111 protein-coding genes and 5 tRNA genes (2 of these 116 only partly in view) are annotated in these 115343 nt (G+C 60.1%); 38 read left to right on the plus strand and 78 right to left on the minus strand.

The window, feature by feature from the left end:
* Positions 1–250, minus strand: the 5' end (the start) of a protein-coding gene (gene nagB / locus L6762_RS01065; RefSeq protein WP_237185155.1) for a glucosamine-6-phosphate deaminase. It extends 560 nt beyond the left edge of the window; 250 of the gene's 810 nt are visible here — the first part of the coding sequence; it begins with the start codon at positions 248–250; its stop codon lies beyond the left edge, outside the window.
* A 73-nt stretch (positions 251–323) separates the two neighbouring features.
* Between nagB and L6762_RS01070 the strand changes: the two genes are divergently transcribed.
* Positions 324–1454, plus strand: a complete 1131-nt coding sequence (locus L6762_RS01070) for an N-acetylglucosamine-6-phosphate deacetylase (RefSeq protein WP_237185156.1) — start codon at positions 324–326, stop codon at positions 1452–1454.
* Between the two features lie 4 nt (positions 1455–1458).
* Here the strand turns inward: L6762_RS01070 and L6762_RS01075 are convergent, their stop codons facing one another.
* Positions 1459–3180, minus strand: coding sequence for a long-chain-fatty-acid--CoA ligase (locus tag L6762_RS01075; protein ID WP_237185157.1), 1722 nt, complete (start codon positions 3178–3180; stop codon positions 1459–1461).
* Positions 3181–3227: 47 nt separating this feature from the next.
* On the opposite strand from L6762_RS01075, the gene L6762_RS01080 reads away from it, so the two are divergent.
* The 6 genes from L6762_RS01080 to L6762_RS01105 all read left to right on the plus strand — a co-directional run bounded on the left by L6762_RS01080 (position 3228) and on the right by L6762_RS01105 (position 8177).
* Entirely contained in the window at positions 3228–3377 is a 150-nt protein-coding gene (locus L6762_RS01080) for a hypothetical protein (RefSeq protein WP_237185158.1), read from the plus strand.
* A 1-nt stretch (position 3378) separates the two neighbouring features.
* Complete coding sequence (locus L6762_RS01085; RefSeq protein WP_237185159.1) at positions 3379–4020, plus strand: sugar O-acetyltransferase; 642 nt, start codon at positions 3379–3381, stop codon at positions 4018–4020.
* A 28-nt stretch (positions 4021–4048) separates the two neighbouring features.
* Positions 4049–4912, plus strand: a complete 864-nt coding sequence (locus L6762_RS01090) for a hypothetical protein (protein WP_237185160.1) — start codon at positions 4049–4051, stop codon at positions 4910–4912.
* Positions 4913–5086: 174 nt separating this feature from the next.
* Entirely contained in the window at positions 5087–5800 is a 714-nt protein-coding gene (locus L6762_RS01095; protein ID WP_237185161.1) for a response regulator transcription factor, read from the plus strand.
* A gap of 147 nt (positions 5801–5947) precedes the next feature.
* Positions 5948–7171, plus strand: coding sequence for an ATP-binding protein (locus L6762_RS01100; protein WP_237185162.1), 1224 nt, complete (start codon positions 5948–5950; stop codon positions 7169–7171).
* Positions 7161–8177 (plus strand): hypothetical protein, encoded by a 1017-nt coding sequence (locus L6762_RS01105; RefSeq protein WP_237185163.1) that lies wholly within the window; start codon positions 7161–7163, stop codon positions 8175–8177. Before L6762_RS01100 ends, L6762_RS01105 begins: the two co-directional genes overlap by 11 nt.
* A 512-nt stretch (positions 8178–8689) precedes the next feature.
* Here the strand turns inward: L6762_RS01105 and L6762_RS01110 are convergent.
* The 4 genes from L6762_RS01110 to L6762_RS01125 form a co-directional block, all read right to left on the minus strand.
* The gene (locus tag L6762_RS01110) at positions 8690–10213 is read right to left on the minus strand and encodes a dihydrolipoamide acetyltransferase family protein (RefSeq protein ID WP_237185164.1); all 1524 of its coding nucleotides are present in this window, start codon (positions 10211–10213) and stop codon (positions 8690–8692) included.
* 17 nt (positions 10214–10230) lie between these two features.
* Positions 10231–11232 carry an alpha-ketoacid dehydrogenase subunit beta gene (locus L6762_RS01115; protein WP_135013026.1) on the minus strand — a complete coding sequence of 334 codons (1002 nt, stop codon included), beginning with the start codon at positions 11230–11232 and terminating at the stop codon, positions 10231–10233.
* A gap of 3 nt (positions 11233–11235) precedes the next feature.
* Positions 11236–12411, minus strand: a complete 1176-nt coding sequence (locus L6762_RS01120; protein WP_237185165.1) for a thiamine pyrophosphate-dependent enzyme — start codon at positions 12409–12411, stop codon at positions 11236–11238.
* A 153-nt stretch (positions 12412–12564) separates the two neighbouring features.
* Positions 12565–13701: a histidinol-phosphate transaminase gene (locus L6762_RS01125; protein WP_237185166.1), complete on the minus strand. Its 1137-nt coding sequence runs from the start codon at positions 13699–13701 to the stop codon at positions 12565–12567.
* Between the two features lie 145 nt (positions 13702–13846).
* On the opposite strand from L6762_RS01125, the gene L6762_RS01130 reads away from it, so the two are divergent.
* Positions 13847–13921 (plus strand) — tRNA-Thr (locus tag L6762_RS01130).
* 123 nt (positions 13922–14044) lie between these two features.
* Here the strand turns inward: L6762_RS01130 and L6762_RS01135 are convergent.
* The 4 genes from L6762_RS01135 to L6762_RS01150 all read right to left on the minus strand — a co-directional run bounded on the left by L6762_RS01135 (position 14045) and on the right by L6762_RS01150 (position 17124).
* On the minus strand, positions 14045–14281 hold the full coding sequence (locus L6762_RS01135) for a hypothetical protein (protein WP_237185167.1): 237 nt from the start codon (positions 14279–14281) through the stop codon (positions 14045–14047).
* 35 nt (positions 14282–14316) lie between these two features.
* On the minus strand, positions 14317–15168 hold the full coding sequence (locus tag L6762_RS01140) for an HpcH/HpaI aldolase/citrate lyase family protein (RefSeq protein ID WP_423816777.1): 852 nt from the start codon (positions 15166–15168) through the stop codon (positions 14317–14319).
* A gap of 98 nt (positions 15169–15266) precedes the next feature.
* Positions 15267–16013 carry an ABC transporter ATP-binding protein gene (locus tag L6762_RS01145; protein ID WP_237185168.1) on the minus strand — a complete coding sequence of 249 codons (747 nt, stop codon included), beginning with the start codon at positions 16011–16013 and terminating at the stop codon, positions 15267–15269.
* Positions 16014–16032: 19 nt separating this feature from the next.
* Positions 16033–17124 (minus strand): ABC transporter permease, encoded by a 1092-nt coding sequence (locus L6762_RS01150; RefSeq protein WP_237185169.1) that lies wholly within the window; start codon positions 17122–17124, stop codon positions 16033–16035.
* 215 nt (positions 17125–17339) lie between these two features.
* Here L6762_RS01150 and L6762_RS01155 point away from each other — a divergent pair, with 215 nt between their 5' ends.
* Together L6762_RS01155 and L6762_RS01160 are read left to right on the plus strand one after the other, a co-directional pair.
* Positions 17340–18719, plus strand: coding sequence for a sensor histidine kinase (locus L6762_RS01155; protein ID WP_237185170.1), 1380 nt, complete (start codon positions 17340–17342; stop codon positions 18717–18719).
* Entirely contained in the window at positions 18716–19345 is a 630-nt protein-coding gene (locus L6762_RS01160) for a response regulator (RefSeq protein WP_272878672.1), read from the plus strand. Before L6762_RS01155 ends, L6762_RS01160 begins: the two co-directional genes overlap by 4 nt.
* Positions 19346–19352: 7 nt before the next feature.
* Here L6762_RS01160 and L6762_RS01165 read toward each other — a convergent pair whose 3' ends face one another.
* From L6762_RS01165 to L6762_RS01185, 5 genes are all read right to left on the minus strand, one after another.
* On the minus strand, positions 19353–20519 hold the full coding sequence (locus tag L6762_RS01165) for an acyltransferase family protein (RefSeq protein ID WP_237185171.1): 1167 nt from the start codon (positions 20517–20519) through the stop codon (positions 19353–19355).
* Between the two features lie 147 nt (positions 20520–20666).
* On the minus strand, positions 20667–21152 hold the full coding sequence (locus L6762_RS01170; RefSeq protein ID WP_237185282.1) for a dehydrogenase: 486 nt from the start codon (positions 21150–21152) through the stop codon (positions 20667–20669).
* A 135-nt stretch (positions 21153–21287) separates the two neighbouring features.
* Positions 21288–21476, minus strand: coding sequence for a YbdD/YjiX family protein (locus L6762_RS01175; RefSeq protein WP_185174047.1), 189 nt, complete (start codon positions 21474–21476; stop codon positions 21288–21290).
* Positions 21477–21485: 9 nt separating this feature from the next.
* Positions 21486–23756: a carbon starvation CstA family protein gene (locus L6762_RS01180; RefSeq protein ID WP_237185172.1), complete on the minus strand. Its 2271-nt coding sequence runs from the start codon at positions 23754–23756 to the stop codon at positions 21486–21488.
* A gap of 163 nt (positions 23757–23919) precedes the next feature.
* On the minus strand, positions 23920–24912 hold the full coding sequence (locus tag L6762_RS01185; RefSeq protein WP_237185173.1) for an NAD(P)H-quinone oxidoreductase: 993 nt from the start codon (positions 24910–24912) through the stop codon (positions 23920–23922).
* Positions 24913–25081: 169 nt separating this feature from the next.
* Here L6762_RS01185 and L6762_RS01190 point away from each other — a divergent pair.
* Positions 25082–25172: transfer RNA gene (locus L6762_RS01190), tRNA-Ser, on the plus strand.
* Positions 25173–25280: 108 nt separating this feature from the next.
* Here the strand turns inward: L6762_RS01190 and L6762_RS01195 are convergent.
* Positions 25281–25667 (minus strand): DUF4190 domain-containing protein, encoded by a 387-nt coding sequence (locus L6762_RS01195; protein WP_237185174.1) that lies wholly within the window; start codon positions 25665–25667, stop codon positions 25281–25283.
* 177 nt (positions 25668–25844) lie between these two features.
* Between L6762_RS01195 and L6762_RS01200 the strand changes: the two genes are divergently transcribed.
* Positions 25845–25936 (plus strand) — tRNA-Ser (locus tag L6762_RS01200).
* Positions 25937–26087: 151 nt separating this feature from the next.
* On the opposite strand, the gene L6762_RS01205 is transcribed toward L6762_RS01200, so the two are convergent.
* The 6 genes from L6762_RS01205 to L6762_RS01230 all read right to left on the minus strand — a co-directional run bounded on the left by L6762_RS01205 (position 26088) and on the right by L6762_RS01230 (position 31625).
* Positions 26088–26615, minus strand: a complete 528-nt coding sequence (locus L6762_RS01205; protein WP_237185175.1) for a SixA phosphatase family protein — start codon at positions 26613–26615, stop codon at positions 26088–26090.
* 9 nt (positions 26616–26624) lie between these two features.
* Positions 26625–27407, minus strand: coding sequence for an alpha/beta fold hydrolase (locus L6762_RS01210; protein WP_237185176.1), 783 nt, complete (start codon positions 27405–27407; stop codon positions 26625–26627).
* Positions 27408–27536: 129 nt separating this feature from the next.
* Complete coding sequence (locus L6762_RS01215; RefSeq protein ID WP_237185177.1) at positions 27537–28310, minus strand: winged helix-turn-helix domain-containing protein; 774 nt, start codon at positions 28308–28310, stop codon at positions 27537–27539.
* A 458-nt stretch (positions 28311–28768) separates the two neighbouring features.
* Positions 28769–29407, minus strand: coding sequence for a uracil phosphoribosyltransferase (gene upp, locus L6762_RS01220; RefSeq protein WP_237185178.1), 639 nt, complete (start codon positions 29405–29407; stop codon positions 28769–28771).
* A 371-nt stretch (positions 29408–29778) separates the two neighbouring features.
* Positions 29779–30924, minus strand: a complete 1146-nt coding sequence (locus L6762_RS01225; protein ID WP_237185179.1) for a site-specific integrase — start codon at positions 30922–30924, stop codon at positions 29779–29781.
* Between the two features lie 2 nt (positions 30925–30926).
* Positions 30927–31625, minus strand: coding sequence for a helix-turn-helix domain-containing protein (locus L6762_RS01230; protein WP_237185180.1), 699 nt, complete (start codon positions 31623–31625; stop codon positions 30927–30929).
* Between the two features lie 104 nt (positions 31626–31729).
* Between L6762_RS01230 and L6762_RS01235 the strand changes: the two genes are divergently transcribed.
* From L6762_RS01235 to L6762_RS01280, 10 genes are all read left to right on the plus strand, one after another.
* The gene (locus tag L6762_RS01235; RefSeq protein ID WP_237185181.1) at positions 31730–31972 is read left to right on the plus strand and encodes a helix-turn-helix transcriptional regulator; all 243 of its coding nucleotides are present in this window, start codon (positions 31730–31732) and stop codon (positions 31970–31972) included.
* Between the two features lie 115 nt (positions 31973–32087).
* On the plus strand, positions 32088–32402 hold the full coding sequence (locus L6762_RS01240) for a hypothetical protein (protein WP_237185182.1): 315 nt from the start codon (positions 32088–32090) through the stop codon (positions 32400–32402).
* A 3-nt stretch (positions 32403–32405) separates the two neighbouring features.
* The gene (locus L6762_RS01245; protein WP_237185183.1) at positions 32406–32693 is read left to right on the plus strand and encodes a hypothetical protein; all 288 of its coding nucleotides are present in this window, start codon (positions 32406–32408) and stop codon (positions 32691–32693) included.
* Complete coding sequence (locus L6762_RS01250) at positions 32690–32977, plus strand: hypothetical protein (RefSeq protein ID WP_237185184.1); 288 nt, start codon at positions 32690–32692, stop codon at positions 32975–32977. Before L6762_RS01245 ends, L6762_RS01250 begins: the two co-directional genes overlap by 4 nt.
* Positions 32978–32993: 16 nt before the next feature.
* Entirely contained in the window at positions 32994–33422 is a 429-nt protein-coding gene (locus L6762_RS01255; RefSeq protein WP_237185185.1) for a hypothetical protein, read from the plus strand.
* Complete coding sequence (locus L6762_RS01260; RefSeq protein WP_237185186.1) at positions 33422–33829, plus strand: hypothetical protein; 408 nt, start codon at positions 33422–33424, stop codon at positions 33827–33829. The genes L6762_RS01255 and L6762_RS01260 overlap by 1 nt, the downstream gene beginning before the upstream one ends.
* 16 nt (positions 33830–33845) lie before the next feature.
* On the plus strand, positions 33846–34601 hold the full coding sequence (locus L6762_RS01265) for a hypothetical protein (protein WP_237185187.1): 756 nt from the start codon (positions 33846–33848) through the stop codon (positions 34599–34601).
* A gap of 246 nt (positions 34602–34847) precedes the next feature.
* Positions 34848–35591, plus strand: a complete 744-nt coding sequence (locus L6762_RS01270) for a helix-turn-helix domain-containing protein (protein WP_237185188.1) — start codon at positions 34848–34850, stop codon at positions 35589–35591.
* 1081 nt (positions 35592–36672) lie between these two features.
* Positions 36673–37059 (plus strand): type II toxin-antitoxin system death-on-curing family toxin, encoded by a 387-nt coding sequence (locus tag L6762_RS01275; protein ID WP_185174029.1) that lies wholly within the window; start codon positions 36673–36675, stop codon positions 37057–37059.
* Between the two features lie 63 nt (positions 37060–37122).
* Positions 37123–37689 (plus strand): hypothetical protein, encoded by a 567-nt coding sequence (locus tag L6762_RS01280; protein WP_237185189.1) that lies wholly within the window; start codon positions 37123–37125, stop codon positions 37687–37689.
* Positions 37690–39885: 2196 nt separating this feature from the next.
* Here the strand turns inward: L6762_RS01280 and L6762_RS01285 are convergent.
* From L6762_RS01285 to L6762_RS01335, 11 genes are all read right to left on the minus strand, one after another.
* Positions 39886–40830, minus strand: a complete 945-nt coding sequence (locus tag L6762_RS01285; protein ID WP_237185190.1) for a hypothetical protein — start codon at positions 40828–40830, stop codon at positions 39886–39888.
* Between the two features lie 552 nt (positions 40831–41382).
* A complete protein-coding gene (locus L6762_RS01290; RefSeq protein WP_237185191.1) occupies positions 41383–42318 on the minus strand; it encodes a hypothetical protein in 936 nt (311 codons plus the stop codon).
* Positions 42319–42499: 181 nt separating this feature from the next.
* Positions 42500–42955 carry a hypothetical protein gene (locus tag L6762_RS01295; protein WP_237185192.1) on the minus strand — a complete coding sequence of 152 codons (456 nt, stop codon included), beginning with the start codon at positions 42953–42955 and terminating at the stop codon, positions 42500–42502.
* A gap of 145 nt (positions 42956–43100) precedes the next feature.
* Positions 43101–43304 carry a hypothetical protein gene (locus L6762_RS01300; protein ID WP_237185193.1) on the minus strand — a complete coding sequence of 68 codons (204 nt, stop codon included), beginning with the start codon at positions 43302–43304 and terminating at the stop codon, positions 43101–43103.
* Between the two features lie 297 nt (positions 43305–43601).
* Positions 43602–44315, minus strand: coding sequence for a hypothetical protein (locus L6762_RS01305; RefSeq protein ID WP_237185194.1), 714 nt, complete (start codon positions 44313–44315; stop codon positions 43602–43604).
* A 1960-nt stretch (positions 44316–46275) separates the two neighbouring features.
* Positions 46276–46896 (minus strand): hypothetical protein, encoded by a 621-nt coding sequence (locus L6762_RS01310; protein ID WP_237185195.1) that lies wholly within the window; start codon positions 46894–46896, stop codon positions 46276–46278.
* Positions 46893–47207, minus strand: a complete 315-nt coding sequence (locus L6762_RS01315; protein WP_237185196.1) for a hypothetical protein — start codon at positions 47205–47207, stop codon at positions 46893–46895. The genes L6762_RS01310 and L6762_RS01315 overlap by 4 nt, the downstream gene beginning before the upstream one ends.
* Positions 47204–47617, minus strand: coding sequence for a hypothetical protein (locus L6762_RS01320; protein ID WP_237185197.1), 414 nt, complete (start codon positions 47615–47617; stop codon positions 47204–47206). The genes L6762_RS01315 and L6762_RS01320 overlap by 4 nt, the downstream gene beginning before the upstream one ends.
* A complete protein-coding gene (locus L6762_RS01325) occupies positions 47614–48432 on the minus strand; it encodes a hypothetical protein (RefSeq protein ID WP_237185198.1) in 819 nt (272 codons plus the stop codon). The genes L6762_RS01320 and L6762_RS01325 overlap by 4 nt, the downstream gene beginning before the upstream one ends.
* Before the next feature lie 162 nt (positions 48433–48594).
* A complete protein-coding gene (locus tag L6762_RS01330; RefSeq protein WP_237185199.1) occupies positions 48595–48915 on the minus strand; it encodes a helix-turn-helix domain-containing protein in 321 nt (106 codons plus the stop codon).
* Positions 48916–49047: 132 nt separating this feature from the next.
* The gene (locus L6762_RS01335) at positions 49048–49290 is read right to left on the minus strand and encodes a helix-turn-helix domain-containing protein (RefSeq protein WP_237185200.1); all 243 of its coding nucleotides are present in this window, start codon (positions 49288–49290) and stop codon (positions 49048–49050) included.
* A gap of 134 nt (positions 49291–49424) precedes the next feature.
* On the opposite strand from L6762_RS01335, the gene L6762_RS01340 reads away from it, so the two are divergent.
* Together L6762_RS01340 and L6762_RS01345 are read left to right on the plus strand one after the other, a co-directional pair.
* Positions 49425–50048 carry a helix-turn-helix transcriptional regulator gene (locus L6762_RS01340; RefSeq protein WP_237185201.1) on the plus strand — a complete coding sequence of 208 codons (624 nt, stop codon included), beginning with the start codon at positions 49425–49427 and terminating at the stop codon, positions 50046–50048.
* A gap of 183 nt (positions 50049–50231) precedes the next feature.
* Complete coding sequence (locus L6762_RS01345) at positions 50232–51224, plus strand: tyrosine-type recombinase/integrase (protein ID WP_237185202.1); 993 nt, start codon at positions 50232–50234, stop codon at positions 51222–51224.
* A 301-nt stretch (positions 51225–51525) separates the two neighbouring features.
* Here L6762_RS01345 and L6762_RS01350 read toward each other — a convergent pair whose 3' ends face one another.
* The 7 genes from L6762_RS01350 to L6762_RS01380 all read right to left on the minus strand — a co-directional run bounded on the left by L6762_RS01350 (position 51526) and on the right by L6762_RS01380 (position 58596).
* Positions 51526–52473, minus strand: a complete 948-nt coding sequence (locus L6762_RS01350; RefSeq protein ID WP_237185203.1) for a hypothetical protein — start codon at positions 52471–52473, stop codon at positions 51526–51528.
* 1172 nt (positions 52474–53645) lie between these two features.
* A tRNA-Ser gene (locus L6762_RS01355) sits at positions 53646–53736 on the minus strand.
* Between the two features lie 65 nt (positions 53737–53801).
* The gene (locus L6762_RS01360) at positions 53802–54455 is read right to left on the minus strand and encodes a TetR/AcrR family transcriptional regulator (protein ID WP_237185204.1); all 654 of its coding nucleotides are present in this window, start codon (positions 54453–54455) and stop codon (positions 53802–53804) included.
* A 110-nt stretch (positions 54456–54565) separates the two neighbouring features.
* Positions 54566–55051, minus strand: a complete 486-nt coding sequence (gene tadA, locus L6762_RS01365; RefSeq protein ID WP_237185205.1) for a tRNA adenosine(34) deaminase TadA — start codon at positions 55049–55051, stop codon at positions 54566–54568.
* Positions 55052–55069: 18 nt separating this feature from the next.
* Positions 55070–57289: a RecQ family ATP-dependent DNA helicase gene (locus tag L6762_RS01370; protein WP_237185206.1), complete on the minus strand. Its 2220-nt coding sequence runs from the start codon at positions 57287–57289 to the stop codon at positions 55070–55072.
* Positions 57289–58017: a hypothetical protein gene (locus L6762_RS01375; protein WP_237185207.1), complete on the minus strand. Its 729-nt coding sequence runs from the start codon at positions 58015–58017 to the stop codon at positions 57289–57291. The genes L6762_RS01370 and L6762_RS01375 overlap by 1 nt, the downstream gene beginning before the upstream one ends.
* A gap of 72 nt (positions 58018–58089) precedes the next feature.
* Positions 58090–58596 (minus strand): asparaginase domain-containing protein, encoded by a 507-nt coding sequence (locus tag L6762_RS01380; protein WP_237185208.1) that lies wholly within the window; start codon positions 58594–58596, stop codon positions 58090–58092.
* Between the two features lie 625 nt (positions 58597–59221).
* Between L6762_RS01380 and L6762_RS12010 the strand changes: the two genes are divergently transcribed.
* The 4 genes from L6762_RS12010 to L6762_RS01395 all read left to right on the plus strand — a co-directional run bounded on the left by L6762_RS12010 (position 59222) and on the right by L6762_RS01395 (position 61567).
* A complete protein-coding gene (locus tag L6762_RS12010; protein ID WP_423817073.1) occupies positions 59222–59698 on the plus strand; it encodes a primase C-terminal domain-containing protein in 477 nt (158 codons plus the stop codon).
* 192 nt (positions 59699–59890) lie between these two features.
* Positions 59891–60115, plus strand: a complete 225-nt coding sequence (locus L6762_RS01385) for a hypothetical protein (protein WP_237185209.1) — start codon at positions 59891–59893, stop codon at positions 60113–60115.
* Between the two features lie 149 nt (positions 60116–60264).
* Entirely contained in the window at positions 60265–60579 is a 315-nt protein-coding gene (locus L6762_RS01390; protein WP_237185210.1) for a hypothetical protein, read from the plus strand.
* Between the two features lie 145 nt (positions 60580–60724).
* Positions 60725–61567 (plus strand): sulfurtransferase, encoded by an 843-nt coding sequence (locus tag L6762_RS01395; protein WP_237185211.1) that lies wholly within the window; start codon positions 60725–60727, stop codon positions 61565–61567.
* A gap of 94 nt (positions 61568–61661) precedes the next feature.
* On the opposite strand, the gene L6762_RS01400 is transcribed toward L6762_RS01395, so the two are convergent.
* Both L6762_RS01400 and L6762_RS01405 read right to left on the minus strand, forming a co-directional pair.
* Positions 61662–62573 (minus strand): 3-hydroxyacyl-CoA dehydrogenase, encoded by a 912-nt coding sequence (locus L6762_RS01400; RefSeq protein ID WP_237185212.1) that lies wholly within the window; start codon positions 62571–62573, stop codon positions 61662–61664.
* A gap of 398 nt (positions 62574–62971) precedes the next feature.
* Positions 62972–63044, minus strand: a tRNA-Lys gene (locus tag L6762_RS01405).
* Between the two features lie 232 nt (positions 63045–63276).
* Here L6762_RS01405 and L6762_RS01410 point away from each other — a divergent pair.
* The gene (locus L6762_RS01410; RefSeq protein WP_272878676.1) at positions 63277–63903 is read left to right on the plus strand and encodes an ABC transporter permease; all 627 of its coding nucleotides are present in this window, start codon (positions 63277–63279) and stop codon (positions 63901–63903) included.
* Between the two features lie 39 nt (positions 63904–63942).
* A complete protein-coding gene (locus tag L6762_RS01415) occupies positions 63943–64653 on the plus strand; it encodes a hypothetical protein (RefSeq protein ID WP_237185213.1) in 711 nt (236 codons plus the stop codon).
* A 119-nt stretch (positions 64654–64772) separates the two neighbouring features.
* Here L6762_RS01415 and L6762_RS01420 read toward each other — a convergent pair whose 3' ends face one another.
* The gene (locus tag L6762_RS01420) at positions 64773–68669 is read right to left on the minus strand and encodes a S8 family serine peptidase (protein WP_237185214.1); all 3897 of its coding nucleotides are present in this window, start codon (positions 68667–68669) and stop codon (positions 64773–64775) included.
* A gap of 496 nt (positions 68670–69165) precedes the next feature.
* On the opposite strand from L6762_RS01420, the gene L6762_RS01425 reads away from it, so the two are divergent.
* The 4 genes from L6762_RS01425 to L6762_RS01440 all read left to right on the plus strand — a co-directional run bounded on the left by L6762_RS01425 (position 69166) and on the right by L6762_RS01440 (position 73352).
* Positions 69166–69783, plus strand: a complete 618-nt coding sequence (locus L6762_RS01425) for a DUF47 domain-containing protein (RefSeq protein ID WP_237185215.1) — start codon at positions 69166–69168, stop codon at positions 69781–69783.
* A complete protein-coding gene (locus L6762_RS01430; protein WP_237185216.1) occupies positions 69783–70793 on the plus strand; it encodes an inorganic phosphate transporter in 1011 nt (336 codons plus the stop codon). Before L6762_RS01425 ends, L6762_RS01430 begins: the two co-directional genes overlap by 1 nt.
* A 94-nt stretch (positions 70794–70887) precedes the next feature.
* Positions 70888–71865: a glycosyltransferase family 2 protein gene (locus tag L6762_RS01435; RefSeq protein ID WP_237185217.1), complete on the plus strand. Its 978-nt coding sequence runs from the start codon at positions 70888–70890 to the stop codon at positions 71863–71865.
* A 2-nt stretch (positions 71866–71867) separates the two neighbouring features.
* Positions 71868–73352, plus strand: coding sequence for a polysaccharide pyruvyl transferase family protein (locus tag L6762_RS01440; protein WP_237185218.1), 1485 nt, complete (start codon positions 71868–71870; stop codon positions 73350–73352).
* Positions 73353–73575: 223 nt separating this feature from the next.
* Here L6762_RS01440 and pstB read toward each other — a convergent pair whose 3' ends face one another.
* From pstB to L6762_RS01460, 4 genes are all read right to left on the minus strand, one after another.
* Positions 73576–74355 (minus strand): phosphate ABC transporter ATP-binding protein PstB, encoded by a 780-nt coding sequence (gene pstB, locus L6762_RS01445; protein WP_135011575.1) that lies wholly within the window; start codon positions 74353–74355, stop codon positions 73576–73578.
* Between the two features lie 60 nt (positions 74356–74415).
* Positions 74416–75513, minus strand: coding sequence for a phosphate ABC transporter permease PstA (gene pstA, locus L6762_RS01450; protein WP_237185219.1), 1098 nt, complete (start codon positions 75511–75513; stop codon positions 74416–74418).
* Positions 75513–76481, minus strand: a complete 969-nt coding sequence (gene pstC, locus L6762_RS01455) for a phosphate ABC transporter permease subunit PstC (RefSeq protein WP_237185220.1) — start codon at positions 76479–76481, stop codon at positions 75513–75515. Before pstC ends, pstA begins: the two co-directional genes overlap by 1 nt.
* An 83-nt stretch (positions 76482–76564) precedes the next feature.
* Positions 76565–77674, minus strand: a complete 1110-nt coding sequence (locus tag L6762_RS01460; protein WP_237185221.1) for a phosphate ABC transporter substrate-binding protein PstS — start codon at positions 77672–77674, stop codon at positions 76565–76567.
* Between the two features lie 217 nt (positions 77675–77891).
* Here L6762_RS01460 and L6762_RS11930 point away from each other — a divergent pair, with 217 nt between their 5' ends.
* Positions 77892–79373, plus strand: a complete 1482-nt coding sequence (locus tag L6762_RS11930; RefSeq protein ID WP_272878673.1) for an FUSC family protein — start codon at positions 77892–77894, stop codon at positions 79371–79373.
* Here L6762_RS11930 and radA read toward each other — a convergent pair.
* The 3 genes from radA to L6762_RS01480 form a co-directional block, all read right to left on the minus strand.
* Complete coding sequence (gene radA, locus L6762_RS01470; RefSeq protein ID WP_135011580.1) at positions 79370–80773, minus strand: DNA repair protein RadA; 1404 nt, start codon at positions 80771–80773, stop codon at positions 79370–79372. The genes L6762_RS11930 and radA overlap by 4 nt on opposite strands.
* Before the next feature lie 64 nt (positions 80774–80837).
* Positions 80838–81905 carry a DNA integrity scanning diadenylate cyclase DisA gene (disA, locus tag L6762_RS01475; RefSeq protein ID WP_237185222.1) on the minus strand — a complete coding sequence of 356 codons (1068 nt, stop codon included), beginning with the start codon at positions 81903–81905 and terminating at the stop codon, positions 80838–80840.
* Positions 81906–82000: 95 nt separating this feature from the next.
* Positions 82001–82783, minus strand: coding sequence for a hypothetical protein (locus tag L6762_RS01480; RefSeq protein WP_237185223.1), 783 nt, complete (start codon positions 82781–82783; stop codon positions 82001–82003).
* Positions 82784–82869: 86 nt separating this feature from the next.
* Between L6762_RS01480 and L6762_RS01485 the strand changes: the two genes are divergently transcribed.
* On the plus strand, positions 82870–83835 hold the full coding sequence (locus L6762_RS01485) for an A/G-specific adenine glycosylase (protein ID WP_237185224.1): 966 nt from the start codon (positions 82870–82872) through the stop codon (positions 83833–83835).
* On the opposite strand, the gene L6762_RS01490 is transcribed toward L6762_RS01485, so the two are convergent.
* From L6762_RS01490 to L6762_RS01620, 27 genes are all read right to left on the minus strand, one after another.
* Complete coding sequence (locus L6762_RS01490; RefSeq protein WP_185174009.1) at positions 83832–84131, minus strand: hypothetical protein; 300 nt, start codon at positions 84129–84131, stop codon at positions 83832–83834. The genes L6762_RS01485 and L6762_RS01490 overlap by 4 nt on opposite strands.
* Positions 84125–84691 (minus strand): hypothetical protein, encoded by a 567-nt coding sequence (locus tag L6762_RS01495; RefSeq protein ID WP_237185225.1) that lies wholly within the window; start codon positions 84689–84691, stop codon positions 84125–84127. The genes L6762_RS01490 and L6762_RS01495 overlap by 7 nt, the downstream gene beginning before the upstream one ends.
* A gap of 25 nt (positions 84692–84716) precedes the next feature.
* Entirely contained in the window at positions 84717–85046 is a 330-nt protein-coding gene (locus L6762_RS01500; protein ID WP_237185226.1) for a hypothetical protein, read from the minus strand.
* Positions 85031–85588: a hypothetical protein gene (locus L6762_RS01505; RefSeq protein WP_237185227.1), complete on the minus strand. Its 558-nt coding sequence runs from the start codon at positions 85586–85588 to the stop codon at positions 85031–85033. Before L6762_RS01505 ends, L6762_RS01500 begins: the two co-directional genes overlap by 16 nt.
* 89 nt (positions 85589–85677) lie before the next feature.
* Positions 85678–86184, minus strand: a complete 507-nt coding sequence (locus L6762_RS01510; RefSeq protein ID WP_237185228.1) for an amino-acid N-acetyltransferase — start codon at positions 86182–86184, stop codon at positions 85678–85680.
* A gap of 419 nt (positions 86185–86603) precedes the next feature.
* A complete protein-coding gene (locus L6762_RS01515; RefSeq protein ID WP_237185229.1) occupies positions 86604–89222 on the minus strand; it encodes an ATP-dependent Clp protease ATP-binding subunit in 2619 nt (872 codons plus the stop codon).
* 361 nt (positions 89223–89583) lie between these two features.
* Positions 89584–89937: a histone-like nucleoid-structuring protein Lsr2 gene (locus tag L6762_RS01520; RefSeq protein ID WP_237185230.1), complete on the minus strand. Its 354-nt coding sequence runs from the start codon at positions 89935–89937 to the stop codon at positions 89584–89586.
* 202 nt (positions 89938–90139) lie between these two features.
* Positions 90140–90337: a hypothetical protein gene (locus tag L6762_RS01525; protein ID WP_237185231.1), complete on the minus strand. Its 198-nt coding sequence runs from the start codon at positions 90335–90337 to the stop codon at positions 90140–90142.
* Between the two features lie 351 nt (positions 90338–90688).
* The gene (lysS, locus tag L6762_RS01530) at positions 90689–92146 is read right to left on the minus strand and encodes a lysine--tRNA ligase (RefSeq protein WP_237185284.1); all 1458 of its coding nucleotides are present in this window, start codon (positions 92144–92146) and stop codon (positions 90689–90691) included.
* 97 nt (positions 92147–92243) lie between these two features.
* On the minus strand, positions 92244–93110 hold the full coding sequence (gene panC / locus L6762_RS01535; protein ID WP_423817074.1) for a pantoate--beta-alanine ligase: 867 nt from the start codon (positions 93108–93110) through the stop codon (positions 92244–92246).
* Between the two features lie 90 nt (positions 93111–93200).
* The gene (locus tag L6762_RS01540) at positions 93201–94103 is read right to left on the minus strand and encodes a Rossmann-like and DUF2520 domain-containing protein (protein WP_237185233.1); all 903 of its coding nucleotides are present in this window, start codon (positions 94101–94103) and stop codon (positions 93201–93203) included.
* A gap of 52 nt (positions 94104–94155) precedes the next feature.
* Positions 94156–95532: a hypothetical protein gene (locus L6762_RS01545; protein ID WP_237185234.1), complete on the minus strand. Its 1377-nt coding sequence runs from the start codon at positions 95530–95532 to the stop codon at positions 94156–94158.
* Complete coding sequence (locus tag L6762_RS01550) at positions 95526–96230, minus strand: ABC transporter ATP-binding protein (RefSeq protein WP_237185235.1); 705 nt, start codon at positions 96228–96230, stop codon at positions 95526–95528. The genes L6762_RS01545 and L6762_RS01550 overlap by 7 nt, the downstream gene beginning before the upstream one ends.
* Positions 96230–97885 (minus strand): PH domain-containing protein, encoded by a 1656-nt coding sequence (locus L6762_RS01555; protein ID WP_237185236.1) that lies wholly within the window; start codon positions 97883–97885, stop codon positions 96230–96232. Before L6762_RS01555 ends, L6762_RS01550 begins: the two co-directional genes overlap by 1 nt.
* On the minus strand, positions 97886–98443 hold the full coding sequence (locus L6762_RS01560; protein ID WP_237185237.1) for a PH domain-containing protein: 558 nt from the start codon (positions 98441–98443) through the stop codon (positions 97886–97888).
* Between the two features lie 83 nt (positions 98444–98526).
* Entirely contained in the window at positions 98527–99054 is a 528-nt protein-coding gene (locus L6762_RS01565; protein WP_237185238.1) for a DUF3180 domain-containing protein, read from the minus strand.
* The gene (gene folK, locus L6762_RS01570; protein WP_237185239.1) at positions 99051–99557 is read right to left on the minus strand and encodes a 2-amino-4-hydroxy-6-hydroxymethyldihydropteridine diphosphokinase; all 507 of its coding nucleotides are present in this window, start codon (positions 99555–99557) and stop codon (positions 99051–99053) included. Before folK ends, L6762_RS01565 begins: the two co-directional genes overlap by 4 nt.
* Positions 99547–99957: a dihydroneopterin aldolase gene (gene folB / locus L6762_RS01575; RefSeq protein ID WP_237185240.1), complete on the minus strand. Its 411-nt coding sequence runs from the start codon at positions 99955–99957 to the stop codon at positions 99547–99549. The genes folK and folB overlap by 11 nt, the downstream gene beginning before the upstream one ends.
* 267 nt (positions 99958–100224) lie before the next feature.
* Positions 100225–101118 carry a dihydropteroate synthase gene (folP, locus tag L6762_RS01580; RefSeq protein ID WP_237185241.1) on the minus strand — a complete coding sequence of 298 codons (894 nt, stop codon included), beginning with the start codon at positions 101116–101118 and terminating at the stop codon, positions 100225–100227.
* A gap of 6 nt (positions 101119–101124) precedes the next feature.
* Positions 101125–101691 (minus strand): GTP cyclohydrolase I FolE, encoded by a 567-nt coding sequence (gene folE / locus L6762_RS01585; RefSeq protein ID WP_237185242.1) that lies wholly within the window; start codon positions 101689–101691, stop codon positions 101125–101127.
* Positions 101691–103784: an ATP-dependent zinc metalloprotease FtsH gene (gene ftsH / locus L6762_RS01590; protein WP_272878674.1), complete on the minus strand. Its 2094-nt coding sequence runs from the start codon at positions 103782–103784 to the stop codon at positions 101691–101693. Before ftsH ends, folE begins: the two co-directional genes overlap by 1 nt.
* 213 nt (positions 103785–103997) lie before the next feature.
* Positions 103998–104549 carry a hypoxanthine phosphoribosyltransferase gene (gene hpt, locus L6762_RS01595; protein WP_237185243.1) on the minus strand — a complete coding sequence of 184 codons (552 nt, stop codon included), beginning with the start codon at positions 104547–104549 and terminating at the stop codon, positions 103998–104000.
* 83 nt (positions 104550–104632) lie between these two features.
* Complete coding sequence (gene tilS, locus L6762_RS01600) at positions 104633–105826, minus strand: tRNA lysidine(34) synthetase TilS (RefSeq protein ID WP_237185244.1); 1194 nt, start codon at positions 105824–105826, stop codon at positions 104633–104635.
* The gene (locus L6762_RS01605) at positions 105826–106941 is read right to left on the minus strand and encodes a zinc-dependent metalloprotease (protein ID WP_237185245.1); all 1116 of its coding nucleotides are present in this window, start codon (positions 106939–106941) and stop codon (positions 105826–105828) included. Before L6762_RS01605 ends, tilS begins: the two co-directional genes overlap by 1 nt.
* A 186-nt stretch (positions 106942–107127) precedes the next feature.
* A complete protein-coding gene (locus L6762_RS01610) occupies positions 107128–107958 on the minus strand; it encodes an ABC transporter permease (protein ID WP_237185246.1) in 831 nt (276 codons plus the stop codon).
* Positions 107955–108692: an ABC transporter ATP-binding protein gene (locus L6762_RS01615; RefSeq protein ID WP_237185247.1), complete on the minus strand. Its 738-nt coding sequence runs from the start codon at positions 108690–108692 to the stop codon at positions 107955–107957. The genes L6762_RS01610 and L6762_RS01615 overlap by 4 nt, the downstream gene beginning before the upstream one ends.
* A 215-nt stretch (positions 108693–108907) precedes the next feature.
* Positions 108908–109426, minus strand: coding sequence for an inorganic diphosphatase (locus L6762_RS01620; RefSeq protein WP_237185248.1), 519 nt, complete (start codon positions 109424–109426; stop codon positions 108908–108910).
* Positions 109427–109634: 208 nt separating this feature from the next.
* Here L6762_RS01620 and dacB point away from each other — a divergent pair, with 208 nt between their 5' ends.
* Entirely contained in the window at positions 109635–111035 is a 1401-nt protein-coding gene (dacB, locus tag L6762_RS01625; RefSeq protein ID WP_237185249.1) for a D-alanyl-D-alanine carboxypeptidase/D-alanyl-D-alanine endopeptidase, read from the plus strand.
* A 73-nt stretch (positions 111036–111108) separates the two neighbouring features.
* Here the strand turns inward: dacB and L6762_RS01630 are convergent, their stop codons facing one another.
* Complete coding sequence (locus L6762_RS01630; protein ID WP_237185250.1) at positions 111109–112227, minus strand: CAP domain-containing protein; 1119 nt, start codon at positions 112225–112227, stop codon at positions 111109–111111.
* A gap of 616 nt (positions 112228–112843) precedes the next feature.
* On the opposite strand from L6762_RS01630, the gene L6762_RS01635 reads away from it, so the two are divergent.
* On the plus strand, positions 112844–115343 hold the 5' portion of the coding sequence (locus L6762_RS01635; protein WP_237185251.1) for an AAA domain-containing protein. Its footprint extends 1295 nt past the window's final position; 2500 of the gene's 3795 nt are visible here — the first part of the coding sequence; its start codon is at positions 112844–112846; the stop codon falls past the right edge of the window.

Consider the following 115343-nt stretch of genomic DNA (forward strand, 5'->3'; position numbering starts at 1 on the left):
GGTAAGACTCCGGGTGGGCAGGGTCAAGCCCCACATACTCATCGAGAGCGAAGGCGCTCACAGCACTCACATCGAGGCCCGCCTGCACTTTAGCCGCAAGGTGCTCATAGGTACTCTCAGGCGATGAACCGGTTGCCACACCCCACACGGTTGAGGTGCCCCGCTGATTATTTCGCTCGGTCACCATAGCAATAAGTGATGCGGCATAAGCTCCCGCTTGATCCTTTGAATCACATATAATTATTTCCATAAGAATATAGTACGAAAATATATGTATAAATACCCGCCAGCACAACAATATGACGTATTGATAAGGGGCCCTCATGCCACGCACCATTCTTTTTCATTCACTTCGCCATCTCACCCCGCAGAGTAGCCCCACGGTCTGGGTGCTGGCAGAGGGCGAGCGCCTGCTGGCCATGGGCGAAGGTGAGAGCTGGCGGGAGGAGCTGACGGCAGATCAGCTGGCCTCTGCCCAGGTGCGCGAGGCTGGCAGCTGGCTCTTGGCCCCCGGCTTTACCGATATTCACTGTCACGGTGGGGGCGGCACTGCCTTTGAAGATGCCCCTGATGTTGCCCCTGCCCTGCGCGTGCACGGGCAGGCGGGGACGTCCGCCCTGGTGGCCTCTCTGGTGTCTAACCCGCTAGAGCAAATGCAGGCCAGTATGGACCAGCTCCTGCCCCTAATGGATCAGAAGGTACCGGGGCAGGCCCGTCTGGTGGGCTTTCATGCTGAGGGGCCCTTTATTTCCCCGGCCCATAAGGGGGCCCATGCCCCCGAGGCCCTGCGCACCCCCACACCCGATGCCCTGGAACAGCTCTGGGAGGCCTCAGAAGGTAGGCTCCTGCAGATTACCTTGGCCCCCGAGACCGACCCCGGCTTGGCCACTCTGCAGCGCTGTGTGGAGCTGGGAATCAAGGTAGCGGTCGGGCATACCGACGCCACCTATGACCAGGCTAAAGCTGCCTTCGACGAGGGCGCGTCGCTACTGACTCACACCTTCAATGCCATGCGCCCCCTTCACCACCGTCAGCCCGGCCCGGTGGCCGCTGCCGCAGACAGCTCCCACGTCACCCTGGAGGTTATTTGCGACGGGGTCCACGTACACGGGCCCATGGTGCGGGCCGCCTTCGCCCTGGCGCCGGGGCGGGTAGCTCTGGTCACCGACGCTATGGCCGCTGCCGGTTGCGCGGACGGCCCCTACCGGCTGGGTTCTTTGGCGGTAGAGGTGCAGGACTCGGTTGCCCGCATCAGGGGCACCGAAACGATTGCCGGGAGTACGCTTACCCTAGCGCGGGCTGTGGAGCAGGCTGTCACCTTCGGCGTTCCCCTGGCAGAAGCAGCCAGGGCTGCTACCAGCGTCCCCGCCACTGCCCTCGGCCTAGCAGAGCCCGCAGACAGCTACGCCCTGCTGGGGGCGGACGGCTCCCTGCAGGGCGTGTTGCGAGGTTAGCTCTTTACTTGATGTATTTGGCTTCGAGGCTTTCGCGCACCTTGCGGCGCAGGGTCTTGCCCAGCATGGAGCGGGGCAGCTCCTCAACCTCGTAGTAGTTCTTGGGCACCTTGTAGCGGGTCAGGCGCTCGTAGCAGTGCTGTTTGAGCTCTTCGGGGTCGATAGCGTGGCCCTCGGCGGGGATGATTGCGGCGGTGACCTTTTCGCCGCCGGAGCCGTCCGGTAGACCAACTACGGCGCAGTCCGCTACCGAGTCGTGCTGTTTGAGCACGTTTTCAACCTCGGTGGGTGAGACGTTGAAGCCGCCGGTGATGATGACTTCCTTGATGCGGTCAACGATTTCGATGAAGTAGTCGTGGTCCAGGCGTACGATGTCGCCGGTGCGTAGCCAGCCTCCGGGGAGCAGGGTTTTGCTGGTGTCTTCGCCGCGTTTCCAGTAGCCGCGCATGACCTGGGGGCCGCGTACCAGCAGTTCGCCTTCGGCGCCGTCGGGGACGTCCTGGAGGGTTTCGGGATCAACGACGCGGATATCGGTTGAGGGGAAGGGTACGCCAATAGAACCGGCTCGGCGGGTGGAGTTGAGGGGGTTGCAGGAGACCAGGGGTGAGCATTCGGAGAGGCCGTAGCCCTCTACGAGCAGGCCCCCGGTGGCTTCTTCCCATTCTGCGACGAGTTCGGTGGGCAGGTGCATAGCACCAGAGACCGCATAACGGATACCCTGCAAAGAGACGTTGCGCTTCTTGGCTTCTTCAAGCATGCGGCGGTAGACCGGGGGAACTGCGGGCAGAATCGTGGGTGTTGTTTTTTTCATGGCCCGGAAGATCAGGTCCATGTCTACGGTGGGGAAGAGCACCAGGCGTGCCTTACACACTGCCGCGATGGTCTGCCCCAGGGTCATGCCGTAGGCGTGGAAGAGGGGCAGGACGGCGTAGATGACCTCATCGTTGCCGGGCTGGATCCACTCTTCACCCATGCGGCCGTTTGATTCGAGGTTGCGGTGGGTGAGCATGACGCCCTTGGGCAGGCCGGTGGTGCCCGAGGTGTATTGCAGTAGCGCCAGGTCGTAGGCGGTAGGACGGTGGTGGTCGGCGGCCAGGGGCTGGTTCTTCATGAACTGGCGCCAGGGGGTGGTGCCGCGGGCGGTGCCTTCGAGTTTTTCGCGGGATTCCTTGAGGCTGCCGATGGGCAGCTTGAGGGCGGTGCGCATGGTGAAGGGCATCTCTTCGATCATGTTGACCGCGTAGATGTTCTTGGGGCGGATGTCGGCGGGCAGGGAGGTGATGTTGTCGGCGATTTTGTCCCAGACGATGGCGGCCTTTGCCCCGTGGTCTTCGAACATGTGGCGCAGTTCAGCTGAGGTGTAGAGGGGGTTGTGTTCTACAACGACGGCGCCCAGGCGCAGGATCGCGTAGAAGGCCACAATGTGCTGGGGGCAGTTGGGCAGGACGAGGGCAACGCGGTCCCCGTGCTGGATACCGGCCTTGCGGAGGCCTTCGGCAACGCGCAGAATCTGGTCACCCAGTTCACCGTAGGTGGTGGTGGCACCGAAGAATTCCAGGGCAATTTTCTGGGGAACGGTGCGCACGGCTTCAGCCATAAGGTGGCTCAGCGAGGTTTCCGGCAAAGCAACGTCCCTGTTGCTTTCTGGCCGGTAGTTCTTAACCCAGGGGCGGTGGGCCAGGGGGAAGTCGTTGTCGTTGTGGGGTGAGTTTTCGGCTGACTGCATACACACGATTGTGCCACAGCGGGGCTAGAGCTGACATACTTAGGGGTATGGCTCGACGTAGAAATGACGATATTAGCCCCGAGGAATTCCGGGAGCTCATGCGTGAGATTAATAAGCGCATGATTATTGCCGGCCTCATTGTGATTGGGGTTGGCCTGGCAATCATTGGTCTGATGACCCTGGCCTATGGAGGTTAGTATGACGAACTGGGATGAGCTGCGCGCCGGTAAGAGCGTTTTTGAGCAGATGACGGCGGGGTTCGCCTACCGCCCGGACGAGGAGTGCGCCGATACCCACTACCGGGTGGTGGAGCTGGTGGAGGAATACACCCGGCTGTACCGGGCCCGCGATAGCCGCAAGCGAGAGGTGCTAGCCCAGATTGTGGGGTCCCTCGGTGAGGGCTCCACGATTCGCCCCTCGGTTGCCTTTGATTACGGGGTCAATACCCATATTGGGGCGGGTTGTTTCTTCAACTTTGGTTGCGTCTTCCTTGACGTTGCCCCCATTACCTTTGGCGATGCCGTCCTGGTGGGCCCCAACGTGCAGTTTTTGACGCCCACCCACCCCCTTAACCCGGTAGACCGCGAGGCCCTGTGGGAGGGTGGTCTGCCCATTACGGTGGAGCGCAATGTCTGGATTGGTGGCGGGGCGATTCTCTGCCCGGGCGTCACCGTGGGTGAGAACGCTGTGATTGGTGCCGGTGCGGTGGTGACCAAGGACGTCCCCGCTAACGCCGTGGTGGTCGGTAATCCCGCCCGGGTGATTAAGTATGTGGGCGCCGATGAGCGCCCCACCGATCCGGCCCACCAGTACAGCCCCCAGGCTCTGGGGCTGGCGTAAGTATTTTTTGTAGAAAGGGGTGTTGCCGGTGACCGATCAGCCTAAGAACCGCTGTGATTTTGATGAGTGGGACGCTGTCTTTGAGGACTCTGACCCCACCCGGGTGCTCGACCCGCATACCTTCGGGCAGGACGCTGGCAGCAGCCAGGCGCCCACCCCTGCGGACGCCGGGGTCTCGGCTACCCGCTACCAGCGCAGCCCGCAGGCGGGCCAGGAGTACCAGCAGACCGCACCGGCCCAGGTACAGCCCCAGCCCCCGCAGCAGGTTTATTCTGCTGAACCGGCAACTCCTGCCCAGCCGGTGCAGGCGGTGCCGGCGTCCACCTACCCGGCAGCACATCTAGGGGCGACGGCTCCCGCCGCTGCCCTCAAGCGGGTGCAGTTTATCCCGGCTTTCTGCGGCGCCCTGGTCGCCTACGCCCTGGCCACCGGCAGCCTGGCCCTAGCCCGCACGGTGATGGGTGTTCTAGGAGTTTCTACCTACAGCGGCCTGACCGAGACGGTTCTAGCTGTCACTGCCCCTGCCAGCCGCACCCAGGCCCTGCCCTGGCTTATCACGGTCGCCGTCCTTATTGCGCTGGCCTTTGGGTTTGCAGGCTACACCGCCTCGCGCATGACGGCCCTAGCCCCCAGCAAGCAGGCTGTGGGCGTCCTGGCTGTTAGCACCCTGGGCGTTCTGCTTGCCACCCTGCTCACCTGGGCAACCGCCCAGCTGGCCTCCCCACTTGCCCCCGCCTACGCCCTTCAACCCCTCCTCACCCCTGACCTGGCTATCGGCGCCCTCACCGCCCTGGCCACCGGCGTCCTGGCCCTGGTTGGCGCCCTCATAGGGGCCGGGCTGGGTACCCGCTACCATCGGGCCCTGACCGGCGCGGACGCTCGACCCCACTAAGACAGCAGAAGCGCGTCACAGCGCCCACAGTTCAGCCCACGAAGCACACTTTGCCTGTAAAATATTTTCGTAAGAAAAATACCCCAGTCTGCTCACCGCACCACACACAGCAACCGATGAGCAGCCACCGCCCACCGGTGAAGGTTGCGCCAGCACACGAGGTAAGTAGGGATCATGAGCGTAGTACGCGTAGGCATTGTCGATGACCACGAAGTCGTCCGCGAAGGTATGCGAGCAGTCGCAGCAGGCGCCAGCGAAATCGAACTGGTCGCCGCAGCCCCCACCGCAGCCGACCTGCTTGTTGCTCTGGGCCGCAGTCTCTCCGACCCCTCGTCCGCTGACCTGGGCAAGCTCAAGCGCGACTGCGACGTCGTACTACTCGACCTCTCCCTGCAAGATAAGTCCCGCCCCTCAGAAAACGTCGATATTCTGCAGCGCGCTGGCATTAAGGTGCTCATCTTCAGCATCGGCGAGAACCCCGGCCTGATTCGTGAAGCCCTCAAAGCAGGGGCCCTGGGCCTGGTGCGCAAGTCAGAACCTCTGGAACACGCCCTGGCAGAAGCCAAGAACATAGCCGAAGGCAAGGCCGTTGTCACCAAGGAACTGGCAGCAGCAATCGACGGTGACCACGAGTTCTCCCGCGCCAACCTCTCACCCCGCGAGCAGGAAACCCTGCGTCTCTACGCCTCAGGTTTTGCGCAGGTGCAGGTAGCCCGCCGTATGGGCATCAAGCAGTCCGCTGTTAAGACCAACATCGACCGCATCCGCGAAAAGTACGCCCGCGTCGGCCGCCCCGCCCCCACCAAGATTGACCTGCGTATTCGCGCCATCGAAGACGGCCTGGTCGACTCCATGGAAGACACCTCCACCGCAGACCGCAACCTCTAAGTAGCGAAGACCTAAGGACGCACCCTGTCTACCACCACCGGCGGCGCCTCCCGGGACCTAGCCCACGCGCTACAACCGTCGCGGGCGGACCGCATCCGTTCCTTCTCCTTCAAGTCGCTCTCCCTCACCACCGGGCAGCAGCGACTGATGGGTCCGAGCTCCTTCGGCCTCTACTGCACCCTGGAAATCATCTACTCCCTGATGGCAGTAGGCCTGCTCTGCCAGTCGCTTGCCAACATCTCAGAGATCCGCGGGGGCGACTCCTACTGGTACCTGGCAATTATTCCCCTGCTGGTTGCCCATGCGGCCCTGCTCATGTTCAACGGCATCCGCAAGGAAGTCTCAGCCAAGGTCGTTAGCTTTATGCTGGCTATCGCCTACGGTTCCTACATTCTGTGGCCCTTCACCGTGGGCGCTGAGCACTCAGCCATTCCCTGGTCCTGGCTCTTTGGTATCTACGCTATGCTGGTTCCGGTCTTCGAAGAGAGCCCGCGTGAGAGCATCATTCACAGCCTCGTTTTCCCGGTGCTGCTGGTGGCCAGTTCGGTGGCAGCCCACCTGCTCAAAGGCTCCCCCCTCGACGCCACCGAGCTGCTCATTCGTGTGGCCTTCCTAGGCTTCTGCTGCGCCCTGCTAGCTGGCCTGGCCCGCTTTGCCCTCAACGCCGTCCGCGAATCAGACAAGACCTACTACGAGACCCTCTCTGCCCAGCTTCTACTCAACCGCTCCCGCGACTACGCCAAGGAGCTGCAGGACTTCGACAAGCTGGTGCACGATAACGTCATGGCAGCCCTGCTCGACGCCAGCCGCAACCCCGGCGAGCTACCCCAGCGCACCCGCCTACTGGCTCGCCGCGCCATCGGCGTACTTGAGGAAGAGGCCCTCAAGTCCCAGCCCCAGCGCCCTATCACCTTCCAGGCCCTAACCGAGCAGATTGCCGAAGGCGTGGAACCCTGGAACCAGCGCCTGCGCTTTGTCTCCGACTCCATCGAAAAACACCCGCTCGCCAGCCCCGACTCCACCCTGCCCTACACCGCGGCGAGAGCCTTTACTCACGCCGTCACCGAAGCTGTGTCTAACTCGGCCCGCCACTCGGGCACCCGCACCACCCAGATCTCGATTCGCACCGAGATGCGCCGACCCTTCAACTCCACCCGCTCCGACGAGGTACGCCCCTATATTCTCTGCACCATCTCAGACAAGGGCCAGGGCTTCTCAATGAGCGACATCGACTTCCGCCGCCTGGGCGTGCGTGTGTCGATGATTCGCTCCATGGAGGACGCCGGCGGTATGGTCACCATTACCTCGGCGCCCGAGAAGGGTACCCGCGTCGTCGTCCAGTGGCCCAACGAGGAACCCAATGCTGGCTAAGTACTACCGCTCCCGCATCCTCACCCTCATTCTGAGCACCGTCACCCTGCTGATTCTGGGGTCGTTCTTCTTCTGGTACGACCACTACACCGTCACTCGCGCCCCCCACTGGGCTATCCTGCTGAGTCTCTACGCGCTAGCGGCACTGCCGGTCTTTCTGCCCACCAAGCGCCTGGCTCTGCCCGACGTCATGATGCCCATCATCATGGTGCTCGCCCTCAACTCGGTCGATACCACCCTGAGTGCCATTAGCCACTCGATTACCTTCTCCAATCTCTCCTGGCCCCTCATGGCCTATACCCTGCTGGCTGCGGGCCTGGTGCTGCGCCGCCATACCTTCTTCGGCTGGCTCTTCTTTTGTGGTTTTATGGTGCTGGTGCTGAGCTGGCACACCAACTATTTCGATACCCGACTGACGCTCTCTACCGAGTTCGCTATCCCCTTCCTGCTCATGCTGGTGAGCATGATTGTGCCCAAGCAGATTGAGCAGGCGGTCTCTAAGACCAGGCAGGCTCGCGGTATGCGCATTATCGCGGACGCCGGGCGCGCCGAAGAGACAGATATGGGCGCTATTGCCACCCAGCGTGTGCAGGAGGTCCGTGCCCTGACCGAGGATATGCTGCACCGTATCGCCTACAACGAGTCGCCGGTGACCCGCGCCGAGATGGACGAATTCCGCTTCACCGAAGCTCAGTTGCGCGATACGATTCGCGGCCGCTACATCGTGAACAAGGAGATTCTAGACGCCGCCTGGCTGGCCCGCCAGCGCGGGGTCAAGGTCGATATTCTGGACGAGCGCGGCTCGGCCCTACCCTCCCGCGTCTCGCTGGCCCTTACCCAGTGCGCGGTCGATCTTTTTGATAACGCGTCAGGCGGTACTATCACGGTGCGTGCCTTCCCTGCCGATGACCAGACCGCCGTTATGCTGGTGCACGACGGCAACTCAGAGGACGAAGAGCCTAGCGCTATCGAGATTTCGCAGACCGGTGTGATTGAGCGTTTCTAAAGCTTATATAGTCTGGAGATTCCACCTTTGATGGGGCAGTCTTGTGGGCATTTTGAGGGAAGCAGTCAGGCTACTGTCCACAGCTTACGCCCTAGTGTCGCCCTATATGAGGACATACACCCCCGATGGGCTCAGCTAAAATTTAAGTAACTTGAGTGCTTCTTGCATCGAGTCGGGGGACTCGGTGTTCTGGCGACGTTGGGGGACTGACCCAGAGATTATCAAGGGAGGTACTTCAAGGGCATAAGGTAACCTACGAGACCTGAACCTATGTGGGCTCAGTGCCCATAGATTCGGATTTCTTGGGGGAGATAATTCGGATTATGCTCCAGGTTTCGTACCTTGGCGTTGTGAGGCTCCCGCCCTAACCGGCGGGAGCCTCACTATGTTCACACTTGTTCCGTTGGTTTTTAGCCATCAGGTTGAACTTCCAGCGGGGCCAGCGAGGTTACCGTGTGCTGCAAGGCCCGGGTACTCTTTGAGTGCCCGGGCCTTGTGCTTTCCCGGCTCTTTTACATGTCGAGGAGCAGGGCCGGTTCTTCGAGAATCGAAGCGACATCTGCCAGGAACTTAGCTGAAAGATCACCGTCGAGGACGCGGTGGTCAAAGGAGCCACCCAGGGTTGTGACCCAGCGGGGAATCACTTCGCCGTCTACGACCCAGGGCTTCTGCTTGATAGTGCCGAAGGCAATGATGGCGGCCTCACCGGGGTTGATAATCGGGGTTCCGGTGTCAATGCCCAGAGAGCCGATGTTGGTGATGGTCATGGTGCCCTGCTGCATTTCGGCGGGCTGGGTTTTGCCTTCGCGGGCCCGGGTGGTCAGGTCGTTGAGGGCCAGTGCCAGCTCCCGCAGGTTCATGGTCTGGGCGTCCTTGATGTTGGGGACCATCAGGCCGCGCGGGGTTGCTGCGGCGATGCCGAGGTTCATGAAGTGCTTAATCTGAATCTCGGAGTCTGTCCAGGTGGCGTTGACCTGCGGAGTGCGGGCGGTTGCCCAGATGACGGCCTTGGCCAGGATCAGCAGCGGGGTTACTTTGACTCCCTCGAACTGGGGGGATTTCTTGAGGCGCTTGACGAACTCCATGGTGCGGGTGGCGTCTACATCGACGAAGATTGAGACATGGGGCGCCTTAAAGGCTGACTCAACCATGGCTTTGGCGGTGGCCTTGCGGACGCTCTTGACCTTGATACGTTCGATACGATCGCCGCCAGCACCGGCGGGAATCCAGAAGCTGGTGGGGTCGGTGGTGTCGGTGACGCTGGCCTGTTCGGTGAGGCTCAGGTGGGCTGCGTAGTTGAGCAGGTCGCGTTTGGTGACCTGCCCCTGGTCCCCGGTGGGGGTGACCTGGGCTAGGTCGATGCCCATGTCTTGGGCTGCTTTACGCACGGGGGGCTTGGCCAGTGGCTGGCGGCGGGGTACCTCACTGGTGCCGGTTTCTGTAGGTAGCTCATGGCTTCCCAGACGGCGGAGCATTCCCTTGCCACCTTCGCCCAGGAGCTTGCCCGCGCGGGCGGACAGACCGGTCAGCAGCTGACGGCGGCTGTCGGTACCCAACGGTGTAGAGGCGGGTACCTGAGCGGACGCAGCAGCGCCGGCAGGTGCCGCAGGCGGCTGGGCTGATGCAACAGCGGGCGGACTAGCTTTCTTGCGGGCCCGGCGCTTGACGGGGTCGGCCTTGGGGCCTGAGCCTACCAGGGCGTTGCCACCGCCCTGCTCCCCTGCCGGTGCGGCAGCCTGCTGGGGGGCGGCGTCCGGACGCTCTGGCGCAGGCCTACTCCCCCCGATTTCTTCGGCACCCTCCCCGGCGATAGCGATGATGGGGGTGCCCACCTCTACCGTTTCGCCTTCGGCAACCAGGAGCTCCTGCACGGTGCCCTCGTAGGGGGAGGGTAGCTCGACCACTGACTTGGCAGTCTCGATTTCAACAAGTACGTCGTTGATCTCGACGGTGTCGCCGGAGGCTACCTTCCAGCTGAGGATTTCTGCCTCGGTGAGGCCTTCGCCCACATCGGGCAGGTTAAAGATCTGTGACATGGTGTGCCTTTCGGGCTTTAGTAGGCCAGGGAACGGTCGACGGCTTCGAGCAGGCGGTCTATGCCGGGCACGTACTCTTCTTCGACGCGGGAGACCGGGTAGGGCATGTGGTAGCCGCCCACGCGGATCACGGGGGCCTCGAGGTGGTAGAAGCAGCGCTCGGTGATGGCGGCTGCGATATCTGAGCCGATACCGCCGAAAGTGGGGGCCTCGTGGGCCACGACCAGGCGCCCGGTTTTTTGTACCGAAGCCTCAATAGTGGGGATATCAAGCGGTGAGAGGGAGCGCAGGTCGATGACCTCGATGGAGTGGCCGTCCTCAACCTCGGCCTGGGCGGCAGCCAGGGCCACCGGAACCAGCGGGCCGTAGGTGGCGATGGTCAGGTCTTCACCCTCTCGCACCACCTGGGCGGTAAAGGGGTCGAAGTCGGTATCTGCGAAGTTGACCTCGCCCTTCATCCAGTATCGGCGCTTGGGTTCGAAGTAGATGACCGGGTCGGGGTGGGCAATAGCTTTGCGGAGCATCCAGTAGGCGTCGTGGGGGGACGAGGGGGTCACCACGCGCAGGCCCGGGGTGTGGGTGAAGAGGGCCTCGGGGGACTCCGAGTGGTGCTCTACCGAGCCAATCATGCCGCCGTAGGGAATACGGACGGTAACGGGCACCTCGTACTGGCCGTGGGTGCGGCCGTGCATTTTAGAGAGCTGCGAGGTGATCTGGTTGAAGCCGGGGAAGACGAAACCGTCAAACTGGATTTCGGGTACGGGCCTGTAGCCGCGCAGGGCCATGCCGATGGAGGTTCCGATAATGCCGGATTCACCCAGGGGGGTGTCCATAACCCGGGTGGGGCCAAAGGTTTTTTGCAGGCCGTCGGTTACGCGGTAGACACCGCCGAGTTTGCCGATGTCTTCGCCCAGGGCCAGAACCTTGCGGTTGGCGGTCATTTCATCGTGTAGAGCGCGGGTAATAGCCTTAGCCAGGGTGAGGGTTTCGGTGCCCTGCTGAGGGGTCTGGTCTGACATGGTTTAGTCCTCCTCGAAGCCGTCGTTGTAGGCGCGGTAGAAGGCGCGGTCGTCCTCAACCTGCTGGTGGGGAGCCGCGTAGGCGCGGTCCAGGTAGGTTTCGAAGGTGTCCGGTTCGCTGGCAAGAACGTAGGAGCGGACGCCCTTCACCTGCTCTTTGGTGTAGTTGGTGACCTCGTCAAAGAAGGCGTCATCGGCCTGGCCGGTTGAGCGCAGGTAGGCTTCGAGGCGCACCATGGGGTCGAGCGGCTCGTAGGTGGCGCCGTGGTCTTCGGGGCGGTACTTGGTAGGGTCGTCGGCTGTGGTGTGAGGGCCGAGCCGGTAGGTTTCTGCCTCAATCAGCACGGGACCCTCCCCCGCCCTGATTTTGTCCATGGCGTAGCGGGTGGCGGCGTAGACGGCTAGCACGTCGTTGCCGTCCACGCGCAGGCCCTCGAAACCGTAACCGGCGGCCCGGGTTGAGATGGGCACGCGGGACTGCACGCTAAAGGGCACAGAGATGGCCCAGTGGTTGTTTTGCACAAAGAAAAGGACGGGCGCGTTGTAGCTGGCGGCGAAGACCATGGATTCGTGCACGTCGCCCTCGGTGGTGGAGCCATCGCCACAGTAGACGGCTACGGCCGGCTTCTCGGCGTCCTGCCCGGGGTCGGTAGCCTGCCCCTGGCCAGTTTGAGCTTCGCCCGTTTCAGCCTGAATCTCAGCGTCAAGATTCAGCCCCATAGCGTAGCCGGTGGCGTGGAGCACCTGGGCGGCCAGCACCAGAGTGTAGGAGTGCACGTTGTGCTTTTTGGCATCCCAACCCAGGGTGCCAGAGCCCCTAAAGAGGGGGGTAATTTCTTCGGGGGTGATGCCGCGTTCGAGAAGCACCCCGTGATCGCGGTAGGAGGGGAAGATGTAGTCGTTGGCGGCAAGAGCCCGGGCGGACGCCACCTGGGCTGCTTCCTGCCCGCGAGAAGGCACCCAGAGGGCCAGCTGCCCCTGGCGCTGAAGCGCTGTCATTTCATCATCGAAACGCCGGGTCAGGGCCATGGTGCGGTACATGTCTTTGAGGTCTTCGCCGCTGAGTTCGTCGGCGTAGGGCGAGAAGCTGGTGTGGGGGGTGGTCTCGCCCGCTTCGTTCATGAGCTGGATACGCTCTGGCGTTCCCCAGGGGTTACTGGGGTTTTGCGTCTGTGACATGGGGGTCTCCGGTTGTGCTCTGTTAGTACCTTTTCTTAACCCTACGCCTGCTCAGGGGCAGAGAGGGCCTATTTTTAGAATTTTGAGGGATTAATTGCAAATAAGTTGATAGGTGGGCGGGGATAGTCCCCACCCACCTATCCGTGTGCCCGCTTAGAGGGGCTGGGCGGTGCGTTCTTCGAACTCTGCTGCAATTTTGAGCAGGCGGGCGTTGGCCTCGTCCTCACCGATGCTCACGCGCACGCCTTCACCGGCAAAAGCACGCACAGACAGGGCGTTCGCTTCTGCCAGAGCAGCGAAAGCTGCCGAGTGCTCACCCAGAGGCAGCCAGACAAAGTTAGCGCGGGTTTCGGGCACCCAGTAGCCCAGCTCCTGGAGCCCGGCAACGACCTTTTCACGCTCAGCCACCAGGTGCTCCACACGCTCCATAACCTCATCGTTGTGGTCGAGGGAGGCCACGGCGGCCTTCTCGGCCAGGGCGCTCACAGCAAAGGGGGTCGCACCCACGCGCAGGTGGGCGGTGACCTCGGGGTGGGTGATGGAGTAGCCCACGCGCAAACCCGCCAGACCCTGAGCCTTGGAGAAGGTGCGCAAAATAGCGACGTTGGGGTAGTCGGGGTAGACATCCAGGCCGTTGACGGGAGGCTCTTGCCCCTCAGGAATCTCGGAGGCCGCGCAGAACTCGAAGTAGGCCTCGTCAATCACCACGAGTACGTCACTGGGTACCTTGGCCAGGAAGTTGCGCACCTGTGACTCGGTGACGGCCGGGCCGGTGGGGTTGTTGGGGGTGCAGATAAGGATGACGCGGGTCTGGTCGGTTATGGCGGCAGCCATGGCATCTAGGTCATGGGCACCGTTGGGCAGGTTGGGCACCTGCACGCTCTTAGCACCGGCCAGGCCAACGCAGATAGGGTAGGCCTCGAAGGAACGCCAGGCGTAGATAACTTCGTCCTGCACACCGTCGGCGTGGGTACCTGCAAAGGTGGTCAGAATCTGGTTGAGGGCACCTAGGCTTCCTGCACCGGTAACGATATCCTCGGGGTCAACCTCCAGGTGCTCCCCCAGGGCAGTGCGCAGGGCAGTGGAGAGCGGGTCGGGGTAGCGGTGGACGGTATCAAACTCAGCCAGAATCTGAGCGACCGAGGCTACCGGGCCGAAGGGGTTCTCGTTGGATGAGAGCTTGTACTGGGTAAGCCCCTCAACCGGTGCCGGGGGTTTACCTGCGGCGTACTTGGGGAGCTGATTGAAAACCGGGCGGGGGTGCAGCCCGGAGCGCTGTGAACTTGTCATGCCATCCATTCTAGTGTCGCAGGCCACAAAATCTAGGGTTGGGGGTACCGCTCTTTTGGCCAGCGGTGCACGCAACCGGTGGTTGCAGCCCTCTCTTTCTGGTAAAGTTTTCTTTCGTTCGCCCCTGCTAAAGGGGTAGGAACAGGCCTCCATAGCTCAGGGGTAGAGCATTTCCCTCGTAAAGAAAAGGTCGTCGGTTCAAATCCGACTGGGGGCTCCATCAGTAAAAATCTCGCGGCCCGCACCGGTTTAGGTGCGGGCCGCGAGATTTTTTGTTGTCGATAGACCACCCGTGCGGACGCGTCCGCCCGCTACCGGCGACACCTGAGCCTACGCGGGTGGGCTAGTCGTCGTCCATGTGGTTTTCGGCCCCGTAGCCAATCAGATAGGCCCAAATCCAGGCGGTGATAACCGCCAAGAAAGGTACCACCAGCAGGTGGGTGTCGTTGGCAAAGAGCCAGCGATAGAAACCCCAGAGGGCCAGTGAGGGTACCAGGAGCAGGGCAAAGAGCAGCAGGAATCCGCGGGAGAAGCCGCCACTGGGCGTCCTGCGGGTTTGAAAACCAAGATAATTCTTCACGCTGCCTATCCTACCGCTGCCACCTGGGAGTTCTTCTAGCTACGCCACAGGCCGTAGGTCTTAGCCAGGGACGAGACCTTGCGGGCGCGGGCCAGACGGGGCAGGTAGGAGCCGTCCTTGGGCACGGAGTCGCCTTCGCTCTTCTGGAGCAGTTCGCGGGCCCATTCGATTTCGTCAGCGCTGGGGGCCAGGCCCACGTTGATGGTTTCGGTCTGGCCGGGGTCGAGGGTGAGCTTGCCGGTCATACCGTGACTGGTGGTTACCGCGCAGTCTTTGAGCAGGTCGCCGCCGTGCTTGCCGACGGAGGGACCGTCGATGGGGCCAGCCAGGCCGCCCACGCGGGAGGCCAGAACCAGCTGGGAGCGCGCATAGGCCAGAGCAATAGGGTCTGCGGAGACGCCGGTGTCGCGGCGGTAGTCACCCACGCCGAAGGCCAGGCGGAAGGTGCCGGGGGCCTTGGCGATACGCACAACGTTCACCATGCCCAGCGCGGTTTCAATCAGGGCGATGACGGGGGTACCAGCAGGGAGCATCATGGCGGTGCGGGTGACGTGGTCAGGGTGTTCGGTCATGGCTAGCATGACGCCTTTGAGCCCGGTTGCCCGGTTGAGGGCTTCAAGGTCTTTGGCCCAGTGGTCGCTTTCAATGCCGTTGATACGTACCCAGGCTGAGGCGCCCTGGTTGAGCATCTCGATAGTGTGCTCGCGGGCCTCGTCCTTCTGCTCTTCGGGGCAGCCGTCCTCTAGGTCGATGATGACCGAGTCAGCTTCAGATTCTAGGGCTGCGGCGATGGTTTCTTCGCTGGCGGCGGCAGATACTAGTAACCAGGAGCGGGAGAGACGGGCGGGCAGGGAGGCTGCGCGTTCGTTGCGGTGAAAGTTAATCACGGGTGTGTCCTTGTAAAGGTTATTTTGACCTCTTCAAGTTTACCCTGCCCGCTGGGGCCCGGGAGGGCTGTCTCTCTGGGTAAAACCTAGGCTCCCGGTCAGGCCTGGAGTCGGCCGTCAACCATGTGTTCTGCCCGGTGGGTGAGCTGGATCTGTTCGAGGTCGTGGGTAATCATGAGGGTTGCGGTGTTGAACTCTGCGGTGGCCTTGGCCAGGAGTTCGACGATGGCAGCGGAGCGTTCGGCGTCGAGGGCGCTGGTGGGTTCGTCGGCCAGGAGCAGGGAGGGTGAGCCCATGAGGGCGCGGGCGATGTTGACGCGCTGACGCTGGCCACCGGAGAGCTGGTGTACGCGGCGGTTGGCGGCTTCGCCCAGCCCTACCATGTCGAGCAGGTCGGCGGCGGTGGCACGGGCGGCTTTGAGTTCTGCTCCGCGGGCGCCGCTGATGCGGGCGGTGAGTTCTAGCTGTTCGGCGGCGGTGAGGGAGGCGATTAGGTTGGGCTGCTGGAAGATAATTCCGATGTCGGTGCGGCGCAGGGCCGCAAGGTCGGCGTCCTTGTAGGTGGTGGTGTCGGTGCCGTTGATCAGGCGGGCCCCGGCTGTGGGGGTGATGAGCCCGGCGGCAACCGATAGCAGGGAGGACTTACCCGAGCCAGAGGCACCGGTCAGGGCGATGAACTCGCCGCGGCTCGCGGTGAGGTTCACGTGATCTAGGGCGCGCATGGTGCGCGGGTTTCCCTTCTCGTCTACGCCGTCGGGGTAGTCCAGCACGATGTCGCGCAGTTCAAGGACGCTGGGGGCAGCTAAGGTTTCGTCGGCCAGGGGGCGGGTGAGCAGGTCAGTCATGGTTAGGATCTTTTCTGTTCTAGTTGCCGCCGAGGGCAATCATGGGGTCTACGGTGGCGACGCGGCGCAGGGCGATGAGGGCGCCGCCCATGCCCAGGGCCCAGATGCCTGCGGCGGGCCCGGCGATGGTGAGGGCGGAGAGTTGGAAGGGTACGGCTCCTGCTGCCAGGGTGCCGAGGCCCCAGCCCACCAGGGCTCCCAGGGCGGCACCGACTGCCAGAATCACGGCGGCCTGGGCGAGGGCGTCCTTGGTGAGGAAGGCGCGGGAGGCGCCCAGGGCGCGCATGACGGCGATATCGCGGGTGCGCTGGATGGTCCAGACGGTCAAGAAAGAGATAATGACCAGGGCAGAGATGCCGTAGAGGAAGCCCTGCATGGTTTTGAGGGAGCCGTTTTCTGAGGAGTAGGCGGGAAGAGCTGCGAAGGATTCGCGGGTGGTCAGGGCCTGGGTTCCGGTGGCATCTGCGGTGGCGGCGTAGTCTGCACTACCGGTGACTGCTAGGACGGTGCCGAGCACGGCGCTCTGCCCCTCGATTTCACGCTGGTGGGTGATGTTCTGCCAGGTGGCGGTGGTTGCCCAGCCTGCGTTGGTGTGGGAGTAGAAGGTGTCCTCGGTGATGCCTGAGACGGTTACGTCGGTACCCGAGAAGGTAACGGTATCGCCCACGGTCGCGCCAATCTCTTCAGCAATGCCAGCGGGTAGAGCGATCTGCCCGTCACCGGGCTCGGCACCCTGGATCAGGGGCGCGGTACGCTCAGCCAGGTCAGAACCGACAGGGGTAGCAATCAGGCTCATCGAAGCGGCTCCGTTGCCCTCAACCTTGCCGGTGAGGAAACCGACCGGGGTGGCGTCCACCCCGGCTGCCTGCCACTCCTCCTGCAGTCCGGCAGTGACAGCGGAATCGGTGAAGGACGCCTTACCCCCGCTCTCAGACGGGGCGAATACGAAGCGGTCAGCCCCCATCTTTTCAAGGGCATCGGTGTTCTGGTTACCCAGCCCGCCGGTCAGGCCGGTCAGCATGACCAGCAGCAGGGTAATCAGGGCTACGGTCGCCCCAATCAGGGTGAAACGGCCCTTAGCAAAGAGGATGTCACGCCAACCGACAAACATGACTGCACTACCTTTCAAACACAGGAAAACTTGATACTTCTATTCAAGCTCCCACCGGGGGTTGCCCACATCGGGGTAAGGGTTGAACCTGGAATCAACCATTTGGTTGATGCGGCCCCGCCCGCTGTGCAGACTTCTTGGGCTGGGTGCAGGGTTTTCTCTGCACACAGCCCAAAAACCCTGCACAGCCTCAGCTAAAGGTAAAGTGAATTTGTATGACGACCGCGCCCAGCCCCCTCCCCGCTACTTCCTCACAGCAAACCCTGCTGGTGCTCAAGATTCTGCGGGTGAGCCTGCACGTCATGTTCGCTTTTCTGCTGTGTTTTGGTGCCGTTCTGGCCCTGGTCGGCAGCGCCTACCAGGTGAGGCATACCGTCATCGGGGTGCTCTCACTGACGCTCGGTGGAATCTACCTGACCGGCACAGTCTACGAGAACCGCCGGGGGCTCCCTGCAACCTTCACCGACCTCTTCCCCCGGCCGGGTGCGGACGCCCACTACCGGCAGGCAGCCCGCTTTACCCCTGCCCACCTGTGGCTACTGATCATCACCCTGCTGTGGCTGGGGCTTATGGCGCTCGATAGCTCCTTCACCTGGGTGGTCTTCCCCATCATGTTCCTCTACCTGCACCTGCTCGCCCCCGTAGCTGGGGTAGCTGCAACCCTCGTCCTCTGCGCCCTGGCCATTGCTCTGCCCCTGGTGGGGCCTGCCGGGTTTGGCCTCGACTACCTTCACTCAGAAGGTCTAGCCCCCGGCTACCTCATCGGCCCCACCCTGGGGGCCCTGCTCGCCATCGTCATCTCCTTCACCTACCGCGCCCTGCGCGCCGACGCTGCCCGCCAGTACCAGCTCGCCCAGCAGCTTCGCGCGGTGCAGGCTGAGCTCGTCCAGCAGCAATATAGCGCCGGTAAGCTCGAAGAACGCGAGCGCCTGGCCCGCGAAATCCACGACACCCTGGCCCAGGGGCTTTCGTCTATTGTGCTGGTCTCCCGGGCAGCGGCGTCCTCGCTTCAGAAGGGAAAGGCGGACGCCGCAGCCGCCCAGGTGCGCGTTATCCAGGACTCTGCCGCCGCCAACCTGGCTGAGGCCCGCCGCTTTATTCGGGATCTCTCGTCCCCTGCCCTGGATGATTCCCTGGTGTCAGCGCTCAGGGCTCTCACTGCGTCCACCGAGACCGCCCAAAAAGCCGCCGGGAAACCCCTCACCTGCGCCTTTATCCTCGAAGGGAAGGAAGAAACAGCCAACGCCCTACCCGAGGCGGTATCGGCAACTCTCATGCGTGTAGCCCAGGGCGCCCTGGCCAACGTCGCCGCCCACGCCGACGCCAGCCGCGCGGCCCTCACCCTCAGCATCTGGCCCGGCGAAGTCACCCTCGACGTCTTCGACAACGGCCGCGGCTTCACCCCCACTCCCCTAGCAGCGGGCCCCCTCAGCGAAACCGGAACCGGCTACGGGCTCACCTCCCTCAGTGAGCGCGTTGCCCACCTCGACGGTAGCCTAGACGTTGAAAGCACCCCCGGTGAAGGCACCGTCCTCACCGCCCGTATCCCCCTCAATCAGACCAACCAGCACCGACCCGACCAGGAGGCCCAGTGACCGTCCGCGCCCTACTCGTTGATGACCACCCCGTTGTGCGGGCCGGCCTACGCGCCATGTTCGAAAGCTTTGAAGGTATCGACGTGGTTGCCGAAGCAGCCGACGGGTCGGCGGCGCTCGCCGTAGCCGCGGAGCAGGCCCGGGCTGGGGCAGCGCTGGATGTGGTGGTCATGGATATTCAGATGAAACCCATGGACGGCATCGAGGCAACCCGCGCTTTCAAGGCTGCGGGCGGGCCGCCGGTGCTAATCTTGACGACCTTTGACACCCAGGGCGATATCGTTGCAGCTATTGAGGCAGGGGCCCTGGGCTATCTGCTGAAGGACGCCCCGCCCGAGCAGGTGCAGGCGGCGGTGCTGGCGACGGCGCGGGGTGAGCGGACGCTCTCGCCCGAGATCACGGCTGCTCTGATGGAGCGTATGCAGCGGCCCGCTATTTCTCTGTCGGCTCGTGAGATGGAGCTGCTCAAGCTGCTGGCTACCGGGGCTACCAACAAGGAGCTGGCTGAGGCTCTCTTTATTTCTCAGGCCACGGTGAAGACCCACCTGGTGCATATCTACACCAAGCTGGGCGTCGATAACCGCACGGCAGCGATTGCGGCAGCCCGCCGCGAGGGGCTGCTCTAGCTCTTCTTTAGCTCTTGGTTCCCATGGGGCCGGGGGTATCGGCCGCTGCTGCCTGCTTCTTCCAGCTCGCCCCGAAGTAGCGGTCTTTAAAGCGCATCACCGGCACTTCAACCACCAGGTACATCGCCACACCGGCGGCCACGCCCAGAGGGGCCAGCAGAGCAACCTGGGCCAGAGTCGGCAGCCCGTGCAGGTGAGGTTCTAGGGCTTTGAAGAGCACGTCGTGCACCAGGTAAATGCTGTAGCTCGACAGGCCAATGAGCTGTAGGGGCCGCCAAGCCAGAAGGCGGTGTACCGTGGCACCCAGCGGCTGGCGCGAAGCAACCAGGCCCCAGAGCATCACGGCGGATGCCGCCCATGCCTGAAGCGAATAGCGCACCGTATCGCGGAAGGTCTCATCACGGATGACCAGGGTCAGCAGGTAAACCCCCAGGGCGACGAAAAGCACCCAGTTGCGCCCTAGAAGTGGGATGGTGCGTCCGTCCTGAATCAGGGCCCCCGACCGGTAGCGGCGGCCCACGACCTCGCGCCCCAGCACCATTTCGTCCGCGGCGTAGCGGTGGTACCACAGGGCGGTGAGCATGCCGATGGCAATAGCCTCCACACGGGTGTCGGTGCCGAAGTAGATGCGGTCGACGCTAGCGCCGGCGTCATGCAGAACCCAGCGAGACAGCGACGAGTAGAGCACCACAGCTACACCCAGTACCGTCAGGGCCCGCCGGTAGGCGGTCCAGCGCACCAGCACCAGCCAGATTAGGGCAAAGACCAGGTAAAACTGCTCTTCAATCGACAGGGACCACATCACGTGCGTACCCGGCAGTACCGTAATCTGCGAGTCCAGGTAGCGCAGGTTAAAGAAGAAGAAGACCTGCCCCAGGAAGTCCAGGGTATCGACGGCCCCACCCATCGACCGATAGACCAGCGTGGGTATCACAATCGCCAGAATCAGGGGCGGGGCGATTTTGAGCAGGCGGCGAATGTAGAAGCCTGCCAGATCGAACCCGCCGGTCTTATCACGCTCCCGCAGCAGCAGGTAGGTGATGATAAAGCCCGAGATAGCAAAGAAAATCGTTACGCCCGACCCGCCCGGCACAAAGGTCAGCCCGGCGTGGGAAAACACCACCAAAAGCACCGCAAAAGCGCGCATCGCGTCAATGTGGGCATAGCGGTTCATGGCGTAGAAATCCCCTCTGAATCAGGTGCGGTGTGTGGCGGTGCCCTGAGAAAGCGCGAACGGGCACCCACCTACCTTACCGGCTAGCAGTGCAGGTGGGCAGGCACTTTTTAGGGGATAGCTACGCGATATGGGTGACAGAACCGGTTAGGACGCCGGGGCAAGGGCTTCCTGCCGGGCGGCAGCCAGGCGGGCTTCGGCGTCCGCAACGTGCTGCTGCACCGTTTCAACCCGGTGGGCGATAGTGGCGGTGCGAGTGCAGTCGGTGCCGCAATCACCGGCGCAACGGGTCATAGCCAAGGCCTCAGCACAAAGGGCTAAGGAATTACCCGCCTTGGAAAGCGCCCGGTGCAGGTCGGAGTACACCCCGGTGGGAGAAGCGGGGATATCGTTTGATTCACTGGGGGCCAGGCGCTGGGCCTCAGCGGCAACGGTGCGGACGCGCGGCAGCAGGTCAGCCAAGTCATTGGCTAGGGGGACAAGCTCTTCAAGAGTGGGCCCGGCGGGCACACGTTCAAGAATCTGGTGGAAACGGTCGAGGCCACGAACGAAGCGGTCGTGGGCGCGACGCCAGAGACCTTTGCCAAGTTCGGCGTCGTCCCTGCGGCTCTGCAGGAAGTCTTTGATACCCACGGTTACTCCTTCCACGAGGTCTACATACTTAGGTTACCCTAATATCGCTGTTCCCCAGAGAAGGTACCATCGTAGTCAGAAATACCCAGCTAGTTCGTGGGTTTTTCTGACTACGATGGTACCTACCGTGGTCAGCTAGCAGCACCGAGCTCCCGGGTTCTTATCGAGGGAATCAGTGTAGTCTTTCCAGAACTCCCGCTCGGTCATAGGAGCGTGGGCGCAGCCGCTGGCGCGGTGGTGGGCCAGGTACTTCTGGTACTTATCTGCGCCCATAACTCCGTTAGCGAACCAGCGGACGCGGGCGAGGAAAGAACGGATGCTCATATTTCTCTCCTAGTGGCCACTGTGCCCGGCAGAACCGCTGATCTGGTCGGGGTGCTTGCGGTAGAACTCCTGCCACTGGGCCTCTAGCTCCCGCTCGGCGGGGGTGGCAATCATGCCAGCCGGGGCGTAGAGCTTCGACTCGATGTAGGGGTTTTCCTTGCTTTCCTTCGCGTGGCCGTTCTTAGCCTTGACGACCTCAATCAGGGCGGTAATAACGACCACCAGGGTCAGCACCACGAAGAGGATAGAAAGCGAGCCCTGCACGAAGGTGTTGCGTACAACCGCCTCCATGGCAGCGACGTCCTTCGCCGCACCCAGCGAGGTTTCACCGGCTGCCAGGGCGTCCTTGTAGCGGAAGTGGTTCGCCCAGTAGCCCACAGCGGGGTTGGACGAGAAAATCTTCTGGTAGGAGCCCACCACCGTAACGACCAGGTCGAAGACCAGGGGCAGGGCGATAATCCAGAGGTACTTGAAGCGGCCCTTGTTCGCGGCAATCGCCAGGCAGACAGCCAGCGCAACAGCAGCCAGCAGCTGGTTGGCGATACCGAAGAGGGGGTAGAAGGTGTTGATGCCGCCGAGCGGGTCGGTGACACCCAGAATCAGAATCGAACCCCAGCCTGCCACCATGACGGCGGTGGTCAGCCAGGCGCCCAGTCGCCAGTTATGGTCGCGGAACTTGGGGAAGAAGTTGCCCAGGGTATCCGAGAGCATGAAGCGGGCTACGCGGGTACCGGCGTCCACCGCGGTGAGGATGAAGAGGGCCTCAAACATGATGGCGAAGTGGTACCAGAAGCTGGTGAGTTCGAACCAGGGCAGCATCTGGTTGAGAATCAGCGCCATACCCACAGCCAGGGTGGGGGCGCCACCGGTGCGGGAGACGATGGAGTGCTCGCCGACGGCGTCCGCAGTACCCTGCAGCAGTTCGGGGGTGACGTGCACGCCAGTCAGGCCCAGGGAGTTAACGAAAACGGCCGCTGATTCGACGGTACCGCCGGTTGCCCCGGCTGCTGAGTTCATGGCGAAGTAGATGCCGCGGTCGATGGTGACAGCAGCCACCAGGGCCATGATGGCGACGAAGGATTCCATGAGCATGCCACCGTAGCCAATGAAACGGGTCTGGCGTTCCTTTTCAACCATCTTGGGAGTGGTACCCGAGGCGATGAGGGCGTGGAAGCCAGACAGAGCACCGCAGGCGATGGTGACAAAGAGGAAGGGGAAGAGGGAACCTGACCAGACGGGGCCGTCGGCGCGGCCGGCGAACTCGCTGATGGCGGGGACGGTGATTTCGGGGCGGACGACGATAATGCCGACAGCCAGCAGCACGATGGTGCCCACCTTCATGAAGGTTGAAAGGTAGTCGCGCGGGGCGAGCAGCAACCAGACGGGCAGGACGGCGGCGATAAAGCCGTAGATAATGACGCACCAGGCCAGGGTGACGCGGTCGAGCAGCAGGTACTCCATACCCCAGGCGGTGTTGGAGACCCAGCCGCCGCCCACGATAGCGGCCATGAGCAGGACGAAGCCAATCAGCGACACTTCGCCCACCTTACCGGGGCGCAGATAGCGCAGGTAAACGCCCATAAAGAGGGCGATGGGGATAGTCATACCCACCGAGAAAACACCCCAGGGGGATTCACCCAGGGCATTGACCACGACCAGGGCAAGGATAGCGGTAATGATGATCATGATGGCCAGGGTTGCCAGGATGGCGGCGTAGCCACCTACGGTTCCTAGCTCTTCCTTGGCCATCTGGCCCAGGGAGCGTCCGCCCCGGCGCATGGAGAAGAAGAGCACCAGGTAGTCCTGCACGGCACCGGCAAAGATAACGCCGACGATAATCCAGATGGTGCCGGGCAAAAAGCCCATCTGGGCTGCCAGGACGGGGCCTACCAGGGGGCCAGCGCCCGCGATAGCGGCGAAGTGGTGGCCGTAGAGTACGCGGCGGTCGGTGGCGGCGTAGTCCTTGCCGTCAGCGTCGTATTCGGCGGGGGTCGCGCGGCGGTCATCGGGCTGGGTGAGCTTGGCTTCGATGAAGCGGGCGTAGAAACGGTAGGCAATCAGGTAGCTACAGACGGCGGCGAAGACGAACCAGATGGCGTTGACGGTTTCGCCGCGGAAGATAGCGATCATGGACCAGGAAACCGCTCCGACCAAGGCGATGAGGGCCCAGATGGCGATAGTTTTGGGCTTCCAGGTGCGGTGTTCGGCATCGAGCACGTCGGGGGCGACGTAGGGCTTCGGCCGCTCCTGCTCTAGGGTTGAAGAGCTCTGTGGTGACATGGTGAGGCTCCAATGTGACTGTGATGTCCCACAACCGTGTGGGTGTGTGCACTCACACAATACTCCCCTATGGGCACCAGGTCACATATTACGGCGCTTGTGACGCCGCTTTTCGTTCACCGGCCGGCAGGGCGCCCGCCGCAGATGCGCGGACGCCCGCGGTTTAGGGGGTCAGCAGGATTTTGCCGCGATGCTCCCCGGCTTCTAAATGGGCATGGGCTTCTGATGCCCGCTCAAGCGGGAAGACGGCGCTGGTATGGTTTGAGATCTCCCCGCTTTCAATCAGGGGCCACACAAGCTGCCCCACACCGTCGACGATGCGGGCCTTATCAGCAGCCGACCGCGAGCGCAGGGAAGTGGCGTGCACGCTCAAGCGGCGCGGGAGCATATAGCCCAGGTTGAGCTGCCCCTTGGGCCCGCCCTGCAGGCCGATGACGGCCATAGAGCCATCTACCGCCAGGGTCTTAATGTTCTCTTCTAGGTAGGCTCCACCCACAACGTCCAGGATGTAGTTAACCCCGCGTCCGTCCGTCAGCTGGCGAGCGGTTTTGCGAAAGTCCTGAGTGCGGTAATTGATAGCCTCAGCGCCCAGGGTCCGGATGAAGTCGCACTTTTCATCACTACCACCGGTGGCAAAGACCTGCAGCCCCAGGGCTCGGGCCAGTTCGATAGCGTGGGTACCAATGCCGCCGGTACCACCGTGAATGAGCAGGGTTTTGCCGTCGTTGCCCTCGGGGCGGGGTGCAACCCCCAGGGTAAGAACCAGGTTGGAGTAGACCGTTGCAGCCACCTCAATGAGGCCGGCGGCGTCTTCGAGGCTGACGCCTTCGGGCACCGGCAGGGTGTGGTTCAGGTCCACCACCACGTACTCGGCATACCCACCGCCAGCGAGCAGGGCGACCCGCTCCAGGTTCAGGTAGCCCTCATCGACGCCCTCCCCCACAGCTTCCACCGTGCCCGAGACCTCCAGGCCGTAGATGGAACTAGCCCCAGGGGGAGGAGGGTAAAAGCCCTGCCGCTGGGAGACGTCCGCCCGGTTGACCCCGCTGGCCGCCACCCGTAGCAGCACCTGGCCGGGGCCAGGTGTCGGCGTCGGCTGCTCGCTCACGACCAGCACCTCGGGGCCGCCGTGTTCTTCTTCGAGGATGGCGCGCATGGGGAACTCCTTCTCACACAGGTTTTTCCGCCCCTTACCGGGGCAACTAGGCGGACGGACGCTTGCAGCCCGCCCCTTACCCCAGCCTAACGAGAGCAAGGGCACAAAGGCCACTATTTTGCTTTAGGGCGGCAACTGTGTACCATAGTAGAAGTGCTCAGCACAGTTTGGATGGTTGTCCGAGCGGCCGAAGGAGCTGGTCTTGAAAACCAGTAGGCGGCAACCCCGTCTCGTGGGTTCAAATCCCACACCATCCGCCACGAAGCCCGCTTCCGCAAGGGAGCGGGTTTTTTCATGCTCGGGTTCAGAGACAAAAGCGGGGGCAGGCCTCAGCCTGCCCCCGCTCTCTAGGTAAAAGACTTCTAGTGCTAGTAGGTAGAAGAAGTACCGGCGGTGCCGATCAAAATAACAACAAAGGCAATGTAGGCGACGATGAAGAGCAGGGAGAGGATGCCCAGCACCAGACCAATCCAGCCGGTAACCTTACCGACGGTTGCCTCAGCCCCATATGATTCAGCCTTGCGAACCTGGGAAAGAGCCAGGGGACCGAAAACTACGCCGAGGCCCGCAATCACGATGGACAGAATACCGAAAATCATGGCGTTCTGGGCGTGCTTCTGCCCCTCAGGGTTTACAGCAACCTGGCCGTAGGGCTGGTTGTAGTTCTGGGCGTAGGGCTGCTCGCTGGGCGCACTGTAGGAGCCGTAGTTCTGACCTGAATTCTGGGGATTCTGCTGGTTGTACGATTCTGACATGCCGTTTTCCTTACCGTTGGGCGCTGAGTGTTACCTGTGCCATTTTATCAAGTGGTCCACAGCAAGCTCCAGGGTTAGCACCTGTATCTCACGGGGTTTTGACCGCCGCTACTTTTGTCGCTAATATGGGTAGAGCTGTGTTGCTAGGCCACGTTGACGAGCCTCTACGCAGACTATGGAGACGTGCCAGAGCGGCCGAATGGACTTCACTGCTAATGAAGGGTCGGGGTTAAACTCGACCGGGGGTTCAAATCCCCCCGTCTCCGCCACAAAACCCCGGTTGACCTTGGTCGACCGGGGTTTTTCTGCACCTTCACGGCACTCTGCTGGCAGGTGTGCTACTGACCGCCAAATGTGGCGATGCCGCCGCCACATTTGGCGGCTAGCGCCACAGGTACGGACGCCCGCCGTCAGCTCCCGCTAAAAGCTTGCGAAATGGGTCAGGCGGGCCTCACCCTCAATCAGCTGGTCCCAGTCACCGCTTACCTCAAAAACGGTCAGGGACGAGGGGGTATACCCGTAGGAGGCATCCATCAGCGCCTCGTACTCTGAATCGGGGCGGGCAAGCTGCAGGGCGGCGTCCTGCACTCCGGGGAGGTGGGCAATCAGCATCAGGGACTGCACCCCGGCGGGGGTGCGGTTGATAGCGGTGAGCAGGGCTGAGGCCGGTGCATTGTAGAGGCGTTCATCCAGGCTGGCGGTAGGGGCCTTTTCTCCCAGGGCATCTGAAACCCAGGTTGTGGTCTGCCTGGTGCGTAGTGCCGCTGAGCTGACCAGCATCTCGGGTATCAGTCCCTTCTCCTTCAACCACTCCCCGGCCCGCTGGGCCTGCTCGCTCCCATGACGGGTCAGCGGGCGGTTGAAATCGTCAAGCCCCCAGTCAGCTTCAGCATGGCGCATGATAATGAGGGTGCGGGCATCGTGACGTGGCAGGGCGAAATCGGTCATACACCCATCCTAACCGTCGAGGCCGATAAAGCGCTTGAGCAGGTAAATGGTCTCTTCGGGCTTCTCAGAGTGCACCCAGTGCCCGGCCCCCTTCAGCACCACACGGCGCACCAGGGGGAAGAGCTTCTTCATGGGCTCAAGGTCAGCGTCTGTGATGTAGGGGGAGTCCCCACCTGCAACCCACAGCACAGGCTTCTCAAAAACTCCGTCAGCCCCCGGCCAGCCCATAATCTCGGGCAGGTGACGGCGGAGCATCTGTAGGTTGGGTTCCCAAAAGTTACCGGTCTTTGACATGGTCAGATTCTGTAGCAGGAAGGCTCGGGTACCGGCAGCTGGCACGTTGACTGCAAGGTCAGCTTCGGCCTGGGAACGGGTAGTGTAGGTGTCGATCGGCAGGTTCAGCATAGAATCCATGAGAATTTCAAAACTGCCCTTAGACTCCCCCGGGGCAATATCGATAACCACCAGCTTGCTCACCAGGTGGGGGTGGCGCAGGGCCAGCAGCATAGCGATTTTGCCGCCCATCGAGTGGCCCATGAGCACCACAGGCTCCCCGGCCCCGAATTCTTCAACGGCCTGAGCTGCCAAGTCCGCCATCTGCCGGTAGTCGAAGCTCTCTGTCCAGTAGCTAGCCCCGTGGTTGGGCAGATCAACAAGCAGGGTTTGCGCCCCCTCCCCCAGCCCCTTAGCGATTCGGGTGAAGTTCTTACCCCGCCCTAGCAGACCGTGCAAAAAGACAGTTTTGATGGGTCCAGAGCCAACAAGAGAAGTTTTCAGAGAGGGAACAGTCATGCTCTCTACTCTACTACCGCCCGCTCCCCCGGCAGCAGGGAGCCGGGGCGGGAGCGTCCGCGCATATAAAGAGCGCCGCACCCAGCTTCTATAGCTGAGTGCGGCGCTCTTCGCATGGTAGGTGTAAGCCTAGATGGAGTATTCCGGTGCTGCCCAGACAACGACCTCGGGGTGCTCGTAGAAGCGGTAGCCCTGGCCGCGCACGGTACGCACGGTATTCGACAGGCGCCCCAGCTTGGAGCGCAGACGGCGGATATGCACGTCAATGGTGCGCTCATTGGGGATTTCTTCAGCGTCACGCCACAGGCTGGTGAGCAGCTCCTCACGGGCAACGGTGCGCTGGCCGTTTTCAACCAGGTAGTTGAGGAGCTCAAACTCCTTGTAGGTGAGGTTGAGCAGTTCGCCGTCCAGGTAAACCTCGCGGCGGGAAAGATCAATCAGCACGCCCACTGAGTGGGTGGGCTTGGCGTCCTCGCCACCGTGATGAGCGGACGCCGGTACCGCCTCAGGCTGGTAATGCACGGCAGTGGGGTCACCCAGCGCATTGCGGACAACCTCAAGGTCGCTACCCTGCGCATCGGCAGGGGCCAGCGCCACAGCTGCGTAGGACTCGGCGCCAGGCACCTGGTTCTGCACATAGGCGCGGGTATCTTGGACGATTCGCACCAAAGAGGTTCCATGGTTAGCGGCAGCTTCTTCGCTAAGGCCAACATAAATGACGAAGCCGCGAGCTTCGTTCTCCTGCGCAGCTGCGCGCGGAGGCTCAGGCTTGTAGGTCATAGGGCGAAGATTAGCGGGCTGCTGCTTTGCAATACCACGGCTATGACCGGCTACACCCTGCTGGCGCTGAGCGGCAGAACGGTTGCGCTGCGAGATGTGAACATACCCCGGTGCACCTGACATTTTGCCTACCTTCTCCCTGTATGAGTCGAGCATTAGTGTGTGGTTCCGCTAGAAAGCAAACCCCGTGTGCGGGTGGGCCTGCTGTCTACTTTTAATCGTTGTCCGAATTTGTATTTAAAGCAAGTAATATTCGCGTATTTTTTCAACTTATCTGAGTCTAGCCTCTGGGTGGGCGTCAGCAAACATGAAAACCCTTACACCCCACGGCATACTTTTACACTCTAGGTTCTGAATAAAGCCTTGACACCCCCGGTTTTCTGCATATTTTTACCTACCGAAAAAACCAGACAGCTAGAACGCCTGAAATTCAAATGTCAATACCTTTTTGTGGCCAAATCTCACCATGCAATATATTTGCCATCACGCACCGGGCCCGCAGCAGGCGTCCGCCCCTACAAAAACAGGGGCAGCCCGCCACCCGGCGAGCTACCCCTAGGCTAAAGGCAGTGGGCTAAACCCTACTCAGCAACCCCATACAGGCGGTCGCCAGCATCCCCCAGGCCGGGAACAATGTAGGACTTCTCGTTGAGGCGCTCATCCTGGGCAGCCAGGAAGAGATCGATATTCTCAAGCCCATCCACGCCCTTTTCAAGAGCCTCGATACCTTCGGGGGCACCCAGAACACAGACGCAGGTGATCTGCTCAGCGCCGCGGGCACGCAGGAACTTAATGGCCTCAATCAGGGTGCCGCCGGTAGCCAGCATGGGGTCGAGCACGTAGACCTGACGGCCAGTGAGATCCTCGGGCAGGCGCTCGGCGTAGGTGACGATATCCAGGGTTTCCTCATTGCGGGCCATGCCCAGGAAGCCAACCTCAGCGGTGGGAATCAGCCGGGTCATGCCTTCCAGCATGCCCAGACCGGCGCGCAGGATCGGCACAATCAGGGGGCGGGGGTTGGCAATGTGAGAGCCAACAGTGGTAGCAACGGGGGTCTCAACCTCGCGAGGCTCAACACGAATCTCACGAGTGGCCTCGTAGGCCAGAAGGGTTACCAGCTCATCAACAAGCTGACGGAAGGTCGGAGAAGGGGTGTTCTTATCGCGAAGAACGGTAATTTTGTGGTCAACCAGGGGGTGGTCCAGAACTTTAATACGCATAGTTAAAAGCTACCACTGGGCGCCAGTCCGTGAAGAGTTGCCAGCCGACGCTGTGTTCGTGAGTGCCGCATGTGGCGGTCGGTGCCACGGTTATAGACACGATTAGTGTCGCTGCCTTTACGCATTTACGTGGTATTTATGTGCGGAAATGTTGCTGATGAGGTGTTTTGGGCATGAAAAACCCGCTCCCTCTAGCTCTCACTAGGGGAAACGGGTTTTTACCACTGGCGGTGACGGAGGGATTTGAACTCTAAAAGACCCCCTAATCACACCCCCCACATCTGCTCTGACTAGGGAAAATAGCTTATGGAGTTATAGGAAAATTACCGTTTGATAGGCAAACGAGTATCACAGGAGTATCACGGCGAGTATCACGAACCAGCGTTCTCGGCACCGCTTACAGCTGCCCTATAAGCCGCGTCCATAGCAGCCGACACCGTGCCTAGCTGAGACTCGAACAAGTCCGCGTACACATCAAGGGTCATAGCCGCCGACTCATGGCCCAACATTCTCTGAATCAGGTTCACCGGCGCACCCGAAGCCACCGCGAAAGACGCAGCAGAGTGCCGTAAATCGTGCGGAGTAATGTGCTTCTCGATACCCGCAGCAGCAACAGCCTTGATAAACCAACCGCTCTGAGACTGCGGGCGCTTTAACAGGCTGCCATCCGGTTCGGTGAACACCGCAGCCGCCCCAATCTTGCCCCGGCACGCTGCCCGCAAATGCTCGCTAATGAACGGCGGGAACGGCACCAACCGCGCCTTACCGCTCTTAGGGGCACCCTCTTGGACTTTGTGCGGGGTCAGCTCCACAAGGTTGCGAGAGATACGCAGCACCCCGGCCATGAAATCAACATCTTGCACCTGTAGCCCCGTGGCTTCACCCCACCGTATGCCGGTATAGGCCAGGGTGTAAATAAGTTCAGGGCGACCGGACGCAGCGGCGAGCGCCCCAATCTGCTCATGGGTCAGGTAGACGTTGGAGCGCTTGGACTTTTTGGGGAGCTTCACACCCCGGGCAGGGTTTACCAACAGGCGCTTGTCTTTAACCGCGTCATCTAGCACCCCGGCTAGAATCTCATGGCACCGTATGACCATAGACGCACCGACCGCTTTGCGCCCGCTGGCTGTGGTGCCGCGCTGTAAATCGGCTATCCATGCTTCTACTTCTGTAGGGAGGATAGTTTTCAGGGTGCGGTTGCCCCAGACGGGCAGGACGTGGTTACGGTATGCAGCTTCTAGGGGCCGGTATGAAGAGGGCCTGAGACTCGTTTCTTTCTTGTGCAGCCATGCCGGGGCTAACTGCCCGACCGTGGCGCGGGAGTCTGAGGGGGTCACATACTCGTTGCGTGAGATAGCGACCTCAACGCCGCTTAGAAACTGTAGGGCTTCTGCCTTGGTCTTGAACCCGCGTTTGAACGTCCACTTACCCTCTGGTGTCTTGTACTTGACGGCCCAGCGGGTGCGGTCACGCTCGTTACGCCCGTTCTTAACCTCGTACTTGTGAACCGAAGCCATGACTATTCCTCGCCCATGAGCTTTTTGATGAACTCAGGGGTGTATAAGTCTTCCAAGAAATCAGGATAGGAACCAACTGGGAGCCTATAAAACTCATCGTCAATAGGACGAACACCAAATAACTCAGCAACAAAATCATCTGAGTGTTCCATCTGTTCAGCAAAAGGAACCCCCCTATTACCAATCTCCCCATAAAGAAGTTGCTGAAAGACAATGCTCAGGAGTTCAGGAGTAAGAGGGGGTTGTATGTACTCTTCATACGCTTCACGCTCTAGCGAGTTATCAAACGTTACAGGTGTACCCTCACTATCCAGCAGCTCAAAATAATCTCGAATACCCGACCGGCTAACGACCAAACTAGAGAGCCACTTTTTCACCTGCTTACGTCCGTTTTGAGCGCCATCTACATAGTCTTTGAGATTTGATAATCGCACCGCTTGCAACTGGCTTTTTCTATCAACAGGTGATGAAGCGGCGAAAGACTCAACTGGGACATCAAAGAGTGCTGAAAGCTCTAGTGCTTCATCTAACTGAAGTGCCCTAAGCCCCTCCTCTGTTCGCTTCACTTTCATCGCGTTGTAGCCCTCTAGCCCGGGGCGGCCTGACAACTCTCTCACAAGGTCTGCCCGTGTCCACCCACGCCGCTCACGGTATTCCCGCAGACGTTCACCAATGATTTTTTTGCGGTCTATCTCTTCCATAAGAAAAACACTAGCGTGCATTTATTGCAATGCAACGCACATTCTGTTAGTGTTGCTGATAAATAACGAACTGTTAGTTGCTCACATTTTGTTAGGAGCTTGGAATGGAGCTAGACACCGAAGCCCGCCACAACATCGGCAACCCCGCCCTTGCCCAGCGTCTAGGGATAACCGTCCCAGCACTCGTAACCCTACGCAGTAGGGGCGGCGACCTGCCCCCATCGTTCAAGGTAGGCCGCCACGTCCGCTACCGGCTCGAAGACGTAGAACGCTGGGAACGCGAACAGGTAGAAAAAGAAACCGCCCGCCGCGCCGCAGCCGCCGCCCAGCAGACGGCCACCGCTTAAAAGAATTGCCCCGACCACTCACAGAGCAGCCGGGGCCAGAAGAAAAAAGACCGCGCACCAGCCGACCAAAGCGAGCGCGGTAATCAAACCATCAACCAAGGAGGAACAACCCCCCATGACTGACACCAACCAGCTTACCATTACCCACCCCGACCTACCCGGGGCAATCTTCCAGCCCCGCCCCGACACAGACGGGCACAGTGTCGCCTACTGGGGTGCTCACCTCTTCATGGGAGGGGCGACCGTCTGTGAAACCATCATCGGCACCCACGGGGATAACCCGCGCTACATCGTGGACACACCAGAGGTAGGGGACGGAATGACCATCGACCAGCTTCATGAGTTTGTTGCCACCATCAACGCCTACTACGCCGCCGTGACCCGTGACCGCGCCCATCACCCCGAAACCTCGCAGAAGAAAGGAGCCTAGCCCGTGACCGTGCATGAGCTGACCCCCGAAGATTTGAACCAACTACGCACCGCCCCTACCCCGCCGCAGGGTGTGACCTTGCTGCACTACTTCCACAGCCACCGCCCCACGGCCCCGGCCCTGTGTGGTGAGCAGCCGCAGGGAGGAACCTGGGAGCACCATTACCGGCCCGGCACCACCGCTTATACCGCAGGCGGGAAGCTGGCCCCGCAGTTTGAGATTTGCCCACTGTGCCAGGTGCGTTATTCCTACCTGCCTACCGCCCGGCCTGTAGGAGGTGGTGCCCAGTGACCGCCGCTCTTGCTCTTACCGCCCTGCCAGATGTTTCCGAGCCAGCCCCGAACCGTAGGGAGCGCCGCCGTAAAAGCCCCACCCGCAGGGCAGACACCACCCGGTTCTACTCCCCCGCCCAGCTGCACGAACTCACCGGCATACCAGTGAACACCCTGGCTGTGTGGCGACACCGAAAGTACATGTTCGACTACCACCGCATAGGCGGCCATGTGCTCTACGACCGGGAGCATGTGGAGCAGGTTCTAGCCCAGCACATCATTACCGCTAACGCCGACTACTAGAAAGGAAACCCGGCCTATGACGATTACACCGGCCACTCCCCCGAAGCCTGTAGCGCCGGACGCTCTGACCCTATGGCGGGCGCGGGTACAGGTAGCCATTCTTGAAGACCTGACCAGCACCGGAACCTGTGTTGCTGACAACCTGCACAGGGTTGGGGAACCCACCAATGCACGGCGTTGGGGCGGGGCATTTGCTGACCCTGTGGTGCGTCCTCTTATGCGCCATGCCGGTTACACCCGCTCTACCCGCAGACAGCGCCACGGCGGGCCGGTAGGGGTCTGGGCACTACGCCCAGGAATGGAGCAAGAGGCCCGCAACCGCCTAGACGCTGCCCGCGTTATCCTCGACCATCTCGAAGCCTTACAAGGGGACGGGGACACCCTACCTATTGCACCGGCACCCCGAACCCTGCCCACCCATCTCACCCGAAAGGACAACCAATAATGACCACCACCGCAAACCAGACCCGCCACCACATCACCAACCTACTTGCCGCAGGCGAACCACTGACCGAAGCCCAGACCAAGGAGGTCCCCTACTGTGCAGGCATGAACGCCGCAGACTACATTGTTCGCCACTACGCCGCAGCCCTGGAAAACATCGAAGCGATAACGCCCAGCCCTGCCCGTGCCGCCCAGCTCCTACAGGCATACACCACCGTTTTCCTGAACCGTGAGCCGTGGACTAACTACACCAACGCCGCCACCGTTAGCCGTCTGAACCTGTCAGCAGCTGACCTTACAGACCTCGAACGCGCCGGGGTTATCGAAGCTGCCCCGACCGATACCGGCGACACTGATTACTACCTAGCGGCCTACGCCCAGTTAGACGAACCCGAAACCAGCAACTAATTAAGGAGTCCCCCAAATGACCGCCACCACCGCAGCCATGACCACCGATAACCTCGACAGCCTGACCGCGCTCGCAGACCTTGAAACCGCATACGGCTACGGGCTAGACCTGGAACCAGTAGCCCCCGGCGAATGGTTCACCAAGCGCCACAAGACCGAACCCGATAACGGGCAAGCTCTACGCTTCAACGCCCTTATGCTGCACCGCGACCTACTCGAAGCCGAAACCGCCAAAGAGTCCCGCCCTACCGCAGCCGATACCCGGGAGTTCTACGACCAATACAAGACCTCCCCCAATGATGTGCCCCGCTACCTGCTGCACCATATCGACTACGACAAGATTACCGGGGGCGCGTCCGTTGTCCTCGGAGTCACCAAAGATATGACCCTCGATACTCAGGGGGTTAAGGCGCTATTAGGCTACCTGTACCAGGTCACAGACGAGCTAGAAGCGCAGCGCAGCAGCGAGCGCCCCCGCAATATCGCCTTGCACCTGCTGGAAGCTGCCGACCGTATCGAAGAGTACGCCGTCAAAACAGATTCAGAGAACTGGTTAGATGTTGCCGGGCACCTGTTCGCCCAGTACCTCGTTATCTTCTCAGCCCGGGAGTATCAGGACGACTTCACCCCTATTGAGTACCTGGAGGACGCGCTGTTATCTGAGGACGATTACACGGCCCTGGAAAAGGCTGGTCTTATTGCCCCAATGGTAGACGCTGCAACCGGAAACCTAGCGTCCTACCACCTGACCCTGTTCGCCGGGGAGGAATAACCGCCCCCACCCTCAGCACGGGTGCAGGTAAGGCACCCCGGCCCCCTGCACTCGATACCCGGGGCGCTTGACCGGCCACACCAGCCAGCGAGCGCCCCACCCCGGGGAACGCGAACACACCCTTGGAAACAAATAGAGCAGCAGCCCACCCGTTCGAGCGCCACCAGAAGAACCGGCGGGCCAGCGGAAAGGAAACTAGCCCATGAATCAACAGAATGAGTAACCAGGAAAGAGAGGTGAAAGGTAGTGAGAGCTGAACATGTAGTGAAAAAGTCCTTGGAAGAAATCGCGTATAGTCCGCACTATCGAGTAGTGCTTGCTATGGGCGTGTACGGGCTTACCCCTGTTGCGAAACTGGTTCTAGTCAGCATTGCCGAAGCCACCAACACAGACCACGGCGGGGCGAGCTGGTACTCGCAGGCCACTATTGCAGCTGAGATAGGTTGCAGCCGTGAAACCGTAAATAGGGCCTTTCACGAACTTATGTGGCGGGGGCTTATCAGTCGTCACGGCGGCGATATGCGTATCTTTCGCACTAGTGAAAAGCTGCCAGTCTCGAAGTCGTCTAAAGCGTATCTGAACTTACAAGAGCTTATAGCACAGTGTGACCCGGTGACAGGCGAGCAGCTGGCTCGGGAGTTCAAGGCCCAGGAATCTGCAAAACGAAAGCGAAAGGCAGTGCGGCGTGACCGTGTATCTCACTCTCACCTGAACGATGTACCAGAGCCGCGACCGCCCGCCCAGGTGTGGGAGGAACCGGCCCATCAGGTGGAGCCAGCGGGCGACCTGCCAGACCTCGAAGAAACCACCTCGGAACAGCTACCCCCGTTGTCTCTAGCTGACACCTCGAAGCCGGTAGAGTCTGTTGCTCTGGTCAGTGGTAGCCAGCAGGATAACGGGAAGTCTCACCCGTGGTTTGAGTCTGAGGACTTAGAAGCCGAGAAAGCTAGACAGTTAGCGGCCCTGGCTCGTTATGAGGAATCGGCCTAGCGTGGTTGAGTAGGGCACCCCTTGAACGTGTTTCAGGGGGTGCTTTTCTATGCCCTGTTAAGTCCTGCCCCGCCGTAGGTTTAGGTTAGGCGCTCGCACCTGTGCAACCCCCTCGCAGGGGCGCGACCCTCGCAATATGCGACCCCTCGCAGGAAGTAAATAGCCTAGTCAGTTGGGGGAACATGACACCTGTGTCAGGTGACAAATTGTCACCCCCTGACAACAGTGTCACGCCGCTACGTCATTTTGACGTATACGTCACCCCTGACGTACGTCAAACCAGGTCAAATGTGATAATTCCTCACACCTCATTGCACCCCCTAAACCGGCAAATGTGACAATTCCTCACACCTCAAATGTGACAATTCCTCACACCAGAACAGCCCAGATGTGACGATATGTCACACCAACCTGTGACAATTTGTCACACAAAAGAGTAAGAGAAAGAGCAAGTATTTAAAGAGCACTTTGAAAGAGCAAGACCCCCGCCTGTGATTCTGCCGTTTCCGTCCTGCCCCGCGTCTCTCCGAACGCTCCGGACGGTACTTGACCGGCGCAGGGGGCGGGGGTCTAAGGGGGAGGGGGCCAGAAATTGCACCCGGTGCAAAATCTGCACCTGCAAGAATTGCACCCCCACAGCAGCTACCACAACCACCGGCCAGCACCAGCGCCACCACTTCCACAACGCAGGGCCTTAGACGATGAAGAGCGCCACCAGCCCCGCACCCACCGGCCAGCACCACACGCCCCGACTTCTTGAACGCACAGGCACCGGCCCACAGCTACCCCGGCCCCTCGACCAGCCACCACAACGAGTAGAGCAGCAGACCCCCACCATTTGCGAGCGCTCGCAGACACACCACCAGCACCTAGCCACCGCCCCGCCCTTAACGCTAGGCTTAACCCACACCAGCAGACCAACAGCAAAAGGAGCGCCCCCATCATGACCGCAACCGCTCACGAAACCGAAGCCACCGCCCAGGACTTCCAAGACGCGCTAGAAACCGTCCTCGACCGTCTAGAGGGTGTAAACGCTATCCTCGCCACTCAGTAACGCACCCGCCCGCCCCCTATGCGATATGTGGCCCTATCTGAAGCCCTAGCAGTACACGCCCACCTAGCACCGGGCCAGCACCTCAAACCCGGCGGGGAGCACCTGCTAGAAAGCGCCCTAGCCCGCCCTGCCACCAGCTACGCAGGCCACGAACTTTACCCCGGTATCTTCAACAAGGCCGCAGCCCTCTTAGAGGCGCTGGTACAGAATCACCCTTTTACGGACGGCAACAAGCGCACCGCCTACACCTGCACCGTCCTTTTCATGTATCTGAATGGCTGGGATATTCTCCCTCTAGAGGTGCTTGAAGATAATGAGCAAGCACAGTTTGTTGTTCAGGTAGCAGAGCACTCACTGACCTTTGAGCAGATAGCCCAGCAGCTCGAAGAATGGGCAATACCCCACAGCTCATAGCCCTAGCCCAGCCGGTGCCATGACCAGAACACAAGACCGCCCACCCCTGTTAATCTGGGAACTATGAGCACCACCAGCCAGCAGACCCCACCGGCCCCGGCTCTGACCGATACCGAACTAGCCCACCTCTCTACCGCTCTGACCGGCTACACCACCAGCGCCCACCCTGCCTACCGTGCCGCAGCTGCCCGCGCCGCCCTAGACGCTCTAGCCTCTATCAAGGCTTATGTGTGGGGGTCAGCAGCAGCCCACCTAGAATGTACCGGCGATTTGCTGGCCGCGTCCGTCCTATGGAGCGCCCAACCCTACTACGCACCCCACCCCCGCCACACACCCGCCACCCTAGAACAGGTGAGAAACGTGTTAGCCCACCACCAGCCAGCACCGGCCCCGCAGCAAGATAAGACCACCGCAGCCATACGCGCTGCCCTGGACACCCTCACCAACACGCCCTTAGAGTCCATTACCGCCGCTATCCAACTGACCGATAGTGACCGCGCCGCGCTCGCCGCCCTTGCCGCTACCCGCCTTGATACCTGCCCTGTCTGTGCTGACCTCGTACCAGAGAATAGCCCTGGCCCGTTCTGCTCCATCTTCTGCCAGCAGCAACACGGCGACACCAGCGCCTAACCCTACCCCGGGGGGTGCCCCCCCTCCCCCACCTGTCACCCCCTACGGGTATAGTGACATCCCCTCGCAGGGGTTTCTAACGCGTCTCACAGTCTCACATGCCAGCCCCAGCGCCCCGCCTACGAGCCAGAATTAACCCCCACAGCCCCGAACACACCGCCCACGGGTGAACGAACCACCCGCCCTATTCCAGTCCCGCAGAAGAGCACACAGCACCAGGAGCCGAAAGCCAACACACCGGCGGCGAGCGCCCCCCACCACCAGCCCAACACCAGGAACCGGGGCACCGGCCCAGCACCAGCGCCACAGCACTCACCTACCCGACCAAGCAAAACCTCGAAACCGGCAACCCGCAGGTTTTGAACCCTGACACCAGGGGCAGGGGGTAGCCCCCCCACCTGCAACAGGTCTTACCGCCCGTACATAGCAAGCCGCAGCGCGTACGGGTTACAAGCCCACCAGCAAAAGGGGGGGGGTGACTCAAAGCCACCCCCTCACCGCACCTAGTCACGCCCATATTGCTGACACCAGCAAAAGGAACCAGCCTACACCCCAGAGGGCAAACAAGGGACGAGAGACATACGCCCCCGTCTTGCCTAGTTGCGCCGATAATGGCGGCACCGCCAACAAGGGCATGCAGATTGTGCATACGCCTAAGACACACCCGCACCTACCCATAAAACAGGCAAGGGTATAAGCTCCACTGACCCCCTTTTCACGCCCCCGTATACCCAGGGCAACCTATGAGGGAAGTACGAGAAACGTACACCAGACAGCCACAGCCAGCCCCACACCAAGCCCACGACCTAACCAGCACTCCCAGCACCCCCAGGGGGGCGGTAACATCACCAGCACCGCAGCCCACGGACACTACCCGGGGCGCTCCTATCCTCTCCCCCCGCACCCTGAAAAACATTCGACCAAGTTCGCATATTTATGAGGTCTATACAGGCGAACCCAATAAATCACTAACCAAACACCCGCCACCCCCACCGGCCAGCGACCCGCACCCCTTAACCTCATGGGAGCCAGCCACCCCAAGGGAACACCCCGCAACCGGCCCTACCCCAAGCCGACACCACCCCGGCCACCAGATACCCCGCACCTCTGGACACCGCAGCAAGCTCACCGGCCCCGCCGCCGTCCACAGCAACCACCAAGATTTTCTTGGTTCGTGTCCACACCCACCGCTCTTACTGGCCCCGCCACCTACACGCCGCCCCCCCTAGCGCCCCACCTCGCACACCGTGCCCGCGCTCGCTGGCACCTGCAACCAGCCCTCTCTAAGCACCTCGAAACCAGCCCGCAGCAGGGGCACCCGAAGCCCGCCGTGATACTGACTTGCTGGGCAAACGAGTATCACAGGAGTATCACGGAGCCATTTTTGGGCATGAAAAAACCCGCTCCCTCTAGCTCTCACTAGGGGAAACGGGTTTTTACCTGTGGCGGTGACGGAGGGATTTGAAACCATATGCCAGGTTTTCCCACCTGGGCTTATTCCACTCTGACTAGGTGATTTGCTGACTGAGCCACCCTACAAATACCCCTATTTACCGGCAAAATGTTGCGGAAATGTTGCTGTTTTGCCGGTGGGCACTTGGAGCTGTTCGAGCAGCTCCTTTTTAAGGGTGGCGCGGTGGCTCTAAGAGATCCGCTGCAACGGTGGCGATAGGACTATATAGAGGTATATATAGGGCCTATCTGTAGCGCGAGCTCGCATACATAGTGTGTGCTGCTGTGCTTATTCTGGTGGCGCGGGTACTCAGAGCCCGTGTGAGTGATATTTAGGCAGTCGAAGCCCCGGCCCGTAGTGATACGACGCCGGGGCCTTGATGTATCTGGGCAAACAGTGGCGAGCGCAGCAGGTGGCGCTATGGGCTGGTGCTGGTAATTGGGAATGCTTGCTAGAGGCCGTGAGAGGAAATGACTATACCCGTAAGGGGTCGGGTCTCTGTAGGGGGCACCCCCGGGGGTAAAGGGGTACGCGTTGAATGTGCCCCCCCCTTGTATTTGTATGAGGCAGTAAAGGGGGCGCACTTTCTCATATCCTTTGGGCGGTTCGGTTGGCGAGGTTCGGCAGGGCTCTGCATATAGAGAATGACGGCCGCGAGCTGCTGATGTAAGCGCTCGCGGCCGTCTGCTGCCCTGTGGTGCCGGTGCTGCCCTTAGTCTCACGCAGAGGTGGGGCTTGTGCGGTTAGGCGGTGGGGCCGGTGAGGTCAGAGAGTGACCAACCAAATGCCTCAAGCGGTAGCGTGTGGCTTACCCCGGGAGTGAAGCACGGCGGGGCGGTTTCTTCTACAAGATAGGGCAGGGCGGTTTTATCGGGGCGTGGTGGGGTGAGCTTGCCTAGGCAGACGGCGCGGGCGGTGTCGATAATGGGCCAGTAGTTGAGGGTAAACCCGCCGTCTGTGGGGGTAATGACCTTGTGCTCTATTAGTTGCTTGAACTTAAGTTCGTCGAAGATTGACCCGGCCCCGGGCTCTGTCTGGGCTAGGGCGTGGGCGTTGCTGAGAAACCCGTCTGTAAGGCGTAGGTGACTCGAAACGTAGCTATGTAGGTTCAGGGTGTTGGCCCATACCTGTTCCGGTAGGGCGGCTATGGACTCGTTACGGAAAAACGCGCCGGTTAGTCTCCAGTATTCGGGGTACTTCTGTTCAAGCTCTGGTGATCCGTAGAGCCCGCCGGGGTTGGTGAGGATATAGGCGGCGGGCTGACCGGCTAGAGGGCCCTTGCTGATGGTGCGGCCGTGAGCGTACCTAAGATACCCGGCGGCGAGCGCAGCTGTAAGTGTGGAGTGTTCTAAGGCTGTGGGGTCGTTGTAGAGGCTGGCTGCTAGGTAGGTGATGTTGGCAGGGATAAGGCCGCCGGTGTGGTGGTGGTTGGCGGTGTGGTGCATTCGGGCTAGTTGTTCCCATTGTTCTAGGGTGAGGGGTTCAAAGGTGGGTTGGGGGTCTAGCGTGAATACGGGGTGTGCTGCTGGCTGCTCTGCTGGCTGGTGGTCTTTGGTGGCGCTTGCGTTCTTGTGGGCGGGGTGTGTGGTGAGGCGTAGGCCGGTGGGTGTGGTGGTGAGTTTTGCCCGGCGGCGTCGGCGGCGTCCGGCGCGATTGGTGCAGGTTGCAGGGGTGGTTGTTGCGGTCATGGTGTAGAACCTTTCTCATGTGGATATGTAGGCGGGTCACCCGGTAGGCAGTGGTGCAGGTGCTCTCTTGATCCGGTGGGTAGGGGTATGCCCACCGCGCAGGGGTTAGTTGCAGCGGTGGGGCTCAAGTGGTCTAGTTTTACGGATTTGCCTTGTTTTGGTTCTACGAGCGAGACCCTAGAGGGTTGCAGCGGCTATGTCTGGTGTGACGGCCAGCGCCTCTTGTGTGGCGGCCGTGCTTGTCTCAGGGGCTCAATAGAACAGGGTACTAGGACTGAGGGGCGGTGTGGGGTGTGCTCGCGCAGCGGTGAGAATGAGAGCGAATCGGAGCCGTTTTTACGCCTTGACCAAATGAATAATTATTCAGATAAACCCCCTTGTCAGGAGTCGAAAAAACCTAAAACTTGGGCGCAATCTGAGCGCCTATACGCGAAGCGGTGAGAGAGGGGGTGGGAGGGGTTGCCCCCGGGGGTCTTTCGCTGGTGTAGGTGCATAAAAATGCGGCCCGCGCCGGGGGTGTACCAGCGTGGGCCGTCGCTATCTAGTGGCGGTTTAGTTCTCGTTCTTTTTCCACCAGTTGATAGCCTCACGATACGAGAATCTATTACCTAATTCTTGCTGCATCTGTTCAAAGGTTTTGTGTTCGCTTTCGTGCTCTTGTGGAGTTTTCCAGTACAAACGAACGTCATGCTTTGGTCTTGCCAACGCGTTGAGCAAGTAACCGAACTCAACGATCTTTGTGAGCAGGTAATAGTTCACGCTTGTTTCGTAGTTCGCTTGGTCATTCACGTGAGCAACGCCAACACCATTAAGGACGTTAGGGCGCGGCGGGTTCTCGTCTCTACTTGCTGCCAGGGCGTTACCGTAGGTCAGCGCATGGGCGTGCCCAAAGCGTGGGAGCTTGAACAGCTGAGGCAGTAGGGCTTTGAGGGCTGCCCCCTGCTCGATAGTGCCAACCTGTTCCGCTGCTACCTCGTAGGCTGATAGGCGTTCGGGGGTAAGGGTCAGGGTGTCCTCTGAGAACTCTTGAACCTGGGCTAACTCGGTGTTCCATGCCTCAGAGAACTTAGAGGCGGCGTCGTTGAATACGGTTCGAGCTGCTGCCAGGTTCTCGGAAATGTATTCGGTCATAGCACGGAAATGCTCGGCTTCTAGACTCTGGATAAGCTCGGCTGCCTCTTGCGAGTGTGAAGCCCGATTAGCAAGGGCTTTAGCCTCTTCTGCTCGTGCGTAGTGCTCATGCGCTGCTACAGGGTCAAAACTGGCAAGAGCCTGTTTAAAGGCTGCCAAGTGTGGGGCGGGGCTGCCCATAGCTTCCAAGGTTTCTTTAACACGGTCGCTCTGAGTTACCGGCGGGGTTTCGCCGGTGAGCTGGTGAACTAGAGGCACCGCCTTAAGCAAGACGGCGCGGTATGACTGTGGGGAGCTGTAGGCATAATCGTGTAGCTCAAGGTCGGTATAGAGAGTCGCAGGTTTCTTTGTAGGCACGGGTAGAGTCCTTTCAGGGTATTAGCTTGGGTGCCGTGCCCAGAGTAAGGCCAGGGAACCACAGAGCAGCACGGGGCACGCTCTGCCCCTATCTGACATGCGGATATACACCCCTTTTGCTCGTTTCAAAGTGCTACCACCCACCATAAAAACAGGATCACTTTCATAGGTGGGCTTGCGGCTAGTTTTTGGCCCCGTAGGCGTCGGGGTGCCGGTGCCCTGCTTTGATCTCTGAGTAACAGGCCGCGCAGCGGGCAAGCGGCTGCCAGGGGTGAGCCGGGCAAGGGCCAGCACTGCCCCCTTGAGCTTCTAGAGAGTCGCCCTGAGTAGTGCTAGCGGTGGCGAGCGCAGCAGGTGGCGCTATGGGCTGAGTGGTGAGGTGTTCTAGGGTTTGTGGGAGTTGGTCGAAGCTGTGCCAGGGGGTGCGGTGGCGGGCTAGGTGGTCTGCTAGGAGCCATGCGGCGGCGATGGTGAGGGCGTCTGTTGCCGGGGTGGGGTTCTTGTCTGTGGGCAAGGCGGGGGTAATGGCTTGGAGTTGCTGGGCGATGGTGGTTTGGGTCAGGTTCAGGTCTGGGCGTTTGATCCTGAAAAAGGTTTCGAGGTTGCTGGCTTGTATTGCGGCGGTGGTGTTGCTCATTGGCATTGGTGGGGTTTCCTCTCTTGGTTTGTGCTTACCCGTTGCCCGTTTTTGCTCTTGTGGTGGGCGGCGGTGGGTGTTTGTGAGCTTTTTGGGGTGCTGGCCTGTCTGCATGTACCAGTGGGCCCGGTGCTCTTGTGATGGTTTATGCCGTGATGGGGCGGCGTCGTCGTTGCCCTGGGCGTCCTGGGCGGGCGGGCTGTCCGGGGTGTGAGCGGGGGTCTTTCTTGAGCCCGGTGGTTCGGCACCTGGTGAGACGGGCGCGGCGGGCTGCTAGGTAGCGTCTGAGGCCGGGGTCTAGGTCTGCTGGTACATACTGGCCGGTCTGTAGTTGCTTCTTGCAGCTCATACACAGGTCTTTGTATTTGCCGGATCGATGGAGTCTGAGCGTGCGCCCTGAGCGGCCATAGGTTCGGTTGCAGCGCTCGCAGGGGTGGGTGGTGGTGGCTAGTTTGAGGGTGTTGGTTTCCCATTTGCAGGTGCGGCATTGGCCTTGGTGTTTGCCGCTTTGGAATATGGCTAGTGGGTCGCCGGTGAGGGTGGTGGAGCGGTGGCAGGTGCGGCATGTGCCGGGGCGGGTAGGGCTGGGCATGGCTGGTGTGTCCTTTCTGTCTTTGGTGGCGGCGAGCGCCGGTGTGATTGGTGGTTATGCGGCTTTGGGTGTGGGTTGGAGTTCTGCCAGGGTGTCGAGGGCGTCGAGTTGGCCGGGTATGTGGGCATATTCGGGCTCTGGTTGCTCTGGGCTTGTGGTGTGACCGCTGCCAGGGGTGAGAGGCTGTGTGCCTTTGTGCGGGGTTGGAATTGTCCCGGGTGCCCCAGGGTGCCTAGATGATGGTTCTAGGCACTGTGGGGGCAAATGCTGGGCGTTGGTGCCGGTGTTTGCCTCTGGGCGTGGTGGTTCGGTGACGCTGGTAGGGGCTGGTGTGGCCTCTGCTGCCTCTCGTGCCGTTGCTGGTGCCGGGCTCTGGACGTCCTGGACGTGAGGGGAGTCTGTGGCGCGGGTGCCAGCGGTGGCGGTAGTGCCAGGTGTGGCGCTGGTGCTCTGGCTGATGGTCTTGAGCCATTCGAGGGCTTTGCCGATGGTGACGGCTGAGGCTGGGATAGCGTCGGGGCTCAAGGTAGCGGCTATGGCAGAGCCGTAAAGCGCGGTGATGGTCTGCTGTAGGCGGGTGAAGTCCCCGGCGTTGCGGTGGCCGGTTGGTTCAGCAGCTAGGCCGGTGATGATTTGGGCGGCGGTTGTGACACGTTCGGCCTGTTGGGTGTTTTCCACAGCCGGGGCGGTGGTGGTGTGCTCGTCGCCGTCGCCCGCCTCTAACTTCTTATTTACTAACTTCTTATTACTACCTTTATGGTCTGCCATTTTGGCAGGGGGATAACTGCCATTTTGACCTAGGGGGGTCTGCCATTTTGGCAGGTAAGCACCCCCCTTATCTGCCATTTTGACAGGGGGGTTAGCTGCCATTTTGGCAGGGGGTTGTGGATAACTTGCCCCCTCACCGTCTGCCCCTGCTGCCAGTGCCTCAGAGGCGAGCGCGGGGGCGTCTATCTGATGGGTTAGGACAACATCTAGGTGAACCTTGACGGCGTTTGAGGTGCGCCCGCCGCTGCCTTTCTGATCGCCCTCACGGTAGCGGCTGCTGATGGTGATATACCCGGCCTCTTTGAGGGCGGCATTAGCTCTAGCCAGTGACCTTTCACTGATACCTAGCGACTTACTCAGAGACGAGATAGCCCAGTACGAGACCCCGCGCGGGGCGTCGTTCTTCACAGGCTTATGCTCACGCTCGAACCAAGAATGCTCAATATAGTGAGCCAGCAAGACACGGGCGCTCGCATTCACACCAGCGGCTCGTGTAGCTGCCCACACCTCATATCTACTCACGACTACTACCCCCTAGCCTTTCTCGAACTTCACAGACCCCATACCGGGCCCCAGAACACTGTTTCCGGATCATGCCGCTACCCCCACCACAGGCACAGGCGCGGCTTCTACTGGCAGGGGGTGAGCCTCATAAACCACCGAATACGGGCGCAGCAGCTCACAGGGAGCCCCTACCCCTACCCGGTGGCCTTGCCAGGGTGAGAGGACGCGAGACGAGCCGCTAGGCTGCCCACTCCCCCGCCTCATAGGCTCTACAGGCACCTGTTCAGGCACTACCTCAAGACGGCGAGCTAAAGGCTGCCCGGGCTGCTGACCACCTAGCCCCTTACAGACTCCCCGGGGCCCACTACCAGAGGGGGCGCTAGAACCTACCAGCTGATACAGCACCAGCCCCGGGGCAGTTGGCACACCCCCGGCCGTCAAGCGGCGCACATGCCCACTGGTCTCAAGCTCACGTAGCGCTTGAGCAGCAATGCCGGGAGTAAGAGAACAGGCCCGCGCGACGATACGCGCAGAGGTAGCCAGGGCACCCGAAGCACCAGCCACACCCCGCACAAAGCCCAGCACCCTAGCCACATGCGGCCGTAGCCTATCCACCGGCACCGAATACACTGCCCCGTCCTCTTCTGACTCGCTGGTAAGCCAATAGATGCTAACCGGCCGCCTATCAGGGGCCAGCACATGAGGGGTCAGATGCACCGCTTGATAGGCCACACTCAAGGCAAAGACCTCTCTACCGTTCTTATCCTGCTGCCCCGGTAGCCAGCGACGTGAGACAAGCCCACGGGCACACAGACGCCGCAACCCGTCTTGAACTGTGTGGTACGGTGCCCCCACAGCCTCAGCAAGTCCCGCAATGCTAAAACGGGCTGCCCCGCTGGTAGCTATCGCTAGAAGAATCTCGTACACAATGGCTTTCGTCGCATACCCCTGTCAGGTGCCAGCAGGTTCAAGAACTCGAACCACACGGCCGCCGGGATCGCTCATAACGGTATTCATAATGGGGTGTTTTCCTCTCTAGAGTCTGTGACTATCCCACCCCGCTGGCTGCCTCTGTGGTGCCCTGTCTGCAACGGCACTGAACAATAGCCAGCAAGGGGGGTGTTTTTCCTGGTGGGGCGCTCGCAGCGGGAGCGGTGGCCCCTGGTGGGTGTATCGGCTACTAAGGTGACTGGTGAGGCCGGTGGGCGGGTCTATCGGGTTAGCCAGTCCATAAGACTCCCGCCGGTACTCAATGCACGGGGCAGGGTGCTGTGTTGGAGCCCCCGCCACTTCTGGGCATTTACTTGGGAACAGATCCGGGGCCAGTCACACACCAGCTAGGCTTGTGACTGGCCCCGGTTCTCTTATGCCCCCACTCCCCCTGTCTTTTGCTGTCAGGTGGGCTCACCGGCGGCGAGCGCAGCTAGAAGAGCAGCAGGGGCGGGCGTCCTATCGTTTAGGCGGCGTCTTGCTTGATGGGAGCGGCGGGCGGCTCAATCGTTTTCAGGGTCGCCTTGACGTTGTCAATGACCTGGTAGGCCACATCGAGCAGCTCAAGGGGTATATCAGCTCCCCAATAAAGTACGTCCTCTGCGTGCGTGCCTAGCCCTTTCTGGAAGAGGTCTACGAACTTCCAGATGTCGCGGGCAACGAAAACCGCTTCACTCAGGTTATTTTCTTTATAGTGTTCTTGCTGGTCTCTGCCTGCTAAAAGGCGGCTAGAGGAAAAAGGCGGGATAGTAAGGCGGCTGCAAGGGCCCTTTGTGACGGTAATTTCGGGTCTTCCCTCTTCTGTAACGTCCAGCACAGTGAACGGGAACGGTAATGAGCTGTCATAAGTGATGTCCACACGCAGTACCGCGTAGCTATGTAGCGCTTGGAGCTGAGAGGCTGCTACTTGCAGAGCCTCTAGGGCGGTGCGTTCACTCTTGTTGAGCTTGTGGGTATCGAACGCCCCGTAAATAACGATGGCTCGAAAGTTGGCAATTTCCTCGTTTAGGTCAATGAGGTTCATGGTGGTTGTTTCCTTATCTGTTGTTTCCGTTAGGTGAGTATCAGGGGCTAGGGACTGGCTCATGCTGCCTCTTCTAAGGGTGGTAGGGGGAAGATTTGAGTTAGCTGCCCGTGGCCGTCCCACTGGGCTAGCTGGTAGCACTCAGCACAGACAAGGCGAGCGCGGCCCTCAGCGGGGGCAGGGCGGGCCTCAATATCGTTGGGTGCTAGTTGTAGCCCGCAGAGCATAGGAACAAGCTCATAACCGGCTTCTTTTGCGGCTGTGGCGTTTTCGTGGCTGAAGTAGTGGGCGATATTGGCGGGGCCAACGAGCTTGTATCGCTGCTGCTGTGCCTGTTCGGTCAGGGCGGGGTTCAGTTCCGGCGGGGTAATCATTGGTGGGTGTCCTTATCGGTGGTGGTGGGTTTCAGTAGACCGGCGGCCGCTAGGTTCTCTTGCAGGGCGGCGCGGCGGGTGCGCTCGTTTTCTGTTTGTGTAGCGCACCATGCGGCGGCCTGTGCCACTTGAGCGGCGGCCTCTTGCAGCTCTTCTAGGCTCACCTCTTCTAGGCACACGCTTAGGCTGTAGCTGATAGCCCCGGTGTCTGCCTGTACGATGGTTTCGCACTCTGCTAGCGGTTCGTCCCCTAGCGGTGCTGCCCCGATGTACTGGATAGGTTCGCTGGTAAAGGTGGCCGATATTGCCGCGTCATAGTTGGTCTTATAGCCAGGTGGGCAGAGAATCGGGGCACCTGCTGCTGTGTAGAAGATACGCGGCGGAATCTGGCCTAGAGGGGCGAAGCTCATGCGGCCTCACCCCCGGCCAGCACAGCAGGGGCGGGCTTGAACGGTGCCAGGGCACTGACCGGGGCCAGCACAGACCGCGCAGCACGACGGCGCGGCACCGGGCGCGGTGCATTCACCCCCGGGCGTGAGACCCGAACCGGGCGCGGCCCACGACGCCGTGAACCAACACTAGGAGCCGCTGCCCCTTGCCTCTGGGCATCTCTCACCCCGGCCGCTGCAACCCACAGACGCGCCACCGATACCGGCGAGGGAACCCGCACAGCCTCAGAGACAACCCCGGCAACCTGCAAGACGCTCGCAGCTGTCCCCTGCCCTGCCAGGGCCACGGCACACCCTAAATGAGCTGCAACCTGAGAACCAACGGAAACACCAGCAGGTGCAGCAGGTACAGGCACAGACCCGGCCACCGGCCGCCCCTGAGCCTCACGCGCTACCTTGACCTGAGCCAGCAGCTCACCACGACGCGAGCGCAGATAGCCCACCAAGGCCGCCGCCTCTTCATCTTCAACAGAGCCAGGGGCCGCCGTAATCTGGTCAAACTGGGCTGCCCGTAGGTCTTTCTCAACCCCTGCAAGCTCAACCTCAAGGGCCCGTAACGAGCCCTCACCACGTGAGCTGTCGCCGGTGGTAGGCTTAAGTGAAGCAACTGGCTTGATCCTCTCTAGCCTGTGCTGTGCCCCCAAATCAGGGGTCTTATCCAAGCCCGCGCCGCCTGTCTGCAAACTGAACGGCGCGGGCTTGCTTGCACCCAAAGACGGGTGAACTGACATAGCCCTCATGCGGGCCTGATGAATCGGTGTAATGGTGGCAACCATGTGCCTAACCCTTTCTCTCAAATGTATGAAGTGAACCTGTCGATGACGCCCCGGGGGGGCGCTCGCGGGGGCGGGTCTCTGCCCCGGGTGGTGGGTGCTAGTAAAAAGGGTGTCCTCAAAGTGGATACCCCTGGGCTTCTGCCCCGGGTGGCGAGCGCTGGTCTAGCTGGCAAGGCGTAGGCCCCCGTAGTTCCGGCCCGCATATACGGCCGTTTCTTCTGGTGTTATGCGGTGCCCTGCAATGTAGGCGGCGATAGCTGAATGTTCGTACCGCACAGACGAGCCCACTTTCACATAAGGAATGCCTTTCTGTAGGTTTCGCCAGTTCGCCAGGGTGCTCACGGGTACGCCGGTGAGGTCTTGCACCTCTTTGGGGGTATAGAGCCGAATATCAGCGGTTTCTACCGCGTCGGCCTTGTGCTGTTTGCCGTGCCCGTAGATACCTAGGCGGGGCCGGGTTTCTGGCAGTCGTTGAACAGGCATTGCTTCTAGATACCTCTCTCTAGGTTCTGCTGTGCCCCCAACGTGGGGGCCTTATCCAAGCCGGTGCCGCCTGTCTGCAAACTGAACGGCGCTGGCTCAAATCTGTTGCCCGCGAGCGCGGGTGTTCTGGGCTTATGCATGGGAGCCCACTAGCTGCCCGGTTCGCTGCTGCTGGGCGGCGTCGGGGGTTTCTGCTGGCTCGTTTTGGGCGGCTATCCATTCGTTCACGGCGGTTGCTGAGTATCGAACAGCGCCGTTTATGCGAGTGGTGGCCGGGCCCTTGCCTCTGTGTCGCCATTGGGTGAGGGTGGCGGGTTTGATGTCTAGCTGCGCTGCTAGTTCGTTGGTGCTGTAGTAGCGCTCTATGTCTGCCATGAGGGCGACACCTCCAGAAATTGATTACCTGAAACTTGATTTTAGAATAATTGAATAATCGTGTCTCGTCAACAAAATAATGGAAAATAGATTATTATGAATCTATATACGTTACACAGGGTAATCTTGTATGCATGGACGATACGCAAGTCGGCAAGAACGTAGCCCGGTTGAGAGCCCCTAGAAACCAAACCGAACTAGCGCAGGCCATGCGAGAGTTTAAGCCTGATGTTTACAACTGGACACAGGCGACCGTTTCCGCAATTGAAAAGGGGAACAGGTCGCTGAAGCTCACGGAAGCAATGGACGTTGCGGAGGTGCTCGGGGTTGAGCTGGAAGACCTAACAAGCCCTGCAAGCTTTCAGGCCCTGCAAGAGGTGATAGATAAGGAAACCCGCGCGTTGCAAGACGCTTTCGTACAGGCTAAAAAGGCCATATGTAAGCTCTACACAGTTCGCTTCAAATATGGCTTACCGGTACGAGAGGCTGCACAGCGTCGTATACACATCACTGAATCACGAGGGTCTATCCGCGAGTACCTAGACCTTGACTCTTTCACGGAAACATATCGACAAGCGCACCTCTGGGCAGCGATTGAGGAGGGAATTACTGACCGGTGGACGGGGGAAAAAATATTTGAGAACCTTGAAGTTTCCCCAAATGAAGACATGATAGGTGAGATTCAAGCTAGGCAAGAAAATGAGTGGAGAGAACACCTACTTTTAGAGTCAATACAAGACCCTGACCCTACCCCCTAAGCCCATGACCCGGAAGGCAAAACGGCAATGGCGACCATAAAACCCTACGAACTAGGCACCGGCTCAAGCGCTCGCGAGCGCACCCGTTACCGTGTCGTGTACCGCCGCCCGGACGGAAAGCAAACCAGCAAGTCAGGTTTCAAGACCAAGCGCGCAGCTGAATTATTCGTAGCGTCTGTTGAGGTGAGCAAGGCTAAGGGTGAGTATGTGAACCCCTCAGATGGGGCGGTTCCGGTTCGGGCTCTCTCTGAGGCATGGTTACGGCGCAAAAAGGCGCTGCTGAAAACGTCGGCTTATCAGCCCCTGGAATCGTCGTGGCGTAATCACGTTATGCCGGTGTGGGGTGAGGTTGCGATCAAGGACGTTCGCAAGTCTGATGTTCAAGCGTGGGTAGCTGAGCTGCTGACCGGCTCTAGCGCCACTAAACGCAAGCCGTTAGGGGCCACATCTGTTATTCGTGCCCATGAGGTACTAGCGGGCATTCTTGAGAATGCTGTTACTGACCGGCTTATTTTGGTGAACCCTGCTAGGGGTGTGGACTTGCCGCGCAAGAGTCGCAAGCCTAATGTGTACCTCTCGCATGATGATGTGTTTAGGCTAGCTGCCCTGACTGGGCGGCCTGAGTTGGTGCTGACTCTGGCCTATACGGGTATTCGATGGGGTGAGGCGGCCGGGTTGCAGGTCAAGCATGTGAACTTTGCCCGCCGGCGTCTATCTATCGAGCGCAACCTAGTTGAGGTGCAGGGTGGGAAAGTAGATGTGACCACCCCTAAGAACGGTAAAGCCCGTTCTGTGCCGTTCCCGGCTTTTCTTGAGCCCCATCTGAGGGATATGTGTAAATCGAAGCTAGCGAGCGCCTCTGTGTTTACTGAGCCAGATGGGGGCACCTTGAAGCGCCCCAACTCTCGTAAGGGCTGGTTTGTCTCTGCTGTGAGAAAGGCAGAGCTAGAGCATATTACCCCGCATGATTTGAGGCATTCGGCTGCCTCATTCGCGGTGGCCTCTGGTGCTCACGTCAAGGCAGTACAGCGCATGTTGGGGCACCAGAGCGCGGCCATGACCCTAGACCGCTATGCAGATCTTTTTGATGGTGATTTGGACGGTGTGGCGAGCGCTCTTGATGAGGCGGTGTCTATGAGTGGGGCGCGTCTGGTGGTTGTGCCGGATATTGCCTAGTGCTGGGCTCTGCTGCTGCCCCTTGAAAACCGACGATTTGTCGGTTTTGGGTACGCTCGCGGGGCTCTGCTGCTGGCTTTTAAAACCGGTGTTTTGCCGGTTTTGGGTGCGCCCGCGGGGCTCTGCTGCTGACCCTTGAAAACCGCCGATTTGGCGGTTTTGGAATGGCTACCGGGGCCGGTGGGGGGGCATTGCCCGCACCGGCCCCGGCTTCATACTCAGGGAGGAACCTGGGAAGATTAGCCGCAGAGGGGCGCATATTAATTTCTCTTATCCCTCAGCTACAGGGCGTTAGTTAAGGTTATTTCTTAGCCTTCTTATCCCAGTACGTTTGAGCGATAGGCGCAGTGATTATGTACTCTGCTAGTGCATCTTCCATTTGCTCGAACTCGTCATGCTCTTTTTGCAGTTCTTGCGGTGTGCCCCAATGCAATCTGATAGATTCGCCGGGGCGAGCAGCGCCACCGGTTAGACGCGCAATTTTCGCGATATTTTCTAGGTCTTGCGGTGTGATCGGCACACCGTGAACTTTTGGCCTAGGCTCTCCGGGCACACGTTCATCTGGGCGAACGTACACATAGCGGTAGTTTTCTTCTTGAGTGGTTGCAGGGAGTGCCTTCCCCTTGGTGAATAGGTGAGACTTGGACGGTCGGGTGTAGGAAAAAATCGAGGGAATCAAGTTCACAAGCATAATCCCAGTGTTCAGTGTGTTAGCTGCTGCCCTGCATGTTGCATATGCTCGGGCTCTCGCGTCGGTTGCGGTGATCGTATCTACAGATAAAACGAGACCGTCTAGGTGTTTGTCGAATGCCTCTGTAAATGTTTTGGCTTCTTGGTTGAATTTCTTTCGTGCGGCGTCGATGTTGTCTCGAATGTAGGCGAATTGGGTTTTTACGTCGCGTTCATGTACCTGAGCGCGTACCTGTTTAACCTGGCTTACGCCCTCTGGGCTGCTAGCGAGGTTAGACGCTGCTATAGCTTTTGAAAAGTGTTCTAGCGCAGTTTTAGCGTCCCCCGCTATCAAGGCACTATCAAATTTCTCAAGGTATGCATCTGTATCGGTTGCCTCTTGTAGCGCCTTATCGATAATTTCCGCACCTGTTACAGGTTTGGGCACCCCTGTTAGCTGGTGTATATGACTGATAGCTTCCTCAATATCCCAGCGCTTATTGTTTGATACGTCAGAGTGAATTAGGGAGGGGTGTGGCTCAAGATGCGCATAAGGGTTAGTAGCTTCTTTGGCGGGCATGGGGGCCTGTCCTTTCTGGTAGTTCTCATACAGTTCAGCAGCACTAAACAAACCGCCCGATCTCGTGTTTAGCGGTGACTTGTGAGCGCTTTGCTTACACTGGCTAGTTGTTCCTGTGGTAGCGCCGGCAGGGGTTTGCTGCCCTGATTTTTTACCGTTTGGTGTAAAGCCTCTGAATGCGCAGCTGACCGGCGGCGCTCCAACCTTAACACCGTGCAGCTTCCAAATGGCCTGAGCTCGCGCACCCCTACCTGTTGCCCAGCCGGCAACATTGAACCAGCCTCATGCTCACGTAAAGAATCACTGAATAACCTAGACCTGACTAGGCAAAAAACCACTAAAAACACCCAAAATAGGCATGATTTAAAAGACTTCCCAGACCCGTACACAGCGCGAGACCCAGAACGGAGCGGGAGGGAGCCAAAACACCCCCGGGGGGAGCCCCCACGGGGGGGTAAGCGCAGACTATGCCCTCACATGCGAAAACAACAGCTCCACAGGTGAGGAAAAATGCACCAAACACGGGGCAACCACAAATACGCCCAGCCACGCTAGAAACCAAGCCCCGCGCAGCTCTCGAAACCTCTTACTCACCTCATGCCGCCGCCCCTCTGGCTGGCTCTGTGCCGCTCTGGGCGGGATATCGTAGTACATCTACTACCCTGGGCGCTGGCAGGGCTTAAGCGGCCAGCCTAACGCGTGTAGGCGCGAGCTGACCAGCACCCGGCGGCGCGAGAGTGTTAAGGTGAGAGCGTCGCCGGTCATGTGCTCATGTTGGCCGGTCTGCTAGGTCAGTAGCCCCCGCTCGTCGTATGCCGATGACGTCGGGCGGGGTAGCCTCTCTAATCTGGTATGTGGTGATTCAAAGGGTGCCCCGGTAGTTGCAGCAATGCTCTACCGGGGTTTTTGCTGCCTGTCCCCTACCACTGACCCGGCGGCGTCCTACATGCCCACCCCCTGGCCCTGCTGCCCCTTTCTGCTGCTGGGCATTCAGAGGCGAGCGCGGGGGTGTTTTTGGTGGTTGTGCTTGTGTTTTTTGGGGCTGGTTTTTCCCGGGGTTTACCGCCAGTTACCTACAAAATGTTGCGGAAATGTTGCGGATAGGGTGTTTTCGAGGTGCGAAAAACCCCGTTTATTCCTGGCTTGACTAGGATAAACGGGGTTTTTGCCTGTGGCGGTGACGGAGGGATTTGAACCCTCGGTACGGGGTTACCGTACACAACATTTCGAGTGTTGCACCTTCGGCCGCTCGGACACGTCACCAAACTCTGGAAATTTTACCCTAGATACCCCGGTCACTCAACTCAGTGGGGCTTACAGGCAGGGCCCTAGCCCTGGATGTAGCCGTCGATGGTGAGCATAGCCAGCTCGGCCCCCTCGTCGGGGGTGCGCTCTGCGCCGTGGCGGGTTTCGTCCATGGAGAGCATGAAGACCGCGCCAAAGATAATGAGGGAGACCCCCTCGATGGAGCGGTCTGTGCGCACGGTGTAGCGGGTAGCCAGGCGGCTAATGAGCTCGCGGATAAAGCGCATGATGTCTGCACGAATCAGGTCGGTGGTGGGCGACCATTCAGCACCGGCCCTCCAGAGCTCTGACACCCACAGTCGGGCGAAGCCGGGGTGCTCGCTCAGGTAGATAATGGCGGCGTGCAAGGCGCTCCGCAGGGCTTCTCGGGGGTCGTCGTGGTTGCTGGCAACCGTGGTCATCTCGGCCAGCAGCAGCTTGGCACCGTATTGCAGGAGCTGGTCAATCATGGTCTTCTTCGACCCGAAATTGTAGTAGACCGTGCCCTTTGAGACCCCGGCCCGCTCCGCGATGTCCTCGACGGTGGTGGCGGTGGGGCCACCCTCGCTCATGATGTCCATGGCAGCTTCAAAGAGTTTGAGCTGGGTTTTGTTGGTGCGCCCGGGGCGGCGGCTGCTCGCCTCGACCACCGGTGTTTGGTGTGCGTAGACGACCGCTTCTACCTGTTGTTTGGCCACGCCTGCCCCCTTACCGTATTTGAAAAAATAGTATTGCTTTTTCAAAGATACATGATTGTGGGGCGGCTGTGCAGTTTTCTGCGGGGCGTTTTAGGGCAGCCCCTCCTCTACTAGCGATGTTTTCTAAAGAAAGTAGTCAGCAGCTCGGCGCATTCGCTCTCAAGCACCCCGGGGTAGACCTCTACCCAGTGGTTGACCTTGCGGTCACGCAGCACGTCGTAGACGCTCCCGGCAGCCCCTGTTTTTTCTTCCCAGGCCCCCATCACCACGGTGGGCAGGCGGGCCAGCAGGATAGCCCCGGCGCACATGAGGCAGGGTTCGAGGGTGACGACCAGGGTACAGCTCTCTAGCCGCCAGCTCCCCAGGTGTTCGGCGGCCTGCCGAATGGCGATCACTTCGGCGTGGGCGGTGGGGTCGGCATCGGCCTCGCGCCGGTTGTAGCCGCGCCCGATGACCTGCCCGCTGGCGTCCACAACCACCGCGCCAATGGGCACATCGTCGCTGGCTAGGGCCAGCTTTGCCTGGTCGATGGCCTGGCGCATGAGGGCTTCGTGCTGTAGGTTGCGCGGACGCGTGGGCAGGGCGGATCGGGGCATGGTTCCTTCGGCGCGTGCTTAGTTGGTAAGGGCCAGGGCGTAGGGCAGGACGGCGGTCGCACCGGCTGCCCGCAAGGTGCGAGCGGTGACGGTGGTTGACCAGCGAGAGTCAATTCTATCGGTGACGAGGAGAACCGGGCCCGGGTTAGTCGCCAGATAGTTGGCCGCTGCCGGGGGCAGGCGGTAGGCGTTCAGCACCCCGGCACAGCGGAAGACGCTGTTGCCGCCGAAGTGGGCGGGGGCGTCCGCCAGTTCAAAGTCGCCCAGGTCGGCCAGGCGTCCGGCTGCGGCAATACCGCGGGCCAGTGAGGATGCCAGCTGCGGACGCACTGGCGAGGGCAGCCCAATGACGGCGACCGGGCGCTCCGCCCAGCCCCATTCAGCCAGCACCTGCAGGCTGGCCCGGCCCAGGTCAGCGGGGACGGGACCGTCCACAGCCTGCCCGTCGGGGCCGGGGGCGAAAATCTCGCGCAGGCGGTTACCCCAGCCCAGGTCGGTCAGGCGGGCGAGGGCCCGGCCCTCACTAGCGCGTTCAGCCTCAGCAATTTTGCCGCGCAGGGGCTTGCCGGTGACTTCATGTACCGCCTGGGGAACCAGGCGGTCAAGGCCGGTGGGCCACATGCCGCGCGGCTCAATGAGTACGCCCACGCGGGCCAGGGCCGCCCCGGCCTGCTCGGTCAGGGCCGGGTTGAAGCCGGTGGGGTACCAGGGGCCAGCGCACACGTCGCAGATGCCGCAGGGACGGGCTGTGGTGTCGTCCAGTTCGCGGGAGAGGAAGACCATGCGGCAGGTATCGGTGTGCTGGTAGGCCAGCATGGCTTCCTGCTCACGCTGACGGGCCTGACGCACCCGGGCATAGCGGGGGGCGTCATAGTGCCAGGGGGCTCCGGTCGCCACCCAGCCGCGGGAGCCGCGTTCTACAGCCCCTTCCACCGCTAAGACTTTAAGGAGCAGGTCAAGAGAAGAGCGCTTAACATCGACTCGGGTTTCGAGGGCGGGCACGCTCAGCTCTGTGCCCGCGGCGGTTGCCTCGGTTAGTGCCGCCAGCACGGCCCCTGTGTTTTCTTCGGTCGGCATCGAGGCGGTGGCGAAGTAGTCCCAGATTTCCCTATCTTCACTGCCGGGCAGCAGGAGCACATCGGCCTTGATAGCGCCACGACCGGCTCGGCCCACCTGCTGGTAGTAGGCTACAGCGCTGGAGGGCGCCCCAAGGTGCACCACAAACCCCAGGTCAGGCTTATCGAAGCCCATTCCCAGGGCGCTGGTAGCGACCAGGGCTTTAACCCGGTTTTCTTTCAGGGCGCTTTCGGCCTCGCGCCGTTCATCGGGGTCGGTTTTACCGGTGTAGGCCAGCACCTCGTAGCCAGAGGCCCGTAGGGCTGTGGCGGTGTCTTCGGCCGCCGAAACGGTCAGGGTGTAGACAATGCCAGAGCCCGGCAGGCTGCCAAGGTGGGTGGCTAGCCAGCCCAGGCGGTCGCTGGCGGTAGGCAGGGTAAGGACGCCCAGACGCAGCGAGTCGCGGGACAGCGGGCCCCGCAAAATAAAGACTTCATCAGCGGAGCCCGCACTACCCTGCTGCCGGGTGCCGAGCTGCTCGGCAACGTCCTGCACCACCCGCTCGTTAGCGGTTGCGGTGGTAGCCAGCACGGGGACGCCGGCGGGCAGGGCCGCGATCAGGTCGCGGATGCGGCGGTAGTCGGGGCGGAAGTCGTGCCCCCAGTCAGAGATACAGTGGGCCTCGTCGATGACCAGCAGGCCGCAGGTACGCACCAACTCGGGCAGCCAGTCTGAGCGGAAGGAGGGGTTATTGAGCCGCTCAGGGCCCACCAGCAGCACATCGAGTTCACCGGCAGCGAGCTGGGCGCGCACGGCGTCCCACTCGGTCACGTTCGACGAGTTGACCATAGCTGCCCGCACCCCGGCGCGGGCAGCGGCCTCTACCTGGTCGCGCATGAGGGCCAGCAGGGGCGAGACGATGAGGGCGGGCCCACTCCCCCGCCTGCGCAGGAGCAGGGCAGAGAGGAAGTAGACCGCCGACTTACCCCAGCCGGTTCGCTGGATTACCAGGGCCCGGCGGCGCTGCTGCACCAGGGCCTCAATGGCCTCAAACTGGCCGGGGTGGAAGGTGGCGGCGGGGTTGCCGGTCAGGCGGGCAAGGAGCTCGGTAGCCTCAGCCCGCAGGCTCCCGGGCGAAAGGACGCCGCCCGCCACCGGGTCTGGCTGTTGGGGCAGGGGCACTAGCGCTGGCCCCGGTCAGCACCCAGGTAGGCCTGCTGCAGCTTCCACTGCTGGTAGGCCTTGATCTGACGCATGTAGGTTGAGACGGGGTTCTTCCAGACGAAGACCAAAAAGACGATAGCTAGCACGCCAGCAAGCAGGTCTACCAGCATGGTCCAGTGGAAGATCAGAAGCAGGGTCAGTGCACCCATGAGCAGGTTCAGAATCTGGATGCTCGCCACGACGGTCAGAACGATACGGGCCCAGTTATGGCCCTTGTTCATCATGATGGTGAAGAAGACGAGCAGGGCTGACCAGATAAGACCAAAGACCAGACCCATAATGAGGCCGGCAGTAGCGAAACCTGCATCTGCGCTCGCAGTTATCTCAGCCTCCGCCGCAGCGAAGTCTTCTTCGGTCATTATCCCGCTGAAGAGGGAGAGGATGCTGTTGCTCGTTGCCTGCTGAATCTCCTGGTAGAAGATAGTGCCCAGAATAGACCCCAGAACGCCCAATCCAATCATCACGTACATGATGAGGCTAGCGGTTTTGAGGGACTGTGGACGCTCGGGGGCATCCATGTGGGCGGGGAGGCCCTGCCCGTAAGCCTGGGCGTAGCCGGCGTAGGCGCCCTGCTCGGTGTAGTAGCCGGGCTGGGTTGCCGAATAGGCCGGGGGCTGGGCCTGGTTGGGGTAGGTGGGGGGCTGGTAGTTACCGGTGGTGTTGTCGTTGCCGGGGTACTGGCTCACGGGGTCCTCCTGGTCAGTGGGTGGCCGATGCTTGCTTTAAGCCTACCGGCCAATAGCCCCGCTCACCAGGGTTTACGCAATTTCGAAGATGCCGCGAGCCCGGTCCTTTTTTACGGAGGAGGCAGGGAAAATACGGCCGCTCATCGAAATGTAGACGCCGGGTTCGAGCAGGTTGAGGGCGGCGACGGCTGCGCCCAGGTTGAAGCTGGCGTCGGACTTCCGCATAGACGCCGGCTGCATGGCCCCGGTGAGCACAACTACCTTGTTGCCGAGGGTGGCGTTGGCTTCGAGGTAGCGGGCGGTTTCGGGCATGGTGTCGGTGCCGTGGGTGATGATGATGCGGTCGTTCTGTACGGCGTTGAGGGCCTCGGTCAGCACGGCACGGTCGGCATCAACCATATCGAGGCTGTCGAGCTTGAGCACGCTTTGAACCTCAAAAACGGTATCGGTAAGCACGTAGCTGAGCAGCTCGGGCACTGAGGGTTCGCCGATTTCCAGTTCACCGGCGACGGAGTAGACCTTGTCGAAGGTGCCACCGGTGGTCAGGATGGTCACGGTCTCTGCGTTGTTGATGGGCATGGCTTCCTTGAGGGTTGTGGGGTGCTTGTTTCTAAGTCTAGTGGAGGGTCAAGCGGACACCCGTGGCCGGCTCAGTGGGCGAAACGGCAGCCCAGCACCCCACAACTTTCACCAATAGCGAACAGGGTCGTGCGAGGGTTCGGTAAACCCACGGTAAACACCAGGGAAAGTAAGGTGGGCCACAAAATTTTACCCCGAAAATGTCAAGTCTATACAACCTTAAAGTCGTCACCTGGTTATCAGCATCGACCACATTTTCGCCGCAAATTATGTCTTTGATCTGCCCTCTGAAATCCAGCCCCACGCCCTAGTTTTTACCGCTCAAAGCGTACAAGCTTTCTGCTCATTGAGGGCGTCCCTCTGACAGCCAAAGCCCACCGTACGCCTATCAAGTTCGCGAGGGACGTTGCAGAGCTTCTGCACCAGGTCCGCCAGGGCGATAACGCGGTGAACCCGCTAACCCCCTCCAAGTACCGCAATCCGCTCTATGAGGGTGCTGATGTGGTTTTTCTGACTGACTGCCCGCCTTATGCCCTCAAAGCCTTCTCAGAGCCCCTGAGAGCCTTTCTAGCGGCTCAAGACCCCCAGGAACCCACCCAGGAGCCACCTAGCGCATCCTACGCCGATTTGGGGCGAGTTAGAGGCAGGTCAACGTAACGAGACAATTTTTCAGACCATTCGGCGTACTGCCTACCGTGGCGGGGACTTTGAAGCCCAAGCCTATGAGCTGAACGAACGATGCAATCCGCCGTTAGCCTTGTCTGAGGTCGCTGGAATCGTAAGAAGTGTTCAGAAGTTCATGCGTGAGAAGTACACCCCGAAAACAGGTGCCCAGGGGCGGGAGCCTATGCCTGATGCCTTGCGTGAGTTTATGGCTGAGATTGGGCGCAAGACACAAATTCAGGCTTTAAAAGAGGCCGGATACAGGCAGAAGCAGATTGCAGAAAAATTAAATTTAAACGTTAGATACAGTGCAGCGAGCCTGGAACTAAGCCTAGGGCGACACTTACGGAGCTTAATCAGGGTATTACGGTTTCCGTCCGTCTGCCACGAGACCACCCTCCCTCTGGCCCAGCCCTGCCAATCTGAAAAAGCCTCTTGACAACCTCTAGGAGCTGAGAGAATACTATGACTAAAGTCACACATAGCTCACTCTTACCTACCCTCGGAGGCCCCCTACGAAAGCCCCCTACCGTGGTCTTGCTACCACTCTATACATCGCTATCTCCGCGACCTTGTTTGCTGGGACGGCTGTCACGCCGGTTTATGCCAATCCGACCAAAGAGTTTATTTAGTGAAAAATAAGAATCTAACTTCCATTGTCGTTACCGTACTTGTCCTTGCTGTGCTTCCTCTTCCTCTAGCGTTGGCATTGACCGGCGTTGAAGGTATTTTGCACGGCTCTGCAGCTGCATTGAAAGAGTTTCTCGTAAGTTATTTATTCGGGTTGTTTACATTGCTTGTTGGGTTGGGCTGGTTCCTCTGGAATAACCGTGACTCCAAGCAACAGAAAAAGTAACCGGATAACTTTATTAAAGAACCGCATACCAACTCTTCAGAGTGGTATGCGGTTCTTTACTTTTAATGACCTGCCGTCATAGCTAGTGAAAACGACAGCGACGAGATAGTTACCCCCAAAGCACTCTTGCTAACCCCGTCAAGGTCTACGTGCTTATACACCTACCCAGTGCAGATATTCAGTCAGGCAGATATTCAGTCAGGCACCTGGGCTTCAACGCTGCCACCTCAACCCGCAGCTTCCTGGTCACCCTGGCCAACCCCATCAAGGCAGGTGAAACCCAGCTGGTCGCCAACCTCAACTTCGGTGATGGCCTCACCTCCGAAGGCCGCCTGCGCAACTACATCACCGTCACCCAGGTAGGCCGCATCGCCGGGGACACCTCAACCGGCAACGACCAGAACCGTGACTCCCGCAAGATTACCCTGACCGACACCGGCCGCAAGGCTACCGGCATTTTCTAAGCCGCCCAACCCCAAGCTCCGGTTGCCCGGCTAGTTGCGCCCCGGCGTCCTTGCCTTCGATACGGCAGGACGCCGGGGCGCAGCCTTTCGCGGGTAGCGGCCGAGTCAGTAGCATGGGAGGGTAACAATCCTCCGTGAAAGGCTGATGATGCCCGAAACTTCCACCATTGACCTGCGCTTCCCCATCGTGGGAGCCCAGTGGCTGGCAGCCAATATTGCCGCCCCGAACCTGGTCATCCTGGACGCCTCCGTCGGCGAGCTCGCCGGCGCTAGCACCGGCATACCCGGTGCCCGCCGCTTTGATATCGACGGTGAGTTCAGCGCCCCCGAGGGCGTGCACACCATGCTGAGCGCCGAGGACTTTGAAGCTAAGGTCCGTGCTCTCGGCATCAGCAAGGACGCCGCCATCGTGGTCTACGACCGCCAGGGCATGTTCTCAGCCGCCCGCGGCTGGTTCATGTTTGTGGCTATGGGGCACGATAACGTCGCCGTGCTCGACGGTGGCCTGCCCGCCTGGGAGGCAGCAGGTTTCAACCAGCTCCCCCTCAATGAGGGGCCTTTCACTCCCGGTTCATTCGTGGCAGAAGACCGCGGCCTCTTCGTTGACGCGCTCACTACCAAGGCCTTTGCAGAGCGGGAGGATGCCGCCGTCATTGACGCCCGCAGCGCCGAACGTTTTGCCGGCACCGCACCCGAGCCCCGCCCAGGTCTGCGGGCTGGCCATATTCCCGGCTCCGTCAACCTGCCCTTCACTTCCCTGCTTGATGAGCAGGGGCGCTTCCGCGCCCCCGAAGAAGTCAAGGTAGCCGTGGATGCGGTAGCAGGGGATGCTGAAACCCTGATTTTCTCCTGCGGCTCCGGCGTGACCGCCTGCATTGACGCCCTCGCAGCCTATGTATCGGGCTATACCGAGCTGGCTGTCTACGACGGCTCCTGGGCTGAATGGGGCGCAGAGGACCCTGCCGGTCTGCGCCCCGTTGAACGCTAACCGCATGGTCAACTGAATCCAACACTGAAAGCTGCCCGGGAGATCCTGTGTCAGGATCTCCCGGGCAGCTTGTGCAGAGGAGAGGAGTTTGAGCTTACTGACCGAAGTTTTCAGTCCAGTAGTCGTTGGCGCCGGTGATGTTGCCGTCCTCGTCGTAGAGGTAGAAGCCCTTGCGGTCGGCAACGCCACTGAAGCCAGCGTCGAGAGCTTCCTTGAGCTTGGCACCGAACTCGCGCACGGTCTCGTCGTCACTCGCTGAGGCAATATGGGAGGCGACATTGAAGCCCACAGTGTCGTAGGCGGCGAAGGGACCGGACTTGGTACCGGTGGCGATGGTCCATGCCTTATCGATTTCCTCGGGGGTGCCTACGCCATTGACGTAGAGCTTGGCACCGGCATCGAGCCAGGGAATGAGCAGGGAGTTCAGCAGGTAGCCGGGCTGTTCCTTGCGGACGTAGACGGGAACCATGCCGGTTTCTTCGGCGTAGCGGATGGCGTCCTTGATGTTCTCTTCGTCGGTCTTGGCGGTGCCCATAATCTCTGCGGTGTTGCGGATCCAGACGCGGTTGGCGTAGTGGATAGCCAGGAAGCGGTCGGTGTGGCCGCTGGCATCTGCAAAGTCAGAGGGCAGCAGGGACGAGGTGTTGGTGGCAAGCAGGGTGCGCTCATCAGCCAGTTCCCCTACCTTAGCCCAGGTTTCGCGCTTGAGGTCGAGGTTTTCAGGTACAGCCTCGATGACGATATCAACGTCGCCGACCGCTTCTTTGAGGTCACTGGTGGGGACGATGCGGGCGATGGCTTCGTCGAACTTTTCGGGGGTGTAGTCGGGAAGATCCTGTTCGTAGCCCTGACGGATCCAGGCCCAGCGGTCGGTCAGTTTTTCGAGGGCTTCGGGGAAGGCGTCGTAGGCAAATACCTTCTTGCCGTGCCAGGCTGCCTGCATAATGATTTGAGACCCCAGGACGCCGGTCCCCAGAACAGCTACGGTCTTGAATTCGCGTGACATGGTCATCTTCTCCTTCGAAGTTGCGTTTCATTGATGTAATAAATACTACGCCCGCTTACCCCGGAAGGGAAACTTTACAGGGAAAATATTAAGAAGTGTGTCGGGCACCATCGAACACAGATTGCCACCGATCCCACGGCCCACGGATTAAAAGTTTTCGCCTTGGATGCCTCCAGAAACCTGAACAAGGATTAACTGCGCATGCTGGTTACTTTGATAAAACAGTAACCCCGGCGATGTGCAAAGAGCAGGGATCGTTCCGGGGTTTTCACTCTTCAGTGTAATACTAGGAACCATGGGACACACTTTTCTTCCTATAACCCCAAACTATGGCTTCAGGAAAAATAAAACCCCGCCAGTTCCTTGTAAACATAGGGAACCAACGGGGCTATACGATGTGCGCCCTGTGGGGCTCGAACCCACGACCCACGGATTAAAAGTCCGATGCTCTACCAACTGAGCTAAAGGCGCATCCACTGAGTAAACTCAGCGCCTTCCACTATACACCCCGTGACGCAAAGCTCCAAAAACCCGGCCTCAACGGGCGTCCGCGCCGCCACCGTGCTCTAATAGCTGTGTGACCGCCCTACTGAACAGCCCCCTCACCCACTACGCCGCAGCCCTCCTGCTCTTCGTCGGCCTCACCGCGGCCCTGCTCGCTGCCCAAAAGATTCAGCTCCGCTGGTAGCCCTATATCGTTATCCTGCGGGCCTGCCTGCAACTCGCCGTCATCGCCCTCCTGCTGCACGGTATTCTGGCAGCGCCCTGGACCCTGGTGCTCTTCATCGCCCTGATGCTCACCACAGCAACCGTCACCTCGGGCAAACACAGCAGGCGCCTACACCGGGGGCAGGTAGCTACCGCACTGGCAATTGCGACCGGCTCCCTCATCGCTGTTGCCCTCATCTTCGCCCTGGGTCTCGTCCCCTACTCCACCCAAAACCTGGTAGCCGTCGCGGGCATCATCATCGGCGGCACCATGGCCATCACAACCCTTACCGCGCGCAACTTCACAACCCTCGCCACCGCCCGACAAGGCGAAATAGAAGGCTGGCTAGCGCTGGGAGCCACCGCCCCGGTCGCCTTCCGCGACATCACCAAAGCCGCCATCACCGAGGCCCTTACTCCAGGGCTCGACCAGACCCGCGCCACCGGCCTCGTCACCCTGCCCGGAACTTTCGTCGGCGCCCTCATGGGAGGGGCCTCTCCCCTGCTCGCCGCCCAGCTCCAAATCGCCGTCCTGGCAGGCCAAACCCTGGCAGGAACCATCGCAGCCCTGCTCCTCACTAGCATCATCACCCGCACCCGAGTTTTACCTCTCAGCGCATAGCCTTCCGCTGAGCACCTCAGCAGTTCTACACTGGTAGGCATGCCTTCTGACGCCCGCTTCCACCGCCCCGTCCGCCTCTCCACCGAAAAGTTTGAACGCTACCAGGGGGCTGGCAGCCCAGAAGACCTGGCTGCTGCCGCCCAGGCGTCCGCCCGTGCCCTGCTAGCCCGCGGACGCGCCAACGAAGACCCCTCCGTTACCAAGCGCCTGGTGCACTACACCGACGAGTTCGGTATCGAGGCCGTAGCTGAACTCTGGTCGCGGGCAGCCCCCGTGACCGTTGCCGGAGCTCTCTGGCGTATCTATGCCCTGCGCGGCGTCATTCGTGCTAATTCCCAGCTCATGAGCCACTACTACGAGCGCGGCATGCACTCCAGCTACCTGGCGCAAGCTCTGGCGGGGGTTCCGTCGCCTCCCACCGCCGACGAAATCTGTGCCACCGTTGATGCCATCTTGGCCGGCGCCTACACCGGTGACTTTGACGTGGCTCTCAACCGCTTTGGGGCTTTCTGCCGGGTGCTGGCTCTGGGACAGGACGACGTCGCCCTAGAACTGAGGCACGGCCAGCGGGTCTCGCCCCGGGACTGGCACCTCGGTGATGGGTTCGAACTCCGCCGCCCCTCAGCCGAGGTGCGCGACGAGGCCGCTGGGAGGGCCGTCCGCCTGCGCTCAGCTGCCCGCAGACTCACCGGTACCGCCCGGGAACTGGAGGAAGCCGCCCTGCGTTGGCGGGCGGGCACACTCGACTAATGAGACACAGCATCAAAAACCCGGCCCCTCTTCCATCTGGAAGAGGGGCCGGGTTTTGTTTCAACAGGTCTTGCTAGAAACCTAGCTACAGGACCCGATTGAACCTTTCACCACCGATTTTAGCGGGGAGAAACATTCTGATCGAAACGGTAGAGGAAGGCAGCCATTGCATCACGGGCGATGGGGGTAACGGGACGGAAAGTACCGTCAGCCCAGCCGGTGGTTACACCGGACTCAGCCAGCCAAGAAATTTCCTTGTAGAACTGGGTACCGGGAGCAACGTCAGAGAACTGACCGTCCTGGGGTGCCTCGTATTCAGGCTCCCCTGCATAACGGTAGAAGAATGCTGCCATGGCGTCACGATTGACGGAATCGTGGGGGCGGTAGGTGCCGTCTGCCCAACCGGTGCTGATACCGGAAGCGTGCATCCAGGCAATTTCCTTGTAGAACTGGTGGTCAGTAGCTACGTCCTTGAAGGGGGACTCGCTCGGAGCAGTGAACTGGGGGCTACCAGCCAGGCGGTAGAAGAATGCAGCCATAGCGCCACGCTCTACGTTAGCCAGGGGCTTGAAGGTACCATCGGGGTAACCGGTGGTGATGCCGCGTTCAGCCAGCCAAGCGATTTCCTTGTAGAACTGGTCATCAGGGGTGACGTCGTGGAAGCGGGGGTTCTGAATCTTTTCTTCCTGACCCAGTGATACGATTTCGGCCTTGCCGCCGTCTTCACCAGCCTTAACGCCGCTCAGGTCACCGGTGCCGTTATGCATGTGCAGAAGCAGGGCCTGAGCGTCCTGAACGTTGACGTTGCCACGGTTAACCGTAATGTCAGCCTCGGGAGCATCAACGAACAGACCGTTTGCGTCAGACTCAGTGCCTTCGAACCACAGGTTGGGGCTGTGGGGGTTGAAGGAAACCCAGTCAGTTGAGTCAGTGTGACCGTTCTCGTACCAGGAGTAGGTATCTACCATGTAGCGCAGGTTGCCTGCGTTATTAGCAGTAATACCCATCTTGGACAGCTGAACAGGCAGGGTGAGGACGTTGCTGTCGAAGGTGTTGGTGTCAACACTGCCGAAAGCTCCGTTGATGGGCTGGTGGTCCAGGGCTGTTAGCTTACCGTTGACGTAGCCAACCAGGGTTGCAACAGGATAATCCAGGCCAGCGATGCGGTTAGTGTAAACGTAGTAATCTGGGCGGTTATTGCCATCAACGTCGAAGGCAACTTCAATGTTGGTGGGGTTAGTGAAATTCTCCCAGTTGGACCAGGTGGAGACACCAATGCTCATCATGCCGTCCTTGGCAATATCTCCGCCAGCTGCCTTCAAGGCAGGAACGTTAGTAGAAGCACCGACGTACTGAAGGTCAACGCGCTGGCTGGTGACAGCACCCAGAGTAGAGGTCTTCTTGCGGTCAGAAACAGCACCGAGCTCGAAGGCGCCAACCAGGGACTTGTAACCGCCCTGATCAACAGGAGTGCCCTCAAGGTCGATGGTGCTCTTAAGGCTGTACTCTCCGAACTCGATGGTGCTTGCGGCAGCCTTCATATCTGATACCGGCTTGGGTGCAATCTGCAGGGGCAGACGCATCTCGTTGCCGTTTTCAGTCAGCAACAGGCGACCAGACTCGATGCTCAGGAACTGGCGGTCGTGGCCCAGCTGCTGGGCGGAGCTGGCTGCTTCTAGCTTCTTTTCCAGCTTGGAGGGATCAACGGTGACGGTAACAACGAAGGTGGTCTTACCACCAGCTTCAACGGTCACGGTCTTAGGAGCTGATACCTCAACACCGGGAATGTCTGAGGAAGCAGCGAATGAGACCTCGTAGGTGTGAGCCTTGTTGTCTGAGTTATCGACGGTGAGCTTGCGGGTGAAGGTCTGGACGCCGGCATTCGGCAGGACTTCAACCACGCCGAAGCTTTCAGAGACCTGGTCGGGGTGGTCAGCACTGTAGGTTAGAACCTTCTGGTTGACGGCCTTCAGGGCGTCAACACGGCCAGAACCAACACGCTCTACGGAGTGGACGGCGCCGTCTTCAGTCGTCAGGTCATGAACAGCTGAGTTCATGATGGCAGCCTTGACCTGAGGAGCTGAGTAGCTCTGGTTGGCCTCATACACCAGGGCTGCAACACCTGCAACGTGGGGAGATGCCATGGAAGTACCTGACATGACAGCCTTTTCGGAGCCGCCTGCAACAGCAGCTGAACCGATGCCGGTACCGGGAGCGGCGACGTCCGGCTTGGTGTAACCGACGGTGCCGTGAACACCACGGCCGGTTGAAGTATTGACCTGGTCAAAGAGGCCGTGCTCAACCAGAACGGAGGAAATCCATTCGTTCTTCAGCTCAATCTTGACTTCTTCACCGGCGTCGAGAGCGGCACGAACCTTTTCAGCATCCTGAGCAACCAGGCGGATGCCAGGGATGGTTGAGTTACCTGCGATACCAACCGTCTCGTAATTCAGGTTGGAGGCAAGGATTACGCCCTTACCGCCTGCCTTTTCAATGTTGTTGAAGCGGACAGCCGAGCCACAGGGGAAGGTTTCAAAGTTATCGGTCCAGTCAATGAAAACCCATTTGCCGCCGAAGTCAGTGCCCTCGGGGTAGGCCTCACAACCGAAGGGGTTCTCGGGGGTGCTCTTGACGACCTCACCAATCAGCTGCTCAGGGGTAGCAGCTGAGTAATCGAAGCTGACAGAGTAGTCACCGCTGAGGTCACCGGCAAGACCTGCAGGGGAATGAGCCTTAGCCTTGTCGATAGCGGCGGTAGAACCGATGGAGTTAGCAACAGCCAGAGCTGAGCGGGCATTAGCCGGGTTACCGGAAATAGAGTAGGTATCGCCGTTGCCGTTAGCCGCACGGGAGTTGCCAGCTGCAGCGACAGAGAGGACACCCTGGCGGGTCAGGGCGTCAACAATGACGTTTTCGGGGTCGTCGGTAGCACCGTAGTCAGAGCCCAGGGACATGTTAACTACATCAACGCGGTCGTCATACTTACCGTCGTTGTTGGGGTCTAGAGCGCGGTCGAGGGCCTGGCCAGTGAGGTCGGTGGACCCTTCACAGCCAAAGACACGGAAGTCAACGATCTGGGCGCCCGGAGCTGAACCAGCACCGATCTTCATGCCCTTCATCTCTTCTTCGGTGATCTTGGTGTAATCGCCCTTGAAGGTGCTGCCGTCAGCGTTGACGGCGTAGCCCGCTGCGGTACCTGCAACGTGGGTACCGTGCCCTGCAAAGCGGCAGTCAAGCGGGTTATTATCAGGCTGAGGCAAGGCATCAGCAGCGTCGCTAGCTGAGTCGTAGTTGTCGCCGGCAAGGTCATAGCCACCGAGGTACTTTTCGGGGTCGTATAGGCCAGAGTCAGCGGCCGGCATATCGGTCATCTTGGAAGCCTTTTCGTAGGCTTCAGCGGTACCTGGGCCACCGAACTGGGTGTGGGTGTAGTCAACACCGGTGTCAATAATAGCGATCTTGACGCCCTTACCGGTGTAGCCGGTCTGCTGCCAGCTGGTGATGGCTTGGGTATCAATGACGGTGCCGGTATTGGACGGAGTCTTCGACACGATGGGGGAAATCATGACAACATCGCTGCGAGAAGCCAGTTCACGAATCTTCTCAGCGTCACCGCGAATTGCTACACCGCGGACGGAATTATGAGCGGTATAGAGGACGCTTGCGCCAGTTTCAGCAGCCACTGCTCGCCCCTGACGCTCAACGGCCGCAGCAATGGCCTGAACTTCTGCCTGGGCATCGACAGGAGCCTGCTTACCTTGCAGGACGGCGGCGGGCTGGGTGCTCTCATAGGCACCTTTGCCCTTGAACTGGACAAATACGCTAACGGTACCCTCAGCCGCTTTCATGGAAGGAGTGAGCACCTGTTCGTTCATGGTCTGAGTAGCACTTTGGAACAGGTCAGCATCGGTCAGAGAGTTAGCCGCAGGCAGGCCCATAGAGAGAACCATACCGAGGCCAAGCAGGGAGGCCGCACCGCTGCGGGCTACCTTCTTGGGTGTGTATTTTTTCGTCATGGAAGGATTTCCTTTATCCAAGTGATCCGTTGTGGTGTATACCGCTAAATTTACGAGTGCTTCAACCATGACTCACATCACAACTGCTGGTCAATACCCAACCCGGATTTTGCTCGAAATTTTTATATAACTTGTCACAATATGAGATATCCATCCATGTCAACTCAAAGTCTCTTCAAGGAAACCATTTTCATACCCAGGGTTGACATCCCACTCCAACAGGAGAATGATGGATACCAAGATGTCAGGCTGCTAATAGGTAGCCCCGGGCTCCAAATCTTTAGCCGCTTCGAGCGGCCTTCCGCCGAGAGGCGCTCCCAGCCTGACATCGCTAAACTTCATACCGCAGTTGCCGGGCTCCGCCTCCCTTTCCACGAGGCAGGCAGCCCGGCTTTTGCGTCCGCCCGCATTACAGGCGAGCGCCACCCCGTTAACCTTGGCGCGGTACCATAAGCTCAGCACCTGCCCACCCGCCCACACCCAGGAGAGCTGGCCCATGCTCCAACGCATGTTCCCCCAAGAAAACACCTCGCTGACCGCCCTCGCCGCGCTCTCAGAACAGGTCACCGGAGCAGCTGCCCTGCTCTCAGAAATGGTGGGCTCCCCCGAAGACCGCTACCCGGAACTTCTGGAACGCACCCTCACCCACGAGGCCGCAACCCTCGACATGCTGCACACCACCATGACCGCTGTGCGCAGCTCCTTCTCAACCCCTATTCCCCGCGAAGACATCTACACCCTGGCTGTCTCACTCAACAATGTCGTTGAGAAGCTGACCTCAGCCGCCAACATTCTGCACCTCTACCACATCGTGCGGTTCTCCCCCAAGGCAGCGACCCTGCTCGACCTCATCCAGCGCCAGGCTGTACTCACCACCGAAATCATCCCCAAACTCAGCACCCTACGCGACCTGGACGACTACTGGATTACTATGCTCCGCATCGCCAAGCAGGCCGTACGCATAGCTGAAGAATACGACGCCGACATTCAGGACCGCTACAAGCAGACCCGCTACCTGCAAACCACCCAGTTCGTGCGTAAGCTCATCGAAGCATCCGAAGCTATGCGTACCGTTGCCACCGAAATCGGCCGCATTATCGTGCAGGAATCCTAGTGACGCTCGCCCTCTTCACCCTCGGCTGCCTAGCACTGATTGCCTTTACCTTCGTCACCGGCTTTCGAGACGCCCCCAACGCCACCGCCATACCCGTGAAAACCAGGGCCCTCACCCCCAAAATCGCCCTACGAACCAGCGCCCTCTTCAACGCCGTCGGCATGGCCATGACCGGCATCATGCTAGGCTCAGTCACCACCCACTGGCTGACCGTCCCCCACAACAACACTGGTCTGGGGCTGGTACTCACCGCCCTCATCTCAGCGGTAGCCTGGGGCATTATCACCTGGTGGTTCCGCATCCCGTCCTCATCTACCCACGCCCTCATCGGGGGGCTTGCGGGCGCTGCCTGGGCCGCACGCTCAACCGATCTAGGCAGTTTCAGCCCCTTCTCTGAGCCCCTTGCCACCTTCCTCTTCGTACCCCTCGTGCTGGCCCCCATCGTCCTCTTCGTTCTGGCCTGGGCGGCAGTTTTCCCCTTCTACGGTCTGCTCCAACGCTCCTACCCCTCCACCGTCAACCGCTTCTCCCGCAGCGTGCTGTCCCTCGCCAACTCGCTGATCTCCCTGATTCACGGAATTCAAACCGGCCAACGCGCTGTCGTCATCTACGCCGTCTTGTTGCTCTCCGCCGGACTCGAAGTTCACCCCACCACCTACATCATCTCCGCCCTCTTCCTTGCTATGGTGCTGGGCTTCGGCACCGCCCGGGGCAGCTCTCGCATCGGCTACACCTTCGCCCACCAAATGGTTAAAGTTGACCCCTTCCGCGGGGCAGTAGCCCAAAGCTCAACAGCCCTGGCCTTGGTATTTCTCCAGTTCTTCCTCAACACCCCGGTCTCGTCCTCCCACCTAGCGGCCTCCGCCGTCCTCGGCTCAGGAGTCAACCAGCGCTTCGCCGCGGTACGCCACAAAATCGTGCTCCGCATCATCCTCACCTGGTTTATCACCATGCCAGCCTGTTTTCTGCTCGCCGCTATTCTCTTCCTGGCACTCTCCCCCCTGCTGTAGCGCTCCTACCTGCTCCGGCGCGCTCTCGGCAAGAAAGCCACCTCTTCGATATATTGGGGACTAAGACTACGCACCGTCCACGTGAAAGAGCAGCATGCCTACAGTTTCAATCATTGTTCGCACAAAAGACCGCTCCATCTTCCTCCAGCGAGCCCTAGCTAACATCGCGGAACAAACATTTACCGATTATGTTGTTGCGGTAGTGAATGACGGTGGCAACCAACAAACCGTAGAGCGCGTCATAGCCCAAGAACCCCGTATCAAAGAGCTGCTGACTATTCACAATGAAGAGTCACGAGGCATGGAGGCCGCCTCAAACCAAGGCATTCAAGCTACACAGTCCACTTATATCGCCATCCATGATGACGATGACCTATGGGAACCCACCTTCCTCGAAACAACCGTTCACCGCCTCGAAGAAACCGGGGAAAACATGGTAACGGTACGCACTGACGAATACTTTGAACGCATTACCGACAACGGAACATTCGAGTTCATCGACTCACGCCCTTTCTGGGCAATTCTTAAGGACATCACAGTTCAAGATTTGACCCGTATCAACCGCGCAGTTCCTATCTCAATCCTGCACCGCCGGTCCCTCCACGATGAACTTGGTTTCTATAATGAGAACCTACCCGTGGTAGGCGACTGGGAATTCAATCTACGCGTCGCGGCCCGATACCCCATTCTGTTTATCGACGAGCTGCTTGCTCACTGGTCGCAACGCCCTGACCAGACAGAAGGTGCACTCGCTAATAGCGTTCATGCGGGCAAAGTTCTGCACGGAATCTACGACGGGCGTGTGCGGGCGCAAGCTATTCGTGATGATTTAGCAAACAACGGCCACCTCGGTTCCTACCTCTACCAGGCTCATCTCGCAAACCAGGTTGATGGCAGCGTGGGGCATAACATCGACCTCACCCACCGTGTTCTTGACGAGCTGAGGACGATTAGTGTCAAACTAGACCGTATAGAAGAAACCACTCGCACCACCTCAGAGCGGCTCGAACGCATCGAGCGGGCGTTGTCTCTCAAGTCTCGCCTCACACGCTTTGTGAAAGGAAACCGCTAATCATGCCTCGCATTCTTGTGCTCGCAGACCTAGGGCAGTCTGTGTACCACGTTGGCGACGAAGCTATGGGCATCGCAACCGCCGCTGAGCTCACCCGCCGCGGCTACGAAGTCTATATCGCTACCCGCTCTGTTGAGCATTCCCAGGCCTACATTGGTTCCGCTACTGGCTACATTAAAACCCTCGAATTCCCCTGGCCGCCTGCAGAGCGCGAAATTTTTTTGGGCGACCTCAAGGCCTACCTCGCCGGTGACAGTGCCCGCCCTGAAATAGCTGATTTTGTGCGCCAGGTTGCCGATATGGACGGCATCGTGATCGCCGGTGGCGGTAATATGAACTCAACCTACGGTTGGCTCCTGTACGAGCGGGCAGCCTATGCACTCATCGCCCGTCAGCATGAGATTCCCCTGGTGATTTCTGGCCAGTCGGTGGGGCCGGTACTTACAGAGGCCGATGCCGATACCCTGCGTGACATGCTTTCTTCTGCCCAGCTTGTGGGTATGCGGGAAAAATCCTCCTATACCTGGGCTACCCAGCAGGGCGTTCAAGCCCACCTGATTGTGGATGACGCCACCTTCTACCAGCATCAGAAGCGCTCCCTACCGGGCCGTCCGGTCGTTGATCTGCCCGAACACTACATTTGCGCTACTTTCTCAGGTCTCGCCCCGGGGCAGGCTCGGGTTATCGGGCAGCTGCTTGACGATATGCACCGCGAATACGGTCTACGCACCGTCTTCCTACCCCATATGGGTGAGCCCCTCACCGATCAGGGAGATGTGGCGGTGCACGCTGAGATTGCCTCGCACATGTTCTCCAACCCTGTGCAGCTGCCCATGGTGCACACGGACGACGCCGTACAGGTTCACCGCGGTGCCTTCATCGCGGTATCTACCCGCTACCACCCCGGCGTCTTCTCCCTCTCAGCGGGTGTTCCCTTCGTGGCGCTACTGCCCGATGCCTTCACCGATATGCGGGTACGCGGCATGATGGAGCAGTACGGGGCTGAAAACTACGCCATTCCCCTGGCTCTGCTCAATTCTGATGCCCCGGCTGAAGCCCTGCACGAGGTCATTCAGCTGCGCAATGAACTCTCTGAAACCCTGCTGGCGCGAGCCGAGCAGCTGCGCGGTTTCTCCGCCAGCTGGTGGGACGCCGCCTCCCACGTCCTCCTGCACGGGGCAGGGCAGGCTGCCCCGGCCGTCCGCGAGCTGGGCAACACCCCCACCATCTTTACCGGCGAGTGGAACATAACCAATCTGCTAGTGCGCGACGATATCGCAGATATTTCACTGGCTGCTGCCCGTGCCAGCGCAGAAACCGACCGGGCCCTCTCATGGGACTACCAGCGTCTACTCCAGCGCGACCGGGCCCAGGCTCGTGCCGATGAGCTAGAGCGTCGTAACGCCGAGCTGGCTGACTCCCTCATCGAAGCCGAAGAAAACGCTACCCTGCGCGGCTGGATGCGCCGCAAGATGCGCGGCGAGTAACCACGGCTGAACAGCTCGTTCTTCACCTGGCTACCGGTGACCCGACGGCGCTAAAAATACCGCAATTAAAGCCGCCCGACCCCGTCCTTTCCAGCAGCGAAAGGAGTTAGGGGCCGGGCGGCACACACATTCCCATGGTGTTCCCTCATCCACACAGCTACGAGTGAGGGAAGTTTTGTTATACCCGCCACCAAGGGCGGGCCGCTAGCGCGAGGGGCTAGGCTTAGCCGAAGCGACCTGAGACGTAGTCTTCGGTGGCCTTCTGGCTGGGGTTGTTGAAGATTTCCTGGGTGGGGGCGTACTCGATGAGCTTGCCGGGTTTGCCGGTGCCCGCAATGTTGAAGAAGGCGGTCTTGTCTGAGACGCGGGCTGCCTGCTGCATATTGTGGGTCACGATGACAACGGTGAAGTTTTCCTTGAGTTCGTTGATGAGGTCTTCAACGGCCAGGGTTGAGATGGGGTCGAGAGCGGAGCAGGGCTCGTCCATGAGGATCACATCGGGCTTGACCGCGATGGAACGGGCGATGCACAGACGCTGCTGCTGGCCACCGGAGAGGCCAGAACCGGGCTTGTCGAGGCGGTCCTTGACCTCATTCCAGAGATTAGCGCCGCGCAAGGAGGATTCGACCAGCTCATCTGCGTCGGTCTTGGAGATCTTGCGGTTGTTGAGCTTCACACCCGCTAGCACGTTCTCGCGGATGGACATGGTGGGGAAGGGGTTGGGGCGCTGGAAGACCATACCGATTTGGGAGCGGACGACCACGGGGTCAACGCCCTTGCCGTAGAGGTTTTCGCCGTCGAGCAGCACTTTACCTTCAACACGGGCGCCGGGGATTACCTCGTGCATGCGGTTGAGGGTGCGCAGGAAGGTTGACTTGCCGCAACCTGAGGGACCAATGAAGGCGGTGACGGTGCGGGGTTCAATTTCCATGGAGATGTCTTCTACCGCGAGGAAGTCGCCGTAGTACACGTTCAGGTTTTCAACGTCGATGCGCTTTGACATGGAGTTTCCTTTTTCTAAAAGTCTTGGGGCCGGGTAAAGCTCATAGGCTTTTCGTGGGTCTTATCGGCCGGTCTTGGGGGCGAAGATCTTGGCGATAGTACGGGCAATAAGGTTCAGCACCATCACGATAATGATGAGGATGAGCGCGGCAGCCCAGGCGCGGGTCTCGGAGACAGAGGCGGCGGTGGGGCTGGTGGGCGTCATGATCTGGTAGTAGATGTAGGTGGGCAGGGTCGCCATCCAGCCGCTGAAGGCGCTCCAGTTGATGGAGGTGACGAAACCTGCGGTCACCAGAATGGGGGCGGTTTCGCCGATGACGCGGGCGATAGCCAGGGTCACGCCCGATGCGATGCCCGAGATAGCGGTGGGGATAACGACCTTCATGATGGTGCGCCACTTACGGACGCCCAGGGCGTAGGAGGCCTCGCGCAGTTCGTTGGGCACGATACGCAGCATTTCTTCGGCGTTACGCACCACGGTGGGGATCATGAGGACGGACAGGGCGACCGCAGCCACCAGGCCCATACGGTTCATGGGGTTACCTGATACCAGGGCGAAGAAGGAGGCCGCGAAGAGGCCCGCCACGATGGAGGGGATGCCGGTCATGACGTCCACGAAGAAGGTGATGGCTTTGGAGAGCCACTTGCCCTGGCCGTATTCCACCAGGTAGATAGCGGTGAGCAGGCCGATGGGTACCGAGATGACGGTGGCCAGCAGGGTAATTTCGAGGGTACCGATGATGGCGTGATAGATACCGCCAAACACGGGGCCTTCGCCTGCAGCAGCGGCGTTATCGTGTACGCCGGTGACACCCTTCATAGAGGTGCTCAGGAAGTTACCTGACAGGCCGGGGATACCCTTGGCGAGTACGGTGTAGAGCACCGAGACCAGGGGGATGAGGGCCACCAGGAAGGTGCCGTAGACCAGGTAGCGGGCGAAGGCGTCCTGGCCCTTGCGCTTGCCCTCGAAGGAGGTGACGGCCAGGGGGCCGGCAATCACGAAGATGATGCCTGCAAAGAGGGCGAAGGTTGCGATGGAGAAGCCGGTGAGGGCACTCGCGGCGGCGCCCAGAATCAGGGAGCCTGCGCCGACGGCCAGGGGGAGCCATTTGGGGGCCTGGCGGCTGGCGAAGCGGGATGAGGTGGTAGCTACAGACATTAGTTAGCTCCTGAGAAGTCCTTGTAGCGGGCCACGATCATGCGGGCCAGGATGTTGACGATGAGGGTGATGACGAAGAGCACCAGGCCGGCTGCAATCAGCTCAGACATGCGCAGGCCGTAGGCTTCGGGGAAGTTGAGGGCAATTTCTGAGGCGAAGGTCTGGTTACCGGACTTGATGAGGGAGGCGGTGAGCGGGCCGGACGCCAGCACCAGGGTCACTGCCATGGTTTCGCCGAGGGCGCGCCCCAGGGCCAGCATAACGGAAGAGATGATACCGGTGCGGGCGAAGGGGAAGACGGTCATGCGAATCATTTCCCAGCGGGTTGCGCCCAGACCCAGAGCTGCCTCTTCCTGCAGGGTAGGGGTCTGGATGAAGATTTCGCGGCACATGGATGTGATAATCGGCAGAATCATAATGCCCAGCACGATGCCCGCAGTCAGAATGGTTTTACCGGTTTGTGAGGCGGGGCCTTCGAAGATAGGGATAAAGCCCAGGTAAGTGGCGAGCCAGTCGTAGAAGGGCACAATCTTGGGTGCCAGTACTGAGGCGCCCCAGGCGCCGAAGATGACGGAGGGGATCGCGGCCAGCAGGTCGATGACGTAGCCGATGCCCTTAGCCAGCTTGCGGGGGGCGTAGTGGGAGATAAAGAGGGCTACGCCGATGCCGATGGGGGTTGCCAGAAGCAGGGCGATGGTCGAGGCAATCAGGGTGCCGATAGTCAGCGGGATAATGTACTGGATGAAACTGCCGCTGGTGAGGTCTGCTGAATCTGCGGTGAAAACCGGCATAGCCTGGGCGACCAGGAAGATAGCGACAGCTGCCAGAACTACGAGAATGAGGACGCCGGCGCCGAGGGAGATACCCGAAAAAATCTTATCTGCTGCCGGGTTGCCGACCTGAGGCAGGTCCTTGGTTTTCGCGCGGGCGCTGCTGGTGCCCGGCTGCGGTGCTGCTGTGGTTGACATGGGAATGTGAAACCTTTGTCGTTTTGACGCGGTTCAAGGTGCGGCCGGGTGGGAGACCTGGCCGCACCTTGATGAACGCGGTGTTACTGGGTAACGGTGATGGATTCGATAGCCTTCTGGGCGTCAGCGGTCAGTGCGCTGGTCAGGGGGGCTGAGTGGGCTGCGTCAGCGGCGTCCTTCTGGCCCTGCTCGGAGACTACGTAGTTCTCGTAGGCCTTGACCAGGGTGACGTCGTCTTCTGAGGAGTAGCCGGAGCAGACGATGTGGTAGGAGACCAGCACAACGGGGTAGGCGGTGGAGTCCTCGGGGGTGCGGTTGATCTCGATCGCCATGTCGTTTTCGTTCTGGCCACCTACGCGCTCAGAAAGTTCTACGGTCTTGGCAGCGGCTTCTGCTGACAGTTCAACGTAGGAGTCGCCAACCTTGACGTTGACCTTGCCCAGGTCGCCGATGGCTGAGGCGTCCGCGTAGGTGATAGCACCCTCGGTGGATGAGGTGGTGGAGACAACGCCGGAGGTGCCCTTGTTGGATTCACCAGCGTACTGGGAGGGCCAGTTGCCGTCTGCTTCTACGTCCCAGGCGCCGTTAGAGGCGGCAGCCAGGTACTCGGTGAAGTTCTGGGTGGTGCCGGAGTCATCCGAGCGGTGGACAACGGTAATCTTGGTGTCGGGCAGGGTAACGCCTTCGTTCTGTGAGGCGATAGCGGCATCGTTCCAGGTGGTGATTTCGCCCTTGAAGATCTTGGCAATGGTTTCGCCGTCCAGGTTCAGGGATGAGATGCCCGGCAGGTTGAAGGCTACGGCTACGGGAGAGATGTAGACGGGGATGTTGATGGCGCCGACGTCACCGCAGACAGCCTTTGAATCTTCCCATTCGGTGGCCTTGAGAGCACGGTCTGAGCCGGCGAACTTAGCGCCACCAGCGAGCAGGGCCTCGCGGCCTGCACCGGAGCCGTCCGGTGAGTACTGTACGGTGCCGCCCAGGTTAGCGAAACCGGTTTCCCAAGCGGTGATTGCTGCCTGCTGGGATGAGGCACCGACGCCGGTCAGGGGGGTGGAGGGCAGGGAAGCTGCGCTGGAGCCTGCGTCTGAGGAGGTGGCGGTGCCGGTTGCGTTGTCTGAACCGCAAGCGGTGAATGCGAGTGCGCCTACAGCTGCAAGTGAGCCCCAACGAGCAAGTGACTTAGCCTTCACAGGTGATTTCCTTTGAGTTTGTGTGCCCTACCCTGTCTCGTGTGAGAACTGTGTGAGACGGTGAGTAGGAAGGGAACGGTGTCTAACGCATCTGACTTTAGGAGCGTTAGGTAGCAGGTGGGCTAGCAGTGGGTGAACGGTGGGTGAACAGGGGGCGCACAGTTAGGGTTACGGACGCCGGCAGTCGGGTTGAGGCCGCGGGTTTAGAATAGTGGGTATGGGTTTTGGTCAGCAGGTTAAAAGTTTAAAGAAGCGAGCTCGGGATCATAGTCGCCTGGGCTGGCAGCGTATGAAGGACGGCTTTTTCCAGTCTCTTCAGATTGTGGTCTCGGGTATCGGGGCCTATCTTTTTGCGGAGAAGGTGCTGGGGCATACCGAACCGATTTTTGCGGCAACCGCTGCCATTGTTTCTCTGGGTTATATCACCGGCGCTACCCACGCCCGCCGCATCCTTGAGGTGTCGTTTGGTGTGACCCTGGGTATTTTGATGGGCGATATGATGATGCTCGCCCTGGGTCGGGGTATCTGGCAGGCGGGCCTGGTCATGTTCCTGTCGATTATGCTGGCCCGTTTTTTGGATAACGGTATTCTCTTCACCATTCAGATGGGCTTGCAGTCCTGCCTGGTGGTGCTGCTTCCTCCAAATGTTGATGGCCCCTTTGCTCGTAGTCTAGATGGCATTGTGGGTGGGCTGTGTGCCTTCTTGCTCATGTTCCTTTTCCCCAAGGATCCCCGTCGTACTCCGCGTGAGAACGCTAAAAAGATGATGAGAGCTTTTGCTGCGGTCTTCCGCGACGCCGGTGAGGCGATGGAGCACTACGACGGCAAGGAGGCCTGGCATGCCCTGGCGTCCGCCCGTCGTCTACAGCCTCTCTATAACACCTGTGAGAAGGACATTATTACTTCAAAGGGCATGGCCCAGCTGGCCTGGACTGGCCGGTCTCATATGAAGGAGCTCGACCGCTATTCCCAGGCCCTGAGCAAGATTGACTACGCTATCCGCAACACCCGGGTGCTTAACCGCCGACTCGCTTCAACCATCAATAACGTGCATATTTCGCAAGAGGCTATCACCTCTATCGCTGAGGCGCTCAAGAGTATTGGTGACGCGGTGGAGGCGCTGGGTGAGGGTATGTCTGCCCCCGATGCGGACGTCCGTACCGAGCGGAAGATGAAGGCCCGCCGTGATCTCTCACATCTGGCTGGTCGCCTGGAGCCGCACATGATGGGTGTGCGCACCATGGAGGCTGAGGCCCTGGTGCTGATGCTCCGCCCCCTGGTGGTCGACCTTTTGGAGGCTTCGGGCCTGACCCACCAGCAGGCGGTCGATATGCTGGTGCCCCTGGGTGATTCCATGACGGAGCACGCCCCCACCACTACGATGCTCCCGGTGCAGGCTGATGCGGACGCCGGTGGTCAGCAGGGTTCCCGCCGGCAGCGGGTGGAGCAGAAGCACCGGGACGATACCCGTCAGCTCACCACGGTTCTTCGCGCAAAAGACCACGCCCCCATTCGGGAGATTCGCGAAGCCTCGGTACGCGACCCCCGCAGTATGCCTGCCGTACCGCCTGCGGGAACCGGGGCGGACGCGTCCTCCCAGATGCTCGACAGCGCCGCTAGGGTTGAGAAGCAGCAGGCCCTGAACACAGCCCAGCTGACCGTAATCGAGCAGAACCTCAAGAAGGAGAAGGGCGACTAGCCCTGGCCGGGGAAGAGCAGGGCCAGAGCCTCCCCCAGTGAGGCGACCTCGCGTACCGACACCCCGGCGGGTACATCACCCACACCGGCCGGTGAGGCAGGCACAATCACGTGGGTAAAGCCCAGTCGCCCGACCTCGGCGATACGCTGGCGGATGCCGGGAACAGCTCGTACCTCGCCCGCTAGACCGACTTCGCCAAAGACCGCCAGTTTGCGGGGCAGAGGCTTATCTTGGGCGGCGGAGGCCAGGGCGATGACGCAGGCCAGGTCGGCGGACGGCTCAGAAATCTTAGCTCCGCCCACCGTTGAGATATAGCAGTCTAGCTTGCCCACGTTGAACCCGGCCCGCTTCTGGAGCACAGCCAGCAGCATAGATATACGGGAGCTGTCGAGGCCGCTGGTGGTTCTTCGGGGCTGCGGGGTGGCACTGGTGTCGAGCAGAGCCTGAACCTCGGCGAGCAGGGGGCGGCGGCCTTCCATGGTGACGGTGACGCAGGTGCCCGATACCGGGTGCGGGGTGCGGGAGACAAAGAGGCCCGAGGGGTCGGTGACGGGGGCGATGCCGTCCTCGTGCATATCGAAACAGCCCACTTCGTCAGTGGGGCCAAAGCGGTTCTTGATAGCCCGCAGCATACGAATAGGGGTGTGCTTATCGCCCTCGAACTGGCAGACAACATCAACCAGGTGCTCCAGCAGGCGGGGGCCAGCGATAGTGCCCTCCTTTGTCACATGGCCCACTAACAGGGTGCACATATTGCGGCGTTTAGCGGCAGCAATCAGCGAGGCGGCCACCTCTCGCACCTGGGTGACGCCGCCAGCGCTCCCCTCGACCTCGGATGAGGCCAGGGTCTGCACCGAGTCCACAATCAGTAGGTCGGGGTTGACCTGCTCGATATGGGCCAGGGCGGTGCCGAGATCGGTTTCGCTGGTCAGGTAGAGGGTATCGGCCAGGGCGCCAATGCGGTCGGCGCGGAGCTTGACCTGGGCGGCTGATTCTTCGCCGGTCACATACAGGACGTTGTGGGGCTTTCCCGTTGACTCCCCGCGAGCAAAGGTAGCGGCCACGTCGAGCAGCAGGGTGGATTTACCGACGCCGGGTTCACCGGCCATAAGAATTACTGCCCCCGGCACCAGACCACCGCCTAAGACACGGTCGAACTCCGGGTTGCAGGTGCTCATGTACTGAGCCACGGTAGAATCAACCCGCCCAATGGGCTGGGCGGGGGTCTGCACACTCGATGCCACGGTGGTTTTCGCGGCGACCGGTCCGACGGCTTCTTCTACGGTGCCCCAGGACTGGCATTCGCCGCAACGCCCCACCCATTTAGCGGTGGTCCAGCCGCATTCGGTGCAGCGGTAGGCGTTAGCGGAGCGTGATCGGGTTGTTTTACGGGTAGCCATATCAACAGCATAAGGCTGGTGGCTGACACTTTAAGCACGGCCAGCTACCGCCAGCAGCTAAAGCCTACATAAATCTCTCTAAGAGCGAGCTTTCGGCCATGCGGGAGAGGGATTCTCGAATCACGCGGGCACGCTGTTCACCGATACCCTCAACAGCCCGCAGGTCATCGAGGCTGGCGGCCATGAGCGACTGTAGGCCGTCAAAGCGGTCGACCAGGCGGTCAGCGACCGCCCCGGGCATGGACTTGATACCGGCTAATAGGCGGTGCCCGTGGGGGTGGAGCGGGGCGTCCAGTTCCTCACCCAACCCTGCGGTGCGGGCGATGGTCAGGGGGTCAACGATTTCCTTATCGTCGAGCTGGGCCAGGGCATCTACAGCGGCCTGAAGCTCTTCGGGGCTGGTGTCTGCGGGCAGGTAATCTCGCAAGACGACCCAGGTAGCGGGCAGGTCGTGGGTGGTCAGTTCTTCAAGCTGCAGAGCAACCAGGCGGCCCACGTTGCCCAGCTCCACCACGTAGTGGCCCGCCTCGACGGTAATTCTGCGAACCATCTCCATGCGCTGTAGGGTGCTGGCTACATCGCGCAGGGTTACGTTAGCTTCAATTTCGAGGGAGGACAGCTGGTAGAGCACCTGTTCAAGGCGTTCGGTGTAGCTATCGAGGGTGCGGATAGCCTGGTTGGCGCGGCTCATGAGCGACTGGGTATCTTCGACCGTGTAACGAATCCCCTCAGTATAGACCGAAATCAGGGACATCGAGGCACTCACCGCAATGACGGGGAAGCCGGTTTGTTTTGCCACGCGTTCTGCGGTGCGGTGGCGGGTACCCGACTCATTGGTGTCGATGGACGGGTCGGGCAGCAGCTGCACCCCGGCTGCCAGCAGGGTGGAAGCGTCCTTGTCGCAAACAATCGCGCCGTCCATCTTGGCGAGCTCCCGCACGCGCGTGGCAGAGAATTCGGTGTTGATAGCAAACCCGCCCGACGACATCTGCGCTACGGTCTTATCGCTGCCCAGTACGATCAGCGCACCGGTGCGGCCGCGCAAGATACGTTCTAGCCCCTCGCGGAGTTCGGTACCGGGGGCGATTTGGGCGATTGTTTTCAGCAGAGATTCACTATAAACCGTTAGCACTCCACCAATTTTAGTGCACAGAGGGGCTAGAAACGGCACCGCCCCGGCACGCGCAGGGCGGGCCGGGGCGGTAGCGGTCTGTGGGGCTAGGGGTCTTAGCCGGTGACGATGATACGGACGGGCTGTGAGGTCACGCCGTTGACGGTTGCGGTTGCCCAGTAGTAGCCGGGCTGGATGGTTGCTGCGGTGTTGCAGCCCAGGACGTTGAGGGAGCGGTTCCAGGTCAGGGCGGTGGTGTTGGTGGCACCGGCGGCAACTTCGGCGTCGGCTACGGGGTTGGCGTAGCACTGGGCGTAGTTGTAGACCTGGGCGGGGCCGGAGGTGATGTTAACGTCTACGTTGTTAACGCCGCCGGTCACGATGCAGGGGTTACCCGAGGTGTTGGTGTAGGTGACAGCCAGGGCGGGGTTCTGGCCTGCTGCGTAGCTGTTGCGGTCGGCGGTCAGGCTTACCTGCAGGTCGGCTGCGGTGCAGGCTGCCACAACAGCCTCGGTGGGTGAGGCGGACGCAGTGGGTTCAGCTGATTCGCTAGGCTCAGCGGACGCGGTTGCTGAGGCGCTCTCGCTGGCGGTGGCTGATTCACTTGCGTCGGCTGACGCTGATTCGCTGGCGCTTGCGGAGTCGCTAGGCTCAGCGCTTTCTGAGGGGGTCGCTGATTCGGTGGCGCGCTGGCTAAAGTCGCTGAAGGCTTCGGCGCTGGTTGAGGTGCTTGCGGTTGCGGTTGCGTTATCGGAGCTATTACCGCGGCCTGCTAACCAGCTGATGAGGCCGATAATGAGGAGCAGGACAAGGACCAGGATGAGGACGGCAACAATGCGGCGGCGGCGGTAGACCTCGGGTGAGACTTCTTCCACCTGTGAATCAACGTTTTCAGACATACATCTAGAGTACCTTTTTCTATGCCACCTGCGGAACTTTTGGGCTGTGTTCGTCCTCCTGGTTACAGGTGTTTTAGAGTGTTGGAGTGTCTTTTACTTTGCCGCTGAGCCAGCTCACTCCCCAGGAACTTGAAAACCTGCACACCGAGATTAACGGGTGGTACCTGGAGCACCGCCGCGATTTACCCTGGCGTACCGGGAGTAATACACCCTGGGAGGTGATGGTCAGCGAGTTTATGCTGCAACAGACTCCGGTCAAGCGGGTCTTACCGGTGTGGGAAACCTGGTTGGAGCGCTGGCCTACTCCCGCTGATTTGGCGGCTGAGGATTCCGGTGAAGCTGTGCGTGCCTGGGGACGCCTGGGCTACCCCCGCCGAGCCCTGCGGCTGCATGCTGCGGCCCAGGCTATCGTTCAGAAGCACGGTGGCCAAGTACCCGGCAGCTACGAGGAGCTGCTGGCTTTACCCGGTGTAGGTTCATATACCGCTGCGGCTATATCTGTGTTTGCCTTTGGGGCGCGGGCCACGGTGATTGATACCAATATTCGCCGGGTCCATGCCCGCCTTATCTCGGGCAAGGCGCTGCCGTCTAAGGCACTCACAGCAGCCGAAACCCGTTTAGCTGACGAGCTCATGCCCGCCGATCTGGCGGCGTCCTGTCTGTGGAATGTATCGGTCATGGAGCTAGGGGCTCTCATCTGCACCGCTAAAGCCCCGAGCTGCGAGCGCTGCCCGGTGGTGGATTCCTGCGCCTGGGTTGCGGCAGGACGCCCCGAGGCCGACTATGTGCCTAAGGGTCAGGCCTGGGCCGGTACCGACCGCCAGTTGCGGGGTGCCATGATGGGCGTACTGCGCGCCGCCCAGGAGCCGGTGCCGGCCCAGCTACTGACCAGTGTGGGGCGGGCAGATATTGTTGTCCCCGAGGGCCTTGTTCCTGCTGTTGCGAAGCTGCGGGCGCTCACTCCCCCGCCGGAGCAGGTTGAGCGTTGCTTCTCGGGGCTCCTGGCGGACGGCCTCGCCCGGCAGGTTGAGGGCGGCAGGGTCAGCCTTTAACCGAAGCTCACGGTCGTTGCGCTGCCCCAGAAAATCGCTGCGAAGGGAATAACCACTCCGGCGATGAAGGAGAAGAGGAAGTAGCCTCGCTTGAAGACCCCGTGCTGGCGGGGGTAGCGCACCCCGTTTGCGTATGTGCCTGCGATGAGCAGAATAAGGGACAAGAGTTGAGCAGAGGGGGCAAGGAGCACAAAGACCAGCACCGGGTACCAGGGCTGGGCGAAGAAGCCCGGTCGGTAGTTGAGGTAGACCTGACGGCCGGTGGTGTCGTAGTGGGTGTCTGTTCTCTTTAGCATGTCAGTCTCGCTTCTGCGGTGCCCTCGCTGTCAATGGAAAAGTTCACGCAACGGGTGTAGCCATAGCTGTTGAGGCTGGTGCGGTTGAACTCCCGCACCACCAATACCCGGGCTGCAGGCCCCTTTTCTTCCCATATCTCAGGCTCCCTGTCGTAGACCGAGTTATCGCCAAGCAGGGAGAAGCTGGATGAGGTGTAGGTGAGATTGCTCAGGTAGGTGATGGCAGAGCCGTCGGTGCACCACCCCAGGGAGAAAACCGTGGTGGTCAGGTCAGAACCCAGCAGGTTTTCTTCTGTTACCGGTGTGCTCGCCTGCCAGCACTGATGGTCTGCATAGAGAGCGGCTTCTTTTTCGGTGATCTTATCGCGGGTTGACCCCGTCACCAGATTGCTGACGCTCCAGGGACTCACCGATACAAGTAGCGCACCGTCATTATTCTGCATGTGGTCCCAGTTCTTCATTTGCTGGCTAGAAACAAGCCAGCCCAGCAAGAGGGGCAGAATAACCAGCACGGCGGTACATACCCGCCCCAGCAGGATGGTGTGATGCCTCGTTTTCACCGTTCTCCTCGATTTCTCTCCGGGGCTAGGGGCGCGCGTCCGTCACGCTCACCCCGGTCGCTAAAGTGAGCACCAGGTGCACCACGGGCAGGAGGGCCACAAGCACCACCGAAAGATAGAAGTAGACCGGGTAAAAGACCTCATAGACCCTGGGGTAGCGCACCCCGTGGGCATAAACGCCAGCGGCTAGCACCAGCCACAGGGCTAGGGGCTGATTTACGAGCAAAAGCAGGAGCAGGGCCAGAGGATAAACCCAGGTCGCAAAGAGGCCGGGTACTGTCTGCAAAAAGACCGGGCGACCGTTCTCAGCCAGAACCGTGCCGGGTACCTGCTCTAGGTCTAGTTGGGGACGCATGAGAGCTCTCCTTCCGCTGTACCCTCAGCGTCGAGGGTAAAGGCCACGCACCGTTCGAAACCGTAGCTCGGCAGGCCGCTACTGTTATTCACCATACGGCTAATAACCGTGCGGTATGACTCGGGGGAATCCAGCTCATAGGCCAGTGAATAATCAGGGTTAGCAGGCGGGTCTGAGCGCATGTTAGGGCCCTCGTAGTCAACCGTGGTGGCGTCCTGCTGGTAGACGATGCCGCCGTCCTTCGCGCACCAGATAACGGAGAATTTATGGGCCAGAAGCTCCTTGCCCAGAATATTCGTTTCGGCCACGCGCGTGAAGGCCTGCCAGCACTGGGCGTCGGAATAGCCGGGTACTGCTGCCTTGCGGGTCACCGTAATGTGTCCAATAGGCTCACTGCTCGGTGAGCGCCCTAAAGTTGAAGCTCCCGCCAGGAAAAACGAGGCAGCAACGGCGAGCAAGAGACTCAAGCCGAGTGCGGCGCCGGCAACGATGCCGGGTCGCTTTTTCTGACGGTATGTTCCTTGCAAATCCTGACGATTCATGGTTCACACCTTTCAGAAGTTGTGAACTAGATTACCTCAAAAGCTGGGCATATTCTAGACCTGTAGAGGAAAAATCTCCAGCATCTTCCCTAGATTTCCAAAATCATTCGAGTATTTCCCAGCGTATTGGGCTTTACCCGGGCAAGGTCAAGAAACTCAGCCACACCCTCATCGTGCGACCGCAGCAGTTCCATAAAAGTCTCAGGGTCAATCTGATCCTGATTCTCCATCACCCTAAACCCCTGGCGCTTGAAGAAATCCACCTCAAAGGTCAGGCAAAAAACACTGGCTACGCCAAGCTGCCTAGCCCGCTCCACCAGAGCGGCCACCAGGGCGTGCCCCACTCCCCGACCGCGCGCAGCAGGAGCTGCCGCCAGCGTCCTAATTTCAGCGATATTCTGCCACATCACGTGCAGGGCCCCGCAGCCGAGAACCTGCCCGGCGGCATCCTCAACAATAAGGAACTCCTGGATAGCCTCATAGTAGGCCACAGCTTCTTTATCAAGCAGGATCCCCTCAAGTGCCAGCGGTCGCACCAGGGCTTGGATAGCGGGTACATCGCGCACGGTGGCGGGGCGGACGGTCACATCTGTCATTCCTCAAGGCTACTGCCCTGCCCGCCCGGGAGCCAAAGCCCCGTGAGACGCGAAGCCGCTTAAACAATAAATCAGCCCCCGACCACCAAACGGCGCGGGAGCTGATTTACATCATTACACACACATACACACAAGAGTCTTCTTGTCCTAAAGTTACCCCACACACCGGGGCTTTATCGCTTCAGGGGCTCTGTCGAACCGTATGACTTAAGTATGGCAAGCCAGCCTTGAACGCAAGCCTTAAAGAGCTGGGTGCAAGCTGAAAGGTTGGTCAAGCTTTGGTTACATTTTTGACCGCCCATCACAAAAGCATCACAGAACTAGCTAGCGCACCACAAAACTACCCGGTGCAACACAAAGCCGCCTGCGGCGTCCTTGGTATCAGGACGCTGCAGGCGGCTTGCGCTTGCAGAAGCGGCTTAGCGCTCGTCGGCCTCGCGGGCCTCTTCAGCCTCGAAACGCTGCTCGGCAGTCTCGTTAGCTACCTCAGCTTCGGGGATTGCGGGCAGCTCCTTCTCATCCTCACCAAAGGCCTTGTCAAAAGCCTCGGCGTCCAGCTCACCCAGAGGAGCTGACGAGAAGGTGAACTTAGCCAGGTCACCCTCGCCCTCAACGTCCACTGTGATCTTCTCACCGGACTTGATCTCACCGAAGAGGATCTTCTCAGAGAGCGGGTCTTCCAGGTTGCGCTGCATCTCGCGGCGCAGCGGGCGGGCACCCATGGAGGGGTCGTAGCCCTTAGCTGCCATGAGAGCCTTAGCCTTATCGGTCAGCTCGATGGACATATCCTGCTCGGCCAGGCGCTTAGCCAGGCGGGCAACGAAGAGGTCAACGATCTGCAGGATCTCAGACTCGGAGAGCTGGGGGAAGACGATGATGTCGTCCACGCGGTTGAGGAACTCAGGGCGGAAGTGCTCCTTGAGGGATTCCATCACGCGACCCTGCATACGCTCGTAGGAGCCCTGGTCATCGCCTACCTGCTGGAAGCCAACGGGTACACGGCGGGCCATCTCACGGGAACCAAGGTTGGTGGTCATGATGATCACGGTGTTCTTGAAGTCCACAACACGACCCTGGGAGTCGGTCAGGCGGCCGTCTTCCAGAATCTGTAGCAGGGAGTTGAAGAGGTCGGCGTGAGCCTTTTCGACCTCGTCAAAGAGCACAACGGAGAAGGGCTTGCGGCGGACCTTCTCGGTCAGCTGGCCACCCTCTTCGTAGCCGACGTAGCCGGGAGGGGCACCGAAGAGGCGGGAAACGGTATGCTTCTCCTGGTACTCCGACATATCCAAGGTGATGAGGGCGTCCTCGTCCCCAAAGAGGAACTCAGCCAGGGCCTTAGCCAGCTCGGTCTTACCGACACCGGTGGGGCCGGCGAAGATGAAGGAGCCGCCGGGGCGCTTGGGGTCCTTGAGGCCAGCACGGGTACGGCGAATTGAACGGGAGAGAGCCTTGATGGCGTTCTCCTGGCCGATGACGCGCTTGTGCAGCTCCTCCTCCATCTTGAGCAGACGGCCGGACTCTTCCTCGGTAATCTTGTAGACCGGAACACCGGTGGAGAAGGCAAGGACGTCGGCGATAACCTCGGGGGTCACCTCGCCGAAGGCGTCGCCAGCGTTGCGCCACTGCTGCTCAGCCTCTTCCTTCTCAGCAGCCAGCTTCTGCTCCTTATCGCGCAGGTCAGCTGCTTTCTCGAACTCGTTAGCCGCGATGGCCTCTTCCTTCTCGCCCTTGAGCTTGGCGATGCGCTCTTCAAGCACCTTGATTTCAGGCGGAGCGGTCATGCGCTTGATACGCAGGCGGGCACCGGCCTCGTCAATCAGGTCAACAGCCTTATCGGGCAGGAAGCGGTCAGAGATGTAGCGGTGGGCCAGGTTAACGGCGGTTTCCAGAGCCTCATCTGAGATGGTCACGCGGTGGTGAGCTTCGTACTTATCGCGCAGACCCTTAAGAATCTCAACAGCCAGCTCGGGGCTGGGCTCATCGACCTGGATGGGCTGGAAACGGCGCTCCAGGGCGGGGTCCTTCTCAATGTGCTTGCGGTACTCATCGAGGGTGGTTGCACCGATGGTCTGCAGCTCGCCACGGGCCAGCATGGGCTTCAGAATTGAGGCAGCGTCGATAGCGCCCTCAGCGGCACCTGCACCGACCAGGGTGTGAATCTCATCGATGAAGAGGATGATGTCGCCGCGGTTGCGAATCTCCTTCAGCACCTTCTTCATACGCTCTTCGAAGTCACCGCGGTAGCGGGAACCCGCCACCATAGAACCCAGATCCAGGGTGTAAAGGTGCTTGTCCTTCAAGGTTTCAGGTACATCCCCGTGCACAATCGCCTGAGCCAGGCCCTCAGCAACGGCGGTCTTACCCACACCGGGCTCACCAATCAGCACGGGGTTGTTCTTAGTACGGCGAGAGAGCACCTGCATAACGCGCTCCATCTCCTTATGGCGACCAATCACAGGGTCAAGCTTGCCCTCGCGCGCCGCAGCCGTGAGGTTACGTCCGAACTGGTCAAGAATGGCAGACCCAGCCGGGGTGCCCTCGCGGGAGTTACCCGCACCCACACCGGCGGTCTCCTTGCCGCCCTCACCGTTGTTGTTGCCGGGGTAGCCAGAAATCAAATCCATCACGGTCTGGCGGACCTTAGCGGGCTCAGCACCCAGCTTGGTCAGAATCTGGTTACCCACACCCTCATTAGCGCGCACCATACCCAGCAGGATGTGCTCAGTACCAATGTAGCCGTGGTTCAGCTGGATAGCCTCGCGCATCGACAGCTCAAGAACCTTCTTAGCGCGCGGGGTAAAGGGAATATGACCGCTGGACGCCTGCGGGCCAGAACCGATGATGTCCTGCACCTGGTCACGCACGGCAGTGAGATTAATACCGAGCGACTCAAGAGCGCGAGCCGCAATACCCTCACCCTCGTGAATCAGACCGAGCAGAATGTGTTCGGTACCGATGTAGTTGTGGTTCAGCATGCGTGCTTCTTCTTGGGCAAGCACGATGACGCGACGGGCGCGGTCGGTAAACCGTTCAAACATTGAACACTCCTTGGAAACTTACTATTACCCAAAAGATTACGCGCGTTTCTGCGCCCGCGGGGCCCTGTTCGCCACGGAATGAATGGGGCTTATTTATCAGGGTTCCGCATGCTCACGCTCACTGCCGACCCTCTCGCCGGTTCGCTACGCTCACAAGCGATTCACGCCAGCCCCGAAGCCAGCAGCTTCGCTGTGAGCATGCTTCACCCGCACTTATTGAATAAGCTTCATTTACTCGATAAGACCTGCCGAAACATCACCCAATTTTTCTTCTACACGCATGTTTTATAGGCCGCTTATAAATAATTGAGGCGGAACCCGCTCAGCGGGTTCCGCCTCATAGAGACAAGAAGAAGATTATTTACTTGCTTTCTTTGCCCATAGCCTTGTAGTAGGCGTCCTGAATATGCTGCTGAATACGGCCGCGGTTGGAAACCTCGTGGCCATTCTCCTGGGCCCACTTACGGATTTCAGCGATTTCGGGGTTGCGCTTAGCGGTAGTGCGTGAGCCTGCGGGGCGGCCGGGAGTGCGCTGGGCACCCTGGACGCGGCGGGCCTTAGCTGCGAAAGGACGGATGGCGTCGCGCAGGCGGGCAGCGTTAGCGCTAGAAAGATCGATTTCGAACTGGCCGCCGTCGAGACCGAAACGTACGGTTTCTTCTGCGGGGCCGCCGTCGAGATCGTCTTCAAGAATAATCTTGACCTTCTGAGCCATTATTTTCTCCTTGGATGAGGCTGTTTAGGGAATATGAACTCAACCGCGTTTTTGGGCAGGGAGACGTATAGGGAATATCCGCCTTCTACCCTTTTCTGTGGGGTACGCAATCGAGTTAGTCACCCTTGATGACTAAAATAAATAGTACATATTCTTTTCTCAAAAAGGAAATAAAGTCACGCTTCAGAGAACAAAAAGACTTTTATTTAGTTTCTGATGTTCCAAAAGGATCCCGTGTTCCTTCTGCGTTTTTTACAGAGCGGTACCAGGTTTCGGCGTCCTTTTCGATATCCCGGCGGGCAGCACGCTCGGTGCGGTCAGCGCGGTTCATCCAGCGCAAAATAAAATAAAGCACCAGGCCCGCACCTATGGAGGGAACCAGGCCAATCAGGAATTCCATCTCTTCTCTACCTTTCTCGGGTTTACAAGACTTGTCGAAACAATGGCTGTAGCAGGCTCGCAGCGAAGCTGCTGGCTCCGATGAAGTGAGCGGGTGCGAGCGCGCGAGCACGCAAGAGCGAACGAAATCCGCCGCAAGGCGGGGCGTGAGGGTCAGGCTTACGCCTATTCCGCCCGCAGATTTATTTCCTCGCTCGCTCGGAATCTGCTGGGCTTCATGAGCGCGAGCCTGCGAAGCCCTTTGAACACATCAGATACACTTCCTCCAATCTACCCCAGGTAACTGGCAAACAGGACATGAAAAAGCCCGCCCGGCAGGCTGCCAGGCGGGCTAGAGGGGCGTGAGGACGCTTTACTCGGCTTCGGGCTTCATCAGCGGGAAGAGGATGGTTTCGCGGATGCCTACACCGGTGAAGAGCATAATCAGGCGGTCGATGCCCAGGCCCAGGCCACCCATGGGAGGCGCACCGTATTCAAGGGCGCGCAGGAAGTCGTCGTCGAGCTGCATGGCTTCGTCATCGCCACCGGCAGCCAGCTTGGACTGCTCAGTGAGGCGCTCACGCTGAATCACGGGGTCAATGAGCTCGGAGAAGGCGGTGCCTCGCTCCATACCGCCGATAATCAGGTCCCAGGCCTCAATCAGGTTGGCCTCGGAGCGGTGCTGACGGGCCAGCGGCTGGGCTGAGGGCGGGTAGTCGTAGACGAAGGTGGGGTTAATCAGGGTGGGCTCCACGATTTCGCCGAAGAGCTCAACGACTAGCTTCTCGGCGTCCCACTTGGGGTCAACGGGAACCTCGTGCTTCTCGGCGATAGCGCGCAGTTCTTCTGCGGTGGTGGCGGGGGTGACCTCAACGCCTACAGCTTCAGAGAGACCGGGGTAGACACCCAGCCACTTCCACTCGCCGGTGAGGTCGATGGTACCTGCTTCGGTTTCAATCTGGTGTACACCTACGGCGTCAGCGCAGGCCATGATAATTTCCTGCATACGCTTGGCCATGACGAACTGGTCGGCATAGGCCTCGTAGCATTCCAGAGTGGTGAATTCGGGGCTGTGGGTGGAGTCTACGCCCTCGTTGCGGAAGACGCGGCCAATTTCGTAGACGCGTTCCAGGCCACCGACCTCAGCACGCTTGAGGAAGAGCTCGGTAGCGATGCGCAGGGTCATGGGCTGGTCGAAAGCGTTCAGGTGGGTTTCGAAGGGGCGGGCTGCTGCGCCACCGTGGATGAGCTGCAGGATGGGGGTCTCCAGCTCAATATAGCCGTGGTCGTTCAGGACGTTACGCACGGTCTGGGTAATCTTGGCGCGCTTGATCACCAGGTCGCGGGCTTCATCGCGCACCATCAAATCGAGGTAGCGCTGGCGCACGCGGGTCTCTTCGTTCAGGTCGGAGTGCAGGTTGGGCATGGGGCGCAGGGCCTTGGATGCCATCTGCCATTCTTCGGCCATGATGGAGAGCTCGCCGCGGCGGGAAGAAATAACCTCGCCCTTGACGAAGACGTGATCGCCCAGATCAACCAGGGCCTTCCAGTCTGCCAGGGATTCTTCGCCTACGCTGGCCAGGGAAATCATGGCCTGGATGCGGGTGCCGTTGCCCTGCTGAAGGGAGGCGAAGCAGAGCTTGCCGGTGTTGCGGACGAAAACCACGCGTCCGGCGACACCCACGATGTCACCGGTGGTCTGGTCAGCTTCGAGCGTACCGTCGTACTTTTCGCGAATTTCGGTGATGGTGTGGGTGACGGGGACGCCCACGGGGTAGGCTTCGCGCCCGGATTCAAGCAGCTTGGCGCGCTTTTCGAGGCGGATCTGCATCTGCTCTGAGACGCCGTGGTCGAAGCCGGTGGTTTCTGCGGGGGTGTTGCCCTGTTCAGTCAATGATGTACCTGTTCTTAGGTTGGGTGTAGAGGTCTTAGTTAATTTCCATGTTATCGATGAGGCGGGTGGAGCCAACGTAGGCTGCCACGAGCGCTAGCACACGTGCCTGTTCATTCTGGGGGGCCTCGAAGGTGTCGGTATCGACCACTTCTAGGTAGTCCAGGCGTACGCCGTCGGTGCTGTCGATAGTGGCGCGGGCCTGGGCGATATCCTCAGCGGTGAAGCTACCGGTGATGTACTTTTCGCGCAGGGTGGCCAGGGTTCGGGACAGAACCAGGGCTGCTTCGCGTTCTTCAGCGCTCAGGTACTGGTTGCGTGATGAGAGGGCCAGCCCGTCGTCCGCGCGCACCACGGGCACCGGTTTGATGGTCACCTGGTGGTTGAAGTCCTTGACCATGCGCTGAATGAGGGCCAGCTGCTGGGCGTCCTTCTGCCCGAAGTAGGCGTTGAGATTAGCCTCCCCGACCAGGGGCTTGAGGATGTTGAAGAACTTATTGACCACGGTTAGCACCCCGTCGAAGTGGCCGGGGCGGGTCTTACCCTCAAAGAGGGTGCCCAGTTTGCCGGAGACCACGGTGATTTTGGGGTCGCCACCGGGGTACATGTCTTCAACGGTGGGGGCGAAAATGACGTCGACGCCAGCTTCAGCTGCCAGGGCGGCATCGGCTTCGAGGGTGCGAGGGTAGCGGTCGTAGTCTTCGTTGGGCCCAAACTGGAGGGGATTGACGAAGATGGAGAGCACCACAACATCGTTTTGTTCACGGGCGCGGCGAATGAGGGTGGCGTGCCCGTCGTGCAGAGCACCCATGGTGGCGACGTAGCCTACGGTGAGGGGCTTCTCTGCGGCGGGGGTTTCACCGGTGTCTCGGCGGCGGCTGGCGGTGGTGAGGGCCAGGAGCATTTCGTTGCCAAGATCGGTGATGGTGTGTGCGATAGGGGCTTGACTCGTCACGGTGGTGAGGGGTCCTTTCGTGTTTTGCGCCCTCCCAGTTTACCCGGCGAGCGCTTGAAGCACAGCATGGTAGCTCTCATCGGTGAGGGCTCCGCGGCTGTGGGCGCGTTCGGCGGTGGCGCGGGCGAGGGCCAGGTAGGCGGCCTTGATGTCGTCTGCGTTTTCTTCGAGGGCGTAGCTGGCGAGGGTTTGGGCGTGGGCGGCTACGGTGTGGGCGTCTCCGCGGGCGACGGGGCCGGTGAGGGCGCTATCGCCGTTGGCGAGGGCGTTGTCGAGGGAGGCTCTGAGGAGCGGTTCGATGTAGCGGGCCGGGTTCTCGATGCCGATGGAGGCCAGGATTTGGAGGGCCTGGCCGGTGATGGTGACCAGGTGGTTGGATCCGTGGGCGAGGGCTGCGTGGTAGAGGGGGCGGTCGCCTTCGGCGATGAGGACGGGCTCTCCCCCCATCTCAACGACCAGGGCCTGGGCGATGGGGGTGAAGGGGGCTGGGCCGGTGACGCCGAAGCTGGTGTTGGCTAGGCGGGGCAGGTCAAGGGAGAGGCCGGTGAAGGTCATGGCCGGGTGGATGGCGAGGCCGATAGCTCCCTGAGCGGTGGCGGGAGCAAGGACGGAGGTGCCGTGCCGCCCTGAGGTGTGGATGAGGATTTGCCCGGGGCGCCAGCCATCGGTTTCGGCTATACCTTTGACCAGGTCGGGTAGGGCGTCGTCGGGTACGGCCAGGAGCACCACTTCACTGGTGGTAATGATCTCTGGGATGGTGGAGACGGGGACGCCGGGGAGCAGAGCCTCAGCCCGGGTACGGGAGGCTTCTGAGACGGCATGGACGCCGGTGATCAGGTGCCCAGCGGCACGGAGGGCTGCGCCGAGCACGGCCCCCACCTTGCCTGCTGATATCACGCCGATGCCCAGGCGGGCGGGCTTAAGATGGTTGCTGGTTTGCACGGGGCACCTTTCTGTCTGCGTCCTGCCTGCTTAGTTTACCGGGGGCCGTCTCTTACCGGGTACGGCCTTTACTGTAGTGCTGCCCAAGACGCCACAGGCAGAAGGCTAGGGGGATAAGTAGCCCTTGAATAGTGCCACTAAAAACAGCCAGCGCAACTACCCCAATCTGAAAAGCAACGGTACCCGCAGCTACCAGAGGCTGAACCGGAACTACTAATCCCGACGGTAGGGCAACGACAAGGCTATAGTCGTATTCCTGTAGAGGGTCAGTCTCTCCTAGTGCCACGGCAATCCCGAAAAAGAGAGCAGCGCCCGTAATAGTGCCCGGAAGCTGAAAGATGATGGTCATTGCCACGGCATAGATGACCGTAGCAACACCAGCGCCCACGATAAACCCCAACAAGGTTGAAAAATAAGGAGCTGTAAGCCACTGCCGAAGAGGCAGCTGTGCTGACCATTCCCGCGGTAGCCAGCGGTAGAAGAAGGCAATCAACCAGACACCTACAATCGTTACGATACCGATGCCAGATGCTCCGAAACCGACCCCCACAAAGATTCCCAGAGGGATACTCAGTAGGGTAATGAGAACGAGCGGGGCCAGGCTATCAGCTAAAGCAGCCAGCGATAGAAGGTAAGAACGGGAGTTCACAAGTTTTCTGCGGAAGGTACCGCTCTGCCCACCATAGTAGCGGTAACCCTGTGCTCCGCTGAGATTACGGACGGCGTATAGAAGCAGCGTACTTCTCCCAAACCCCTGAGTAGCAGCAACCCGTTCCAGAGGACTATTCTGAGCTGAAATAACGAGCACAAGCGTTCCAAGTATTCCGAGGAACAGAACAAGCGCTCCAAGACCGTAAATTAAAGCAACGTTTGCACTTACGACTGAGTCGGTGGTCGTAGCGATGAGCAATAGAAAACCCGTAACCGCTGCCAGACCTGCCCAAGCCAAAAGAGACTTCAGCCGTCCCAGTAGCTGCGCCGCAGCCACACCGTGCAGCATAAGCACCCCAAATGCTACAGCGCCCAGCGCCGTTCCCACCAACCAAGTCACCGAGAGCGGCGCAAAGATAGTCGCTAGCATTACGGAGAGCAGGGCCCACGCGCCTAAAGCAACCCATATAGCCCGAAAATGCCAGGGGTTACGGCTGGGATATGAAAGTCCAGAGTAACGCCAAAAGAGTTCAGCCGGCGAGTAAGCCAGCGGTCCCAACTGATAAAAGAGCCAGACTAGCCCAGCTCCTGCAATCAGCAGACCGCCCATAAAGAAACCGGGCGCTTGGAAATCTTCTAATGTGAAATATAGGTAGGAGCCTCGAACCTGACGCAGGGAGACGCTGAATGACCCTGCAAGAGCAAGCCAGAAAACCAGGTAGAAAAATACCTTATAGACCGCACCGAGCCGGTACCCCAGCGTCCTGAGCGCTACCATGCGTTCTCGGCCCCTAGACCAAGCCCATCAGTCTCCAACGGAAACACCAAATTTTTAGTTCCTGGCAACGCGTTAAGCGCCGGGTCATGTGTGGCTATACAAACCGCTGCCCCAGCAGAGACTGTAGACTCCGCCCACTGAGCAATCCACTGCACTCCAGCAGTATCAAGACGCTTTTCTGGCTCGTCCAAAAAGTAGTAACGGGCAGGACGGAGCAATAAGGACGCAAGGCGGGAGCGTTGCTCCTGGCCAGAGCTCAGGGTGTGTGGTTCTCTGTCATAAGCCTGGGGTACTCCAAGTTCTCCTAGCGCCTGACGCACGCTCATACGCTGAGAAGAAGTCATGCCCAGCTTTTGAGCGATCTTAGGGCCTTCATCGGCCAGTATTTCAAGATGCTGCCCTACGGTTAGGCCGGGAAGCCACCCCAGCGCGTCGTTGAGCCCAAAAACCTGTAAACGGAAGGCCTCAGACGCAGAGGTCACCGGTACTCCATCGATGAGCACCTGCCCTTCGGTTAAATCCTGATGCAGAAGAAGACAGCTCATGAGGGTCGACTTACCGGAACCGTTAGGGCCAGTCAAAGTGTAATACACTCCTGGCTCCAGCATGACAGAAGCACCAGAGAAAATAACATTTTCGTCAAAGGCTTTGGCCCCCTGATTTAGTTGAAGCGCAGGAACCTTTGTAGGTAAACCCATCAGTTTCCTATCTCAGTATCGGGCAGAGGTAGGAGCTCGTAGGGCGGGAGCTGCGAAGAGGTACCGGAGACTTTCCCGGCCTCCGCAGATGTCGGCACCGGCGCAGGTGCAACCCCCAGCTGGGCCAGACGGACGGTCAGGGCGCGGGCGACCTCGGCGTCCGCGTTATGCACTGCGGTAGACAGGGCTCCCCCGGCAACCCGCAACGACAGGTGAGCTAGCCCAGCCCGCTTCTGTAGGGGCCCCTGGCTCAGTTCAAGGCTCTGCACCTTGAGGTGCGGAACAAAGGAGAGGCGGCGCACCCAACGACCTGACCTCACCAGCAGGAGCAGGGGTGTTACCGCGAAGCCGTTGCGGCGGTAGGTCAGGGGGTCAAACCAGCGGGCGGACGCCGGGGAGACCGTAAAGTCCTGTTCTGCGCCGCTACCTGCCAAACCGGCCATGAGCTGGGCAGGCGAAACACCACCGTCCTGCTGGGCCGGCACCACCAGGGGTAGCACCCGCATCACGTCATCAAGGATGCCCACAGGGAGCAGCTCCCCGGCGAACTCGCCCTGGTCGCCGGTCTTGCCCAGCAGGGTCACCTTGACCCGGTACCAGCCGGTTATACGCCAGAGCAGGGGCTGCTCCACCGAAATACGCTGAACGCGCCCCTCGGGTAGGGTCTGGGTGGTGGTATCGGTAAAGCCAAAGCGGGTTTTCAGCCCGTCCGGGCTGGTAGAGAGTGAAAAGTTAAAACCGGTGTTAAAGCGCTTCCAGGTGCTCGAGACGATAGCCAGGATAACAGCCGCGTTCGAGGCAAATATAGCGCCCAAGGACATCTCTGCCCAGAGCATGAGACCGCCCAAGCTCAGCAGGAAGAGAAGACCCACAAGCCAGCCCAGGCTCAGCACCATGGACCCTAATAACCGCGCTACCGGTACCTTGACAATCAGCTGCTCGCCGGCATCCTTAACCCCCAGAAAATTCTCAGTGAGGTGGTCACCCAGGCGGTCTGCAATATCGCGGTGGGCAGGTTGGTCAACAGGGGCGGACGCCGCCGGGGAGGTTTCTGACCCTGCCTTGAGGGTGCGTACCTGAGCCAGTAGCTGCTCGCGCAGGGAGCGGGCCTCGGAGTACTTGAGGAACTGGACGCGCAGGGCTGAGGAATCACCGTCTGCTACATCGAATTTAAGCTCAGCTAAGCCCAGTAAGCGGGCCATGAGCGGGCGGTTCACGTCGATGGACTGCACACGGTCCAGCCGGGCTTTGCGCTCGGTTTTGAAGAGCATGCCGCTCTTGATGTAGACATTGCGGTCATCCACGGCAAAACGGTAAAAGAACCAGGTGGAGAGAAAGGGCAGCAAAAGGAGCAGGAAGAAGACGGCCAGCACTCCCAGGAACCAGAAGCCCCCGAAGATGCTCGTCCAGGAGAGAAAGACGGTATCTGGCGGGCCGCTCTGCCCAAGTTCGCGCAGGTCAAGGGGTTCTTCGCCGGTGAAGAGGTCGTCAACCAGGTTGTTCGCGATGGTGTAGATGAAAACGACGATAATCAGCCAGGCCCGTACCAGGGGTGAGAGCGGGTGGGCTCGGCGCCAGGTGAGGGCGGCTTCTTCGCGGGCGGTGATATCGGTGGAAACAGCCGGGGATTCTGAAGTGGGTACCTGTTCGCTCATTTAGAGGCCCGCCATTCTGGCGTCCGACAGGTCAGTGAGAACCTCGCGCAGTTGGTCAGCATCGTTCTTGGCCAGGCCCGGAATGGTGATGCTGTTCGCCGCGGTTTTTACCTCGACGCTGGCCAGGGAGAGCGCGTTTTCAAGGGGGCCGGAGGAAACATCGACGTACTGGATACGGCCGTAGGGCACGGCGGTGACCGAGCGGAAGAGCAGGCCAGAACGCTTGAGCAGGTGGTCAGCGCGTTCGCTGTAGCCGATTGCCTGCACCCGGCGCTTGACCAGCACCAGAGCCCACAGACGCCAGATCAGCACCAGACCGAACAGACCCCAGTAGGCCCAGGGCGCCCAGTTCCAGCTCTTGACCAGGAGGGTCATTATCAGAGGCAGGGAGGCCAGCCCCAACAGAATGAGAGACCAGATCAAAGAGGTAATGAGCTTAACCCGAACGTACTTGGGCGAGACCCGCTTCCAGCTGACCTCGGGCAGATCTATAGTCTGCTTGCCCAGGCCATCCAGGTCGAGTGGGGGCAGGGTAGGTGTAAATTGCGGCTCATTCATGGTGCTCTCTCGTTACGTATCCGTATCAAACTGTGGTCTACACCATTATGGCACGGAGGGAAAGCCTGCCTAAACCTTACCGGCTAGGAAGAAGAGTCCGGCTTATTGCGAGCCAGGGGACCGGTCTGCGGGCGGGCCCCGCCGACCCCACCACCGGCGTCCTCATCCCCCGGAGGTACCTTGCACCAGTTCTCGGCGACGATACCGGCAACCAGCATCACCAGGCCGCCGGCGAGGGCAAGCAGGCTCTCGATGAGAGGTTGGGCGGTGGCCCGGGCGGACGCCAGCCCCACCTGGTAGACCACAATCGCTACCTGCCAGCCGCCGACCAGGGCGCCAGTGAGGGCCAGGGCCTGGGCGAAGACAGCAACCCGGGCGGCCATGAGGGGGTTCATGGAACCGGCGTTCTTACGGGTCTCCACCCGGCTATACCGGTAGACCTGCCGGGCGAAGTAGAGGGCCAGACCTGCCAGGATGAGGGCAGCGAGCAGAGTGAGGGCGGGCAGGGACAGCTCGGGGCCGCCTGACTGAATACTCAGGAGATTGAGGACCGCCCCGCTTGCAACGCCTACACCCGCTAAGAGTGCAAGGGCCCGGCTTCGCAGTTTCACGCGCAGACCACCGGGGCAGGGTGGAACTCGCGGATGCCACCGGCATCCGCTGCGTCATCTGCCAGCTGGCGTACTGATGAGCCGAGGAGCAGGGCTGAGGGGTCCATGCGGGCCCAGGGCTCCAGAACAAAGGCGCGTTCAGCGGCGCGCGGGTGGGGCAGGGTGAGGTCGGGGTCGTCCATCTCAAGTGAGGCGATATCGATGATGTCGATGTCGAGGGTGCGCGGGCCCCAGCGGACGTCGCGGGTGCGGTGGTGCTTCTGCTCAATCTGCTGGGTGTATTCCAGTAGCAGGAAGGGGCGCAGGCTGGTCTCAATCTCGACCACCATGTTGGCGTAATCGGGCTGGCCAGCCGGGCCGCCTACTGGTGCCGTGATAGCGATAGGGGAAATCTTGGTTACCGCGATTTTCTCGTGGGAGCAGATATCACCAATCGCCTTGATGAGGGTGTCTTCGCTATCGCCCAGGTTAGAGCCCAGGGCAAGGATCGCTTTAACCGGCATGCTTCTCCCTAAAAATCGTCACCGACACATCAGCGAAGGTCACCTCGATAGGGGCCTTGGGCTTGTGCACGGTTAGTTCAACCGCGAGCAGGGGGAACTTCTCGAGCACAGCAGTAGCGATATGCTCGGCCAGGGTTTCGATGAGGTCGAGGGATTCACCGGTTACGATTTCGCGGATTACCTCTGCTACTTCGGCGTAGTTGACGGTGTGCGCGACGTTGTCGGTGGCGGCAGCCTGGGTGAAGTCCGTGAACATGGTGATATCGACGAAGAAGGGCTGCCCGGTCTGCTTCTCAGAGTCGAGCACGCCGTGGTAGCCCACGCTACCCACGCCAGTGAGCGTAATGCGGTCGGTACGGGAGTAATCTCGTTGGCCCGACGATGAGCTGTGATCGTGCATGGTCACCTTTCACCGAGTCTGGTTCACCGGTGGTAGTTCAGGGTTGAAGCGCCGGTGCTTTGTAGCCATTATCCACGCCCTGAGGGCACTGCCCGGTGACCGCTGTGTGTGCCCTTAGACATACCTAAAGACAGCCTCACCCGGGCATTTGTTGGAAAAAGCGGTAGTTAAGCGGGCCTAAAGTACAACCTCTAAAGCGCTTAAAGTCACAAAGACATTTTCATTTATGACGCTTCTGTGTCGCACCCGGCTACAGCCCAGCTACCGCTAGCGGGCGGACGCCTGCCGCCAGGCTGCGCGCACGGCCAGGGCGTCGGCGGTCGCCTGCACATTGTGGACGCGCACGGCCCAGGCTCCTGCCTCAGCCGCCATCACCGAAAGGGCTGCGCTGGCAACATCCCGTTCAGTAGCCGGGCGCTCAGTAACCTGCTCTACCGGCAGGCCGGAGGCTGCGGCGTCCTGATCCTGCAAAAGCCGGGCGATAAAGCGCTTGCGGGAACCAGCCACCAGCACCCGGTGTCCCCCAGCTGCCAGGGCCTGCAGACCCGCTAAAATCTGCCAGTTTTGCTCCCCCTGTTTAGCGAAGCCGGGGCCCGGGTCCAGAATGATCTGCTCGGGAGCCACTCCCCCGGTGATGAGCCGCTCGCGCAGGGTAAAGAGCTCGCTAAAGACCTCACCGGCAACATCGGTGTAGACGGCCTGGGAGTCCATGGTGATGGAGGTACCGCGCGAGTGCATGAGAATGTAGGGCACACCCAGCTCCGCGACAGTCTCAATCATGTCTTCGCGCAGGTTCATGCCGGCAACGTCGTTGATGATGTGGGCACCAGCTGCCACAGCGGCGCGGGCGGTTTCGGGGTTGAGGGTATCAACCGACATGACGATATTTTCAGCAGCTAAAGCTTCTATGACGGGCAGGACGCGGCGCTGCTCCTCAGCCAGCGGCACCCGGGTAGCGCCGGAACGGGTGGACTCCCCTCCCACATCGATGATGTCTGCCCCCTGGGCAACCAGGGCCTTGGCGTGCGCAACTGCCGTGGCGGCGTCCGCGTGCAGACCCCCGTCAGAGAAGGAATCGGGAGTGACGTTGAGAATACCCATAATCAGGGTGCGGTCGGTCGGCAGGTTGTCGTAGGATCCGTGCGCGTGGGGAAGAGTCATGAGAAATCAGGAAGCGTTGATTAGGCTCATTGCCTCGGCACGGGTGGCGGGGTCGCGCAAGGCCCCGCGGACGGCACTCGTCACCGTCTTCGCCCCGGGCTTGCGCACACCGCGCATGGACATGCACATATGCTCAGCCTGAATCACCACAATCGCGCCGGTGGGCTGCAAATGCTCTTCGAGAGCCTCAATAACCTGGGTGGTCAGACGCTCCTGCACCTGGGGGCGCTTAGCATAGACATCCACCAGGCGGGCCAGCTTCGACAGACCCGTTACCTTGCCGTCACCACCGGGGATATAACCGATGTGGGCGTGCCCGAAGAAGGGCACCAAGTGGTGCTCGCAGGTCGAGTAGAAGGGAATATCCTTGACCAGAACCAGCTCGGAGTGGTCGATGTCGAAGGTCGTACCCAGAATATCTCCGGCGCTCTGGTGCAGACCGGCAAATATCTCATCGTAGGCACGGGCCACACGGGCCGGAGTATCGAGTAGGCCGTCACGATCGGGGTCCTCGCCGATAGCCAGCAGAATCTCACGGACGGCTGCCTCGATACGGGGCTGGTCAACTGCCATTATCGGGGACCTCCCAGGGGGTCAACATCGGGGTTACCTGCGGGGCCTGCGGCACCGGGGTGGGGGTTACCGGGATCCATGGGGTCAACGGTGGGCTGCTGGACGATGGGCTCCTCGGCAACCGGGGTCTCGTCAGTCTCTGCCTTAGTCACCTTGACCGGGGGCAGGGCTGAGGGTTCGCGGTTGGCCTTGGAGTACCAGTGGTCGCGTTCGGGGCGCTTGCGCACGCCCGCAAAGATTTCTGCCAGGTCGTTCTCGAGCAGGGTTTCCTTCTCAAGCAGGGCCAGGGAGAGAGCATCGAGTACGTCGCGGTTATCGCGCAGAATCTCGTAGGCCTCGTCGTGGGCCTGCTCCAGCAGGGCTGCGACTTCCTGGTCAACCAGGTAGGCCATCTCGTCGGAGAAGTTGTTGCCGCCGCCAGCACCGCCGCCCAGGAAGGGGTCAGATTCCTTAGCTGCAAGTCGAACTGAACCGACCTTGGCACTCATGCCGTACTCGGTCACCATCTTGCGGGCGGTATCGGTTGCCTTCTGAATATCGTTGGACGCACCGGTGGAGGGGTCGTGGAAGATCAGCTCTTCGGCGGCGCGGCCACCCATAGCGTAGGCCATCTGGTCGAGCAGTTCGTGGCGGGTGGTGGAGTACTTGTCGTCCTGGGGCATGACCATGGTGTAGCCCAGGGCGCGGCCGCGCGGCAGAATCGTAATCTTGGTGACGGGTGCTGAGTTGCGCAGGGCAGCTGCAACCAGGGCGTGGCCGCCTTCGTGGTAGGCGGTGACGGTGCGCTCGTGCTCGCTCATGATGCGGGAGGATCGCTGGGGGCCTGCCATGACGCGGTCGATTGCCTCGTCGATAGCGCGTTCGTCGATGACGTTACCGCCGTCTCGGGCGGTGAGCAGGGCGGCTTCATTCATGACGTTGGCCAGGTCAGCACCGGTAAAGCCGGGGGTGCGCTTGGCGACGGAGGCTAGATCAACGCGGCGGTCGATGGGTTTGCCGGTTGCGTGCACCTCGAGGATCCGCTGGCGGCCCTTGAGGTCGGGGGCGTCTACACCGACCTGGCGGTCGAAGCGGCCAGGACGCAGCAGGGCCGGGTCAAGCACGTCGGGGCGGTTGGTTGCCGCGATAACGATGATGTTAGAGGTGCCGTCGAAGCCGTCCATCTCAACCAGTAGCTGGTTGAGGGTCTGCTCGCGCTCGTCGTTGCCACCGCCCATGCCGACGCCGCGCTGGCGGCCGACGGCGTCGATTTCGTCGACGAAGATAATGGCGGCCTTGTTGGACTTGGCTTCTTTGAAGAGGTCGCGCACACGGGAGGCACCCACGCCCACGAACATTTCAACGAAGTCGGAGCCGGAGATGGAGTAGAAGGGGACGCCGGCTTCACCGGCTACGGCCTTAGCAAGCAGGGTCTTACCGGTACCGGGAGGGCCGTAGAGCAGTACGCCCTTGGGGATCTTGGCGCCCAGGCGGGTGAACTTTTCAGGTTCGGCCAGGAATTCGCGCACCTCTTCGAGTTCTGCCAGGGCTTCGTCAACACCGGCAACGTCGGCAAAGCGCACGGTGGGGTTGTCTTTGTTGAACTTCTTAGCGCGTGACTTGGAGAAGTTCATAATCTGGTTGCTGCCGCCGCCCATGCGTGACATCAGGAACCAGAAGAGGGCCACCAGAATCACAAAGGGCAGGATGAAGGACAGCATGGAGGTGAACCAGTTGGTCTGCACCGGCTGATCGGTGTAGGACTCAAGGTTAGCGTTATCCATGGCCGCGACAACGTCAGTGGCGCGGGGCTGAACGTAGTAGAAACTTACATTCTTGCCCTGGTTTTCACCGGCAGGGTTCACGTAATCGTCTTTGAGTTCCAGGTCTACGCGCTGGTCACCGTCGAAGATTTTGGCGCTGACGACCTTCTCGTCATTGAGCAGACCGATACCCACGTTGGTATCAACGCGGGTTGAGGCTGCCAGAGAGTTTGCGAAGATCATGGGCACAGCAATGAGAACTGCCAGCAGTACCCAGAACCAGGGCCCTGAGATGAGCTTGCTGAAGAACCCCTTTTTCTTGGGGTCAGAGGTGTTATCCGTATTCTGCACAGCCGCGCCTTCCACAAAAATAACGGGGCGGGGCGCCGTGTGCGCCCCGCACAAAGGTAGCCCCAGCACCCGGCGGTGGGTGCAGGTGGGCCTAGACCTATCTAATGTACCTAAAGTTGCTGGGTACTCGCTTAATGCCTCAAGGTTTTCACCTCAGGGCTAAAGCACCGGCGGAGGGGAGTCTGCCAGGGCTCTCTGACGCGTGCTCGCTGTTTAGGAGTAGACGTGGGGGGCCAGAGTGACGATGCAGTCCAGGTTGCGGTAGCGCTCGGCGAAGTCCAGGCCGTAGCCGACGACGAATTCGGGTTCGATGTCCCAGCCGACGTACTTGACGTCAACATCGGTCTTGACGCTCTTGGGCTTGCGCAGCAGGGTGCAGATTTCGACCGAGTTGGCGCCACGGGAGACCAGGTTCTGCTGGAGCCACTTGAGGGTCAGGCCCGAATCGATGATGTCTTCCACAATGAGCACGTCGCGACCGGTCAGGTCGGTATCAAGATCCTTGAGGATGCGAACGACGCCGGAGGACTTGGTGCCTGAACCGTAGGAGGAAACTGCCATCCAGTCCATGGTGTAGTGGGCCTTGAGGGCGCGGGAGAGGTCGGCTACGACCATGATGGCGCCCTTGAGTACGCCGACCAGCAGTACGTCGCGGCCTTCGTAGTCCTTGTCGATTTGGGCGGCAAGTTCCTTAATCTTGGCGTCGATTTCTTCCTTGGTGAAGAGAACGTGCTTGATGTCGTTCTGTACGTCGAGTGCGTCCACGGTTGATCGCTTTCTGCTGGTTCAAAGGTTCTGCGCCCTGCCCCGGTGATGGGGCAAAGCGCGTGTTCACCTTTAAGTATGGTTTATGGGGTGGTCTTGAGTAAAACGATGAGACCGGTTTTCTTGAGGTTATAGCTCTGACCTGCCCGGGTAATGGTAGCGCCGGGGCGGCGGCGGTAGGCCGAAATGTGCCCGGGCAGTTGCAGGGGACCTGCCACGGAGTGTTCGGCAGCAAAGGCGTCCAGCGCCGCTAAGCGCTCAAAGCCCGGGGCGATACCCCCGGCTGCTTCAAGGGCAAGGGCGAGGACGCGGGTGCGTAGGGCCGGGTGCAGGGCAGTGAGCGCAGCGCGGTTAAGCAAAACCATTTCCCCACCATGCTCTACCCCAAGCTTGCTCGCTGTGTCAGCCCCAGCCAGGACGAGCTCGTCCGCCCCCACCAGTACCTCCTGCAGGGCCTGCTGGGCGGCGGACGCCAGGTAGTCGGCGTCCGCACCGGCGATGGTCGCGGTGCGGGCCAGGGATACAGCTACGCCGCCGCCCAGGTGTTCTTCAAGGTAGGGCAGGACGCTGTGGCGCACGCGGGCGCGCATGAGCGACTGGTCGGTGTTGGTGGGGTCCTGCCAGGGGGTGAGGCCCGCATCAGCGCAGATCTCTTCGATGTCTGACCTGCGCAGGGTGAGCAGGGGGCGGATGACCCGTACAGGGCCGGCGGGGTGGTCTTCGGTGCGGTCCACGGGCATACCCGCCAGGGAACGGGTGCCAGAGCCCCGAGCCAGGCCCAGCAGTACGGTTTCGGCCTGGTCGTCGAGGGTGTGGCCCAGGGCAACGGCGTCCGCCCCGGTTGCGGCCAGCGCCCGGGCGAAAGCACCGTATCGGGCGGTACGGGCCGCCATTTCGGGCCCCTCCTTACCCTCTTCAACGGTCACGGTTTCTACCAGCACCGGGCTAAGACCCAGCTCCCGCAGAATCTGGGCGGTGCGCTCAGCCACCTGGGCTGAGCCGCCCTGAAGCTGGTGGTCCACCACCACCGCACCCACGCGTACGTCCTGGCGCCGGTTAAAGTGGGCCAGAAGAACCGCCAGGGCCAGCGAGTCGGGGCCGCCCGACACCGCAGCCAAGACCAGAGGAACCTGCTGGGTCTCCGGTCCTGGGCCAGGGCGTCCTGACGAACCGGTAGGGGCCACCGTCCCTGCCCCAAATACCTGATCCAGCACGCGTGCCACCTCGCGGCGGGCAGCTCCCACCACCGGGTTCAAACGAGTTTTACGGCCCTGCACTACTTGCTCTCTTCCTCTAGCTCTTCACCCAGGACCCGCTCAATCCAGCGAGCGGGGGCATGAATTTCTGCCACGGTGGGCAGGTTCTCGGGGGCCTGCCAGATACGGTTGAACCGCTCCATACCCACCTCGTCGATCACGGCCTGCACGAACTTTTGGCCGTTCTTGTACTGGGCCATCTTGGCATCCATGCCCAGCAGCTTGCTCATAAAGCGGGGGAAGAAACCCTGGGTTTGGCTGCGGCGCTCAAAACGGCGGCGGATGGTCTTCACCGAGGGAACAATCGAGGAGTCAACCGCATCCATCACCACGTTGGCGTGGCCCTCGAGCAGACTCATAACGCCGGTGATGCAATCCAGCAGGTCCTTGCCCTCATCGCTGAGCAGCAGGGCAGCGCCCGCGGGGCGGGCTGTCTCAGCGCTCTCCCCCGGCGCCTCCTGCTTCTTCATGCCCCGCACAGCGCCACTGGCAGCTGTGGCGATACGCTCCGGTAGGTTATCGGTGGTCGCCCCCAGCTCCCGCCCCAGCCGGTGCATCAGGTCAAGCAGGTAGTCACGCAACCAGGGGGCAGCGGCAAACTGTACCCGGTGGGTCTGCTCGTGCAGGGCCACCCAGAGGCGAAAGTCAGCCGGGTCGAGGTTCAGCTCTTCTTCCAGCTTCATCAGGTTGGGAGCCACAATCATCAGGCGGCCACCGGGTGCCCCGTGGCCGGCAAGCGCCGCATAGGGGTCGTACTGGCCCAGGACGCGGGTAGACAGGAAAGCCAGCACGCCCCCAATTTCTGCGGCCCCACCCATCTCTGTCACCGTTTTCTCAGTACCAGAGAGCCTGGCGAGACGGTCACCTAGCACCCGCTCAGCAACAGGCCCCAGGATTATGTCAAAGGACTGGGTGTTGGCTTTAACCCAGGTGGCACGGTCAACAATGAGCAGTTCAGAATCGTGCAGGTTCTCAGCGGCAGCTAGCTGGGTAATAGCGTGCACATGATCGACGGCGGCTGTGGCGGCGTAGCGCATCTCTTCAACCGCTTTGCGTTTGGCAGCGACCTCAGCGCGAGGGCCAGCCGGGGCCAAAGTTCCTGCAATTTTATGGGCCAGGGAGAAGTTGAGCTTCATGGGAACCCACTCTACCCCGCCCCAGAACCTCCCATCACCTGCATCGGATTCTCCTAGGGTCCCATCTACGCCTGTCCACGACCATTATGAGCGTGAGCCGGCCCATTTATTTTGCTGCTGGTGGGGCCCTTGTCTAATTGGTGAGGTGGGGACTTTTGAATAAGCCTCTAAGACTGATGTGTGTAGTTAATTGATATCGCGTCTGCGCATAATTACGATACTAATGAAAAGCGATATAAGGGAATAGATAGCTAGAATTGACAAAGCAATAGGCGCGGAATGGGTATCAACTACCCCTGGAGTTCCACCTTGCATCATAGGAGTGGCCCCCAGCGTATGCGCCAGTGACCCGCCTGCAGGCCCGAGGAGAATTTTCTGGACAAAAGAGAGCGACGGCCACATAAGTGATAACCCTGCGATGATATTCTCAAAGGCTAATGTCCATAGCAATCCAACCGACAATGCCAATGCAAGGTTCTTCGTCAAGATTGCTAGCATCATACCAATCCAACATGAAGTAATTCCAATTGCAATTGCAGCTCCCCATGAGGCAAGTAAAAACGTCAGGCTTGGCCAAGATTCATCTACTTGTTCTATGCGAGACATAATAAAACTTGTGATTAAGGCAAATATATGGGCAATAGTGACAATTACTGCTGCGGTTATTGCACCGACCATGAATTTTGCCATGATAATTTCTGTACGATTAGGCCCCTGTGTAAACCTGACCTTCCATGTTCCCCATCCGAATTCGCTACCTGTAATGCAAGCTCCGAGAATCAGGAAGATTGCACCACCAAACATAGGATAGCTACCTACTGACGTGGCAGGAAATTTTGGAAGGGAGATAACTTCCATCACTGCTGACGCGTCGCCAGGGTTAGGCAGTGTCTTTGCAACGATATACGGAATAACATAGGCGAAGAATATGACCATCAGCGTCCATAACGCCCCGATAATGTAACCCAGGGGACGTTTACGCATCAAAAAAAGTTCAGAACGCATTGCTTCAGTCATTGATTTTTCTCCAAATCACGAGCGAGCAAATCAAAAAAATACTGCTCAAGGTTAGTGGAATGTTTGTCAAGGGTTTCATCTGCTAGTTTCCGACCTTCATTAAGGACGATGATACGTGAACACATGAGTTGAATTTCGTTGAGCTGATGCGAAGAAATTAAAACAGTGCGGTCCTCGCTGACTATGTTATCTATGAGGTCGCGCATTTCTTTGACCCCCTGCGGGTCGAGACCGTTCATGGGTTCATCGATAATCAGCAGCTCAGGATCTCCCAATAATGCTTGGGCAACTGCTAAACGCTGCTTCATTCCCATCGAGTAAGTTTTGAACTTGCGATCGGCCGCAGAGGTTAGACCAACTCGTTTGAGAGTGAAATCTACAGAGTTCGGATTGATAGATTTTGCTAAAGCCGCCATAGTGAGACAGTCACGCCCAGTCATACCGGGCATGAAAGCAGGAGATTCAATGGTGGCGCCAATCTTTTGAAGGCTTCGTTGAGACCCTGGTAGCTCATCCAGGACGCGTACATGGCCACTAGACGGTCTAACGAGGCCTAGCAGTATGCGCATCAACGTGGTTTTTCCTGCTCCGTTTGCTCCTAAAAGCCCCACAACTTCGCCAGGATTTAGATCAAACGAGATGTTAGAAAGAGCAACTGTACTTCCGTAGTTCTTCGAGACATTTTCGAAACGGGCTATAGCCTTATGAGGCAAATTTTTATTTGTGGAATCCATTATTTCCTATCGTTTGCTGGGGGTACTATCGCTACGCGACGTGGGCTATATATAACTATAGAGACTTATTCAAAAGCCCCCACCCCCAACTAGACAACGGCCCTAGCCGGGGCAAGCGTCCGCACCTTTAAAGGGGCGGAGGCTGGGCCCCGTGCAGGGCCCAGCCTCCTATCCCGGTGAGGGCACTAGTTAGCTTTCGCTACCCCACCAAGTCTTTAGTTCTCGTCTGCTTCAGCTTCAGCAGCGGACTCATAGTGCGACTTCTCAAAACGTACCTGAGCCTCAGCTACCAGCTTCTCAGCGAAAGCGCGGTCTTCCCAGCCCTCGCCCTTAACCCACTTACCGGGCTCCAGATCCTTGTAGCGCTCGAAGAAGTGCTTGATTTCTTCCTTGAGATGGTCAGCAACATCGCCGATTTCCTGGATGTGGTCGTAGCGCTTGTCTGCGGGAACGCACAGAACCTTGTCGTCGCCGCCAGCTTCGTCGGTCATACGGAAAACACCGATGGGGCGGGCTTCAACCAGCACACCGGGGACAACGTCAACATCGAGAATAACCATGGCGTCGAGCGGGTCACCGTCTTCGCCCAGGGTGTCCTCAAAGTAGCCGTAGGCGGTGGGGTACTGCATGGAGGTGAACAGTACGCGGTCCAGACGCAGGCGACCGGTTTCGTGGTCAATTTCGTACTTGACGCGTGAGCCGCGGTTAATTTCAATCGTGACGTCGAGTTCCAAGGGGAACCTCCTGGTTGAGTGGTGTGTTTGACCCGCGCTGCGCGCGAGTGGTTCGGCATATTAGTCTAACCGAGAACCGGCAGGCTGTACCCCTTTTACAGGGCAGGCGCGCCAGTGTCACCCGTATTACATGCCTCTGCTTCCAAGGCCAGGCATATACCCTATATAGAAGAACCCCTTCGCCCAAGAGCTAACCTGTGGAGGTTTCATGGCCACTTCTCACCGACGCCCCCTGACCGCATGGGTGGTTACTGCCCTACTCGCAGCCGGGTGCGCAGCAGCAGGAGCCTGGGCCGTACCGGCCTGGCAGGAGGCCCAAGACCTTCGCGAAGCCTCGGTAGCCCCTGATATCACGGCCTCGCCGGTTGCGATAACAGAAGCAAGCGCGGGCAACGCCCTCGATTCAGCTGCCCTGAGCGCAGAGCTCGATAGCGTCCTTGACGGTCTAGGCCAGGGGGTTTTCTCGGCCCAGGTTCTTGATGCAGAGACCGGCCAGAGCATCTACTCCCGTGAAGCCCAGGCGAGCCGAACCCCGGCGTCCAACATGAAGCTACTCGTGGACTACGCCCTGCTGACCACTGCACCGCAAGCCCGCTTCACCACGTCCGTCGACCTCAACGACGACTCAACCCTTACCCTGGTTGCCGGCGGCGACACCCTACTGGTGCCAGGGCACTCCGACCCCACCGCGGTGATGGGGCACGCCGGTATCGAGACCCTAGCAGAGCGCACCATCGAGGGCCTTAAAGAGCAGGGCATCAGCGGCAAGGCCCTTACTCTCAACCTGGACACCACTATCTTTTCCGGCAGCTCCCTCAACCCCGAATGGGCCCAGGAAGATATCGACTCCGGCTTCATCAGCGCTGTTACCCCCCTCGCCTTTTACTCCCACTACTCCCCCACCGGCGACGGAACTGCCTCAAGTGGCAACCGCCCCAGCAACGCCCCGGCAGAAGTGCAGCAGGTGCTGGTAGAAGCTCTCAATAGGTTGGGGGCGGACGCCGGGCTCACCTTCACCGCGGGCGAGCAGGTTACTGCCCCCAGCAGCGGACGGGAAATTGCGGCCGTACAGTCAGCCACTGCCGCAGAGCAGTCGGCCCTCATGATGCAGGAATCAGACAATTCTCTGGCAGAGACTCTGGGGCGCAACCTTTCTACCCTCACCGGCGGCGACGGCTCTAGCCAAGGGGCAATAACCGCCGTGCGCGAGGCTCTCTCCACCGCAGGGTTACCCACCAACTACACCCAGGTTGACCTCAGCGGCCTTTCCATGAACAACAAGGTCAGCAACGAACTACTCACCAGCATTGCCCTGCGCGCGGTCAATGGAAACACCAGCGAACGCCTCACCCTGCAGGGTCTGCCGGTAGCCGGCTACAGCGGCACCCTGGGCCTAGCCAGCCGCTTCAACGCCCCTGACGAGGTCGGCGGGCGCGGGGTCGTCCGCGCTAAAACAGGCACCCTGAACTCCGTACTGTCCCTCACCGGCTACACCGTCACAGAATCAGGGCGGGTACTGGTTTTCTCGGTTATCATGAACGACCTTGAAGACACCGATGCCGCCAAAAACACCGTTGACCGGTTCGCAGCAACCCTCAGTAACCAGTAGCTGTAGGCGGATACAAGAAGGGCGACCCCACAGATGTGGGGCCGCCCTTCACATGTAGGTCTAAAAGCGGGGACTAGCTTACCCAGACGCCGCGGGCTTCAGTCCAGTTGATGGTGGTACCGCTAGAGAAGGTCACACGGGTGACGCCATCAATCCAGCGCACCTCATCGGTGACGGGGAAACCGAGAGCTGCAGGGCCACCCAGAGCGTACCAGTGGGCAGAGATGGCTCCGGATTCATTGATGACGTGGGCGCTTGTAGACGGGGTCCAGTAAACGGAGTTAATGGTCCCGTTCTTCACGAAATCCTGTCGCACGCTACCCCAGAATTCGTATTCGGAGTTCATGGGGTAGCCCCAGTTATGCTCAAAGCCGCTGCTGGCGTAGCGGCTACCAATGGCACCACCCCAGTAAACGTTATGAGCACCGGTGGAAGCGGTCCAGTAGATGGTGCGTCCCTTAGCAAAGTTCTGAATCACACCACCGTTGACCGAGGTAAAAGGATTGCCGGTGGGCAGGCCAAAGGTATCAGCCCCACCATTGGCATGGTAGTGGTCGGCAAGCTTGTCGCTCAGAGGGTAAGCGCTTACCTCAGACGAGCCGTTAGCCAGGGTGCTGATGCTGTTAATGGTGGAGACGTAGTCGTTGGGGCCCTTGCCTGCTTCGTAGCGGTAGATACCAACGTTGCCCAGGACGCGCCAGGGCAGGGAGGTGCCATGACCGTAGCAGAAGCCGATGCCGATGACGTTGGCCTGGGGGGCTAGGATGGCGGCACGGTGGGGAGGCGAGCTCTTCCAGAAGTTGAGAAGCTGGTTGAGGTCGTCATTGTAGGAAAGAGCGATAACTTCGCGAACGAAGCTGTAGCCCTGCACCTTGGAGTTGTAGAGGAACTCGGTGCCGTGCGAGAAAGCTCCGGCCTTGAACTGGCGGATAGCCTCTAGCTCCATGACGGAAGCCACGGTAGCTGAGTGCTTGACTGCACCCAGGCCGTTCTGGGCGCGGTAGGCATTGATGAGGTTGAGCAGGGTCTGCTGGTCGGCAGCGCGCTGGGCGGCAGTGACAGTGCGAATGTCTGATGCGGCGGCAGTTGCTGCGGTGATTGCAGTGGTAGCTGCCAGGCCGGTTAGGGCAAGGACGGCCGCCTGGCGGCGAGTCGGCTGAACAGCTCGCGCGGTTTCAAGAATGCTCTTCATTCAGATTCCTCTTTTTCGAGTGGTAATGATGCAAAGGGGGATTTTGCTGAACACAACTTTATAGAATCGTGACCTATTTTTGACCGTTTTGTGACACTTTTTTGGGATTTAATTCAGGCCTGAATACAGGCTGAGAATTATAAAGATTGCTTACTTACAGCGTTCCAGCACATCAGCCCCCGCTTCCCACTACCATCACAGCTATTTCACCAAAGTTAACTTCAACAAAAATTCACCCGGCTTAGGAGTGTTGACGACCGTGCGGGCAGATTAGCAAAACAGAGGATGACAAGGCCAAAAAACTTAGACACACCGCCAAAACACCCCACAGACTGCCCCCTATTGGGCACCACTGTACTTACACACATCCCACCTGCACCCCACAAGAAGCGAAACCCGCCTGCCACAGCCGAGCAACAAAAAGGAAATTTGTACATATGACACAGATTACATTTTCAAAGTTTTTGTTCTATATCAGTGAGTAATTTTTAGAATGTATGTTCTAAATTCTTTTATTGGTCCGAACCACTTATGGTTATCGCTGCATCACCTACTCAGCCCCTAAAATGTCAGCCGTCCTTGCTAGCCTTGAAGACAGCGAACCCCAAGGAGCCCCATGTTCTTCATCGATGCAGATTCCTCCCCCGCATTACCGGCTATGACCCTTGAGCCCCTGGGTAAATCCCTGGTCTATTCAGCCACCGACCTAGTGACTTCAGCGCAGTGCCAGTTTGCCGCGCTCTATGCCCTGGACCAGTTACTGGGCAGGGTGCCCCGCCTCGAACGCGTCGAAGATCCTCAGCTCCGCAGGGCGGCTGCCCTGGGTGAAGCTCACGAACAGCGCGTCCTCAACCGCTTTATAGCGACCTACGGCAGCTGGGACTCAGCGGCAGGGCAAGGAGTGTATGAGGTTAAGCCACCGCAGGTCTATACTCGCCAAGCTCTCGAAGAGAAACACGCTGAGACTCTTTCTGCCCTCCGAGCGGGAGCAGACGTTGTTTTTCAGGCCAGCTTCTTTGATGGTTCTTTTCACGGGCGGGCTGACTTCCTCGTCAAGCAGCCTGACGGCAGCTACCGGGTAGTTGATACCAAGCTAGCCCGCACGGCTCGCGTGCCTGCCCTCTTACAGGTTGCGGCCTACGCCGACCAGTTGCAGCGGGAGGGCATTGCCTGTGATCCCTTTGCCTCGCTGATTCTGGGCAACGATATTGAGTCCCTCCACGAGCTAGCTACCCTTACACCGGTATTCGAGCAGAAGCGGCAGCGTCTTATAGAGCTCCTCACCGCCCATCGGGAGCCGGGGGCTGCCCCGGTGAGCTGGTTTGTAGAAGCCGGTAGCCCAGAGGTTACCAGGTGCGGGCATTGTGATACCTGCCAGGTGATGGTGCGAGAGCACCGGGATATGCTCCTGACTTCGGGTATGACGGCGAAGTCACGTCAGACTATCTACGAGCGCTGTGGTGTTCAGAGTATTGACGAGCTGGCGGCCCTGGCAGGCCAGCCTCAGCTTCCGGCTCTCGTACGCCGCTATGCAGAGCAGGCTGCCCTACAGACCGGCGTGTCGGAGCCTGACGGAGCAGTGGTGGTAGAGCGGGAGGGGCAGGAACATACTGTCTCGTACAAGCTCCTGCCCCGGCACTCCTTACGGATGCTCCCTCGGGCGAGCGCGGGCGACCTCTTTATGAGTCTGCGCTCTGACCCGCTCTGGCGCGATGGAAAGGCAGCTCACCCCTCCCTTACCTGGGGTTTAACCTATCTCCTGGGTGCTGTACACCTTGCTGATCAGCCTGGCGAGGAGCCCCTCTTTAGCCAGTTTTGGGCATCTAGCAGGGCTACCGAGGGCCGGCTTATAACTGACTTTCTCGGCATGCTGCACCATCAGCGCCAGCTGAACCCCGGTTTGCGGGTCTACTACTTTGGGGCGTCTGTTATAGCTGCTCTTCAGCAGTTAGCGTCGATGCACGGGATTGGCGAAGCTTATCTCACCGATATGCAGCGGGAGGGTGTTTTCATTGACCTTTCTGAGGTGCTGCGCCGGTCGATGCGTTTGAGCGAGGGCACCCGGGCACTGACCGCTATTGAGCCCCTCTACGCTCAGGGGCTTGAGCCTGCCCCTGATATTCCGGTGACGGCCTTTGCCGATGTGGTACAGGCCGAGAAGGAAGGGCGTGCTGAGCAGGCCGAAGCTATGCGCTCTGCACTTGCTCGTAGTCTGTATCGCACGGGTCTGTCTCTATCTCAGTTACGCGCCTGGTTACTGGGGTTGGCGGGCCGATCGGTCGACGATGAGCTGGTGCAGCCCGCTCCCCTGGCTGATCTGAACGAGCTGCTGGTGCAGGCGGGTAGGGCTGAAGACGAGACGGATACTGAGCGGGTTCTACGCCGGTTTGTTGAGGCCCTGGACACCGGTGGCGAATTGGAGCCGCAGAAGCAGGCTGTTGCTATGGTGGCTACGGCGACGGGCTACCATCGTCGCGAGCGCCGTCAGTTCTGGTGGGATCATTTCAATCGTCTGACGGCTCCCCGTGAGGATTGGGAGGACGCCCGTGATGTGGTTTTGCTGGGTCGCTTGCAGGTGGTTGCCGATTGGCATCGTCCGGAGCGGGCACGGTCCGCGGTGCGTTTGCTGAGCGGGGTGGCGAGGGTCGCTCCGGGTTCGTCGGTGAGGGTGGGCGATAGCAATCTCTTTGCCATGTATGCGCGCCCTTTTCCGCCTTTTTTGGAGCGGGAGGCTCGGCAGCAGGCTTTAACCTATGCGGCTCTGCATGAAGGGGTACTGCCGGTGGAGGCCGAGCGGGCCGGTGCCTTTAATACCGAGATTGTGGAGTTAGAGGAGATTCCGGAGCATGAGGCGGGTCAGCCCAATCTGGTGCGGATTACGGTGCGGGAGAGTTTGAAGACCTCAGACGGTGAGCCACCTGAAACCTACTCACATCTACCGATGGCGCTCACTCCCGGGCAGCCCATTCCGACACAGGCCCAGGAGCAGGCTCTACTTGAATTGGCGGCGCGTACCGCCCGGGTGCTGCCTGAGTTACCGGCGTCGGCGGGTACCGATGTGGTTCGTCGTGTTCCGCCGCGGCTGGTTGAGGGCGGTGTTTTGCCGCATCCGCAGG

It is taken from the genome of Rothia nasimurium, assembly GCF_928381705.1.
Taxonomy (GTDB): Bacteria; Actinomycetota; Actinomycetes; order Actinomycetales; family Micrococcaceae; genus Rothia; species Rothia nasimurium_G.

Bases quoted from the DNA above. Each gene is read 5' to 3' on its own strand.
- L6762_RS01070 (WP_237185156.1), top strand. From the start codon at position 324: ATGCCACGCACCATTCTTTTTCATTCACTTCGCCATCTCACCCCGCAG.
- L6762_RS01075 (WP_237185157.1), bottom strand. From the start codon at position 3,180: ATGCAGTCAGCCGAAAACTCACCCCACAACGACAACGACTTCCCCCTG.
- L6762_RS01080 (WP_237185158.1), top strand. From the start codon at position 3,228: ATGGCTCGACGTAGAAATGACGATATTAGCCCCGAGGAATTCCGGGAG.
- L6762_RS01085 (WP_237185159.1), top strand. From the start codon at position 3,379: ATGACGAACTGGGATGAGCTGCGCGCCGGTAAGAGCGTTTTTGAGCAG.
- L6762_RS01095 (WP_237185161.1), top strand. From the start codon at position 5,087: ATGAGCGTAGTACGCGTAGGCATTGTCGATGACCACGAAGTCGTCCGC.
- L6762_RS01100 (WP_237185162.1), top strand. From the start codon at position 5,948: ATGGGTCCGAGCTCCTTCGGCCTCTACTGCACCCTGGAAATCATCTAC.
- L6762_RS01105 (WP_237185163.1), top strand. From the start codon at position 7,161: ATGCTGGCTAAGTACTACCGCTCCCGCATCCTCACCCTCATTCTGAGC.
- L6762_RS01110 (WP_237185164.1), bottom strand. From the start codon at position 10,213: ATGTCACAGATCTTTAACCTGCCCGATGTGGGCGAAGGCCTCACCGAG.
- L6762_RS01115 (WP_135013026.1), bottom strand. From the start codon at position 11,232: ATGTCAGACCAGACCCCTCAGCAGGGCACCGAAACCCTCACCCTGGCT.
- L6762_RS01120 (WP_237185165.1), bottom strand. From the start codon at position 12,411: ATGTCACAGACGCAAAACCCCAGTAACCCCTGGGGAACGCCAGAGCGT.
- L6762_RS01125 (WP_237185166.1), bottom strand. From the start codon at position 13,701: ATGACAAGTTCACAGCGCTCCGGGCTGCACCCCCGCCCGGTTTTCAAT.
- L6762_RS01145 (WP_237185168.1), bottom strand. From the start codon at position 16,013: ATGACTGACCTGCTCACCCGCCCCCTGGCCGACGAAACCTTAGCTGCC.
- L6762_RS01150 (WP_237185169.1), bottom strand. From the start codon at position 17,124: ATGTTTGTCGGTTGGCGTGACATCCTCTTTGCTAAGGGCCGTTTCACC.
- L6762_RS01155 (WP_237185170.1), top strand. From the start codon at position 17,340: ATGACGACCGCGCCCAGCCCCCTCCCCGCTACTTCCTCACAGCAAACC.
- L6762_RS01165 (WP_237185171.1), bottom strand. From the start codon at position 20,519: ATGAACCGCTATGCCCACATTGACGCGATGCGCGCTTTTGCGGTGCTT.
- L6762_RS01175 (WP_185174047.1), bottom strand. From the start codon at position 21,476: ATGAGCATCCGTTCTTTCCTCGCCCGCGTCCGCTGGTTCGCTAACGGA.
- L6762_RS01180 (WP_237185172.1), bottom strand. From the start codon at position 23,756: ATGTCACCACAGAGCTCTTCAACCCTAGAGCAGGAGCGGCCGAAGCCC.
- L6762_RS01185 (WP_237185173.1), bottom strand. From the start codon at position 24,912: ATGCGCGCCATCCTCGAAGAAGAACACGGCGGCCCCGAGGTGCTGGTC.
- L6762_RS01195 (WP_237185174.1), bottom strand. From the start codon at position 25,667: ATGTCAGAATCGTACAACCAGCAGAATCCCCAGAATTCAGGTCAGAAC.
- L6762_RS01205 (WP_237185175.1), bottom strand. From the start codon at position 26,615: ATGACCGATTTCGCCCTGCCACGTCACGATGCCCGCACCCTCATTATC.
- L6762_RS01210 (WP_237185176.1), bottom strand. From the start codon at position 27,407: ATGACTGTTCCCTCTCTGAAAACTTCTCTTGTTGGCTCTGGACCCATC.
- L6762_RS01215 (WP_237185177.1), bottom strand. From the start codon at position 28,310: ATGTCAGGTGCACCGGGGTATGTTCACATCTCGCAGCGCAACCGTTCT.
- upp (WP_237185178.1), bottom strand. From the start codon at position 29,407: ATGCGTATTAAAGTTCTGGACCACCCCCTGGTTGACCACAAAATTACC.
- L6762_RS01225 (WP_237185179.1), bottom strand. From the start codon at position 30,924: ATGGCTTCGGTTCACAAGTACGAGGTTAAGAACGGGCGTAACGAGCGT.
- L6762_RS01230 (WP_237185180.1), bottom strand. From the start codon at position 31,625: ATGGAAGAGATAGACCGCAAAAAAATCATTGGTGAACGTCTGCGGGAA.
- L6762_RS01235 (WP_237185181.1), top strand. From the start codon at position 31,730: ATGGAGCTAGACACCGAAGCCCGCCACAACATCGGCAACCCCGCCCTT.
- L6762_RS01240 (WP_237185182.1), top strand. From the start codon at position 32,088: ATGACTGACACCAACCAGCTTACCATTACCCACCCCGACCTACCCGGG.
- L6762_RS01255 (WP_237185185.1), top strand. From the start codon at position 32,994: ATGACGATTACACCGGCCACTCCCCCGAAGCCTGTAGCGCCGGACGCT.
- L6762_RS01260 (WP_237185186.1), top strand. From the start codon at position 33,422: ATGACCACCACCGCAAACCAGACCCGCCACCACATCACCAACCTACTT.
- L6762_RS01265 (WP_237185187.1), top strand. From the start codon at position 33,846: ATGACCGCCACCACCGCAGCCATGACCACCGATAACCTCGACAGCCTG.
- L6762_RS01280 (WP_237185189.1), top strand. From the start codon at position 37,123: ATGAGCACCACCAGCCAGCAGACCCCACCGGCCCCGGCTCTGACCGAT.
- L6762_RS01285 (WP_237185190.1), bottom strand. From the start codon at position 40,830: ATGACCGCAACAACCACCCCTGCAACCTGCACCAATCGCGCCGGACGC.
- L6762_RS01295 (WP_237185192.1), bottom strand. From the start codon at position 42,955: ATGAGCAACACCACCGCCGCAATACAAGCCAGCAACCTCGAAACCTTT.
- L6762_RS01300 (WP_237185193.1), bottom strand. From the start codon at position 43,304: ATGAGCTGCAAGAAGCAACTACAGACCGGCCAGTATGTACCAGCAGAC.
- L6762_RS01305 (WP_237185194.1), bottom strand. From the start codon at position 44,315: ATGGCAGACCATAAAGGTAGTAATAAGAAGTTAGTAAATAAGAAGTTA.
- L6762_RS01310 (WP_237185195.1), bottom strand. From the start codon at position 46,896: ATGAGCCAGTCCCTAGCCCCTGATACTCACCTAACGGAAACAACAGAT.
- L6762_RS01315 (WP_237185196.1), bottom strand. From the start codon at position 47,207: ATGATTACCCCGCCGGAACTGAACCCCGCCCTGACCGAACAGGCACAG.
- L6762_RS01320 (WP_237185197.1), bottom strand. From the start codon at position 47,617: ATGAGCTTCGCCCCTCTAGGCCAGATTCCGCCGCGTATCTTCTACACA.
- L6762_RS01325 (WP_237185198.1), bottom strand. From the start codon at position 48,432: ATGGTTGCCACCATTACACCGATTCATCAGGCCCGCATGAGGGCTATG.
- L6762_RS01330 (WP_237185199.1), bottom strand. From the start codon at position 48,915: ATGCCTGTTCAACGACTGCCAGAAACCCGGCCCCGCCTAGGTATCTAC.
- L6762_RS01335 (WP_237185200.1), bottom strand. From the start codon at position 49,290: ATGGCAGACATAGAGCGCTACTACAGCACCAACGAACTAGCAGCGCAG.
- L6762_RS01340 (WP_237185201.1), top strand. From the start codon at position 49,425: ATGGACGATACGCAAGTCGGCAAGAACGTAGCCCGGTTGAGAGCCCCT.
- L6762_RS01350 (WP_237185203.1), bottom strand. From the start codon at position 52,473: ATGCCCGCCAAAGAAGCTACTAACCCTTATGCGCATCTTGAGCCACAC.
- tadA (WP_237185205.1), bottom strand. From the start codon at position 55,051: ATGCCCCGATCCGCCCTGCCCACGCGTCCGCGCAACCTACAGCACGAA.
- L6762_RS01380 (WP_237185208.1), bottom strand. From the start codon at position 58,596: ATGCCCATCAACAACGCAGAGACCGTGACCATCCTGACCACCGGTGGC.
- L6762_RS01395 (WP_237185211.1), top strand. From the start codon at position 60,725: ATGATGCCCGAAACTTCCACCATTGACCTGCGCTTCCCCATCGTGGGA.
- L6762_RS01400 (WP_237185212.1), bottom strand. From the start codon at position 62,573: ATGTCACGCGAATTCAAGACCGTAGCTGTTCTGGGGACCGGCGTCCTG.
- L6762_RS01415 (WP_237185213.1), top strand. From the start codon at position 63,943: ATGCCTTCTGACGCCCGCTTCCACCGCCCCGTCCGCCTCTCCACCGAA.
- L6762_RS01420 (WP_237185214.1), bottom strand. From the start codon at position 68,669: ATGACGAAAAAATACACACCCAAGAAGGTAGCCCGCAGCGGTGCGGCC.
- L6762_RS01425 (WP_237185215.1), top strand. From the start codon at position 69,166: ATGCTCCAACGCATGTTCCCCCAAGAAAACACCTCGCTGACCGCCCTC.
- L6762_RS01435 (WP_237185217.1), top strand. From the start codon at position 70,888: ATGCCTACAGTTTCAATCATTGTTCGCACAAAAGACCGCTCCATCTTC.
- L6762_RS01440 (WP_237185218.1), top strand. From the start codon at position 71,868: ATGCCTCGCATTCTTGTGCTCGCAGACCTAGGGCAGTCTGTGTACCAC.
- pstB (WP_135011575.1), bottom strand. From the start codon at position 74,355: ATGTCAAAGCGCATCGACGTTGAAAACCTGAACGTGTACTACGGCGAC.
- pstA (WP_237185219.1), bottom strand. From the start codon at position 75,513: ATGTCTGTAGCTACCACCTCATCCCGCTTCGCCAGCCGCCAGGCCCCC.
- pstC (WP_237185220.1), bottom strand. From the start codon at position 76,481: ATGTCAACCACAGCAGCACCGCAGCCGGGCACCAGCAGCGCCCGCGCG.
- L6762_RS11930 (WP_272878673.1), top strand. From the start codon at position 77,892: ATGGGTTTTGGTCAGCAGGTTAAAAGTTTAAAGAAGCGAGCTCGGGAT.
- radA (WP_135011580.1), bottom strand. From the start codon at position 80,773: ATGGCTACCCGTAAAACAACCCGATCACGCTCCGCTAACGCCTACCGC.
- L6762_RS01480 (WP_237185223.1), bottom strand. From the start codon at position 82,783: ATGTCTGAAAACGTTGATTCACAGGTGGAAGAAGTCTCACCCGAGGTC.
- L6762_RS01490 (WP_185174009.1), bottom strand. From the start codon at position 84,131: ATGCTAAAGAGAACAGACACCCACTACGACACCACCGGCCGTCAGGTC.
- L6762_RS01500 (WP_237185226.1), bottom strand. From the start codon at position 85,046: ATGCGTCCCCAACTAGACCTAGAGCAGGTACCCGGCACGGTTCTGGCT.
- L6762_RS01505 (WP_237185227.1), bottom strand. From the start codon at position 85,588: ATGAATCGTCAGGATTTGCAAGGAACATACCGTCAGAAAAAGCGACCC.
- L6762_RS01510 (WP_237185228.1), bottom strand. From the start codon at position 86,184: ATGACAGATGTGACCGTCCGCCCCGCCACCGTGCGCGATGTACCCGCT.
- L6762_RS01515 (WP_237185229.1), bottom strand. From the start codon at position 89,222: ATGTTTGAACGGTTTACCGACCGCGCCCGTCGCGTCATCGTGCTTGCC.
- L6762_RS01520 (WP_237185230.1), bottom strand. From the start codon at position 89,937: ATGGCTCAGAAGGTCAAGATTATTCTTGAAGACGATCTCGACGGCGGC.
- L6762_RS01525 (WP_237185231.1), bottom strand. From the start codon at position 90,337: ATGGAATTCCTGATTGGCCTGGTTCCCTCCATAGGTGCGGGCCTGGTG.
- lysS (WP_237185284.1), bottom strand. From the start codon at position 92,146: ATGCAGATCCGCCTCGAAAAGCGCGCCAAGCTGCTTGAATCCGGGCGC.
- panC (WP_423817074.1), bottom strand. From the start codon at position 93,110: ATGCTCCTGGCCCTCACCACCGCCAGCCGCCGCCGAGACACCGGTGAA.
- L6762_RS01545 (WP_237185234.1), bottom strand. From the start codon at position 95,532: ATGGTAGCGCTCAGGACGCTGGGGTACCGGCTCGGTGCGGTCTATAAG.
- L6762_RS01550 (WP_237185235.1), bottom strand. From the start codon at position 96,230: ATGGGTTTACCTACAAAGGTTCCTGCGCTTCAACTAAATCAGGGGGCC.
- L6762_RS01555 (WP_237185236.1), bottom strand. From the start codon at position 97,885: ATGAGCGAACAGGTACCCACTTCAGAATCCCCGGCTGTTTCCACCGAT.
- L6762_RS01560 (WP_237185237.1), bottom strand. From the start codon at position 98,443: ATGAATGAGCCGCAATTTACACCTACCCTGCCCCCACTCGACCTGGAT.
- folK (WP_237185239.1), bottom strand. From the start codon at position 99,557: ATGCCGGTTAAAGCGATCCTTGCCCTGGGCTCTAACCTGGGCGATAGC.
- folB (WP_237185240.1), bottom strand. From the start codon at position 99,957: ATGCACGATCACAGCTCATCGTCGGGCCAACGAGATTACTCCCGTACC.
- folP (WP_237185241.1), bottom strand. From the start codon at position 101,118: ATGACTCTTCCCCACGCGCACGGATCCTACGACAACCTGCCGACCGAC.
- folE (WP_237185242.1), bottom strand. From the start codon at position 101,691: ATGGCAGTTGACCAGCCCCGTATCGAGGCAGCCGTCCGTGAGATTCTG.
- L6762_RS01605 (WP_237185245.1), bottom strand. From the start codon at position 106,941: ATGAAGCTCAACTTCTCCCTGGCCCATAAAATTGCAGGAACTTTGGCC.
- L6762_RS01610 (WP_237185246.1), bottom strand. From the start codon at position 107,958: ATGACTGAAGCAATGCGTTCTGAACTTTTTTTGATGCGTAAACGTCCC.
- L6762_RS01615 (WP_237185247.1), bottom strand. From the start codon at position 108,692: ATGGATTCCACAAATAAAAATTTGCCTCATAAGGCTATAGCCCGTTTC.
- dacB (WP_237185249.1), top strand. From the start codon at position 109,635: ATGGCCACTTCTCACCGACGCCCCCTGACCGCATGGGTGGTTACTGCC.
- L6762_RS01630 (WP_237185250.1), bottom strand. From the start codon at position 112,227: ATGAAGAGCATTCTTGAAACCGCGCGAGCTGTTCAGCCGACTCGCCGC.